Below are 112,997 nucleotides of genomic sequence, written 5' to 3' on the forward strand. Positions count from 1 at the left end.
CGCCTTCGCCGGCAACGCGGCGATCTACGACAGCCCGGCCGGGGTGCACGTGGTGCAGGGCTCGATCCGCGACCTGTGGGCGAGCCAGGGCTACGAGACCGGGCCGCTGGGTTATCCGACCGCGGACGAGAAGGTCACCCCCGACGGCAAGGGGCGCTACTCGGAGTTCGAGCGCGGGGTCATCACCTGGACCCCCGCCGGCGGCGCCCGGTCGATCTCCGGCGACGTCGTCGCGAAGTGGCGGTCGCTGGGCGGTCTCACCTGGGAGCGGGGGCTGCCGGTGACCAGCACGTTGCGCACGCCGGATCGGAAGGCGTGGTTCAACGCCTTCGCCGGCAACGCGGCGATCTACGACAGCCCGGCCGGGGTGCACGTGGTGCAGGGCTCGATCCGCGACCTGTGGGCGAGCCAGGGCTACGAGACCGGGCCGCTGGGCTATCCGACCGCGGACGAGAAGGCGACCTCCGACGGCAAGGGCCGGTACAGCAGCTTCCAGATCGGCACGGTGTTCTGGACTCCCGCTCTCGGACCGCAGGCCGTGTACGGCTCGATCTTCGCGCGGTACCAGGCGCTCGGCGGCGTCACCTCCCGCCTCGGCTACCCGACCACCAGCGAGTACGCGGTGCCCGGCGGCCGGGCGAACGACTTCGAGCAGGGCCGGATCACCTGGAACGCGACGACCGGCGCGGTCACCGTCACGTACCGCTGACCGGCAGGCCCACGAGCGACGGCCCCCACTCCGCCCGGCCGGGCGGGGTGGGGGCCGTCGTCGTCCTGCACCGAGGGGCGGGTCAGCCCTGCCAGGCAGCCACGCTGCGGCTCTCGATCGCCGTCTCCGGGGCGCCCACGTCCATGCGCGGCACCCACTGGAGGAGGCGGATGGGCCGGTCCAGCGGCCGGCCGTCGGTGTACACGGGGACGACCACCTGGTCGACGAGGGTGCGGGCCGGAGCGTAGGGCCCGCCCACGAAGTCCGCGACGATGATGTCGCCGCCGTCACCGGCCGAGGCGATGCGCCACTCCGGGACGTCGGTGATCCCGTTCTCCTGCACCGACGGGCGCTGGCACGGGAAGACGAAGGCCACCGGCCAGTCGACGATCGCGGGGCTGCCCGGGTCCACGACGTCCTGGAACTGCTCGGTGACCGGCACCCGCGGAGCGGACACGGCCATCGGGAGGTCGGTGTCGGCCCCGTTGTCGCTGGCGATCAGCCGGACGACGTCGACCCCGGCGGGCGTGGTGGCGGGATCCAGGCGCGCGTCCTGGGCGCCCGTCGCCTTGCCTCCTGGCTTCGGGATGCCGCGGGCGGCCTCGGGGGTGACGCGGTCGCCCGAGACGGTGCCGAACTCGGCGACGAGGTTCGAGCCGACCCCCCAGCCGCCGGCGGTGGTCACCACGAGCGGCAGGTCGCCCGTGGCGAACCCCTCGGGCAGCTCGTACCAGCCGGTCACCAGTGTCGCGGGATGGCGGCCGTCGGCCGAGGTGTGCGCGGTGGCGATCCAGCCCGGCAGTCCGACGCCCGCCGAGCTCAGCGCGGGACCCACGGGGGTGTCCCCGTCGGTCACGGGGACGAAGTTGTCGAGCACGGGTTCGGGCTCCTCCTCCGTCGTCGCATCCGTCCGCCGGAGGAGGCCGGCCTTCGGGTCGGTCTCCACGGTCAGCGCCTCGGCCAGCCCGCAGGGCTGCCCGGAGGCGGTGGCGGCGACGTCGGAGGCCAGGGAGTAGGTGTCGCGCTGCGAGTAGCTGGCCTTGGCGAAGCTGCCCAGCTGGAGGGCGACGGTGAGCGCGGCCAGGGAGACCGCCACGAACGAGGCCGTGGGGAGCCAGCGGACCCCCGGCACGCGGATGTCCGACTCGTCCATCACCCGCGCCCGGACGACCAGCACGGTGGCGAGCACGGCGACGCCCCCGGCGCCGAGGAGGAAGACGGAGGAGAACGAGAGACCGAACAGCTGCGGGGGGAGGTCCCGCCACGGGATGGCGTTGTTGGACAGGTAGGCCCACTGGTTCCACCCGGCGTAGGACAGCGCGGCCACCATCAGGACAGCCACCAGCGCGACCGAGGAGCGGGCGAGCTCGCCGACACCGACCCGGCCTCGCGCCGGCACCGCGCCGTCGTCCGGCCACGACGGGTCGTCGTCGCGGGACGGCCGGGCGAACAGTCCGCAGGCCAGCACGATCAGCGCGGCGCCCAGCGGGGCGAGGGCCCCGAAGTGCATCGTCCACTTGGTCGGGGTGAAGAGCAGGACGGTCAGGGAGAGGCCGAACGAGGTCGCCAGTCGCGCAGCCAGGCCCCGGGTCGCCTCGTCGGACCAGCGGCGGGCGGCGAGGTGCCACACGATGCCGGCGACGGCGGCGAGGGTGAGCAGCACCGGAACCCGCCGGGCCAGCGAGCCCTGCATCTCCCCGGCGCTCAGGAGCTGGTCCCACCTGTCGCTCTCCGACGACCACGGGACCGCACCCGGCAGCACCGCCCGGATCTCGTTGGCACGCAGGACCGCGGCCAGGCTCTGGTCGGCGAACATCAGCAGCAGCGCCGACCCGGCGCCGGCCACGGCGACCGCGGCCGCCGCGGGCAGGCCGATCGTCCGGCGGGCGAGGCGCAGCAGGGGCACGACGGCGGCGAGGAACGGCATGAAGGCGGCAGCACCGGTCGGCGTCACCGCGAGCGTCGCCCCGGCGACGACGGCCGCTCCGGCGACGGGCAGCAGCCGCTCGAGGCGGAGTCCGCGCTCGAGGAGGACGAGCACGGTGGCGAGACCCGCGGCCACCCAGGGCTCGGGGCGCAGGCCGAGGTTCGTCGGCAGCCACCACGCACCGAAGACGACCGCGGCGGCGAGGAAGCCCCAGGAACCGCGCGCGAAGCTGCCGAGCCGGGGGAGGAGCCCCCGGGAGAACAGGAACCAGGTGGCGATGCCGAGCAGCGCGGAGGGCACGCGCATCCAGCTGGTCGAGCCGCTGATCTGCGACCAGAGGTACATGACCTCGTAGAACCAGCCGAACGGCGCCTCGGGGGCGTTGAACCAGCGGTAGATGTTGCCGATGTAGTCGTTGTCCCCGCGGCCGCGGATGATGCCCGAGATGTAGCCGTCGTCCACCGTCAAGGGGCCGATGAAGGTCCAGACGGCGAGCCCCGCCACGACCGCGGCGTCGACGAGCCAGCGGAGCGGGGCCGGGCTGCGCAGCCGCGCGGGAGCCGCCGACGACCCGGTCCGTCCCTCGGCGCGCCGGGCGCGGTCGCCGAGCCCGAGCAGCACCAGGGTGGCGATCAGGGCCAGGACCGCGAGGACGGCGAACGCGAGCTTCAGCGGCGAGGCGCTGGTCTGGAAGACGGTGTCGGCGGTGACGTCGACCCGCAGGTCCCCGGGGGTGGTGCGGTCGGTGAACACGCCGGCGACCGCGGGCCGCACGTCACCGGCGGCCTCGCGCACCGGCTCGCCGTCGACGGTGAGGGTGGTGCCCGTCTCGGTCGACCGCACGGTCCACGTGCACTCGCCCGAGGCGGGGAGGGCGTACTCCTCCAGCTCGGTGCCCCCGCTGCGGATCCGCAGGGAGTCGTCCGGGCCGACGAGGACGCGGAGGCCGTCGAGTCGCGGCTCGCCCGGGAGCTCGATGATCGGCGTGGTCGACAGCAGGACCGTGCGCGGCTCCTGGCCGCGCACGTCGGCGCACGCGCCCGTCGCGTTCAGCTCCGCCGGCTGGAAGAGCATCAGCGGGATGGCCACCGGAGAGGCGTCGCCCGACGCGCCGGGCCAGCTGTAGACCGCCTCCGGCTGCTCGACGGGGGCCACGACGAAGGCGAGGGAGGCCAAGAACGAGAGGACCGCCAGCCCGAGAGCGGGCCAGCGGTACCGAGAGGCCCGTTCTTGCGCGGGGTTGTGCGAGCGCATGCGGCGAGGGTAGCCGCGCAGCAGAGGCCGACCCGGCCGCGACAGTCGCATGGTGTGACCGGTCCGTCACGGTTACCCCGCAGGTCACTGGAGTCCCGGGGGCACCGGTGGCTGGGCGGTCCAGTCCGGGACGACGGTAGCCTCGGCGGACATGACCGTCACCGCGCCGTCGGCCGCTGCCTGGGCAGGGGCGAGGAAGGACCTGGTCGCCGGTTGGCGCTCCCGTGAACTGTGGGCGCACCTCGGCTGGCAGGACATCCGGCAGCGATACCGCCGATCCGTGCTCGGCCCGATCTGGATCACCATCAGCATGGCGGTCACCGCCGTCGCCCTGGGCATCCTGTACGCCGGGCTCTTCGGCAACTCCCTCGAGGAGCAGCTGCCCTACATCCTGGTCGGCTTCATCGTCTGGGCCTTCATCTCCGGCTGCATCCTCGAAGGCTCCGACGTCTTCATCAAGAACGAGGGGCTGATCAAGCACCTGCCGGCCCCGATCTCGGTGCACGTGTACCGGCTGGTGTGGCGGCAGACGCTGCTGTTCGCGCACAACCTGATCGTCTACGTCGTGATGCTGCTGATCTTCCCGCGCCCGCTGGACTGGTCGCTGCTGCTGTTCTTCCCCGCCTTCCTGCTGCTGGCGCTGAACGGCGCGTGGGTGGGACTGCTCTTCGGCATGGCCAGCAGCCGATTCCGCGACCTGAACCCGATCATCGGCAGCGTCGTGCAGCTGATGTTCTTCCTCACACCGATCGTGTGGATCTACGAGGACTTCCTCAACAGCCCGAACCCGGCCATCGCCGAGCGCGCCCGGCTGGCCGAGATCAACCCCTTCCTCCACTACATCGAGATCATCCGGCGGCCGATGCTCGGCCAGGAGACGGTCTGGCACCACTGGATCGTCGTCCTGGCCATCACGCTCGTCGGCTGGGCGGTGACCATGTGGGCGATGCGCCGCTACCGCACGCGCGTCTCCTACTGGGTCTGACCGCTCCGCAGAGAGGAACAACCACGTGGTCCGCATCGAGACCCGGCAGGCGAGCGTCGACTTCCCCATCTTCGACGCGAAGAGCCGGTCGCTGAAGAAGGCCGTCCTCGGCGTCGTGGGCGGCAACATCAGCTCCGACCGCAAGGTGCCGGTCATCCAGGCCCTGCGCGACATCAACATCAGCATCGAGGAGGGCGACCGCGTCGCCCTCGTCGGGCACAACGGCGCGGGCAAGTCCACGCTGCTGCGGCTGCTGTCCGGCATCTACGCGCCGACCAGCGGCACCGCGACGATCGAGGGGCGGGTCGCCCCGGTCTTCGACCTCGGCGTCGGGATGGACCCGGAGATCTCCGGCTACGAGAACATCATGATCCGCGGCCTCTTCCTGGGCATGAACCGCAAGCAGATGGAGGCCCGGGTCGACCAGATCGCCGACTTCTCCGAGCTCGGTGACTTCCTCGACATGCCGCTGCGCACGTACTCCACCGGCATGCGGGTGCGTCTGGCGCTGGGCGTGGTCACCAGCATCGAGCCGGAGATCCTGCTCTTCGACGAGGGCATCGGCGCCGTCGACGCCGCGTTCCTGGAGAAGGCCCGCGACCGTCTGGAGGAGCTGGTCAAGCGTGCCGGGCTGCTCGTCTTCGCCTCGCACTCCGACGAGTTCCTCCGCCGGCTGTGCACCACCGCCATCTGGATGGAGCACGGGCAGGTCAAGCAGCAGGGCGGGCTCCGCGAGGTCCTGACCGCCTACAAGGGCAAGGACCCCTGGCCCGACGACGCCATGAGCCCGGCGTGACGACGCCCCCGGTGAGCGGTGCCGACTCCGGCGGGCCGGTCATCGCGGTCGTCGTCACCCACCGGCGTCCGGGGCTGCTGGCGGAGAGCCTCGCGGCCCTGGCGTCGCAGAGCCGTCCGGTCGACTCCGTCGTCGTCGTCGACAACGGCGCCGACGAGGAGACCGCCGCGGTCGTCGCGGCTGCCGACGTCCCCACCACCTACCTGGCCTCGCACCGCAACCTCGGCGGCGCCGGTGGCTTCGCCCTCGGCATCCTCACCGCGCTCGCGCAGGGCGCCGCCTGGGTCTGGTGCGCCGACGACGACGGCCGCCCCGCCGACGGCACGGTCCTGGCCACCCTGCTGGCCTGCGCCCGGACCCACGACCTCGCCGAGGTCTCGCCCGCCGTCGTGGACAAGGCCGACCCCTCGCGGCTGGCCTTCCCCCTGCGCCGCGGGCTGCAGTGGCGCCGGACGCTGGACGACTTCGCCGGCGTGGAGCTGCTGCCCAACTACGCGTCGCTGTTCAACGGCGCTCTCTTCCGCGCCGACGCGCTCGACGTCGTGGGCGTGCCGGACTACCGGCTGTTCCTGCGCGGCGACGAGACCGAGGTGCACCGCCGGCTGGTGCGGTCGGGCCTCCGGTTCGGCACCTGCATGCAGGCGGCCTACCTCCACCCGGAGGGCACGCAGGAGTTCCTGCCGATCCTCGGTGGGCGGCTCTCGGCGCAGTACCCGGCCGATGAGACCAAGCGCTTCTTCACCTACCGCAACCGCGGCTACCTGATGTCCCAGCCCGGGATGCGCTGGTTGCTCCCGCTCGAGCTGGTTCGCTTCTCGTGGTTCTTCCTCGCGCGCAAGGACGTCCAGGGCCTGAAGACGTGGCTCGGCCTGCTGCGCCAGGGCCGCCAGGAGCGCTTCACCCGCCCCTGAACGACCCTGCCCCTGAACGACCCTGCCCCTGAACGACCCTGCCCCTGAACGACCCTGCCCCTGAACGACCCTGCCCCTGAACGACGTCGTCCCGGGTCCCGCACGGTGAGTGCGGGACCCGGGACGACGTCGTCGGGGTTCAGCCCTTGGCGACGGTTCCGCCGGAGGCCTCGAACACGGCGCGCCAGTTCTCCCGCGACGTCAGGTCTCCGTAGGCAGCGCGGTACTGCGCGCTCATCTCCGGGAAGCGACGGCTGATCTCCCGGTTGAGCTCGACCGACCGGCGGGCCAGGGCCCGGAACGCGGCCGGGTCGCGCCGGCGGAAGGTGACCCCGCGGCCGTCGGCGGTGCCCACGGTCGCGGTGTCGAGCTGGGAGAGCAGGAACCACTGGGCGTCCTGAGCGGGCACCTGCAGCTGCGGCCGCTCGGTGTCGCGGGCCGGGCGGAGGTTGGTCCGCAGGGCGCGCAGCGCCGCCTTGGCGATGGCGACCTTGCCGACCGGCGGGCGGGCCATGCCCTCGGTGACCACCGGCTCCATCTCCGGCTCCGGGATCAGCTCCCGGTCGGTGACGACCTGGCTGTCGGCGTACTGCTTCTGCTGCGCCCGAACGTCGGCCAGCGCGGTGGGCAGCGCCGGGAAGATCGTGGACGGGCCGGCGAGGAAGTCCTCGTAGGCCTTGATGTGCAACGCGACGGCCGAGTACTCGAGCTTGAGCAGGTGCTTGATGTCGGCCTTGATGCTGCTGCGGACGATGCCCCCGCCGTTCTCGTGCGGGCTGTGCATGGCCGCGACGATCAGCCGGTTGCGGGCGAAGAAGTACGCCTGCCAGTCGCTGACGTCGTCCTTGTCGGTCCAGGAGAGGTGCCAGATGGCCGCACCCGGCAGGGTCACCGTGCGGTAGCCGTTCGCCTTGGCCCGCAGGCCGTACTCCGCGTCGTCCCACTTGATGAACAGCGGGAGGGGGAGGCCGAGCTTCTCGGGGACCTCGCGCGGGATCAGGCACATCCACCAGGCGTTGTAGTCCACGTCGACCCGGCGGTGCAGCTCCTTGGTCTCACGCAGGGAGCGCTCGGCGAAGTCGTGCTGGCTCACCGCGTAGGCGGCCGGCCGGTACAGGAAGCTGAAGGTGTCGACGACCTCGCCGCCGATGTGCAGCACGGAGCGGTCCTGGAGCGCCAGCATCTGGCCGCCGACCAGCATCGGCTCGTCGGTGAACCGGCTGAAGGCCAGCGCCCGGTGCAGGCTGTCGGCCTCGAGCTGGACGTCGTCGTCGAGGAACAGCAGGTGGGTGGCGTCGGTCTGCTCGAGGGTCTCGTACATGGCGCGGGAGAAGCCGCCGCTGCCACCGAGGTTGCCCTGCTCGACCAGGTGCAGGCGGTCGCCGAGCTGCCCGGAGACGCGCGGGAAGGCGGCGTCGTCGCGGACCTTCTTGTTGCCCTGGTCGGCCACGACCACGGCGGTGAGCTCGGCGCTCACGACGGGGTCGGAGACGATGGTGTCCAGCGCGGCGACGCAGTCGTTCGGCCGGTTGAACGTGCAGATGCCGACGGCCAGCCGGCCGGGGCGCAGCGGCTCCCGGTCGGCGTACCAGCCGCCCTCGACGACGGTGAGGTCCTCGTCGGCGGTGAGGTCGAACCAGTACCAGCCGCCGTCGACGAACGGGGTGAGGTCCAGCTCGAGCTCGACGACCTCCTCGGCGCCGCTCACGGCCGCCCCGGTGACGTGCACGATGTCGCCGTCGGCCTTGGACCGGTAGACGTCGATGCGCCCGGCGCCGGTGAGGCGCAGCTGCAGCACAACGCTGGACAGCGAGGTCCAGCGCCGCCAGTAGGCGGCCGGGAAGGCGTTGAAGTAGGTGGCGAAGGAAATCTCGTCACCGGCGGCCAGGTGCCCGGTGGAGCGGTTGTCCACGCGGATGCGCTCCGCGCGCTCCTCGTCGAGGTAGAGCGAGCGCAGCTTGCGCGGGTCCGCCGGGCGGGGCATGAGGATCCGCTGCAGCAGCGTCACCGCCTTGCCGGGGGACAGCTCCTCGGCCGAGAGATCGGTGATCAGCTCGGGGGAGGTGGGGGCGCTGGTCATGTCAGTCCTCCAGACGGCCGTCGAGCGACTCGCCCTGGTCGAAGAAGGGCCGGATCCGGTTGTCGAACATGGAGAGCGCGGAACCGATGGCCATGTGCATGTCGAGGTACTTGTAGGTGCCCAGCCGGCCGCCGAAGAGAACGCGCTTGTCCGCGGCCTCCTTGCGGGCGAGCTCGCGGTAGTGCTCGAGCTTGGCGCGGTCCTCGGGAGTGTTGATCGGGTAGTACGGCTCGTCCCCGGACTCGGCGAACCGCGAGTACTCGCGGACGACGACGGTCTTGTCCTCGGGGTAGGCGCGCTCGGGGTGGAAGTGCCGGAACTCGTGGATCCGGGTGTAGGGCACGTCCTCGTCGGCGTAGTTCATGACCGCGATGCCCTGGAAGTCACCGATCGGCAGGACCTCGGTCTCGAAGTCCAGCGTGCGCCAGCCGAGCTCGCCGGCCTCGTAGTCGAAGTACTTGTCGATCGGGCCGGTGAAGACCGTCGGGACGTCGGCGGGCAGCTCGTCGCGGACGTCGAAGTAGTCGGTGTTCAGCCGCACCTCGATGTTGGGGTGGTCGGCCATCCGCTTCAGCCAGGCGGTGTACCCGTCGACCGGCAGGCCCTCGTACGTGTCGTTGAAGTAGCGGTTGTCGAAGGTGTAGCGGACCGGCAGCCGGGCGATGATCGCCGCCGGCAGCTCGGTGGGGTCGGTCTGCCACTGCTTCTTCGTGTAGCCGCGGATGAACGCCTCGTAGAGCGGGCGCCCGATCAGCGAGATCGCCTTCTCCTCGAGGTTCGAGGCCTCGGCGGTGTCGATCTCGCCGGCCTGCTCCGCCACCAGGGCGCGGGCCTCGCTGGGGGAGAAGCTCTTGCCGAAGTACTGCGAGATGGTCGCCAGGTTCATCGGCAGGGAGTAGGTCTGGCCCTGGTAGATGCTGAAGACCCGGTGCTGGTACTTCGTGAACTCGGTGAACTGGTTGACGTACTGCCACACCCGCTCGTTGGACGTGTGGAACAGGTGGGCGCCGTAGACGTGCACCTCGATACCGGTCTCGGGCTCCGGGGCGGAGTAGGCGTTGCCCCCGATGTGGTCCCGGCGGTCGAGCACGAGCACGCGCTTGCCCAGCTGGGTGGCCACCCGCTCGGCCACGGTGAGGCCGAAGAAGCCGGAGCCGACGACGATCAGGTCAGGTGCGGCTGAAGTCACGCCTGAGCACTGTACCGGCGACGCGGGCGCTCTTCCGGGGACGTCGGCGCACGAGCGCCTGGAATGAGAAGGAACCGTCCCACTCGTCCCAGGTGCCCCACCCGGCGGCCCGGGTGTGCCGCGGCTCACTCCGGCCGGAGGGCGGCCACCACGACGGGGCCCAGCTCGGTGCTCGCGAACTCCTCGCCCTCGAGCACCTCGCGGGGCAGGTGCACCTCCCACCGCGACGAGGTGCCGCTGGTCGGCGCCCAGGCCACCGAGCTGAAGACCAGCCGGCTCCCGTCGTCGGGGTCCGGCTCGAGCGCGAACACGGTCGGTCCCTCGGGGTTCTGGCGCAGCCGGGCGACCAGCTCGTCGGCGGGCAGGTCCTCCAGCCCCTCGAGGAAGGCGCGGCGCTCCGCGTACTCGCCGAGCGGGTTGGCGTAGAGCTCCCACCACTGCTGGTAGGAGTGCAGGGGGGTCGTCGCCTGCAGCAGGATGTCGTCGGTGAGCACGGCGCCGTCGGCCTCCTGGCCCGCGGCCTCCGCCGTCTCCCGGATCGCGGCGGCGAGCTCCTCCGCGCTGGGAGCGCCCTCGACGGCCTCCCGCGCCTCGTCGCCGGCCAGGACGGGGAAGGTTCCGTCGGGGTACGGCGTCTCGTGGGCCAGCCGGCGGGGGTCGACGTCCCGCAGCAGCCACTCGTAGGTGTGCCCGCCGAGGGAGATCAGGAACAGCACGCCCAGGCCGGCGGCGGCCGCGCGCCGCAGCGTGGCCGGCCCCGGCAGGGCCGGTAGGGCCGGCAGCAGCTTCTCCAGGCGCGGGGCCACCGCCACCAGGAGAAGGGTGCCGCCGGCCAGCAGCGCCACCCCGAGGACGAGCAGCACGCGGTGGAAGAGTGCGCCGCTGCCGAGCTGGCCGCCGACGATCTGGAACAGGCCCAGCAGCATCGCGGCGCCGCCCAGGGCCTGGGCGCCCCGCAGGCGTGGCTGCCCGCGGACCACGAGGAGACCCACGGCGCCGACGAGCGCCAGCGCGAACCAGGGAGAGGCCGACACGGTGAGCGGCCGGACGTAGGAGTCCGGGGCGACCCAGGAGGTCGCCAGGGCCGGGGGCCTGCCGGCCGCCAGCCACTCGACCAGGAACACGCCGAGCCAGGGGGAGACCAGCACCGCGGAGGTGACGCCGGCGACGAGCACCTCGAGCAGTCGGCCGCGGTCCTGGCGGCGGCGCCACACGACTGCGGCCAGGATCGCGACCACCGCCACGGCGGCGTACAGGACGTAGAGCCAGGCCGCGAGGCCCAGCGCCAGCCCGAGGCCGAGCCCGCGGCGCCAGGAGAAGGGGCCGTCGGCTGCGGCGAACCAGGTGACCAGGGCCGGCAGCGGCAGGGCGACCAGCCAGCCGTAGGGCTCGTAGGCGCCGGCGAAGAAGAGGGTCTCGCCGCCGAGCCAGCCGCTCTGGGCGTAGGGAAGGCCGAAGGTGGTGACGGCGACCAGCAGCGCCGCCAGGCGCGGGCCGCAGGTCAGCCGCCAGAGCGCGAACGCGAGCACGACGGCCAGGTACAGCGAGGCGATCGCCACCCACTTGTAGGCGTGCCAGCTGGACAGCCCGGTGACCTTGGCGACCAGCCCCACGACCCAGAACCAGCCGGGGGAGTAGAACGCCGGGACGTCTTGGTAGGTGTAGTCCGACAGGCTCAGGTCGTCGGCGAAGCGGGCGGCGTACTGCAGCCGGAAGGACTGGTCGCCGAAGGGGCCGGAGAAGAACCACTCGGTGCCGTGCAGGGCGATGATCGTGAGCGCCGGGAGGGTGGCCGCGACCAGCGCGCCCGCGGTGTGGTGGGCCAGCGGGCTGCGCCGGGTCAGCAGCCACCCGAGCAGCGCCGCGACCCCCAGTGCGACGCCCGAACCCTGGTACTGCGAGCGGAGCCAGCTCGGCGGGGGCAGGACCAGCGCCGCGACGGCGATCAGGACCGGCAGCGCCAGCCACGGGAGGAGGACGAGGAGCCGTCGCGGGCGGTGGCCGGCGGGAGCCGCCGTCGCCGTCGCGGTCCCCGGGTGCGCCGGCGGAGCGAGCTCCGTGGTGCTCCGGGCTGTCATCGCGAACCTCCGTGAAGTCTGGCGTTCCCGGGGAGAGCGGACCCCGGGCAGGACTGAACCGGAGCGCGTCGTCGCACCCCGTGGGCAAGCCTGCCCTCTGCCCGCACAACGGTCCATCCGGGGCTCGGGGCGGCGCGCCCGTTACGTTCGTGCCCATGTACGAACCCGCGACGCCCCGTCCGCTCCGTGTCGTGGCCGTCACGTACTCGCCCGGCGACTCCCTGGACGGGTTCCTGGAGTCCCTCGCGACGGCGACGACCCTGCCGGTCGAGGTGGTCCTCGCCGACAACGGCTCCACCGACGGCGCGCCCGAGCGGGCCGCGGCGGCCCATCCGCACGTCCGGGTGCTGCGCACCGGAGGCAACATCGGGTACGGCGCCGCGGCCAACGCGGGTCTGGCCGGCCTCGCCGAGGGCTACGCGCTGGTGGCCAACCCCGACCTGCGGTTCGAGCCGGGGTCGGTCGACGAGCTCCTGGCGGCGGCGGCGCGCTGGCCCCGGGCGGCGACGCTCGGCCCGGCGATCCGCACGCCCGAGGGCGAGCTCTACCCCTCGGCCCGTGACCTCCCGAGCCTCTCCACCGGCGCCGGCCACGCACTGCTCGGCTGGGCCTGGCCGGGCAATCCCTGGACGGCCCGCTACCGGCGGGAGCGGGAGGCGCCGCGGGAGCGCCCGGCCGGGTGGCTCAGCGGCTCCTGCCTGCTGGTGGACCTCCCGGCCTTCTGGTCGGTCGGGGGCTTCGACCCCGGCTACTTCATGTACTTCGAGGACGTCGACCTCGCCGAGCGGCTGGGCCGCCGCGGTTGGCTGCACGTGTACGTGCCGACGGCGGTGGTCGAGCACGAGGGCGGTCACGCCACCCGCCGGGAGCCGCACCGCATGCAGCGGGTGCACCACACCAGCGCGCTGCGCTACCTGTCCGGGCAGTTCCCGCGCCGTCGGCACGCGCCGCTGCGGGGTGCGCTGCGCGCCGGCCTCGGCGGCCGGCTGCTGGTCTCCTACGTCAGCGGGCGGGTCGCCGCGGGTGCCCGGTTCCAGCGGCGGGCCCGCGAGCTGGCCGCGGTGCGCGAGACCTCGCGGACCGATCGTCGGGAGAGCTGAGATGCGGCACGCGGTGATCATGGCCGGGGGCTCCGGCACGCGGCTGTGGCCGCTGTCCCGGGTCGGCCGGCCCAAGCAGCTGATCGACGTCGTCGCCACCGACGACGGCGCCCACAGCCTGCTCGTGGAAGCGAACCGCAGAGTGCGGGCGGTCGTGCCGGCGGACTGCGTGTGGGTCTGCACCGCCGCGCGGTACGCCGACCAGGTGCGGGCGGCGCTGCCGGAGCTCGCCGAGGGCCGACTGATCCTCGAGCCCGAGCCCCGGGACACCGCCAACGCCGTCGGCCTGGCCGCCGCGCTCGTGGCCGACGTCGACCCCGACGCCGAGCTCGCGGTGGTGAGCGCCGACCACGTGATCCGCCCCCTGGAGCGCTTCGCCGAGGTGCTCGGAACCGCCTTCGACGCGCTCGCGGACCGGCCGCGGGCGCTGGTCACCCTGGGCATCACCCCGACCGCGCCGGCGACCGGCTTCGGCTACGTCCAGCGCGGAGCGGCGACCGGCGTCGCGGGGGTGGCCGAGGCGGCGTCCTTCCGCGAGAAGCCCGACCGCGCCACCGCCGAGGGCTACCTCGCCTCCGGTGAGTACCTGTGGAACTCGGGGATGTTCGTCTGGCGCGCGGCCACGGTGCTCGAGGCGCTCGCCGACCACCTGCCCGCCTCCGCCGAGGGGCTGGCCCGCATCGTCGCCGCCCCGGCGGGCCCGGAGCGCGACGCCGTCCTGGCGCAGGTCTTCCCGACGCTGCCGAAGATCAGCGTCGACTACGCCGTCCTGGAGCCTGCGGCGACCGAACCCGGCCGGGTGCTCGTCGCCGGCCTCGACGTCGACTGGCTCGACGTCGGGTCCTGGCCGGCCCTGGCGCACACGCTCGACGACGACGGCGCGGGCAACGCCGTCCGCGGCCTGGCCGTGGTGCTCGACGGGTCGGGGAACATCGTCTTCAGCGACGACCCGGAGCACCTGATCGCGCTGGTCGGCGTCCGCGACAGCGTGGTGGTGCACACCGCCGACGTCACGATGGTCTGCCCGGTCGCCGACGCCGAGCGGGTCAAGCAGCTGCTCGCCGAGGTGCAGGAGCGACACGGCTCACAGTTCGCGTAGCCCGCATGATTGGCTGCCGAACATGAAGAGCTTCGACGTCGCAGCCGTTGTCAGCGGAGGAGCCTCCGGGCTCGGTGAGGCCACCACCCGGGCGCTGGCCGCCCGCGGCGCGGCGGTGACCATCCTGGACCTGAACGAGGAGCGCGGGCAGGCGCTGGCCACCGAGCTCGGCGGGCACACCACCTTCGTCCGCACCGACGTCACCGACGAGGCGTCGGTGCAGGCCGCTGTCGCCGACGCGACCGGCAAGGACCGGCCGCTGCGCATCGCGATCAGCTGCGCCGGCATCGGCGCCGGGCAGCGCACCGTCGGCCGCAACGGCGAGCCGCACGACCTCGGCGCCTTCATGAAGGTCCTCAGCGTCAACCTGGTCGGCACCTTCAACGTGCTGCGCTTCGCCTCGGCCGCGATCGCGCAGACCGAGCCGGACGAGGAGGGGGAGCGGGGCGTCGTCGTCAACACCGCCTCGATCGCCGCCTTCGACGGGCAGATCGGCCAGCTGGCCTACTCGGCGTCCAAGGGCGGCGTCGTCGGCATGACCCTGCCGGCCGCGCGCGACCTCTCCAGCGTGGGCGTGCGGGTCTGCACGATCGCTCCCGGCCTGGTGGACACGCCGCTGCTCGGCTCGCTGCCCGAGGAGGCGCGGGCCGCCCTCTCGGCGGGCATACCCTTCCCCAAGCGGCTCGGCCGTCCGTCGGACTTCGCCCACCTGGCCCTCTCGATCGTGGAGAACGGCTACCTCAACGGCGAGGTCATCCGGATGGACGGCGCGCTGCGCATGGCACCCCGCTGACCCTTCCCAGGAGCACCTGCTGAGCACGAGCACGACGTCCGGCACAGGCATGTCGGGCACCCGGGCCGTCGCGGACTTCGCGACCGCCTGGGTGCCCGACTGGCCCCTGGACCTGGTCCGGGCGCTGTCCCCGCACCGGCGCGGGGCGGCCGACCCGACGATGCAGGTCGCCGACGGCGGCCTCTGGCGGACGACCAGCACGCCCGACGGCCCGGCGACCGTGCGGATCACCCGGGTCGCGGGCGAGGTGCGGATCGAGGCGTGGGGTCCGGGCGCGGAGCGGGCCGGTGCGGCGGTGCCCGGATGGCTGGGCGCCGACGACCGGCCCGAGGAGTTCAGCCCGGGCGCGGCCTCCCCGCTCATCACCGAGCTGCACCGCACCCATCCGCACCTGCGGCTGGGCCGCACCGGCCGGACGTGGGACGCCCTGCTGCCCGCGGTCCTGGAGCAGAAGGTGACGACCGTGGAGGCCTACCGGGTCTTCCGCGAGCTCTGCCGGCTGGCCGGGGAGCCGGCTCCGGGGCCGGCACCCGACGGCATGCGCGTCGTGCCCTCCGCCCGCCGGGTCCTGGAGGTGACCGACTGGGAGTGGCACCGCTGCGGCCTCGACGGCGCTCGGCGCCGCGCCCTGCGGGCCGTCGCCGGGGTGGCGCACCGGATGGAGCCGGAGACCGGGTGCGACTCACCGGAGCTGCAGCGCCGGCTGAAGCTCGTCCCGGGCATCGGCGTGTGGACGGCGGCGGAGGTCGTGCAGCGGGCCCTCGGCTGCCCCGACACCGTCAGCGTCGGCGACTACCACCTGAAGAACACCGTCGGGTTCGCGCTGACCGGGCGCCGGAACACCGATGACGAGGAGATGCTCGCCCTCCTCGAGCCGTGGCGCGGTCACCGTCAGCGCGTCGTCCGGCTGATCCTCGCCGGTGGTCCCCGCCGTCCCCGGCGCGGACCGCGCTTCGCGCCGATCGACAACCGCCGGATCTGACGGCTCAGCAGAAGGTGCGCTCGGCTTCGAACGGGTCGAGCGGGATGCGCAGCGAGGTCCGGTGCGCCGAGCCCCGGACGTTGTTCCAGAACCGGTTCCAGGTCAGCGGGTCCGAGGTGGCGGAGATGAGCTCGGCGACTTCGCCGCAGGACAGCGCCGCGCGGGCTGCCGCCACCCGCTCGGGCGCCGGCTGCCCCTCCTGTCGCTGGACGGCGAGGTCGTCGGCTCCGTACCGGGCGAGCAGGTACCAGTCCGCATAGCGCTTCTCGTGGCCCGCCCGGAGCGGAGGGCCGGCCTCGAGGTGGCTGTTCACGGGGTCCGCCAGCCCCAGGACGTCGATCACGACGAGGTCCAGACCGGCAGCGACGCCGTAGAACCCGGCGTTGCCCACCGCGAAGACGACGCCGCCGTCCGACGGTGCGATCACCTCGACCCGGGTGCCGGGCCGGGCCTCGGCCACCTGGCCGACGATCACGTCCGCGCCGCGCTCGTGCAGCTCCTCGACCCGCGCGGAGTAGGCGAGCACCCCGGCGCGTCCGTGGTCCTCCAATGTCACCGGGTGGGGCACGCCGGCCCGCTGGACGTAGTGGGCGCGCTCGTCGGCGAGGCCGCTGGCGGTGTCCCGGATCTCGTAGTCGGTCCGGAACGAGGTGGCCGCCACGAGCGCCCACGTGGCCGTCGCGACGAGCGCGACCGCCGCGAGGCTGTTGCGGGCCCCGGGCATCCGGGGGAGGGGCACGGCCGCCACCGGGCAGAGGACGAGGAAGAGGCTCGGCAGGAGGAGCCGCGCGTGCATGAAGTCCCCGCCGACGCGGACGACGTAGAGCGTGTGGACGACGACGGCGGCGACCACGACGGCCACGAGCGACCACTCCCGCCGAGGGAGCGGAGGCCGGAGCAGGGCCACGACCGCGACCGCGAGGACGGCCGGGACGTAGAGGGCGTAGGGGACGACGAGGTCGAGCAGGTAGTCGGTGCCCCGCCCCCACAGTGGCCGCCCGGACTCCTTGGCCACCGCGGTGTTCGGGATGAGCAGCCCGTAGTAGCCCATCCGGAAGAGCTGGTAGGCGAGCGGCAGCGCGCCCGCGGCGACCAGTCCGAGCAGCCGTCGCCACCACGCCCCGGGAGCGACGACGGTCAGCCACAGCAGGAGCAGCCCGGCGATCAGCGCGAAGTCCGGGCGCACGAGCGGGCCGAGGCCGATCAGCACGTACAGCCAGACCGGACGTCCGGCGCGCGCGGGCTCGCGCCGCAGCTCCCGGGCCAGGCCCCAGAACGAGACGCCGAGCCAGGCGAAGGACATCCCGGTCTCCAGGCCCGAGGTGGTGAAGTCGGCGAACGGCGGCAGCGCCAGGAGGACCACCGCGCCGAACGGGACCACCGGCCGGCCGGCGGTGCCGAAGAGCCGGCGCGCGCCGAGCATCGCGAACAGCACGCCGGTCGCCGTGCCGGCGATGCCGAGGACCACCGAGGCCCAGGCGACGGAGTTCCCGGGCAGGAGGGCCTCGGCTCCGGTCAGGAGGAGCAGCCACGCGGGGCTCGTGGCGACCTCGGTGCGCACGGGCGCGGTGAAGACCGGGCCGTTGCCGGCGAGCAGGTTCTCGACGACGCGGTAGTTGATGAACGCGTCGTCCGCCGTCCAGCGGGCCAGCCAGCCGGCGACGACGACCCCGAGCACGACTGCGGCGATCAGCACCCGTTCCGCGACGCCCGTCCGACCGGTCCGGGAGGACGTCGGAGGCGGTGCGTCGGGCTCGGTCACGGGACGGGGCGCTACCGGTCGTTCAGCAGACCCAGCAGGTAGCTGCCGTAGCCGCTCTTGCCCAGCGGCTCGGCGATGGCGCGCAGCCCGTCGTCGTCCAGCCAGCCGTTGCGCCAGGCGACCTCCTCGATGCAGCCGATCTTCAGCCCCTGGCGCTCCTCGACCACCGAGACGAACTCGGTGGCCTGGCGCAGCGAGGCGAAGGTGCCGGTGTCCAGCCAGGCGGTGCCGCGGTCCAGCGCGGTGACGGTGAGCCGGTCCTCGCGCAGGTAGTGCTCGTTGACGGCGGTGATCTCCAGCTCGCCACGGGCGCTGGGCGTGATGCCCTTCGCGACCTCGACGACGTCGCCGGCGTAGAAGTAGAGACCGGGGACCGCGTAGGAGCTCTTCGGCCGCGCCGGCTTCTCCTCGATGGAGAGGACCCGGCCGGCGTCGTCGAACTCCACGACGCCGTACTCCTGCGGGTTGGCCACGTGGTAGGCGAAGACGTGCCCGCCGGCGGGCTCCGGCAGCCGGGAGAGCGCCGTGCCGAGGCCGGCGCCGTAGAAGATGTTGTCGCCCAGGACCAGCGCCGCGGCCTCGCCGCCGAGGAACTCCGCGCCGATGAGGAACGCCTGCGCCAGGCCCTCCGGCTTGGGCTGGACGGCGTACTCGATGCGCATGCCCAGCCGGCTGCCGTCGCCGAGCAGGTGGCGGAACGCCTCCTGGTCACCGGGGGTGGTGATGACCAGCACCTCGCGCACCCCGGCCATCATCAGCGTGGAGAGCGGGTAGTAGATCATCGGCTTGTCGTAGACCGGCATGAGCTGCTTGCTCACGGCCTGCGTGATGGGGAACAGACGACTCCCCGTGCCACCGGCCAAGATGATCCCGCGCATGGGACCGAACCGTAGGCGATCCGGGCGGCTCAGGGCGCCGGATCGCCCAGCCACAGCCTCCCGACGAGTGAGGTTCCCCCGGGGGTTCCGACCGGCTCCCACCGGGTCGACCAGCCCATGGCGTGCAGCTGGACGACGGCGGCGCCCACGACCGCGCCGAGGTTGAGCGCGGTCGCCATGGTCACGGCGTCGGAGAGGTGCACGTCGACGACGCCGTCGTCCTCACCGCCGTAGCGGAGGACGACGGGGAACTCCGGCAGCGCGGCGGCCGCGACGCGGAACGCCTCCGCGACGGCCGCGCGCTCGCCGGGGCGGGGGAGCAGGTCGGCCTCGGGCGCGCGGGAGGCGACGACGTCGCGCGAGCCGTAGGGGAAGAGGTCGTCGGCGGGCAGGCGCACCAGGGGGCGGGTGCCCTCGTCGGCGTCGTCGGCCGGGCGGTGCAGCGGCAGGCCGCGGACCACCGCCACGGGAACGCCGGCGAGCTTGCCCTTGACCAGATCGGCGGCGGACGCGAGCTCGTCCACGATCGCGATGCGCGTCGTCTCCAGCCGGTTGCCGTGCGCGTCCAGCGCGCCGCGGTGGTCGTCCAGCGCCTCGATGCCGGCCGACCCGATGGCGACGTCGGTGAGCCCCTCGCGCCAGGTGCGGCCGAAGGTGTCGCTGACGACGACGGCGACGTCCACGCCGGCGAGCTCGCGCAGCCGGGCCCGTAGCCCCCGCGCGGAGGCATCGGAGTCCTCGGGCAGCAGCACCAGGGCGTCGGCGGCGACGTTGGAGGCGTCGATGCCGGCGGCGGCGACCACCCAGCCGTGCCGGGTCTGCACGATCTTCAGCGGCCCGCGACGGGCGACGACCCGCACGGTCTCGTCGTCCACCGCGCGCTGGCGGGCGGCCTCGCGGTCGGCGCCGGGTTCGATCCGCACCAGGTTGCCCTCGACCTTGGAGACCACCTTGGAGGTGACGACGAGGACGTCGCCGTCGGCCAGCCACGGCGCAGCCGCGGCGATGGTCGCCGCCAGGTCGTCCCCGGGCGCGAACTCCGGCAGCCCCGCGACCGGGTGGACCGAGATGCCGCCCGGGGCGTTCACCGGGCGCAGGCGTCGAGCGCTGCCCGGGCCAGCGCCTCGGTGGCCTCGGGGGAGGACATCAGCAGCGGTCGCGGGCGCACGTCCACGCCCGGCACGTCCGCGGCGTCGTCCTCGGCGACCAGCCAGGCGTCCAGCAGCCCGCCGTCGGAGCGCGCGCCGTAGTGCCGGCCCACGCCCTCGGCGCTCACCTCGATGCCCATCGCCGGCAGGCAGCGGTCGGCCATGCCGCGCACCACGGCGCCGCCGACGATCGGGGAGACGCCGGCGATCCGGGCCCGGGAGGCGAGCAGCCCCTCGCGCAGGCCGGGGACGCCGAGGATCGTGCCGATCGACACGACCGGGTTCGAGGGCGCGAGCAGGATCGCGTCGGCCGCGGCGAACGCCTCGACGACCCCCGGGGCGGGGCGGGCGGCGTCCACGCCGACCTGGACGAAGGCCGAGGGCTCCAGCTCGGCGCGGTGACGCACCCACCACTCCTGGAAGTGGATCGCCCGGGGGCGCCCGGTCTCGGCGTCGGGGACGACGACGTGCGTCTCGACCCGCTGGTCGGACATCGGCAGCACCGTCACGCCGGGCTCCCAGCGGGTGCACAGCGCGGCGGTGACGGAGGACAGGGGATATCCGGCGTCGAGCATCCGGGTGCGCACCAGGTGCGTGGCGATGTCGCGGTCGCCGAGACCGAACCAGGTGGGGTCGGCGTCGTAGGCGGCGAGCTCCTCCTTGACCGTCCAGCTCTCGCCGGCCCGGCCCCAGCCGCGCTCCTCGTCGATGCCGCCGCCGAGGGTGTACATGACCGTGTCGAGGTCCGGGCAGATCCGCAGCCCGTGCATCGTCACGTCGTCGCCGGTGTTGACGACGGCGGTGATCTCCGCCTCGGGGGCCGCCGCGCGAACTCCGCGGAGGAAACGAGCCCCTCCGGTCCCACCTGCCAGCACCACGATCTGCACGAAACGCATCGTGCCTGATGAGCACTTGTCGACTGTTCGCCGGGCGTGTCGGGGGGTGCCACGAGATGTGACGAACGGGGTGTGGCAGATGTGACTGGTGTGGCGTGTCGCTTACACCGGGCAAAGTTGACGGGGTGGCAACGACACGCGTGTAATTCCCGCGGTGTCAACGAGTGCTGAACGGCCCGGGAACGTCCTGCCGGCCGAGCACCGGGACGAGAGCGAGAGGGGACGCACCGTCATGGCTGAAGTTTCGTGGCTGAGCGATTACGTGAACGGGACCGAGCGATCGGCCGACCGTCTGGGGGCGGCTGCGGCTGCTCCGGCGATGGGTCAGCAGGCCGTCGGCCAGGGCACCGGCCAGGCGTTCGTCGGGTTCCTGGGCTTCGGCCTGGAGGCCGACGCGCAGTCCTGGCAGGAGCAGGCGCTGTGCGCCGAGACCGACCCGGAGGCGTTCTTCCCCGAGAAGGGCGGCTCGACGCGGGAGGCGAAGAAGATCTGCACCGGCTGCGAGGTCAAGGCCCAGTGCCTCGAGTACGCGCTGTCCAACGACGAGCGGTTCGGCATCTGGGGTGGGCTGTCGGAGCGTGAGCGCCGCCGCCTGCGCCGCCGCGCGGTCTAGCAGTCGCGGCCCCGGACAGGGGTCGATCCAGCACGTTCCCGCAGCCGCCGGCGTCCCCTCGTCGGCGGCTGTGGTTGTGTTCGGGGCATGTCCGACCGTGCCGCCCGTGTGGTCTCCGGGCGCACCGCGGTCGTGCGGGAGGTTCGCGCCGCGGGCCCGCTGATGGCCGCGCTCTCCGCCCCGATCCCCGCCCGGGCGCCGTGGCTCACCGCCGTCCTCAACGAGGGCGCCGCACATCGCCGGAGCGGCCGGCCGGTCGCCGTCGTGGTCGACGGTGCGCCCGACGCCACGCCTAGGGCGGCCGCTTTCCTGCTGGTGCGGCGGCGTGGCCCCGTCGCCGTCGTCGAGCTCCTCGGGCAGGCCCGGGGCCCGCTGCCCGGTGGCCGGCCTCCGGCTCGCCTCCTCGCCCGCGACGACGCCGCAGCCGTTCTGCTCGCCGCGGGGATCCTCGGCCTGCTCGACTCGCTGCGCGGGCCGGTCTCGCTCCGGATCGCCGGCCTTCCGCTGGGCGATCCGACCGCCCGCGCCCTGGCCGCCGGGCTGCCCACCTCCGTGCTGGCCAACGTGCGCAGCACCCGGCTGCTCGACGGCCTCGACGCCGTCGGCCCGGTCGAGCGGTCCCGCGACCCGCGGGTGATCGAGCGCTGGCTGCCCGCCCTGCTCGACGCCGAGCCCGACCCCCGCTCGCGGAGCTTCCTCCGGGCCGCCGCCCGGCTGCACGCCGCGGTGGACCAGCTGGAGGTGGCCGTCGTCGCCGACGGGAACCGACTCCGAGGTGCGCTGCTCACCCTGGTCGACGGTCGGGACCGCTGGCCCTGGTGGGGAACCGGCGGCGGCCTGGGCGCCGAGATGGGCGCGCCGCTGGTCGGCCTCACCGTGCCGGCGCGCGCATGGCCGCCGCTGCCGGGAGTCAGTTCTCGCTGAGTTCGCCCGCGAGGGCTCGCTGCGCCGCGGGATAGCCCGGTCGCGTGTCGTGTGGGTGCACAGGCCGCGGCCGCGGTGCAGCATCGGCGCCCGTGACGGTCGCCCTCACCGCCGTAGTGGTGGTCCTCGCCGGGCTCTCGTCGTGGGCCGGGTGGCTGCGTTGGCGCCGCTTCCGGGCGCGCCGGCGTCGTCCGAAACCGACGTTCGACCCGTGGGGCGATGCGATGCGCCGGTTCGGCCTCACCCCCGACGAGGCCCTGCAGGTGGAGTCGGCCGTGGACTGGGGGCGCCGATTGGAGGACGTGCGGCTGCGGCGAGCTGCCGTGGCCTGGGCGCAGCAGCGCATCGACCGGGCCCCGGGGATCGAGCTCACCTCGCGACGGGCCGGCTGGGCGCTGTGGGTCGTGACGCTGTCCGCCGGCGCGGGAGGCCTGGCGTGGGTGACGGCGCACCGCGGGTCCTTCCCCTGGGAGCTCCTGATCCTCTACCTCACGTCGTCCGTCGTGGTTCGTCGGACGTCGAGCGGCCCGCGCCGGGCGCTGCGACTCAACTCGGAGCGCGCGCCGGACGACGGGCAGGAGACCGCGACGACGAGAGACGAGGACACGGCGTCCTAGGCCTGTCGACGCTGCCGTCCAGCTCAGTCCTCGCCGAGCTCGCCGGAGACCGGTGCGGTGCCGGCGCCCATGCGCACCTCGCCGACCGCGGTCCCGTCGGCGGACAGGAGGTTCAGCTCCAGGTCGTAGACGCGTCCCGTGGGCTCGGGCGCCGAGCCGGCCGGGCGCACCTCCGTCGCCGCCGGACCGCGCAGCAGAAGGCCGTCCCCGTCGCGCTCCACGACGAGTTCCGGGGACTCGAGCTCCGCGTGCTCCACCAGCGAGGGCGCGCAGCCGGCCGCCTCCGGATCCTCGGGTGCCCGGGCCGCGAGGCAGTTCCAGGTGGGCAGACGCAGCTCCAGTCGACTGCCGCTGCCGTCGGTGGTGAGCGTCAGCTCCGGATAGGCGACCGTGATGCCCACCGCTCGCTGCTCCAGGACCAGCCCGCCGGCGGTGAGCCGGCCCGTCGTGCCCTCGGGCGGAGGCGCCGGGTCCGACGCCGGCTCCGACGCGGAGGGACGTGCGGCCTCGACGGGCGGCTCGGGATCGCGGCTGCCCACGGCCACCGCGGCCGCGACGCCGACCAGGGCCAGCGCGAGCAGGCAGAGCACCACGAGCGGGCGGGAGTCGACCGAGGGTGCGGGTGCGGGTGCGGGCTCGGGCGGCGGCGGGGGAGCGGCGAGGCTCACCCAGCCCTGCGCCGTCGGCTCCCCGGGCCGCGTGCCCGGCGGGTGCTCGAGGAAGTCCGCCAGGTCGTCCACCCGGGGCGGAGTCGTCGGCTCGGGAGCGCGCGGGGGGCCAGGACGCCGGGCGCGGAGGAACGCCGCCCCGGCGGCGACCGCGAGCAGCACGCCCAGGACGGTGCCGAGCACGAGCTCGGCTGCGCTGCCGGCGGCGAGGACGTCCATCGCGCCCAGCATCTCAGTCGGGCTCGTGGACCCCGCCGGTCAGCCGGTGGGGTCGATCTCCTCCGGGTCGCGCCCCAGCAGCGTGGCGATCTGGTCGACGACGACGTCGCGAACCAGGTCGGCGAGGTCGTCGCGGTCGTTGGCCCGCAGTTCCAGCGGCCGCCGGTAGACGACGACGCGTGGCGGCAGTTCCTCGCCCTGCTCGCGGCGAGCGGGCAGCACCCGCGCGAGCGGAACCCCGCCGTCGTCCAGGACGTCGCTGTCGAGCACGACCTCGTCGGGGTCGGTGTGCTCCACCCACGGCACGTCCTCGACGGCGAACTCGACGCCGGCCAGCTCGCGCTCCCAGCGGCGCTCGAGGGCCTCGACCGCGTCGAGGACGAGGTCGTCGAACGCCTCGCCGCGACTGCGCGCCAGGGGCACGCCGTCCGGCACCAGGCGTCCCCGCAGGCCGCGACCGTGACGGTCGCGGCGGGAGCGGGCGGGGCGGCGTCGCGGGGTGCTCATGACGGGTCGGAGCCTACGGCGGGACACGACACGCCGGGCCCCTGAACGAGTTCGGCGAAGATTTCCCATGTCGCGCCGCACGGGGCCGGATCCCGCGTCCGACCGGTGACGATGCCCACGGGACCATCGTGCAGGATGGTGCGTGGCGGTCCCGAAACCGGTGCGCCTGCTGTCGCGCACCGCGTCGCGGGATTACTGTGCCCTTCGTGAGGAACCGGTGGTGAGGCAGTCACGTCGCTGCTCGCGCAGCGGCTGCGCGCAACCGGCAGCGGCGACCCTGACCTACGTCTACGCGGAGTCGACCGCTGTCGTGGGTCCGCTCGCGACGTTCTCGGAGCCGCACAGCTACGACCTGTGCGAGTTCCACGCGGAGCGGTTGACCGTGCCGCGTGGCTGGGAGGTCGTCCGGCACGAGATCGACCTCGAGGACTCGGGGCCGACCGGCGACGACCTGCTGGCCCTGGCCGACGCGGTCCGCGAGGCGGCCCGTCCGGAGCCCCCGCGCGACCCGGCGGACGACGGCAGCGGCATCCGCCGCGGCCACCTGCGGGTCCTGCCCGACCTCCCGTAACGACCCCGCCGATAGTCTCGTGCGCGTGGCAGACCTGTCCGCGCTGATCAAGTCCTACGACGTTCGCGGCGTCGTCCCCGACCAATGGGACGAGTCGACGGCGCGTGCCATCGGTGCGGCCTTCGCCGAGTTCGTGCTCGCCGACAGCGGCGCGACGACGGTCGTCACCGCGCACGACATGCGGGAGACCTCGATCCCGCTGTCCCGCGCCTTCGCCGAGGGCGTCATCGCCCGCGGCCTCGACGTCGTCGAGGCGGGGCTGGGATCCACCGACCTGCTCTACTTCGCCGCCGGCTCGCTGGACCTGCCGGGCGCGATGTTCACCGCCAGCCACAACCCGGCGCAGTACAACGGCATCAAGATGTGCCGCTCCGGTGCCGCCCCCATCGGGCAGGACTCCGGCCTGGTCACCATCCGCGAGTGGGCCGAGCGTGACGAGTACGACAGGGTTCCCGACCGGGTCGGCTCGGTGTCGCAGCGCGACGTCCTCGCCGAGTACGCCGCCCACCTGCGCTCGCTGGTCGACCTCGCGGGGATCCGGCCGCTGAAGGTCGTCGTCGACGCCGGCAACGGCATGGGCGGGCACACCGTGCCGGTCGTCCTGGCCGATCTGCCGCTGGACGTCGTCCCTCTGTACTTCGAGCTCGACGGCTCGTTCCCCAATCACGAGGCCAATCCGCTGGACCCGGCCAACCTGGTCGACCTGCAGGCCGCTGTCGTGGAGCACGGGGCCGACATCGGCCTGGCCTTCGACGGCGACGCCGACCGCGTGTTCGTGGTGGACGAGCGCGGCGAGCCGGTGAGCCCGTCGGCGATCACCGCCCTGGTCGCCGTCCGGGAGCTGGCCAAGGGCCGCGGGACGACGATCATCCACAACCTGATCACCTCGCGGGCGGTGCCCGAGATCGTCCGGGAGCACGGCGGGCAGCCGGTGCGCACCCGCGTCGGGCACTCCTTCATCAAGGCCGAGATGGCCCGCACCGACGCCGTCTTCGGCGGCGAGCACTCGGCGCACTACTACTTCCGTGATTTCTGGCGGGCCGACACGGGCATGCTGGCTGCCATGCACGTGCTCGCCGCGCTGGGTGAGCAGCCCCGCACGCTGTCGGACCTCACCGCCGCCTACGCGCGCTACGCGGCCTCGGGGGAGATCAACTCCACCGTCGCCGACGCGCAGGAGCGGGTGGCCGCGGTGCGGGAGGTCTTCGAGGCCGAGGGTGCGACGTTCGACGAGCTGGACGGGCTCACCGTCGAGCTCGCGGACGGCGCGTGGTTCAACCTGCGGGCCAGCAACACCGAGCCGCTGCTGCGGCTGAACGTGGAGGCGCCGGACGTGGCGCGGATGACCGAACTGCGCGACCGGGTGCTCGGCACCGTGCGCGCCGGACAGGAGCAGAGATGACCGCAACCCCGACGAGCGGACCGCTGGGCCTGGACCCCGACCTGCTCTCGATCCTGGCCTGCCCGGACACCCACCACACCCCGTTGACCGTCGACGAGGCGGCCGGCGAGCTCGTCTGCGGTACCTGCGACCGCGCCTTCCCGGTGCGCGACGGCATTCCGGTGCTCCTGCTGGACGAGGCGCGCAAGCGCGGCTGAGGACGACGCCGGCATGACCTCCCCCGAGCTCGCCGAAGAGGTCCTCGACGACCTCGAGCTGCTGCGCGCGCGGGATCCGCGCGGCCTGCTGCCCGCGGTGGCCGGCGCCGGTGCGCAGGTGCGCGAGACCGCGCGGCTGACCGAGGAGGCGAACCTCGCGCCCGTGACCGGCGGCGGTCGCCCGCGCGGGCTGATCATCGTGGGGCGTCGCGAGGGAGCGGTGGCGGCCTCGGTGCTGCGGGCCCTGCTCGGGAACTCGAGCCCCGTGACCGTCGACGTCGTCCCCGGGCCGGCGCTGCCGGTGTGGGCCGGGCCGAGCGACATCGCGGTGGTGGCGACCCGGACCGGCGAGGGCTCGTACGCGGTCGGACCTGCCTACGAGGCCGCCCGGCGGGGCGTCGCCCTGGTGGGCATCGGGGCCGAGGGCGCGCCGCTGCACGCCGCGTGCGCCGGCGCCCGGGCGCCCTACGTGGCCCTGCCTGGCAGCCGGGTCCAGCACACGACGCTGTGGTCGCTCCTCACCCCGATGCTCCGGCTGGCCACCGAGCTCCAGCTCCTGCCCGCCGCAGTGGCGGACGTCGACGCGGTGGCCGCCGCCCTGGACGAGGTGGCGGGGGAGTGCGGGCCGGCCCGCGAGTCGTTCGTGAACCCGGCCAAGACCCTCGCCCTCGAGCTCCTCGACGCCCTGCCGGTCATCGCCGCGGAGGGGCCGCTGGCCGGTGCCGCCGCGACGCGGATCGCCGACCAGCTGGCGACCCTCGCCGGCCTTCCCGCGACCGGCTTCCGGCTGCCCGACCAGCGCGTGGCCGCCTGCGCGGTCCTGGGCGGCCCGCTGGCGCGGGGCCAGGAGGACGACTTCTTCCGGGACCGCGCGGACGACGAGGGGCGGCGGCTGCGGCTGCTCACGATCCGCGACGCCGACGCCGGTGCGCACGACGGTGCGGGGGAACGGGAACCGCGCTCGGCGGCCGAGGCGATGCAGTCGGTGCTGCACACCGCCGGCGCGCACGGTGTCCCGGTCAGCGGGCTGGCCGAGCACGGCGACCCCGCGCGGTTCGGCCGCCTCCCGCGGCTGGCCCGGCAGCTGGCCGTCGCCGACTTCAGCGCCGTCTACCTCGCCCTGGCGCTCGACCGTGAGCGGGCACTTCGCCCGTGACCGCGCGTCGCGCCGCCGGACGGGCGACCATCAACGCACCAGGCACGGACGTGCCGGACGATCGGAAGGACTTCCCGTGGCGGGTGGACTCGTAGCTCTCCTCGACGACGTGGCGGTGCTGGCGAAGGCCGCCGCCGCCTCGATCGACGACATCGGCGCCGCCGCGGGGCGGGCCAGCATGAAGGCGGCCGGCGTCGTCGTCGACGACACAGCGGTCACCCCGCAGTACGTGCACGGCCTCAACGCCGACCGCGAGCTGCCGATCATCAGGAAGATCGCCCTGGGATCGCTGCGCAACAAGCTGCTGCTGATCCTGCCGGCGATCCTGCTGCTCAGCCAGTTCCTGCCGTGGCTGCTGACCCCGATCCTCATGATCGGTGGCGCCTACCTCTGCTACGAGGGGGCGGAGAAGATCTGGCACCGGATCAGCGGCCACGCCGAGTCCCACGAGACGGTCGAGGACGCCCTCCCGGACGAGAAGACCATCGTCTCCGGTGCCGTGCGCACCGACTTCATCCTCTCCGCCGAGATCATGGTGATCAGCCTCAACGAGGTGGCCAGCGAGGCCTTCTGGTCCCGGGCGATCATCCTGTTCGTCGTCGCCATCGGCATCACGGTGCTGGTGTACGGCGTCGTCGGCCTGATCGTGAAGATGGACGACATCGGGCTGAGCCTCGCCCAGCGCGACTCCTCGGGCGTGGCCGCCTTCGGCCGCGGGCTGGTCAAGGGCATGCCGAAGCTGCTCACCGCGCTCACCGTCATCGGCACCGTCGCGATGCTGTGGGTCGGTGGCCACATCATCCTGGTGGGCACCGATGAGCTGGGTTTCCACCCGCTCTACGAGTTCGTGCACCACCTCGAGGAGGCTGCGCACGACGCGACCGGCGCCCTGGGCGGGGTCGTCGGCTGGCTGGTCAACACCCTGGGCAGCGCCATCCTGGGGCTCGTCGTCGGCGCGCTGGTCGTGCTGGTCATGAACCTCACGGTCCACCGGAAGAAGAAGGACGCGGCGGCGCACTGAGCGCTGGGGGACAGTAGGGGCATGCACCCGGGGGACACCGACCGCACCCAGTTGTCACCGGCTCGGCGGCAGGCCGACCGCGCCCGCCTCGAGGACGGGGTCGTCGACGTCCTCGTGATCGGCGGTGGGGTCACCGGCGCCGGCGCCGCGCTCGACGCTGCCAGCCGGGGGCTCTCGGTGGGTCTGGTCGAGGCGCGGGACTGGGCGGCCGGCACCTCCAGCCGGTCGAGCAAGCTGATCCACGGTGGGCTGCGCTACCTCGAGCAGATGGCGTTCCCGCTCGTGCACGAGGCGCTCAAGGAGCGGGCTCGGCTCGTCCGCACCATCGCCCCGCACCTGGTCCGGCCGCTGCCGTTCCTGCTGCCGCTGACCGCGCCGGTGTGGCAGCGCGCGTACTACGGCGCCGGGGTCGCCCTGTACGACGCGCTCGGCGCCGCGTTCGCGCGGGACCGCGCCATCCCGCGCCACCGGCACCTCTCCCGCCGCGCCGTGCTCGAGGCGTTTCCGGCGCTCCGGCGCGACGTCGTGCGCGGGGCCATCCGCTACTACGACGCCCAGGTCGACGACGCGCGGCACACGCTCGCGGTGGTGCGCACCGCCGCCGGCCACGGTGCGGCGGTGCTCTCCAGCGCCCGGGTCGTCGACCTGCTCCGCGACGGCGAGGGAGCCGACGCGCCGGTGATCGGTGCGCGCGTCGCCGACCTCACCGACGGCTCCATCTTCACCGTCCGGGCGCGCAGCGTCATCGCGGCCACCGGCGTCTGGAGCGACGACGTCGGGGCGATGCTGGGGGAGTCCGCGCCGAGCCTGAAGGTCCGCGCCTCCAAGGGCGTGCACCTGCTGGTCCCCGGCGACGCGATCGACGGCGGCGACATCGGACCGCACGGGCTGATCCTGCGCACCCCCACGAGCGTGCTCTTCGTGATCCCGTGGAGCGGCCAGTGGATCGTCGGCACCACCGACACCCCCTGGACGCTGGACCGCGACCACCCGGCGGCGAGCCGGGCGGACATCGACTACCTGCTCGACCAGCTCAACCAGGTGCTGGTCCGGCCGCTGTCGTCCGACGACATCGTCGGGGTCTACGCCGGGCTGCGGCCGCTGCTGGCGGGGGAGTCCGACGAGACCAGCCGGCTCTCCCGCGAGCACGCCGTCGTCATGCCGGTGCCCGGGCTGGTCCTCGTCGCCGGCGGCAAGTACACGACCTACCGGGTCATGGCGGCCGACGCCGTCGACGCCGCCGCCGAGCGGCTGCCGGGAACCCCCGCGTCCCGGACGGCGGAGCTGCCGCTCGTGGGCGCCGAGGAGTGGACGTCGGTGCGCGACAGCGCCGCCGAGCTGGCGGCGACCCACGGGGTGCCCGAGGACGCGGTGCGGCGGCTGCTCGGCCGGCACGGCGACCAGGTGACCGCCGTCCTGGACCTGGTCCGGGCCGACCCGTCGCTGGGCAGCCCGCTGCCCGGAGCGCCCGGGCACCTGGCCGCGGAGGTCATCCACGCGGTGACCGCGGAGGGTGCGCTGCACCTGGACGACGTGCTGACCCGCCGCACCCGCATCTCGATCGAGACCCCGCACCGGGGTGTGGAGTCGGCACCGGAGGTCGCGCGGCTCATGGCGACGGTGCACGGCTGGCAGCCGGACTTCCTGGCGCAGGAGATCGCGCACTACGAGGCCCGCGTGGCCGCCGAGCGGGAGTCCCAGCGGATGCCGGACGACCGGACCGCCGACGCCGCCCGGCTCGGCGCCCCCGACGTCCGCAAGGCAGTGCACGGCACCCCCTCCGGGTGAGCCCGCGGGTGCCGCCCGGTTCCTGACCAGCGGCTGCGCACGTAATCTGCGAGCACCATGTGGCAGCTGAGCAACGGTGTGCGGTTCTACCCCTGGGGCAGCCACACCGTCATCCCCGAGCTCCTGGGCGAGCGCGTACCCAGCGAACGGCCGCACGCCGAGCTGTGGGTGGGCGCGCACCCCGACGAGCCCAGCGTCCTGTCCGACGGCCGCCCGCTGGACAAGGCGATCGCCGAGGAACCTCTCGCCCTGCTCGGCGCCCCGGTCGTGGAGCGCTTCGGCGCCCGGCTGCCCTTCCTGATGAAGGTGCTCGCCGCCGACGCCCCGCTGTCGCTGCAGGCGCACCCCACGACCGAGCAGGCCCAGGCCGGGTTCGCCGCCGAGGAAGCCGCCGGCATCGCGCACGACGACCCGACGCGCACCTTCAAGGACCCCTTCCACAAGCCCGAGCTGCTGCTGGCGCTGACCACCTTCGAGGCGCTCTGCGGGTTCCGGCCGGTGGAGGAGTCGCTGCACTGCCTGGCCAAGCTGCAGGTGCCCGAGCTCAAGCCGACCATCGCAGCCCTCGCCCGCGGCGGCCTGCGGGCCGCCGTTCCGCAGCTGCTCGCACTGCCTCAGGAGCGCCGCACCGAACTCGTGTCGGCGGTCGCCACGGCTGCCGCCCGCTTCGTCGCCGCGCACGACCCGGAGTTCATCAACACCTACCGGTGGGCGGCGACCCTCGCCGAGACCTATCCCGGCGACCCCGGCGTCGTGATCTCGCTGATGTGCAACCACCTGAAGCTGGCCCCTGGCGAGGCGGTCTTCCTCCCCGCGGGGAACCTGCACGCCTACCTCTCGGGCGCCGGCGTCGAGGTCATGGCCAGCTCGGACAACGTGCTGCGTGGCGGGCTGACCGCCAAGCACGTCGACCTGGCGGCGCTGATCGAGGTGCTGGACTTCCATGACGGCCGGGTGCCGGTGATCCACCCCGTGCTGGGCCCCGGTGGCCTGCGCTACCCGGTGCCGGTCGAGGACTTCGACCTCACCCGCGTGCACCTCGACGAGCAGGCGGGCACGCTCACCACCCGCGGCCCCCAGCTGCTGCTCTGCACGGAGGGGACCGCCGTCCTGTCCTCGGCCGACGGCGAGCTCACCGTGGAAAAGGGGCGCTCGGCGTTCATCCCCGCAGGCGCTCCGGTCAGCGCCCGGGGCCCCGCCGTCCTCTACCGGGCGACGACGCACCTCGTCTGAGAGCTCTCTCGCCCGGCGTTGCGGCGCCTCGGTGCCACTGACCCGGCCTAGCGTCGGGTTCCGTGCCCACCCGATCCGGATCCCGGCCCCGCCGCGTCGCCGGCGCGCTCCTGGCCGTCGGCGTCAGCGCCGCGCTGACGGCCTGCGACGCGATCGACCTCGCCGAGAGCGGGAACGCCTCCGGCACGACCGCTGCCCCGGTCGCCGGCTCCGCGGCCGCCGCCCTCCAGGAACTCGAGGTCAAGGGCCGTGCCCCGAAGACCGGCTACGAGCGGGACCTGTTCGGCGACGGCTGGGTGGACACCGACCGGAACGGCTGCGACACCCGCAACGACGTCCTGGCCCGCGACCTCACCGGCGAGACGTTCACGCCCGGCACCCGCGACTGCGTGGTGGCCACCGGCACGCTCGCCGATCCGTACTCCGGCACGGTGATCGAGTTCCGCCGTGGCGAGGGGACCAGCGCGGCCGTGCAGATCGACCACGTGGTCGCGCTCTCGGACGCCTGGCAGAAGGGCGCGCAGGGCCTGTCTCCCGACCAGCGCGTCGCCTTCGGCAACGACCCGCTGAACCTGCTCGCCGCGGACGGACCGCTGAACATGCAGAAGGGCGACGGCGACGCCGCGACCTGGCTGCCGCCGAACACCGGCTTCCGCTGCGCCTACGTGGCCCGGCAGATCGCGGTGAAGGCGACCTACGGGCTGTGGGTGACCCGGGCGGAGCACGACGCGATGGCCGGCGTCCTGGAGACGTGTCCGGAGGAGCCCCTTCCGGACGGCGCCGCAGCGGTCCCGTCCTCGGAGCCGGTGCCGTCCTCCGCGCCCGGGGCGGCTGCGAGCTACGCGGACTGCTCCGCCGTCCGGGCCGCGGGCGCCGCGCCGATCCGTCGCGGTGACCCCGGCTTCTCCGACGCCTTCGACGGGGACGGCGACGGCGTGGGGTGCGAGTCCTGAGTTCCCTTCAGTCCGCCGCCGGCCCCCGCGGGCAACGGGTCACCCTGGGGCGGTGGGGCGCGCCGCTGCTCGCCTTCTCGGCGCTCGCCATCCTCGGGTCGTTCGGTTTCGCGTGGGGAGTCGTCGCCGACGACCTCCCGACTCCGCCTGGCGACATGACGCTGACCCTGCTGCCGTTGTCCCTGGTGGTGAGCACGCTCGGCCTGTTGGCCACCGCCAGGATCGTGGGAAGTCCCGACGGCTACATCGATGTGGTCGGCCTGCTCGCCACGAGGCGGATACCCATCGGCGAGATCGCCGAGGTGATGCCATCCGGACCCCTCGAGATCCGGATGACCTCCGGACGTCGAATCGGATCCATCGCCTACGGGCGGTCGCTCCTCGGCGACATGGTCGGCTATCCCCGCTCCCGGCAGGCGGCGGAGCGGATCTACCGGTTCTGCGAGCAGGTCGAGGTGGGCGGGCCCGGGTTCGGCCACGCGGAGTACTCGGTCCGCCTGAGGGGTGCCGGCATCGTGGCCGCACTCCTACTGGGCGGCGTGCTGCTCGCCGGAACCCTGCTCCTGCATCAGCTGTGAGAACCGGAAGGGGGCGCGCCCTCCCGTGGCCCGTGGCCCGTGGCGCCGCGGCGGGGTGGGGTGTGAGTCCTGAGGCCCACGGGGCTATGACCTGCGGATCCGCGGTCGCGACGCGTGTCGGGGCCGCCCGGGCGGGTTCCGCGCTTAGGTTCCGAGGCGCTGTCGTCTTATCCCGGAGAGAACCGTGTCCGCTGCACCGTTTCGTGTTGAACGTAGTAGTGGGAGTCGGTTGTGCGGGAGCCTGTCTGGGCGCGGGACTTCTGCTTGCCACAGGCAGTTTGTATCAGGATTTGAGCCAACGGAAGCCGGTGGGTGCAGCACTGCGTGACGCTGCCGTGAGTGCAGGCTTGGCCATTATCGGATGGGGGATGATCAAGGCGGCTCAGCCTGCGGTGCAGACGATGACGCGCGGCCATCGCTATACCGTCAACGGGGTCGTAGGCGCTCCCTCGACTGCCTATGGTGTCGGCACTACGATTCCGAAGGCTGGCGGAAAGTCTAGGTGGCGTCCGATATGAGTGTCGTTCGCCTGAGGCGGTCCGGAAGTAACCTGAGTGCGACGCTTCTGGCCCGAGGCGAAGTGCTGGTCTTGCGGCCAATTACGCTCATAGTGATAGGTGTAGGGCTAGTCGGGGTCGGGCTGTTCGGTAGCTCCACAGCTAGCATCTTGGAGGAGGATTACGGACCTCTTGCTTCGTTCCTCGGGGCTGGCGTGGTTCCCGCCTTCTTCGTGGTGGGCGGAATCATGTATGGCCCGATGGTTCGCCTAACAGTGACAAGAGGCGGGATCAGGGTCGCTAATCCGCTCAGAACGGCGGCGATCCCGTGGGCCGATTTCATCGGCGTGCGCGTGGGGGTGTTCGGATTACGTCTGAAGACTGATCAGTTCGAGTTCCCCGTGTTCGCTGCCCAATCGAACAACTGGGAAGAGTTTAGGAATCCGGCTCACCGCGACTTGGAGAAGTTGGCGGCCACGCTCTTGCAGGTGCGCGACCAAATCCTCGATTCAGCGCAGACTTCCGGTGAGAGAGCTTCGGGCGCGGGAGTCTCCGTCAGGCGATGGCGGTCTCCGTGGCCAGCCGTCATGGCCGTGTCCGCGTACTCACTGATGGTCGGCATCTACGTTTACCTCTGGTGATCCCCTCATCCAGGCGGTGCGGTAGTCCTAGGGCGCATGCGGTCCTGAACTCGGAAGTCCCCTGTGCGGTGCGTGTCGAGGCCGATCGGGGCGGAGGCCGCGCCTAGGTTCCGAGGCGTTGCCGTCTCGTCCCGGGGGAGAACCGTGTCCGCTGTACCCATCGCTGGTCGCCGGGCGGTCCTCGCCGGGGTCGCCGTCCTCGCTCTGTTCATCGTCGTGGGCGGCGCCGCCGCCGGTGGGCTTCCGGGTGTGCTGGTCATGGCCGGGCTGATCGCGCTGCTCGTCGGCGTCGTCGCGGCGCTGCGCGGGCACGCGCGGTGGGCGTTCATCGGCACCCGGCGGGTGGCGGGGATCGTCGCGGCCGCGGGTCTGGTCGCGGTGCTCGTCGGCGGCGCCACCATGCCGCCGACGGAGCCGGTGGCGTCGACGTCCGAGGAGCAGGGGCAGGAGACCGCCGAGCTCGCCGAGCCCACGCTCAGCGCCGCCGAGCTCGAGGCCGCGGAAGCGGCCGCCGACGCCGCGCTCGCCGAGGCGGAGACAGCGGAGGCCGCCGTCGAGGCCGACCGGATCGCCTCGGCCGCCGGCGTGCTGAACCAGACCAGCGCGGACGCCGTCGTCGGGTCCGCGTCGGCGACCTCTGCGCTGGCCGCCCTGGCGGCGCTGGAGGTCAAGGGCCGCGCGCCGCGCACCGGCTACGACCGCGACCTCTTCGGGTCCGGCTGGGTGGACACCGACCGCAACGGCTGCGACACCCGCAACGACATGCTGACCCGGGACCTGACCGGCGAGACCTACAAGCCGGGCACGCGCAGCTGCGTCGTCCTCACCGGCTCGCTGGCCGACCCGTACTCGGGCCGGCAGATCGCCTTCACCCGGGGGCAGGGGACCAGCGAGGCGGTGCAGATCGACCACGTCGTGGCGCTGTCGGACGCCTGGCAGAAGGGTGCGCAGGGCTGGGACACCGCCACCCGCGTGCGGTTCGCCAACGACCCGCTGAACCTGCTCGCCGTCGACGGGCCGCTCAACATGCAGAAGGGCGACGGCGACGCCGCCACCTGGCTGCCCCCGGCCACCGCGTACCGGTGCGCCTACGTCGCCCGCCAGGTGGCGGTGAAGGTCAGCTACAAGGCCTGGGTCACCCAGGCCGAGAAGAACACGATGGCGACGGTCCTTGCCTCCTGCCCCGGAGAGACGCTGCCCGGCGGTGTGGTGGCGGCGCTGCCCGAGCGAGCACCGGCGCCTGCGCCGACCCCTCGGGCGACGGCGGCGCCGCGCCCGGCTCCTGCCCCGGCACCGGCGCCCAGGCCGATCCCGGCACCGGTTCCCGCTCCGGTGGCCCCCGCCCCGGCGCCCGTGCCCCCGCCGTCGTCGGTCTACTACAAGAACTGCGACGCCGCCCGGGCCGCGGGCGCAGCGCCGATCCGGCAGGGACAGCCGGGCTACGGCACGCACCTCGACCGTGACAAGGACGGCATCGGCTGCGACAAGTGACCGGTTCCGACGACTCCTCCGACCCCCCGCTCTTCTCGAAGCGGTGGTGGACGGACACGAACCCGTACTGGGGGGAGTGGCGGTCCGGACCCTGGGGCTGGTTCTACCTCGGAGTCGCCGTCGTCCTGGTGCTCACGATGGCCGCCCTGGACGGCACCTGGCAGGGATGGGCCACGGCGACGGCGCTCCTGGTGTTCGTCCTCGCCGGGACGTGGACCGCCCGACCGGGCCGGCGCAGCGACGCGGCGCGGTTGCGGCGGCACCAGCACAGGCACAGGAACGGCTCCGGACGCGACGGCTGAACCTGGGCTTCAGCGACGCGCCCGTCCTGCCGAAGTAGATGGCGCACAACTGAAAGGCCGAGCCGGAGAGGGCACCCCTCCCCGGGCCGCGGCTAAGCTGGACCCCGGCACGAGCCCCGCCGAAGCCTCGGCATGCTCGCTCTCTCAGACGACCCCGTAGCGCCCGCCTGCTTCCGGCCGGGCGCGAACCCTGGAGCGACATGACCGCCAGCACTGGCACCCGCACGTTGACCGACGGTGACTTCAAGGTCGCCGACCTCTCCCTCGCGCCTTTCGGCCGCAAGGAGATCCAGCTCGCCGAGCACGAGATGCCCGGCCTCATGGCCCTGCGCGCCGAGTACGGCGACGAGCAGCCGCTGGCCGGCGCCCGGATCGCCGGCTCCCTGCACATGACCGTGCAGACCGCCGTCCTCATCGAGACGCTCACCGCCCTGGGCGCCGACGTCCGCTGGGTCAGCTGCAACATCTTCTCCACCCAGGACCACGCCGCCGCGGCGATCGTCGTCGGCGACGGCACGCCGGAGGCGCCCAACGGCGTGCCGGTCTTCGCCTGGAAGGGCGAGACGCTGCCCGAGTACTGGTGGTGCACCGAGCGCCTGTTCGAGTTCCGCGACGAGTCCGGCGAGGTCGTCGGGCCGAACATGCTGCTCGACGACGGCGGCGACGCCACCCTGCTGATCCACCTCGGCACCCGCTTCGAGAACGACGGCGTCGTCCCCGACACCACCGACGCCGACTCCGAGGAGTACGGCGTCATCCTCGAGACCCTCCGCGGCACCCTCGCCAAGGACGGCGGCTACTGGACGCGCATCGGCCAGGGCATCGTCGGCGTCACCGAGGAGACCACCACCGGCGTCATGCGCCTGTACGAGCTCGCCCGCGACGGCCGGCTGCTCTTCCCGGCGATCAACGTCAACGACTCGGTCACCAAGAGCAAGTTCGACAACCTCTACGGGGTCCGGCACTCGCTGATCGACGGCATCAACCGCGGCACCGACGTCATGATCGGCGGCAAGGTCGCCGTCGTCTGCGGCTACGGCGACGTCGGCAAGGGGTCCGCGGACTCGCTGCGCGGCCAGGGCGCCCGGGTCATCGTCACCGAGATCGACCCGATCAACGCCCTGCAGGCGGCGATGCACGGCTACGAGGTGACCACGCTGGACGAGGTGATCGGCAAGGCCGACATCATCATCACCACGACCGGCAACAAGGACATCATCTCCGCCGAGCAGCTGGCCTCGACCAAGCACCAGGCGATCATCGGGAACATCGGCCACTTCGACAACGAGATCGACATGGCCGGCCTGGCGAAGACCCCGGGTGTCGTGAAGACGAACATCAAGCCGCAGGTCGACGAGTGGCGGTTCGCCGACGGCCACACGATCATCGTGCTCTCCGAGGGCCGGCTGCTGAACCTCGGCAACGCCACCGGCCACCCGAGCTTCGTCATGAGCGCGTCGTTCTCCAACCAGACGCTGGCCCAGATCGAGCTGTGGAACAACCGCGCGGCCTACGAGGGCAAGGAGCCCACGGTCACCGTGCTGCCGAAGAAGCTCGACGAGCACGTGGCCCGGCTGCACCTCGACGCCCTCGGCGTGAAGCTCACCGAGCTGACCAAGGCGCAGGCCGACTACATCGGCGTCCCGGTCGAGGGTCCCTACAAGAGCGACCACTACCGCTACTAAGAGGACCCCCTCGCCCCCCACCACTCGCTCCGCTCGCGGTGGGGCCCTGCGAGGGGGCCGTTCCAGCACGTCACCTCGGGGGCGGGACTTTCGCATCGAAAGTCCCGCTCCCGAGAGGGCTCACCCCGATGGGTGGGCCGCTTTCCTTGCCTCACAGCGCAGAATGGTCGCCGTGCCACCCACCGCTCCCCAGAACGGGCCCACTCGCGGCCGTGTCCTCGTGGTCGACGACGACGCCGCGCTCGCCGAGATGCTGGGCATCGTGCTGCGCCGCGAGGGCTACGAACCCGCGTTCGTCTCCGACGGCAACCGGGCGCTCGGCGTCTTCCAGCAGACCCGGCCCGACCTGGTGCTGCTGGACCTGATGCTGCCCGGCCGCAACGGCCTGCAGATCTGCCAGGACATCCGGCAGCAGTCCTCGGTGCCGATCGTCATGCTGACCGCCAAGGGCGACACCATCGACGTCGTCCAGGGCCTGGAGGCGGGCGCCGACGACTACGTCACCAAGCCGTTCAAGCCGGTCGAGCTCGTCGCCCGCGTCCGCGCCCAGCTGCGCCGCGGGGAGACCGGGCAGGCCGAGAACCTCAGCATCGGCGACGTGCAGATCGACGTCCCCGCCCACCAGGTGACGAGGGACGGCGTCCAGATCGCGCTCACCCCGCTGGAGTTCGACCTGCTGGTCGCGCTGGCGCGGAAGCCACGCCAGGTATTCACCCGCGAGCTCCTGCTGGAGCAGGTGTGGGGCTACCGGCACGCCGCGGACACCCGGCTGGTCAACGTGCACGTCCAGCGGCTCCGGGCCAAGGTCGAGAGCGACCCCGAGAAGCCCGAGGTCGTGCTCACCGTCCGCGGGGTCGGCTACAAGGCCGGACCGCCTTGAGCCCACCGTGAGTAGACGTCGCGGGCGTGGGCTCACCGCTTCGAGCCTCACGTCGTCGACAATGGGGGAGTGACCGCCACCCGCTCTCCCGAGACGGGCACCGGCGCGGAGCCGGCCGGAGGCACGTCCTCCGCCCGTTCGCGCCGGAGCGAGGTGCGGCGGCTGCAGCGCGGTCTGCGCCGCAGAGCGGTCCGCGCCCGGCGCAAGGTGCGCCGGGACACCCGCCGGCTGGCCGCCCGCGCGCTGCACACCTGGCGGTCCTCGCTGCAGGTGCGCATCGGCGCGATCACCACGGTGGTCGCCGGAACTGTCGTCGTGATCGTGAGCCTGGTGCTGTTCAGCCAGATCCGCGATCAGCTGCTCGACGTCAAGCGCCAGGCCGCCATCGACCAGGTCCAGGCCGGCGTCGTCTACGCCCAGAACGAGGTCGCCGGCATCGCCACCGGTGATGCCGCCAGCGTGCGCTCCACGCTCACCCGGACCGTCACCAACCTGCTCGAGCGAGGCGGCGCCGCCGGCGACTTCGACGTCGTCATGGTCTACCGGCCCGGCAACCCCGACCGGACGACGACGACCCGGCGTCCCCTGTACGAAGCGCTGCCGAGCGACCTCCGGGGAGCCGTCGACGCCGGCGCCCAGGCCTCCCGGTACTCCGTCGTCCCCGACGCGACCGGCACGGACCGGCCGACCCTGCTGATCGGCGCCCCGGTCCTGGGCGACACCCAGGCTCCGGACCGGATCGAGCTGTACTACTCCTTCCCCCTGCAGCAGGAGCAGGAGAGCCTGTCCCTCATCCGCAGCACCGTCGTCATCAGCGGGGTCGCCCTCACCCTCCTGGTCGTGGGCATCGCCGTGCTGGTCACCCGGCTGGTCGTCGATCCGGTGCGGCGCGCGGCGGGAACGGCGCAACGCCTCGCCGAGGGCCAGCTCGAGGAACGCATGACGGTCCGGGGGGAGGATGACCTCGCCCGCCTGGCCACCAGCTTCAACGCCATGGCCGACAGCCTCCAGCGGCAGATCACCCAGCTGGAGGGGCTGTCCCAGCTGCAGCAGCGGTTCACCTCCGACGTGTCCCACGAGCTGCGCACCCCGCTGACCACGGTGCAGATGGCCGCGGAGGTGCTGCACGAGTCCCGCGAGGACTTCGATCCGCACGTGGCGCGGTCGGCGGAGCTGCTGCACGCCGAGCTGGACCGCTTCGAGTCCCTGCTCACCGACCTGCTCGAGATCAGCCGTTACGACGCCGGCGCCGCGGTCCTGGACGCCGCCCCCACCGACCTCGGGGTGCTGGTCGGCCGGGTGGTGGACGGCATGGCGGCGCTGGCGAAGCGGCACGAGTGCGAACTTCAGGTGACCCTCCCGGCCGAGAACGTCCTCGCCGAGGCCGACGCGCGACGCGTGCAGCGGATCCTGCGCAACCTCGTGGGCAACGCCATCGAGCACGGCGCCGGCCACCCCGTGGAGATCACGCTGGCCGCCAACCGCTCCGCGGCCGCCGTGACGGTCCGGGACCACGGGGTGGGGCTCAGCGCGGGGGAGGCCCAGCACGTCTTCGACCGGTTCTGGCGGGCCGACCCCTCCCGCGTCCGCACCGTCGGCGGCAGCGGGCTCGGGCTCTCCATCAGCCTCGAGGACGCCCGCCTGCACGGCGGATGGCTGCAGGTGTGGGGTCAGCCGGGCGCCGGGGCCCAGTTCCGGCTCACCCTGCCGCTGGTGGCCGGGACGGACCTGACCAGCTCGCCCCTGCCGCTGCGTCCGGTGCGGCTGCGACGTCCCGGGGGAACCCGATGAGCCGGCGCCGCGGCCTGGCGGTCGCCCTGCTGGCGGCGACCCTCCCGCTGATGTCCTGCTCCACGGTGCCGACGAGCTCGCCGACGGTCCAGATCCCGCAGGCGCCGGCGCGGCCGGCCGAGGCCGCGGGCATCGAGCCGCTGCCGCCCGCGCCGGGCGCCAGCGCCGAGGAGGTCGTGCGCACGTTCATCGACGCCTCGGCCAGCACGGTGACGGGGCACCCGGTGGCCCGCCTGCACCTGGCGACCGAGGAGGCCGAGACCTGGGACGACGCGACCGGGATCAGCGTCATCGGCAGCGACTACGCCACGGTCACCACCGACTCCGGCACCGTCCTGATCACGGCCAACCTCGTCGGCACGGTCGACCCGCGCGGGGTGTTCACCGTCGCGGGGCGGGGCGTGTTCACCCGCGAGTTCCGGCTGCAGCAGGTCGACGGCGAGTGGCGGATCAGCGATCCGCCCGACGGGCTGATCATGCTCGAGCCGGACTTCGAGCGGCTCTACGACGAGCTCCAGGCCTACTTCCTCGACCCCACGACGTCGCGGGTGGTCCCCGATCCGCGGTACCTCCTCACCGGCGAGTCCCAGCCCACCGCCCTGGTCGAGCGGCTCCTGGCGGGGCCCTCGGCGGCGCTCGCCGCCGGTGTGTCCAACCCGCTGAACGGCGCCCAGCTGCGCCGGTCGGTGACGGTCGAGGACGGCACGGCCACCGTCGAGCTGACCGGTATGCCCGCTGACTCGCCGCTCCTGGAGCAGGTCTGCCCGCAGCTGGTCTGGACGCTGCAGCAGCTGGGACGCCGGATCAGCGACGTCGTCGTCGTCGTGGACGGTGAGCCGGTCACCCCGGAGCGCATTCCGGAGCGGCAGACCGTCGAGGACTGGGCGTCCTTCGACCCGGACGCCGTGCCGGTCGACGGCGTCGGGCACTACCTGGACGCCGGCGCGCTGCGCACGGCGGTGGAGGGTCGGCCCACGCCCGGACCGGCGGGGGAGGGCGTCTACGGCCTGACCAGCGCCGCTGTGTCCGCGGACCCGCGCAGCGGGCGGCTGTCCTTCCTCGCGGGGGTCCGCCCGGAGGGGCCGGGCGTGGCCCTCCTGGCCGGTCCGTACGACGGCCCGCTGACGTCGGTGCTCTCCGCCGCCACGCTGAGCGCGCCGACCGTGCCCGGAACCCGCGAAGAGGTGTGGGTGGTCCAGGACGGGGCGACCGTGGTGCGGGTGCCGGCCGGCGCCCCGCCGCAGCCGGTGACCGCGCCGACGCTGGCCGGCCTGGGGCGCACCGACGTGCTGCAGCTGTCCCCGGACGGGGTCCGCGCCGCCGTCGTCGTCGACGGGCCGGAGGGACGGCGTCTCTACGTCGGCACCGTCGTGCGCTCGCCCGAGGACGGCGCGGTCGTGCTGCGCGATCTGCGGGAGGCGGCGCCGACCCTGGCCCAGGTCATCGACGTGGGTTGGCGGAACAGCAGCAACCTGCTGGTCCTCGCCGGCGACGAGAGCCGGGACCGGATCGTGCCGTACTCGGTGGGGGTGGACGGCTGGGCGCTGACCCGGGTCACCACCTCCGGCCTGCCCAGTCAGCCCACCGCCATCGCCGTGGCCCCCACGCGCCCGGCGCTGGTGAGCGCGGGGAACACGGTGTGGCAGCTGGCCGGCGGAACCTGGACGACGCTGGTGCGGGGCGCGCAGCCGCTGGTCGGCGGGGCGCCGTTCTACCCCTTGTGACGACAGGGCCCCGGCGTCCACAGGGAACTCGTTCCGGGCGTCGGGACCGCGGCTGAGCGGGCAGGCTGGTCCGATGGGCCTGCTCCCGGCGCTCGCCGACCTGGTGCTGCCGCGCACCTGCGCGGGGTGCGGCGTGCCGGGGCGCAGCCTCTGCGGGTCCTGCGCCGCGCTGCTCACCGTGCCGCACCTGGCGCAGCCGCGCCGGTTCCCGGCCGGTTTCCCGCCCACCGTGGCCGCCGGCGCCTACGCAGGGGCGGTGCGGCCGGTGGTCAACGCCTTCAAGGAGCACGGACGGGCCGAGCTGGCCCGGCCGCTCGGTGCCGCGCTGGCGCTGGCCGTGGCGGCCGTGCGCACCGGGCTGGTGGCGCCCGCCGGGCCGGTGCTCCTCGTGCCGGTCCCCGGGTCCCGCGCCGCGCTGGCGTCGCGCGGCCGGGACCACGTCCGCGAACTGACCGTCCGTGCGGTCGCCGAGCTGCGCGAGGCCGGGGTGCCCGCCGCCGAGCACCGGCTGCTGCGCCGCCGTGGCCGGGTGCACGATTCGGCCGGGCTGACCGCCGTCCAGCGGCGCGCGAACCTGGCCGGAACCTTCGTCCTCGACCCGCGCCGGCGGCGGGCGCCCGCGGGCGCGATCCTGGTGCTCGTCGACGACGTCGTGACCACCGGGGCGACCCTGTGCGCTGCCGCGGAGGTGCTCGCGGAAGCGGCGACGGCGGACCGGACCGTGGTCCTGGCCGCCGTCGTCGCCGCCACTCCGCGCCCGTCCGGCCCGTCGCGGACGGAACCCACCGGACCGGCCGGGTACCGGCTCCGCACCGTCCCCGTCGGGCACCACGATCGACTGTCGGGACCGGGGACGAGGGACTAGCGTCGAAGCGACCAATGCCCGCCCCAACCGGGAGGTCTCATGGAGATCGTGGTCCGTGGTCGTAACGTCGAAGTTCCCGAGCACTACCGGCAGCACGTCGAGGACAAGGTCGGTCAGCTGGAGCGGTTCGACACCAAGCTCTCGCGCATCGACGTGGAACTGTTCCACGAGAAGAACCCCCGCCAGTCGGCCAACTGCCAGCGGGTGGAGATCACCCTCCGTGGCAAGGGCCCCGTGGTCCGCGCCGAGGCCTGCGGGCCCGACTTCTACGCAGCGCTCGACCTCGCCTCCGGGAAGCTGGACAACCGGCTGCGCCGCGCGGCCGACCGGCGCCGGGTCCATCACGGGCGCCGGACGCCGGACAGCGTCCGCGTGCCGGGGACCGCACTCGAGCCGGGGCACATCGACCTCGTGATCGAGGAGCAGCTGGCCCGGGACCGCGAGCTGGCCACCGGCACGCACGTCACCGATCTCGACGAGCACCTGCCCGGGCAGATCGTGCGCGAGAAGCAGCACCCCGCGGTGCCCATGACCGTCGACCAGGCGCTCCACGAGATGGAGCTGGTCGGTCACGACTTCTTCCTCTTCCAGTGCGCCGACACCGGGCAGCCGACGGTGGTCTACCGCCGGCACGCCTACGACTACGGGTTGATCAGGCTGGCGCCCGTCGCCCAGGACGGCGTCGCGCCGGCGCCGTCCCTGGCGCAGCCCGCCACCGTCTGACCCGGGGCAGGGCGCGGTCGCCGACCGCGCCCTGCCCTCAGACGTTGCCGAGGATCCGGTCCACCGAGATCTCGATGACCACGCGCGCCGGGTTCTCCCGGGGCTGCCGGTACCGCCGGGCGTAGCGCTCGACGGCGTCGGCGACCGACTCTGCGTCGTCCCGAACCACCGCCGTCCCCTCGAGGGTCACCCAGCGGCGGCCGTCGACCGAGCAGACCGCGACGCGGGACTGCCCGCTCCGGACGTGCCGCGCCTTCGCCGACGTCCCGGACGTGATCACCCGCGCGAGGCGGGTGGCCGCGTCGTAGGTGACGCCGACCGGCACCACGTGCGGGGTGCCGTCGGGACGCAGCGTGGTCAGCGTCGCGAGGTGCCGCTCGACGAAGAATTCGAGCAGCCCCGCACCCGGGTCGGAGAGGTCGTGCGCCATCGCTGCAGCGTACGGATGGGGCGCGTGGTGCCCCGCCGGCCGTGGAGGGTCGGCAGGCACAGCTGCGCCGCCTACGCTGGGGTCGTGGTGTTCTCCAAGATCCTCCGTGCCGGTGAGGGCAAGCTCGTCCGACGGTTGTCCAAGATCGCCGATGCGGTCGAGTCGCTGGCCGACGACTACACGGACCTGTCCGACGCCGAGCTGCGCGCCAAGACCGACGAGTTCAAGGAGCGGTACGCCGACGGGGAGTCCCTCGACGCGCTGCTGCCCGAGGCGTTCTCCGTGGTCCGCGAGGCCGCCACCCGCACGCTGGGCCAGCGGCACTACCGCGTCCAGCTCATGGGCGGCGCGGCGCTGCACCTCGGCAACATCGCCGAGATGAAGACCGGCGAGGGCAAGACCCTCACCGGTGTTCTGCCGGCCTACCTCAACGCCCTGGCCGGCAACGGCGTGCACGTCGTCACGACCAACGACTACCTCGCCAAGCGCGACGCGGAGTGGATGGGCCGGGTGCACCGGTTCCTCGGCCTGACGGTGGGCACGATCCTCTCCGGTCAGACCCCGGCCGACCGGCGCGAGCAGTACGCCTGCGACATCACCCACGGCACGAACAACGAGTTCGGCTTCGACTACCTGCGCGACAACATGGCCTGGAGCAAGGCCGACCTGGTGCAGCGCGGTCATCACTTCGCGATCGTCGACGAGGTCGACTCGATCCTCATCGACGAGGCCCGCACCCCGCTGATCATCAGCGGCCCGGCCGAGACGGCGGGCAAGTGGTACCTGGAGTTCGCACGGATCGTGCCGCTGATGAAGCGCGACGTCCACTACGAGGTGGAGGAGTCCAAGCGCACGGTCGCCGTCACCGAGGAGGGCGTCGAGTTCGTCGAGGACCAGCTCGGCATCGACAACCTCTACGAGGCGGTCAACACCCCGCTGATCGGCTACCTGAACAACGCGCTCAAGGCCAAGGAGCTGTTCAAGAAGGACCAGCAGTACATCGTCACCAACGGCGAGGTCCTCATCGTCGACGAGTTCACCGGCCGCGTGCTGGCCGGGCGCCGCTACAACGAGGGCATGCACCAGGCCATCGAGGCCAAGGAGAGGGTGAAGATCAAGGACGAGAACCAGACCCTCGCCACGATCACCCTCCAGAACTACTTCCGGCTCTACGAGAAGCTGTCCGGGATGACCGGCACGGCCCAGACCGAGGCCGCCGAGCTCAGCCAGACCTACAACCTGGGCGTCGTCCCGATCCCGACCAACCGGCCGATGGTGCGGCAGGACCGGTCCGACGTCATCTACAAGACGGAGAAGGCGAAGTTCGACGCCGTCGTCGAGGACATCGCGGAGCGGAACGACGCCGGCCAGCCGATCCTCGTCGGCACCGCCAGCGTCGAGAAGTCCGAGCTGCTGGCGACCTACCTGCTCAAGCGCGGCATCCCGCACGAGGTGCTGAACGCCAAGAACCACGCCCGTGAGGCGTCGATCATCGCCATGGCGGGGCGCTCCGGTGCGGTCACCGTGGCCACCAACATGGCCGGCCGAGGCACCGACATCCAGCTCGGCGGCAACGCCGAGTTCATCGCCGACGAGAAGCTGCGCGCCCGTGGCCTCAACCCGACGGACACGCCGGAGGAGTACGAGGCCGCCTGGGACGACGCGCTGGCCGCGGCGAAGGCCCAGGTCAAGGCCGAGCACGAGAAGGTCGCCGAGGCCGGTGGCCTGTACGTGCTGGGCACCGAGCGGCACGAGAGCCGCCGCATCGACAACCAGCTGCGCGGCCGGTCCGGCCGTCAGGGCGACCCGGGGGAGTCGCGGTTCTACCTCTCCCTCGGTGACGACCTGATGCGCCGGTTCAACGGCCCGATGCTCGAGTCGATGATGAACACCCTGCGGGTGCCCGACGACCAGCCGATCGAGTCGAAGATGGTCAGCCGGGCGATCCTGTCGGCGCAGACCCAGGTCGAGCAGCAGAACTTCGAGGTCCGCAAGGACGTCCTCAAGTACGACGAGGTGCTCAACCGGCAGCGCACCGTCATCTACGACGAGCGCCGCAAGGTGCTCGACGGCGCCGACCTGCACGTGCAGGTGCGCACCATGGTCGACGACGTCATCGGCGCCTACGCCGACGGCGCCACGGAGACCGGGTACGCCGAGGACTGGGACCTCGAGCAGCTGTGGACCGCGCTCAAGGCGCTGTACCCGGTGGGGATCACCATCGACGAGCTGGTCGAGCAGGCCGGTGGCGACCAGACCGACCTCACGCCCGCCGGCCTCAAGCAGGCCCTGCTGGACGACGTGCACCGCGCCTACGAGGAGCGCGAGGGCACGCTGGGTGCCGAGGTCATGCGCGAGCTCGAGCGGCGGGTGCTGCTCAGCGTCATGGACCGCAAGTGGCGCGAGCACCTGTACGAGATGGACTACCTGCGGGCCGGCATCCACCTGCGCGCGATGGCCAACCGCGATCCGGTCGTGGAGTACCAGCGCGAGGGCTACGACATGTTCGTGGCGATGCTCGACGGCATCAAGGAGGAGTCGGTCGGCTTCCTGTTCAACCTCGAGGTGAAGACCAAGGAGGAACAGGACGCGGAGGTCAAGGCCAAGCAGGACGAGGCCGAGGCGAAGGCGCTCGCCGCTGCCCAGGAGGGGACGGCACGGGTGCTGGCCCGCCAGGCCGCGGCCGCCGGCAACGGCAACGGCAACGGCAAGCCGGCCGCCGCCACCGCGCGGCGGTCCGCCCCCGCGGCGGCCCCCGCCGCCGCGGCTCCGTCCCTGGAGAAGAAGGCTCCGGAGCAGGCGGCCCCCGAGGCGGCAGCCCCGGCGGCCGCCACCTCGGCCACCGGCACGGGTCCGGCGCTGTCGGTCAAGGGGCTCGAGGAGCCGCGCCGGGCGCAGGAGAACCTGACCTACTCCGCGCCCAGCCTGGACGCGTCACCGGCCGAGGGCGGCAAGGCGAAGGCGGCGAAGAGCGCCACCGTGGTGGGCTCCAAGGAGACTCCGCGGAACGCGCCCTGCCCGTGCGGCTCGGGCCGCAAGTTCAAGCAGTGCCACGGGGCCTCCGGCGCCTGAGCCGTATCCCGTGACCGAGAGGGCCCCTGCCGACGACGTCGGCAGGGGCCCTCTCGCATGTCGGCTCAGCCGATCTGGAGCACGGTGCACCGCCAGCGGCCGTCGATTCCCTCCAGGCGAGCGGCGACGGCGTGCGCCCGGCCGCCGCGGTGCGCGACCGCGCTGACCTCGGCCACGCCGTCCACGGGCTCGCAGACGCGGATCCGGCCGACGACCAGCGGGGCGTTGCCCTCGGCGCACCAGGCGGGACGACGCCCGCCGGTGAGTGCCGCGAAGATCTTCGGGGACGCCAGGTCGCGCACGTGGGCCAGCGGGCGTCGGCCGGCGAGGGCCTCCAGCGTCGTCCGGACCAGGCGGTGTCCCGCCTCGACGGCCGGAGGCAGGTCGGCGCGCGTGGAGCGCACCGGGCCGAACTCGTCGGCCGGATGTGCCGCGACCGACTCGCGCGGCGGGGGGCCCGGGCGGTGCACGGGGCGGGGAATGGTCTGCCCGGGGTGGACCAGGCGCAGCGCCGGCCGTGTCTCCAGGGGCGGCTGCGGAGTCGGGACGACGGCCAGCCGGAGAGCTGCCGGGGCGGCGGGCCGGGCCGTGCGGGTCGGTGCGGTCATGAGGAGCTCCTGGGGGCTGGTTCGTGGGGCATGGTGCGGGGCCGAGGTCAGGGGAGGGGCGGGCGCAGGACCTGGCCCGGGAGGAGGAGGTCGGGGTCCGGTCCGATCACGTCGGCGTTGGCCTGCCACCACGCCGTGACGGCGGTGGCCACATCGGCCGCTGTGGGCGGAGAGCCGGTCGTCGTCAGGTGCCGCTCGGCGATGTCCCAGAGGCAGTCGCCGCGCACGACGACGTGCTCACCGGCTGCCGGCGCCTGCGGCCAGTCGGGGATCGCGGGGTCGTCGGCGGGCGCCGGGGATGCCGCTCCGGGCCAGTCGGGCACCGCGTTGGTGGGGCTGGACTCCTCCGCGGCGGCGACCGCCGGCGTCGCGACCACCAGGGCCAGCCCGAGGGCGGGCGGGGCGAGCCCGAGGCCGACGCCGAGAGCGAGGGCTGCTGCTCGTCGGGCTCCGGCGGGCAGCAGGCGGTGCAGCAGCCCGTCGGCCAGCGCTCCGGCGAGTCCGGGCAGTGCGGACGCGGCGGTCAGCGCCAGCCCGAGCGCGCCCCAGCACCAGACCAGCCAGGCCAGGAGCCCGGCCAGGTGCAGCACGAGCACGTCGGCGCCCGCCGCGTCGACCGTCTCCTGGGCCCGGCCCAGGGCGGCGACGCTCGCACCGGGCGAGGGGGAGAGGTGCGCCAGGAGCACGGCGGCGGCAGCCATGCCCGCCGCCGTGCCGATCAGTCGTCGTGCCGACATCGCCCCTCCAAGATCGTTGACGTGGCCACACTAAAGCAAGCAAATGCACGCAAACGCAAGTATTGGCGTGGATCTACGCTGACGACATGCGGTGGCAGCAGCTGTTCGCGGACCTGCAGGCGCAGTTCGAGGCGGCCGAGGACGCGGAGTCCCGGGCGGAGTGGGCGTCGCGCGCCCGCGCGGAGATGGGGGCGGTCCGCCTCGCGGACCGGCTGGGTGGGTCGCTCGGCTCGCGCCTCACGCTGACCTGCCGCGGCGCGGGACGGGTGAGCGGCGTGCTCACCGAGACCGGCATCGACTGGTTGCTGCTGGCCGACGAAGGCGGCCGCGACCAGCTGGTCTCGATGGCAGCCGTCCGCGCGGTCGCGGGCCTGGGGCGCCGGAGCGCGGCGCCGGAGGACGGGGGGTCGGTACGGGCGCGGCTGGATCTGCGCCGGGCGTTGCGCGGGCTGGCCCGGGACCGGGCGGCGGTACGGGTCGTCCTGGACGACGGCACCGCGCTGACCGGCACGATCGACCGGGTGGGTGCGGACTACGTGGAGCTGGCCGAGCACGCGGCCGACGAGCCACGGCGGGCCGGCGCGGTGCGCGGAGTGCAGGCGATCGTCATCCCCGCGGTGGCGGTGGTGACGTCCCTGTCAGCGGGGTGGGACTGAGGCGTCTACTCCGCCTTCGTGGCCGCTGCCTCGTCGGGAACGGATCCGGCGCGGGCCTCGGCGTACTTCTGCTGGATGAAGCGCTCGAGCTCGTCGGTCTCGACCCGCCACTGGCCGCGGCCGCCGATCTGGATCGCGATCAGCTCCTTGCGCCGGACCAGCGCATAGGCCTGCGACCACGAGACGTTGAGGATCTCGGCGACGTCGTCGAGGGTCAGGAAGCGGGGCGTGGGCATCTGCGTCTCCATCCGGTCGGCGCCCAGTCTGTCAGCCGGACGGGGAACGTGTGCGTCTGTCCACACACGAACGTGTGGATGACGGATGCACGGAAACGGCGGCGTGCCGCATCATCAGCGTTCGAACGTCGTCAGCGATCCGCAACGGCGTGTCAACGCGCCTTTCCTCGGCGCTCGACGTGCTGGAAGAGGTGAGGCGCCGTGACCGCCCTCCGGAGCCCGACCCCCGCCGCGGAGACCGACTCCTCCGCCGGCCCGTCCCCCCGCCGGGTCAAGGCGCCCGCGTGGCTGGACCTGCGACTGGTGCTCGGCGTCCTGCTGGTGCTCGGCTCGGTCCTGCTCGGCGCCCGCGTGGTCAGCGCCGCCGACGCCACGGTGCCGGTCTGGAGCGCCGCCTCGGATCTCGCCGCCGGCACCGAGCTGACGCCTGCGGACCTGGTCGTCGTCGACGTCCGGCTCGACGATGCCGCGAAGGCCTACCTCTCGGGCAGTGCGCGTCCCGAGGGGAGCGTGCTCTCCCGCCCGGTCCGCGCCGGGGAGCTGCTGCCCAGCTCCGCGCTCGAGGAGCCGGCCGACCTGGTCCGGCTGGCCCTCCCGGTGCAGGCCGGGTACGTGCCCCCGGGGCTGCGGCACGGTCAGCTGATCGACGTCTACGCTGTCGCCGATCCGGCCGCCGGCGCCACGGGCAAGGGGCTCGGCAGCGTCACCCTGGTCGTCGGCGAGGCCCCGGTGCAGACGACGACGGGCACGTCCGACGGCGTCCTCTCCACGCCGTCGACGACGATCCAGGTGGTCGTGGGCGTCGCCGCCGACGAGGCCGCCGACGTCCTCGCCGCCATCGCCGGGCGTCCGCTGGTGGTCGTGGCCCACGACTCCGTCGACACCTCCGACGCCGCTGCGGAGCAGGCGCGGGCAGGCTCCTCGGCGTCGTCCGCGAAGGCGGACGACTGATGGCCCTGCAGGTCTTCACCGCCGTCACCGGCGCGGGCTGGGAGTCCGAGCTCGTCGGAGCCCTCGACCGGGACGACCACGGGGTGACCGTGGTGCGGCGCTGCGTCGACGTGTCGGAGCTCCTCGCCGCTGCCGCCACCGGAACCGGTCAGGCGGCGCTGCTCTCGGCCGAGCTGCGGCGGCTCGACGGCGAGGCCGTGGCCCGGCTGCACGCGGCGGGCGTCGCCGTGGTCGGGCTGGTCGAGCCCGGGGACGAGCTGGCCGCGCAGCGGCTGCGGCAGCTCGGCGTCGCCCAGGTGCTGCCGGCCGACGCGGACCCGGAGGTCATCGCCGCCGCGCTGCGCGACGCCGTCGCCGGTGCGCCCGACGCCGGACGGGACGTCGCCGATCCGCGGGCGGCGCTGCCCGTGCCGGCCGAGCCGGAGCTGCCCCCGGCGCCGCGGGGTGGCCGGGGTCGGGTCGTCGCCGTGTGGGGTCCCACCGGCGCGCCGGGTCGCACCACCGTCGCGGTCGGGCTGGCCGACGAGACCGCGCGGCTGGGCGTCGACACCCTGCTCGTGGACGCCGACGTCTACGGCGGGGTCGTGGCGCAGGTGCTCGGGCTGCTGGACGAGTCGCCGGGACTCGCCGGGGCCGCCCGGCTCGCCGGAACCGGCACTCTCGACTCCGCGGCCCTGGCCCGGCTCGCGTGGTCGGTCCATCCCGGACTGCGCGTGCTGACCGGGCCGGCGCGGGCCGACCGCTGGCCGGAGCTGCGGCCCTCGGCGGTCTCCGTGGTCCTGGAGGAGGCGCGCCGGCTCGCCGACCTCACCGTCGTCGACTGCGCCTTCAGCGTCGAGGACGACGAGGAGCTTTCCTTCGACACCGCCGCCCCACGGCGCAACGGGGCCACGCTCGCGGTGCTCGAGCAGGCCGACACGGTGCTCTGCGTGAGCGGTGCCGACCCGGTCGCCCTGCAGCGCTGCGTCCGCGCCCTGGACCAGCTGCGGGAGGTGCTGCCCGACGTGGAGCCGGTCCTGGTCGTGAACCAGCTGCGGCGCGGCCCGGTGCCCGGCGATCCGCAGGAGGAGGTGTCTGCGGCCCTGGACCGGTTCACCGGCCGTCGGCCGCACTTCTTCCTCCCCGCCGACCGCCGGGCCACCGACGCCGCCCTCGCCGCGGGCCGCACGCTGGCCGAGGTGGCGCCGGCCTCGCCGCTGCGCTCGGGGCTGCGCGGACTGGCCGCGGAGCTCGCCGGAGTGCCCGCGCCGGCCGCCGGCCGGCGGGGCGTCCTGCGCATGCGGCGGGCCGGATGACCTCCGGAGTGTCGGAGGACGGCCTTTCCGTCGTAGCGTGAGGCCCCGTCCAGTGAGGAGAACGATGGCCGAGCGGCTCAGCACCCTGGACGCGTCGTTCCTCTACCTGGAGGAGCCCGGTACCCCGATGCACGTCGGCGGCGTGCTGGTCCTCGAGGCGCCACCCGGCGGGCTGGAGGCTCTCGCCTCGCTGATCGCGGCGCGACTGTCACTGGTGCCGCGCTACCGGCAGCGGGTCGTCGAGGTGCCCGGGCACCTCGCGAACCCGGTCTGGGTCGACGACCCGGAGTTCGACATCGCCTACCACGTGCGGCGCTCGGGCCTGCCCCGCCCGGGCACCCGGACCCAGCTCCTGGACCTGGTGTCACGGCTGAACTCCCGTCCGCTGGACCGCAACCGCCCGCTGTGGGAGGCCTACCTCGTCGAGGGGCTGGCCGACGGCAGCGTCGCCGTGGTGACCAAGACCCATCCCGCGCTGGTCGACGGGCTGGGTGCGGTCGACATCGGGCAGGTGCTGCTCGACGTCTCACCGGACGCGCCGGAGCCCGAGCCCGTCGAGTGGAACCCGCGCCCGCTGCCGTCGGGGCTCGAGCTGGTGCGCGACGCCGTGGAGGACTACCGGCAGCGACCGAGCTCGCTGGTGGACGCCGCGCGCGACGCCGTCACCGACGCCCGCACGACCGCTGCCCGCTTCGGCGGCCTCGCCGGGGGACTGCTGCGCACCGCGCGGTCGGCGATCATGCCGGCGCCGCACAGCCCGATGAACGCGCCGGTCGGGCGGCAGCGCCGGGTCGCGGTGGCCTCCGCGCCGCTGGACGACCTGAAGCGGGTGCGCAAGGCGCACGGCGGAACCGTCAACGACGTCCTGCTCACGGTGGTCACCGGCGCCCTGCGCGAGTGGCTGCTGTCCCGGGGCGAGCCGGTCGTCTCCTCGACCTCGATCCGCGCGCTGGTGCCGGTCTCGGTGCAGGACGAGGAGGGCGCCCCGGGCAACCGGGTCACCTCGCACCTGGTCGACCTGCCCGTCGGTGAGCCCAACCCCCGGGTGCGGCTGGCGCGGCTGACCTACGCGATGCGCGGGATCACCCAGCACGGGGAGTCCGTGGGTGCCGACAGCCTCATCGCGCTGAGCGGCTTCGCGCCGTCGACCCTGCACGCCCTCGGCGCCCGGGCTGCCCGCGGGCTGTCCCGGCGGCTGTTCAACGTCGTCGTCACCAACGTGCCCGGCCCGCAGGTGCCGCTGTACGCGGCCGGCGCCCGCATGCTCGAGGTGTTTCCGGTGGTGCCGCTCGCCCGGGGTCAGGGCCTGTCGATCGGGATGACCTCGTTCGACGGCACGGTGTTCTTCGGGTTCAACGCCGACCGGGACAGCGTCGGCGACGTCGACGTCCTGGCCGACCTCGTGGAGCAGGAGGTCGCAGAGCTGGTCGAGTCGTCCTCCTGAGCCGCCGGGCGGGAGCCGGACCGCGGGCGGCTACGGTTCTCCTTTCCATCGACGAAGGGGGAAGCCGGGTGCGCGTGTACCTGCCGGCGACGACGAACGTGCTCCGGACGCTGCTCGACGAGGGCCGCCTGCCGGCTCCGCTGACCGTCTTCGCGGTGACCCCGCAGCTGCGCGAGTTCTACGCGGTCAGCGACGCCGGGGCCGACACCGAGGAGCTCGAGTACGCGGCGCTCCTCACGGCGGCGCGGGCCAGCCTGCGGCTGATCGACCTCGACCCGCTGGCCGCCCGCCGCCGGGTGGTGCTCGCCGCCGACGTCCCCGACGCCTCGGTGACCCCGATGGACGACCCGCACGTCGAGCACGGCGCGGCCCGCGTGACCTCCGAGGTGCGGATGGCCGACGTCGCCAGCGCGCACGTCGACGGCGCCGACGCCGAGGACGACGTCCGCAAGGCCGTGAACGTGGTGCTGGAGGCCGACCTCGGCAGCGAGGACGCCCAGTTCGTCGTCGACGAGGCCGAGGGGCACGAGCTCGGCTGGTACGCCTCGCAGGAGATCGGCACGGTCCTCGAGCTGCTGTGAGCGGCTACCGCGGATGCGGCTCCAGGCCCCGTCCGTAAGATCACGATCCGTCTGTCAGCGTCGACGTCGGGAGCGGGTCCATGCAGTTCGGTCGGTACTACGAGGAGTTCGAGGTCGGGGCGGTCTACAAGCACTGGCCCGGGAAGACCGTCACCGAGTACGACGACCACCTCTTCTGCCTGCTCACGATGAACCACCATCCGCTGCACATGGACGTGAACTACGCGGAGAAGACCACCGACTTCGGCAAGAACGTCGTCGTCGGGAACTACATCTACTCGATCCTGCTCGGCATGAGCGTCCCGGACGTCTCGGGCAAGGCGATCGCGAACCTGGAGATCGAGTCGCTGCGGCACGTGGCGCCGACCTTCCACGGCGACACCATCTACGGCGAGACGACCGTGCTGGACAAGACGCCGTCGAAGTCCAAGGACGACCGCGGCGTGGTCTACGTCGAGACCATCGGCTACAAGCAGGACGGCACGATCGTCTGCATCTTCCGCCGCAAGGTCATGGTCCCCAAGCAGTCCTACGGCGAGGCCCGCGGCGGCGAGCAGCCCGGCCGTCCGGAGCCCAAGCCCCGGAGCTGATCCCCGGCGGCGGGGCGTGCCGGCCGGTTCAGTCCGGCAGCACGCCCCAGCCGCCGAGCGTCTCCACCAACCGGGGCGTGCACGGCAGCTCCGCGAGAGTGGCCGCGTCGGCGAACACGACGTCGACGGCGTCGTCCCCGGCCACCGGGAACGCGTCGTCGTCGAGCAGTGCGCACGCCAGGTCCGCGACGTCGTAGACGACGGCGGCGGCGTCGATCCTGATCCGGCCGACCTCGCGACCGGCCCGCACGCGCAGCCCGGTCTCCTCGAGCACCTCGCGCTCGACGGCCTCGGCGAGGGTCTCGCCCGGCTCCACCCGTCCGCCGGGCACCGACCACAGCCCGCGGCTCGGCTCCTGGCCGCGCCGGATCAGCAGCAGCCGGCCCACGCGGTCGTGCACGATCGCGCCGACGCACGGCACGACCGGGCGGTCGTCGTGCTTCCGCGGGGACACGCGCGCAGGCTACGCAGCGGCTCCCCGGTCCGCTCTTGACGGCCGGGCCCGTTGCAGCGACGGTTGTCCCCGATGAGTGCCTCTCCGGTCTGTCCCCGGTGTGGTGAGCTGCTGGCCGCCCGTACCGGGTCGGAGGCGCTCGCCTGGTGCCACGTGCACGGCGCCGTCACGCCCCTGCACCACACCGCCCTCGTGGCGCACGACGCCATCGCCGCGGTGACCGCCGACGCGCGCGTGCCGGCCTGGGTGCCCGATCCGATGCCCTCGGGCTGGGCGGTCACCGGCCTGGCCTGGGGTGGTGAGCCGGGGGCGCGGGCGATCGTCGTCGACTGTGCCGGACCGGCCCCTCTCGGCGGCTCGGCGGAGCTGGTGCTGGTCGCCGAGGAGCCGGGCACCGGCGTCGGCTGCGGCTATGCAGGGCTGCCCGGACTCGACCCCGGTGACGTCATCGCGGGGCCGTCGTCGGTCGACGTCAAGGCCGCCGGCCAGCGGGCGCCGCTCTGGGCGGTGCCGACCACCGACGACCGCGCGGCGTTCGTGGGGGAGGCCTACGGCGTCTGGCTGTGGCTGGTCATGTGGCCGATGAACGCGGCCTGGCTGCTGGCCGAGCAGCTGGAGCTGCTGGACCTGCGGGAACGCATCTATCCGGACCTGCCGCTCGGGCCGCCGGGGGAGCACCTGCTGCCCGGCTGCTGATCGTCCGGGGACCGGAACCGGACGGGCTCCTCCATGATCGGCGCGTCTGCCGGGGACGCTCTGGGGCCTGTGTTACCCATGGGACGAACGCGTCCGCCGCACCCGGCGGAGCGCCCGCGCAGGCAGGTCCTGCCCTCACACCCCGGAGGTGGCGGTGAGCCTCAAGAAGGTCCTCACCTGGGTGGTCGTCGCCTTCATCCTCTTCTACGTCATCCAGCAGCCGGAGGCCTCCGCAGAGCTGGTGCGCAACGCCGGGGAGGCCCTGGGTAGCGCGGCGTCCTCGTTGTCCGAGTTCGTCGGCAACCTGGTCTGACCCATGGCGACGCCCGAGCCGTCCGACGGCCCGGACCCGGACGACCTGGCGGAACTTCCCACCCGGGCCCGCAAGGACGTCCGCAAGTACGTGCTCGCCGACGAGGTGCTCACGGTCGCCACTCGGCGGCACTGGGCGGTGCTCGTGGCGCCGACGGCCCGCTGGCTGCCGGTGCTGGTGCTCGGCGGGTGGCTGCTGCTGCTCGACGCGGAGAACCGGTTCACGACGACGCTCGGCCTGCTCGTCGCCCTGGCGGCGCTGGCGGTCTACGGCCTCCGCGTGGGCGAGTGGTGGATGCGGCACTTCATCGTGACCAACCGCCGGGTGCTGCTCACCTCCGGCCTCATCGTCCGGAGCGTCACCCTCCTGCCGGTCCGCCGGATCACCGACCTGACGTGGAAGGAGACGCTGTTCGGCAACCTGCTGGGCTACGGCACCTTCCGCTTCGAATCCGCCGGGAAGCTGAAGGCGCTGTCGGAGATCACCTTCCTCCCGCACGCCGAGGAGCTGTACCGGAAGGTCAGCCGGCTGCTGTTCACCAGCGGCGGTGACGACGAGGGCAACCCCGACACCAAGTCGGCGGCCCGCCGCGACACCGAGCCCATCGCAGGGCTCCCGCCGCGGCAGCCCTGACCCACCGGGTGGAGCGCGGCGCGGTGCGGCAGGCTGACCGGTGATGCGGATCGACCTGCACACCCACTCCTCGGTGTCCGACGGCACCGAGAGCCCCGCCGAGCTGCTCGCGAGCGCGAGCGCCGCGGGCCTCGACGTCGTCGCCCTCACCGACCACGACACCACCGGCGGGTGGGCGGCAGCGGAGGCGGCGCGACCGCGGGGGCTGACCGTCGTCCCGGGCATCGAGCTCTCCTGCCGCTGGTTCCCCGACGACGAGCCGCCGGTCAGCGTGCACCTGCTCGGCTACCTCTTCGACCCGCTGCACCCCGTCTTCGCCGCCGAGCGCGCGCGGCTGCGGGACGAGCGCCTCGACCGCGCCGAGCGGATCGTGCGCGCGCTGGCCGCCGACGGTCACCCGGTGGACTGGGACGAGCTGGTGACCCACGCCGACGGCGGGGTGGTCGGTCGGCCGCACATCGCCGGCGCGCTGGTGCGCGGCGGAGTGGTGTCCTCGGTCGAGGAGGCGTTCACGACCCTGCTGCACCACCGCAGCCCGTACTACGTCACCAAGGCCGACACCGACGTCCGCGAGGGCATCGCGCTGGTGCGGTCGGCCGGTGGCGTGCCGGTCTTCGCCCACGGACTGGCGACCAAGCGGGGCCGGGTCGTCAGCGACGACGCGATCGCCGCCATGGCCGACGCCGGACTCCTCGGGCTGGAGGTCGACCACCCCGACCACAGCGACGCCGAACGCGACCATCTGCGCGGCCTGGCCGCCGACCTCGATCTCATCGTCACCGGCTCCAGCGACTACCACGGCAGCAACAAGACGACGCCGATCGGCGTCTGCACCACCGCGCCGGAGGAGTTCGAGCGGGTGCTGGCCGCCGGCACGGGCACCGCGCCGCTGCGCGACTGACCGCTCAGGTCCCGGAGAACCCGCGCACGGCGAGCGAGATCCCGAGCGCGGTCATGACGACGGCGATCACCGCGTCGAGCACCCGCCACGCCGTCGGCCGCGCGAACACCGGGCGCAGCAGGCGGGCGCCGAAGCCGAGCCCGAGGAACCAGACCGCGCTGCCGACGGCGGCACCCGCGGCGAACCACCAGCGCTCGTCGCCGTAGGTCGTGGAGAGCGAGCCCAGCAGCACCACGGTGTCCAGGTAGACGTGCGGGTTGAGCCAGGTCAGCGCCAGGCAGGTAGCCACGGTGACGGCGAGGGCGGTGCGCGCACCCGACTCGTCGGCGGCCAGCGCACCCGCCGGGCGCAGTGCCCGTCGGGCGGCCATGGCGCCGTAGACGAGCAGGAAGGCCGCACCCGCGAAGCAGACCGCCGTCAGCAGCCCGGGGCGGTCCAGCAGCAGCGCACCGGCGCCCAGCACGCCGGCGCAGATGAGGAGGACGTCGGAGAGCGCGCACACCGCCACCACCGCGCCCACGTGCTCGAGGCGCAGCCCCTGGCGCAGCACGAAGGCGTTCTGGGCGCCGATGGCCACGATCAGCGAGAGCCCGAGGCCGAGTCCGGCGAGGGCGGCGGTCCAGGCGGCGGAGGTGAGCACGTGAGCACGCTATGCGGGCTGCGGTGATGAGCCCAGTTCAGGATTCTTCAGCACATGTAGCGTCGCTGATGTGGATCTGGACCTGGGTCAGCTGCGTGCGCTGGCGGCAGCCGTCTCCACCGGCACGCTCGACGGCGCCGCCCGCTCCCTGCACGTCACTCCGTCGGCGGTGAGCCAGCGGCTCAAGGCGCTCGAGGCGGCGACCGGCCGGGTGCTGCTGGTCCGCTCCAAGCCGGTGCGCGTGACGCCGTCGGGCGCGGCCGTCCTGCGCCTCGCCCGCCAGGTGGAGCTGCTGGCGGCCGACACCGCCGGCGAGCTCTCCGGCGACGGCTCGGACGCCCGCCCGGTGACGGTGCCGATCGCGGTGAACGCCGACTCCCTCGCCACCTGGGTGCTCCCCGCGCTGGCTCCGCTCGCCGCCGAGCACCGCTTCGACCTGTACCGGGCCGACCAGGAGCGCACGAGCGACCTGCTCCGCGACGGCACGGTGATGGCGGCCGTCACGGCCGAGGCCGAGCCGGTCCCCGGCTGCCGGGTCGTGCGGCTGGGCGCCATGCGCTACCGCCCCATGGCGAGCCCGGCGTTCGCCCGACGCTGGTTCCCCGACGGCCTCACCACCGACGCGCTCGCTGGAGCCCCCGTCGTCGTCTTCGACCGGGAGGACGACCTGCAGCACGCCTACCTGCGGCGCCGGGGCGTGACCTCTCCGCAGGTCCACCACGTGCCGTCGTCCGCGGACTACGTCCGGGCCGTCCGCCTCGGGATGGGCTGGGGGACGATCCCGGACCTGCAGCTGGCCCAGCCCACCGACGTCGAGGGGCCGGACCTGGTCGAGCTCGACCCCGACGGCGCGACAGACGTCGTCCTGCACTGGCAGCAGTGGCGGCTGCACTCACCGGCGCTCGACCGGGTCGCCGAAGCGGTCCGGGCCGCGGCCCGGACCGCCCTGACGTCCTGAGTCAGGCGCTGAGCTGCGCGGGCCCGGCCACCCGGTCGATCCCGGCCCAGACGATCGGTGAGCGGCGCGCGGCCCGCGGCAGCCGCAGCGTGGCCTGCCGGAACGCGCGCACGGCCGCGGTGGCCGCGGCGTCGGTGAGCGAGAGCCCCGGCAGCGAGTACATCCGGCGGGCCCAGGCCGGCAGCAGCGCGACCGAGAGCACGGCCAGCCCGCCCCAGGCCGGCTGTGCCGGGGTCAGGTACCGAACCCAGGTGGGCATCGGCGGCAGCACGACCAGCCGGTAGGCGTCCCGCGCGGCGGTCGTGGCGGCCAGCTCCGGCCGCATCCGCCCGAAGTAGCCGGCCAGCTCCGCGACCGACGAGGGCACGTCGGCCCGGTCGACGCCGATCAGCTCGGCGGCGGTCACCTGCTCGGCCACGTACCGGTCGGCGTCGTCGTCGGAGAGGTCCAGCCCGCCCCGCCGCGCGGCGGTGAGCAGGGAGTCCACCTCGCAGCAGTGCACCCACAGCAGGAGGTCGGGGTCGTCGACCCGGTAGTTGCGGCCGGTCGTCTCCTCGGTCCCACCCAGCCGCCGGTGGATGCCGCGCACCTGCGCCACGGCGCGGACCGCCTCGGTGCGGGTGCCGAAGGTGATCGTGTCGACGTAGGCGGCCGTGCGGATCAGCCGCGGCCAGGGCTCCTCCTTGAAGGCGCCGGAGAACTTCGCGACGCCGTCCATGGCCACCGGGTGCAGCGCCTGCAGCAGCAGCGCGCGCAGCCCACCGACGGAGAACGACGGGTCCGAGTGCACCCGCCAGGTCACGCTGTCGGGTCCGAAGAACCCGAGCCGGTCCTCCTCGTCGGTCCAGTCGGCCCGTCGCGGCAGCCGGGTCATGCGGGGACCACGTCGGCCCAGAAGCTGCAGAGCACCTCGAGCGTCCGTCCGGGGTTCTCCACGGCGGGGGAGTGGATCGAGTTGTTGATGACCTCGTGCCGGGCGCCCAGCCGCTGCGCCATGTCGGCCTGCACGTGCGGCAGCCAGGCGTCGTCGGCCTCTCCGTGCGCCACCAGCACCGGAAGGCCGGTCGCCTTCAACTCCGCGACCCGGTCGGGTTCGGTGAGCATCGCGTCGGCCATGCCGCGCAGTCCGGCTTCGGAGTTGCGCAGGAACCGCCGGGTGTAGAACTCGCGGGTCGGCGCCGGGACCGCCTGGGCCTTGGGGTCGGTCATCGCGACCTGCTCCAGCGTCTCGTGCACCAGCTCCACCCCGCCCTGGTCGAGCAGCGGGCCCAGGTGGTCGAGCAGGTCCGCTCGGCGCCCGGTCAGCTCAGAGGGGCCGGAGCCGAGCAGCGTGAACGAGGTGAAGAGGTCGGGCTCGGCGAGCACCGCGGCCCGTGTCACGAGCCCCCCGAAGCTGTGCCCGACCAGGTGCAGCGGCGTCCCGGACTCCTCGCGCAGGACCCGGGCGACGGCGGCGACGTCGCTGCCGAGGATCTCGACGGTGTACTGCGCCCGGTCGTCCGGACCGGGGGACTCGTACTGGCCGCGCTGGTCCATCGCCACCACGCGGAAGCCGGCCTCGGACAACGGGCGCAGCAGCGGGGCGAAGTCCTCCTTGCTGCCGGTGTAGCCGGCCACCATGAGCACGGTGCCGCGGGCGGCGTCGCCGCCGGTGTCGAGCGCGGCGATCGGGCCGGCGCCGCCGGGGAACGTTCGGGCCGCCGCGTCGTGCTGGGCGAGCTGCCGCAGGTCGTCGGGGGCGATGGCGAGGGGCACGGGGAGGGCATCGGAGCCGCCGGGCAGGACCATGGTCCCCAGTGAACCCCGTTCCTCGGCGCGGTGCCGCGAGGGGTCAGGAGAAGCCGAGCACCCGGTCGTCGAGCCGGAGCACGATCGTCCCGCCGACGACGGTGGCCGTCCCGCCCGCGGGCAGGTCCTCGACCGTGGACCGGCCCACCTCGTCGCCGTTCGTGGCGTCGCGGGAGACGACCGCGTCGCCGTCGGGAACGGGCAGCACCCGCTCCTCGTCGTCCACTGGTTCGCCGGGCAGGCCGGTCGCCGGCGCGTCCCAGAGCTGCCGGCCGGTCGTCGGGTCGAGCGCGACGAGGCGTCGGTCGACCGACAGCAGCACGGCGGCGGGAACCGCCGTCTGCTGCGGTGCGCGGTCCGGTCCGGCGGGCAGGCTGGTGAGCAGGACGCCGTCGGCGGAGGCGAACAGCCGGACCTCGTCGGCGGCCCGCACGCCCACGAGCCGGTCGACCCCGAGCAGGACGGCGTCGTCGCGGTCGCCGACCACCAGGTCGCGGGTCCAGTGCTCGTCGCCGTCGAAGCCGTCCATGAGGCGCAGCTGCACGGGGCCGTCCCCGGGGCAGCGGTACAGCACCGCGACCCCGGCGTCCCCGGCCCCGGTGTCGAGCAGCTCGCACGTGGGCGGCGCGCGCCAGCTCCACCGGAGGGTGTTGCCGGTCGGGTCGAGGGTGGCCACACCCGTCGGGCTGCTGGCCAGCACGATGCGGTCGGTGGAGGTCAGCGTCGCGTCGGCGCGGAAGTTCACGTTCCGGGTCCACACCCGCACGCCGGTCCCGGCGTCCAGGGCCACGGCCTCGTCGCAGCGGTCCGCGGTGCGGAAGACCGCGACGGCGACACCGTCGGTCGCGGTGAGCCCGCAGAGCCAGGCGTTGTCCCGGGAGTAGTGCCACGCCTCGGCGCCGGTGGCGGCGTCCAGCGCCCGGATGCCGTGCGGGGAGCCTGTCAGCACGCGCCCTTCCTCCACGACGTCCGCGGGCAGCGGGTCGCCGGGGGCGGACCAGGCCTCGGAGACGGCGCCGGCCGGCGCCCCCGAGGGGACGCCGGCCGGACGCGCGGTCGTGCTGGAGGTGGCGGCCGCGTCGGAGCCCCGCCAGAGCAGGGCGGCGACGACGACGAGCGCCAGGGTGGCCGCGGTCCAGACCCAGACCCGCAGGGGCGGGCGGATCACACCGGACAGCGCGGCCGCCGGGTCAGGAGTCGGTGCCGGAGGCGGCGGAGTCGGCGCCGGACGCGGCGGAGGAGCCACCCCGGCCCGCGCCACCACGACGGCGACGGCGACGGGGACGGCTCGCGCCGCCACCCTCGCCGGACCCCTCGGACGCACCCTCGGCCGCCGGGGCGTCCGACTTCGGAGCAGCGGTGGTCTCGGCGTCACCGGCACCACGGGTGCGGCGACGGGGACGGCTCTTGCCACCACCGGCGGGCTTGTCCTCCTCGGCGGTCCGGCCGCGCGAGTCGCCGCGTCCACCGGAGTCGCGTCCGCCGTCCCGGCCGCCCGAGGCCGCGGGCTTGTTGCGCTTGCCGGTCTCGCCGAGGTCCTCGAGGACCTCGCCCTCGAGCCCCTCGCGGGTGCGCTGGGAGCGCGGCAGCCGGCCCTTGGCGCCCTCGGGGACGTCGAGGTCGGTGTAGACCCACGGCGAGGTCGAGTAGGTCTCCGGCGGGTCGTCGAAGCCGAGGTCCAGCGCCTTGTTGATCAGCTGCCAGCGGGGGATGTCGTCCCAGTCGACCAGCGTGACCGCGACACCGGTGCTGCCGGCGCGGCCGGTGCGGCCGATGCGGTGCACGTAGGTCTTCTCGTCCTCGGGGCACTGGTAATTCACGACGTGGCTGACGCCGGTGACGTCGATGCCGCGCGCGGCGACGTCGGTGGCGACCAGGACGTCGACCTTGCCGCTGCGGAAGGCCCGCAGCGCCTGCTCGCGGGCGCCCTGACCGAGGTCACCGTGCACGGCGGCCGCGGCGAACCCGCGGTCGACGAGCTCGTCGGCGACCTTCTGAGCGGTGCGCTTGGTGCGGCAGAAGACCATGACCAGGCCGCGGTCGCGGGACTGCAGCACCCGGGAGAGCAGCTCGGGCTTGTCGAGGTTGTGCGCCCGGTAGATGAACTGGGTGGTCTGCGGGACCGTCGAGCCCTCGTCGTTGCCGTGGGCGCGGATGTGGGTCGGCTGCGTCATGAACGTGCGCGACAGCGTCACGATCGGGCCGGGCATCGTGGCGGAGAAGAGCATCGTCTGCCGCTTCTCGGGGACCATCGCCAGAACCCGCTCGATGTCGGGCAGGAAGCCCAGGTCGAGCATCTCGTCGGCCTCGTCCAGGACGAGGGCCTTGACCTTGCCCAGGATCAGGTCACCGCGCTGCGCCAGGTCCAGGAGCCGGCCCGGCGTCCCGACGACGACCTCGACGCCGTTGCGCAGTGCCTCGATCTGCGGCTCGAAGGCGCGCCCGCCGTAGATCGCCTGGACCCGGATGCCGCGCTTGGTGCCGGCGGCTCCGAGGTCGCGGGCGACCTGCACGCACAGCTCACGGGTGGGGACGACGACCAGCGCCTGCGGAACGCCGTCGCCACCCTCGGCCGGCGGGGTGACCCGCTGCAGCATCGGCACGCCGAAACCCAGGGTCTTGCCGGTGCCGGTGCGCGCCTGACCGATGAGGTCGTTGCCGGCCAGCGCCAGCGGGAGGGTGAGCTCCTGGATGGCGAAGGTGCGGGTGATCCCGGCGTCGGCCAGCGAGGCCACGATGTCGGGGTGGACGTCGAAGTCGCTGAACAGCGGGCTGTCGGGGGCGACGGGCGCGCCGCCGAGCTCCTCGACGGTCTGCGCCAGCTCCTCGGGAGCGGGGGCGCCGGTCTCGGCGTGGTCCAGCTCGGCGACGGGGATGTCTGCGGGGGTCTGCTCGGTGGAGGTCAGTGCACTCGCCTCTGGTCTGCTGGGGGACCGGCTGCGGCAGCGGTGTCGCCGCCTCGCGCCTGTCCCGATCTGGTGTCGCCTGTCGGTTTCCAGCGCCGACGCGGCCAGCAGAACCGGGCCTCGCAACAGCCCGGGAGACAGCCCCAGGGGCGTCGTCCAGCGGTCGTCAGCGCACAGATGTACGAGCGTGCCCGGAGGCTCGCCGATTCCCATGCTAGCGCGGACACCGGTTAGCCTCTCCGCGCCGCGCTCCCCGATGTCGCCTCGGTCACTCCTCGGGGGCACCGCAACCACCGCTGTCGAACTGCAGGAGATGCCGTGCCCCCGGTCGAGAACGCGGCCGTCGCCGAACTGCTGGGCGCCCTGGCCTACGCCGAGCTCACCGCCTTCGACCGGCTCGCCGAGGACGCCCGCATGGCGCCGACGCTCACCGGTCGGGCTGCCCTGGCCCGCATGGCGGCCGCGGAGATCGCCCACCACGTGCGGCTCGCCGCCCGGCTGACCGAGCTGGACATCGATCCCGCCGTCGCGATGGCGCCGTTCGTCTCCGCTCTCGACACCTTCCACGAGAGCACCCGCCCCAGCACCTGGCTGGAGGGGCTGGTGAAGGCCTACGTCGGCGACGGCCTGGCGACCGACTTCTACCGGGAGATCGCCGGCTTCCTGCCCGAGCCCGACCGCGGGCTGGTGCTCGAGGTGCTCGCCGACACCGGGTACGCGGACTTCGCCGTCCGCGAGGTGCGCGCGGCGATCGCGGCCGACCGCAAGGTCGCCGGCCGGCTGGCGCTGTGGGGCCGCCGGCTGGTCGGGGAGGCCATGACCCGCTCCCAGGCGGTCATCGCCGAGCACGACGGGCTGACCGAGCTGATCGTCACCGGCACCGGGGACCTCTCCGGCATCGGCCGGTTGATCGAGCGGATCACGAAGGCGCACACCGAGCGGATGAAGACTCTCGGCCTGAATCCCTGAGAGACGCAGAAAGGGGCGCTCCCGCGCAGTGCGGGAGCGCCCCTCTCGGGTGCCTGGATCAGCTACCGCTGGCGGCGATGAAACCGACGCGGCGCTGGTCGGCCTGCGCGATCTCCACGTAGGCGATCCGGTCGACGGGGACGAGGAGCTTGCGGCCCCGCTCGTCGACCAGGGTGAGCAGGCCGTCCTTGGTCGAGCCGGACATGGCCGCGGCCACGTCCGCCGCGATCTCGTCGGGGGACTTGGGGCTGTCGATGACCAGCTCCCGGGGCGAGTGCTGGACGCCGATCTTGACTTCCACGTGGGCGATGCCTCCTCGTTGGCGCGACTGACCCCAACGCTAGTCCAGACCGCGGCGCGGCGACCGGACGAGCAGGTGCGCCGTCAGCGAACGCGCGTCCCGGCGGCCTCCGGGACCGGGGTCATTCCCCGTCGACGAGGGGGAAACCGGAGATGCCGCGCCAGGCCAGCGACGACATGAGCGCGACCGCCTCGTCGCGGGAGATGCTGCCCTTGCGCGGCAGCCACCAGCGGGCGCTGTGCTCGGCGGAACCGGTGAGCCCGGACGCGATCAGCAGGGCGCGCTCGGGGTCGGCGCCGGTGTCGGCGGCGATCACGTCGGCGATGGCCTGGACGCAGACCGCGGTGCCGCGGTCGACGATCGCGCGGACGTCGTCGTCGTTGCGCAGGTCGGACTCGAAGACCAGCCGGAAGGCCTCGCCGTCGGCGTCGACGAAGTCGAAGTAGGCGCCCACCGCGGCGTCGACGCGGGCCCGGTTGTCCTCGGTGGTGGCCATGGCCTCGGCGACCCGGTCGGCCAACCCGGAGACGTGCTCCTCCATCAGCGCCAGGTACAGCTCCCGCTTGCCCGGGAAGTGCTGGTAGAGCACCGGCTTGCTGACGCCCGCACGGTCGGCGATGTCGTCCATCGCGGCGGCGTGGAAGCCGTGTGCGACGAAGACGTCCTGGGCGGCGCGCAGGAGCTGCAGCCGGCGGGCGCCGCGCGGCAGGCGGGAGGTGCGCCGACTGGCTGCGGCGGGGCGTGATGGCTGCATGGCGGGTGGATGTTACCGGCCGGTTCGGTCCGTACACGGGCCGCGGCACAGAGCGTTACCGTCGGGAGCGATGTCCGACGCCGAGCTCTCCGCCACGCCGCTGCCCTCCGGAACCAGCGTGCTCCCGCCGTGGCCCGGCGTCGAGGTGCCCGTGCGCGGGGGATCGGTCTTCGTGCGGCACACGCCGTGGAGCGGTCCCGTCGACGGCCTGCCGGACGCCCCGCGGGAACGGGCGCTGTACGTGCACGGGCTCGGTGGGGCGTCCACGAACTGGACCGATCTGGCCGCGCTCCTCGCCGTCCGGTTCGACGGGTGGGCGGTCGACCTCCCGGGGTTCGGGCGGTCGACGCCGCCGCCCGGGACCCGTTACTCGATCCGCGGGCACGTGCGCACCGCGGTCGACGTCCTCGAGCACGTCCGGGCCCAGCCGGGGGAGGGCGCTGGGCGCCCCGTGCACCTGGTCGGGAACTCCCTCGGGGGTCTGGTCGGTCTGCTGGTCGCCGCGCAGCGGCCGGACCTGGTGGCCACGTTGACGCTGGTCTCGCCGGCGATGCCCGTCTACCGCGTGCCCCCGGCCTTCAGCAAGGTGCTGCTCCTCCTGCTGGTCCCCGGTGTGCCGACCCTCGCCGAACGCCGGCTGGCCGGTGTCCGGCCCGAGGACAGCGTCCGGTCGATGATCCGGATGTGCTTCGGGAACCCGGCCGCCGTGCCGCCCGCGCGGATCGAGCAGGCGCTGCAGGAGATGCGGGACCGGGCGGAGCAGCCCTGGGCCGACCGGGCGCTGGCCCGCAGCATGCGCGGGCTCATCACCTCCTACCTCCGGGTCGGCCGGGCCAACGCCTGGCGCGCGGCCCGCGGCCTGCGGATGCCGACGCTCGTGGTGTGGGGCAGTCGCGACCGCCTGGTCGACCCGGCGATGGCGCCGCGCCTGGCCGGCGCCGTCCCCGGCGCCCGGTTGCTGGTCCTCGACGGGGTGGGCCACGTGGCGATGCTCGAGGCCCCCGAGCCGGTTGCGCGAGCCGTCCTGGCGCTGGCGGAAGACCGACCCGCCGGGGCGGCCGGGGCGGATGCGACGGTTGTGGCCGACACGGCACAGAGCGTGAGACGCTGATCCCCTGACGGCGGTTGCGTCGAGGAACAGGGAGACCGGCCCGTGGGTGGACGTCTGACCGACGACCGGCCCGCACGGCGTTCCGGACCCCCGCCGCGCACCCGCCTGCCTCCGGTGGTGCCGCGCGCGAGCGCCCCCCGATACGAGGGCGGCCGCCTCCGCCGGTTCGTCCGCCGCTACGGCTGGCGCGCCTACGCGATCCCGTTCCTCACCGTCGCCACGCTGGTCGTCCTCCTGGATCTGGCCTTCAACCTGCCCGCGGCGGATCCGGTCGCGGATCCCGCTCCGGAGCGGAGCGCCGCGGCCGCCCCGACGACGTCACCGTCACCGTCACCGGTGCCGACGGCGCCGGCCGAGGGCGACGCGGGACCCACGGAGACGGTTCCGCCGGCGATCGCGGACACCTACGTGCAGCAGGGAGCCGGAACCCTCTCGATCGTCGACGGCACCTCCGAGGTCTCCGGAACCGGCCCGCTGAAGCGCTTCGTCATCGAGGTGGAGGACGGCATCGGCGTGGACGGCGCGACCTTCGCCGACGCCGTGACCCGGACCCTCGGCGACCCGCGGTCCTGGGGCAGTGGCGGGCGACTGTCCTTCCAGCGGGTGGGTGCGGCGGAGGCGGCGGCGGGCGCCTACGACTTCCGGGTCAGTCTCGTCAGCCCGGGCAGCATGGAGACCTACTGCCCCGGCGTCGGAACCGGCGGCTACACGTCCTGCCGGTACGGCGAGCGGGCGGTCATCAACCTCGCGCGCTGGGCGACCGCCGTCCCCGACTACCAGGGCGACGTCGCCACGTACCGGGAGTACGTCGTCAACCACGAGGTCGGTCACGCGCTCGGCAACGGGCACCAGAAGTGCCCGGGTCCGGGCAGCCCGGCTCCGGTCATGCAGCAGCAGACCCTGGGCCTGGACGGCTGCGCGAAGAACGCCTGGCCCTTCCCCTGACCCGCGGCGTCGGACCTCTTCCACCAGGAGCGTCGCGAGGTCTACGTTCCTGGCGGTGCGCCGGGAAGCCTGGTCGGCAGTCGTGATTCCGACTGCCCGGGGAGGCCCCCCATGCCCATCGATCCACCCGCCGTCCGCGCCCGTGGGCTGACCAAGCGCTTCGGGTCGACCACCGCCGTCGACCACGTGGAGCTCGACGTGCCGGCGGGGGAGGTCTTCGGCTTCCTCGGTCCCAACGGCGCAGGGAAGTCCACCACCATCCGCATGCTGCTGGGTCTGCTGCGACCCACATCCGGCACCGTCGAGATCTTCGGCGAGCCGGCATCCGATGTCGAGCGCGCCCACCGGCACCTGGCCTACGTCCCCGCCGACGTCGCCCTGTGGCCGTCGTTCACCGGGCAGGAGTGCCTCGACCTGCTGGCCGGGGTCGGTCCCGGCACCGATCTGGCCTACCGCGCCGAGCTGGTCGTGCGGTTCGGTCTGGACCCGGGCAAGCGGGCGCGCGCCTACTCGACCGGGAACCGGCAGAAGGTGGCGCTCGTGGCGGCATTCGCCACGCGGGCGCCGCTGCTGGTCCTCGACGAGCCGACCAGCGGCCTGGACCCGCTGATGGAGCGGGAGTTCCGGCGGTGCATCGGCGAGGCGACCGAGCGCGGTCAGACGGTCTTCCTCAGCTCCCACCAGCTGGCCGAGGTCGAGGCCGTGTGCAGCCGAGTCGGCATCCTGCGGGCCGGTCGTCTGGTGGAGGTGGCGGGGCTGGCCGACCTGCGCCGGCTGCGCCGCTCCGAGGTGGTCGTCGACCTGGCCGGCCCCACGCCCCGGCTGGAGCGGGACCTGGCGGGCGTGCCCGGGATCGCCGACGTCAGCTGGGCGTCACCAGTGCGGGTGGTCCTGTCGCTCACCGGCCCGCCGGGTCCGGTGCTGCGGGTGCTCGCGGACGCCGAGGTCACCCGGCTCGACGTCCGGGAGCCGACGCTGGAGGAGATCTTCCTGGACTACTACGGCCAGGCGTCGGCGTGACCACCCGGACCCCACCGCGGGTGCTGCTGGCGGCCGAGCGCCCGACGGCGTCCGGCGCGGGCGCTGCGGTGTCCCGGGCACTGGTCCGGCAGCTCCGTCGGGGCACGCTGATCGTGGCGCTCGTGGTCGGCGCCCTGCCGGCGTTCGTGGCGGCGGAGTACGAGCGCACGTTCCAGGACGCGTTCGGCGCGGACTCGCTGGCGGCCCTGGCGGAGAACCCGGCGATCCGCACGCTCTTCGGCCCGGCCGTCGCGCTGGACGATCCCGGCGGCTTCACCGTCTGGCGCACGGGCACGATCCTGGCGGTCCTCGTCGGCGTGTGGGCGGCGCTGGCCGGCACCCGGGTCACCCGCGGCGAGGAGGACGCCGGCCGGGCGGAGCTGCTGCTCGGGGGCCGGCTGCGCCTGGTCGCTCTCGCGCGGCGAGCCCTGGCGGTGGTGCTGGGTGCGGGCACCGTGGTGGGTGCTGCGGCGGCCCTCGGCCTGCTGCTCGCCGGCACCGCGCCCGCCGGGTCGGTGTTGTTCGGCGCCGTCATCGGCGGCGCGGCGATGACCGGCGGCGCCCTGGGTGTGCTGGCCGGGCAGCTGCTGGGCGAGCGGCGGGCGGCCTCGGGGCTGGCGGTGATGGTGCTGCTGGCCGGTCTGTTCGCCCGGATGGTCGGCGACGGCGTCGACGCGCTGTCCTGGCTGCACTGGGGCAGCCCCTTCGGGGTGCTGTCGCGGGTGGCCCCCTACGCCGACGACCGGGTGGCGCCGCTGCTGGTGCTCGGCCTCCAGATCGGCCTGCTGTCGGCGGCGGCCCTGGTCCTGGCAGGTGCGCGCGACGTCGGCGCCGGTCGGTGGGGCGACCGGGACCGGCTGCGGCGGCCCAGCCGGCTGCTGCGGTCCCTCCCCGGGCTGGCCCTGCACGGCGTCCGGCGGCCGACGGCGACCTGGTCCGCCGGGGTGGCCGGCTACTTCCTGCTGATCGGGCTGCTGGCCACGACGATGCAGGACTTCCTGCGGGAGAACCCCGCGTTCGCCGAGATGGCGGCCACCGCCGGCTTCGCGAGCCTGGCGACGGTCCAGGGGTACGCCGCATCGTTGTTCTCCCTGCTCGCGGTCCCGGTCGGCGCCTACGCGGCCGGCCGGGTGGCGGTGCTCGCGTCGGACGAGGCGGCGTCCCGGTTGACGCTGCTGCTGTCCTGCCCGGTCGGCCGCGTGCGGTGGGCCGCGTGGCAGGCGCTGGCCGCCACCGCGGGCGCGGTCGTGGTGGCCGGCGCCGCGGGGGTGGCCATCTGGGTGGGGTCGGCGGCGGTGAGCGCGGGGCTCGGGCTCAATGAGGCGCTGGCCGGCGCGTTCGCCGTCGTCCCCGTGGCGCTGCTGTGCCTGGGGGCCGCGGTCCTGGCGCTCGGCTGGTTCCCGGCCGCGGTCCTGCCCATCGGCGTGCTGCCCGCCGCAGGCGGCTACCTGCTGCTCGTGCTGGCCGACTCGTTCGGATGGCCGGAGCCGGTGCGCGCCCTGTCGCCGTTCGCCCACCTGGCCGCGGTGCCGGCCGAGTCACCGGACGTCGGAGGGGTCCTGGGCATGCTCGCCGTCGCGGTGCTGCTGGCGGGGCTCGGGCTCCGGGGGTACGCCCGGCGCGACCTCCGAGGCTGAGGAATTACTCGCGCATGTCACGCTGTTCTCCACTCGAACGCCGGTCCTCCGGGGCCGCTGTCCGCGACGTGAAGGAGCAAGCGTGTCCCTGCCACCGCTGGTGGAGCCGGCCGCAGACCTGTCGATCGACGAGGTCCGCCGGTACAGCCGTCACCTGATCATCCCCGACGTCGGCATGGACGGGCAGAAGCGCCTGAAGAACGCCAAGGTGCTCGCCGTCGGTGCCGGTGGCCTCGGTTCGCCGGTGCTGATGTACCTGGCCGCGGCCGGTGTCGGCACCCTCGGCATCGTCGAGTTCGACACCGTCGACGAGTCCAACCTGCAGCGCCAGATCATCCACGGCGCCTCCGACGTCGGCCGGTCCAAGGCCGAGAGCGCGCGGGACTCCATCAAGGAGATCAACCCCTACGTCGACGTCCGGCTGCACGAGACGCGGCTGGACAGCGAGAACGTGATGGAGATCTTCGCCGACTACGACCTGATCGTCGACGGCACGGACAACTTCGCCACGCGCTACCTGGTCAACGACGCGTGCGTGCTGCTGAACAAGCCCTACGTCTGGGGCTCGATCTACCGCTTCGACGGTCAGGTCTCGGTCTTCTGGAACGACCACGGTCCGAACTACCGCGACCTCTACCCGGTCCCGCCGCCGCCCGGCATGGTCCCCAGCTGCGCCGAGGGCGGCGTGCTCGGTGTCCTCTGCGCGACGATCGGCGCCATCCAGGCCACCGAGGCCGTCAAGCTCATCACCGGCATCGGCGACTCGCTGCTCGGCCGGCTGATGGTCTACGACGCCCTGGAGATGACCTTCCGCGAGATCAAGGTCCGCAAGGACCCCGAGGGCGAGCCGATCACCGGCCTCATCGACTACGAGACCTTCTGCGGAGTCGTCTCCACCGAGGCCCAGGAGGCCGCGGCGGGTTCGACGATCACCGTCGACGAGCTCAAGGACATGATGGACGCCGGCAAGGACTTCGAGCTGATCGACGTCCGCGAGCCCAACGAGTACGAGATCGTGTCGATCCCCGGCGCGAAGCTCATCCCCAAGGACGAGCTGCTCTCGGGCCGGGCGCTCTCCGAGCTGCCGCAGGACAAGCCGATCGTGCTGCACTGCAAGACCGGAGTGCGCTCGGCCGAGGTGCTGGCGGCGATCAAGAACGCCGGCTTCAAGGACGCCGTCCACGTCCAGGGCGGCGTGACCGCGTGGGCCACGCGCATCGACAAGGCGCTCCCCACCTACTGACCGACCGAGGGCCCGGTTCCGTTCCGATTCGAGGAGCGGGCCGGGCCTTCGTCGTCTGTACTGGGGTCCATGGCCGACTTCTCGCCCGTCGAGCTCCTGGAGCTCTTCCAGCGCGCCCAGAACCAGTTCACCGACCGGGTAGACGCCGTGGACCCCGACCAGTGGGAGGACCGCGCCCTCCCCGAGTGGACGGTCGCGGACCTGGTCGCGCACCTGATCACCGAGCAGCTCTGGGTGCCGCCGCTGCTGGCCGGTGAGCCCTACGCCGAGGGCCGGTTCCCCGACGAGACCAGCGACCTGCTCGGCGACGACCCGTTCACCGGCTGGGAGTCCGCCGCCGACGACGCGCTGTCGGCCTTCGCCGAGGACGACGCCCTGGTGCGCACGGTCCACCTCGAGCGGGGGGCCACCCCGGCGACCCAGTACATCCTCGAGATGACGGCCGACCTGACCGTGCACGCCTGGGACCTGGCGCACGCGACCGGCGGCGACACCGAGCTGGACGGCGAGCTGGTCACCGCCGCGCTGGTGTTCGCCGAGCAGCTGCCGGAGGACGGCGTGCCCGGGCTCTTCGATGCGCCGCTCGACGTCTCCGCCTCGGCGTCCCCGCAGACCCGGCTGCTGGCCCGCTTCGGCCGCAAGAACTTCTGAGGGACGTCGCTTGCCATGATCGGCGGGTGACCGATTCCGCCCTCGACGTCGACGAAGCCGTCTTCGACGCCGTCGACCGGATCCCGCCCGGGCGGGTGAGCACCTACGGCGCGATCGGCCGGCTGGTCGGCGTCGGACCTCGGCGGGTGGCGCGGGCGCTCTCGCAGGGCGGGGGAGCGGTGCCCTGGTACCGGGTCGTGCGCGCCGACGGCACCGCGGCGGAAGCGGTGCGGGCGCGGCAGCTGGAGCTGCTCGCGACCGAAGGTGTGCCGGTGTGCAACGGCAGGGTCGACCTCGCCGCCGTCGCGTGGCCGGACTAGGCGGCGCTCAGGTTCCTGCCGCCGCGTGCCGATCACCCTGGCATGAACACGATGGCGTGCCGGGCAGTGGCCCAGGCCGGGTTGTCCGCCGCGACCGCCTCGGCGGACGACGAAGGGGCCTGGCCGCTGCTGCTCGTCGCCGGCTGGCTCACCACCGCCGCCGACCTGACCCTCGAGCAGACCCTGCTGGACTCGCTGGTCTGATCGGTGCGTTCCACGCGCCACGCCTGACGCAGAACCGTCGTATCCCCGTGCTTCCATCGAGGGGTGGCGCAGCGCGGAGGTGACGGCGGTCCGGTCTACCGGCTGCTGGCGGGGGAGCCTGCCCGCACCGGACTCCCGGTGCTCGACCCGACCCAGCAGGCGGTCGTCGACCACCCGGCCGGCCCGCTGCTGGTGCTCGCCGGCCCCGGCACGGGCAAGACGACGACGATCGTCGAGGCCGTCGCCACCCGGATCGACGCCGGGATCGACCCCGAGCAGATCCTCGTCCTGACCTTCAGCCGCAAGGCCGCCGCGGAGCTGCGCACCCGCATTACCTCGCGGGTCGCGCGCACCATCCGCGAGCCGTTGGCCCGCACCTTCCACTCCTACGCGTACGGCGTGCTGCGCCGGGCCGCGGTGCTCCGCGGCGACCCGCCGCCGCGGTTGCTCACCTCCGCCGAGCAGGACGCCGTCGTCGCCGAGCTGCTGCGCGGCGACGCCGAGGGCCTCGGCACCGTCCGCTGGCCCGAGGACCTCGTCCCGGCACTGGGCACCGAGGGTTTCCGCGCCGAGCTGCGCGACCTCCTGCTCCGCGCCACCGAGCGCGGCGTGGACTCGGAGCAGCTGGCCCGCTGGGGGCGGGAGACCGGCAACGAGCACTGGGTGCACGCCGCGGCGTTCCAGCAGCAGTACGAGAACGTCAGCGACTTCTGGGTCGCCTCCCGCGGTGACGCCTCCGGGTACGACCCCGCCGAGCTCGTCCGCCAGGCGATCCTCGAACTCAGCGAGGACCCCGAGCTGCTCCGCCAGGAGCGCGAGCGCGCCAGCTGGCTGTTCGTCGACGAGTACCAGGACACCGACCCCGCGCAGGTCGAGCTGCTCGAGCTGCTCGCGGGGGGTGGCGGCAACCTGGTCGCGGTCGGCGATCCCGACCAGTCGATCTACGCCTTCCGCGGCGCCGAGCCCCGCGGCATCGTCGACTTCCCCGAGCGCTTCCGGCACACCGACGGCCGCGCCGCGCGCCGGGTCTCCCTGGGGGTCTGCCGGCGGTCCGGCGCGGAGCTCCTCCGGATCAGCCGGCAGGTGGCCGAAGGGCTGCCCGGGCCGTGGGAGCACCGCCGGCTGGCCGCGGGCGAGGGCATCCCGCCGGGGGAGGGTGAGGTGCACGTCTTCGGTTCCGCCGCGGTCGAGGCCGCCTACGTCGCCGACGTGCTGCGCCGGGCGCACCTGCTCGACGGCGTCCCGTGGTCGGAGATGGCCGTCGTGGTGCGCACCGCCTCCGTCCTCGGTCCGTTCCGGCGGGCGCTGGCGTCGGCCGGGGTGCCGGTCACCGTCTCCACCGACGACCTGCCGCTGGCCGCACAGCCAGCCGTCGCCCCGTTCCTGCACTGCCTGTCCGCACTGCTGCCCGGCGCGGACGGGGAGCCCGCCGGCCTCGACGAGCCCGGTGCCGAGGCGCTGCTCGCCTCCGGGCTGGGCGGAGCCACGGTGCTGGACCTCCGCCGGCTGCGCCGCGCGGTCCGGATCGCGCTGGCCAAGCAGGGAGTGGACGTCGCCGAGCGCGGTGCGCCGCTCGCGGACGCGCTCACCGACCCCGCCCTGCTGGAGGCGTTGCCCGAGCACGTCGCGCGTCCGGCCGCACGGGTGGCCGCGGTGCTGGATGCCGGCCGAATCGCCCTGGCACTGGACGGCACCGCCGAGGACGTGCTGTGGGCCATGTGGCAGACGAGCGGCCTGGCCACCCGGTGGGCCCGGGCGAGCGCTGCCGGTGGCCCTCAGGGTGCGGTGGCCGACCGCGACCTCGACGCCGTCGTCGCACTCTTCGACGCCGCTGCCGGCTTCGTCGACCGTCTCCCGTCGGCCGACGTCCGGGCCTTCGTCGACCACCTCTCCGCGCAGGAGCTGCCAGGTGACACCGGGGCCGCCCGTGCCGTCGCCGGGGAGACCGTCCGGCTGCTCACCGCGCACGCCTCCAAGGGCCTGGAGTGGGAGGTGGTCTGCGTCTCCGGCGTGCAGGAGGGCGTATGGCCCGACCTCCGGGAGCGGACGTCGCTGCTGGGCGCCGAGGTGCTCGTGGAGAGGGCGGCCGGCATCGACGGCGCCCGGACGGACCGGCGGGCCCTGGCGCTGGCCGAGGAGCGGCGGCTGTTCTACGTCGCGGCCACCCGCGCCCGCCGGCGGCTGGTGGTGACCGCGGTCGAGGGTGCGCTCGACGGTGCCGACGCAGGCGCGACCGCGTCCCGCTTCCTCGAGCTGGTCTCGCCGTCACCGGCGGAGGGGCGCCCGCTCACCGAGCTGCCGCGCGCGCTCACCCTGCCCGCGCTCGTGGCCGAGCTGCGCCGCGCGCTCACCGATCCGCAGACCCCGGCCGCCCGCCGCTCCGCCGCCGCCTCGGTGCTCCGCCGGCTCGCCGACCAGGGGGTGGCCGGTGCCGCCCCGGCCCGCTGGTGGGGGCTGGCCCCGCTCTCCGACGACGCCCCGCTGGTGCCCGAGGAGGAGCCGGTGCGGGTGCGGCCATCGGCGATCGAGACCTTCCAGAAGTGCCCGCTGCGCTGGGTGCTCGGCGCGGTGGGGGCCGAGGCCTCGCCCGACTCCACCCGGACGGTCGGCACCGCGGTGCACGACGTCGCGCAGCAGGTCGCCGAGGGGCTGCCGGCGACCGATGCCCGCGCGGTCCTCGACGCCGAGCTCGACCAGCTGGACCTCGGTCCCGGCTGGGCCGACCAGCGGCAGCGCGTGCAGGCCCAGGAGATGCTCGACCGCTTCCTGCAGTGGCACGCCGCCAACGGTCGCGAGCTGCTCGCCGCCGAGGGCAACGTCGACGTCGTCGTCGGCCGGGCGCGGATCCGCGGGCAGGTCGACCGCCTGGAACGCGACTCGGAGGGCCGGCTGGTCGTCATCGACCTGAAGACCGGGAAGACCGCGGCGAAGAACACCGAGGAGCACGGTCAGCTCGCGGCCTACCAGGTGGCGGTCGCCGCGGGCGGGTTCGCCGAGCACGGCACGGTGCCCGGCGGAGCGGCCCTGCTGCAGGTCGGCACCGGTGCCAAGGCCAAGGAGCAGCACCAGGAGCCACTGCCGGGCGACGTGCCGGTGGGCGAGACCTGGGCCGGGCAGCTCGTCGCCGAGGTGGGTGACGGAATGGGCGCCGGGACCTTCGAGGTGCGCACCGGTTCCCACTGCTCCCGCTGCCCCGCGCGGCGCAGCTGCCCGCTGCAGGAGCCGGGCCGGCAGGTGACCGGATGACCCCCCGCCCCGACGACGGACAGCTCAGCTTCGAGGACTTGCTCGCCGAGGCCGCTGCGGAGACGCCGGCCGCGCGCCGGCTGCTCACCCCCGCCGAGGTCGCCGAGCGCTGCGGGCTGTCCTACGCGCCGTCGGGCGAGCAGGCGGGCGTCGTCTGTGCGCCCGCGGACCGGCCGCTGGTCGTCGTCGCCGGCGCCGGGTCGGGCAAGACCGAGACCATGGCCGCGCGGGTCTCCTACCTGGTCGCCAACCGCATCGTCGAGCCCGAGGCGATCCTCGGGCTCACCTTCACGCGCAAGGCGGCCAGCGAGCTCAACGAGCGCATCCGGCTGCGCCTGGGTGCGCTCGCGCGGCATCCCGACACCGAGGAGGACCTGCGCGAGCGGCTGGCGATCGCCCAGCCCACGGTCTCGACCTACCACGGGTACGCGGCCGCCCTCGTCGCCGAGCACGGGCTGCGGATCGGTGTGGAGCCCGGCGCGGGCGTGCTCGGCCCGGCCATGTGCTGGGGGCAGGCGGCCACGGTGGTGGCCGCCTGGACCGGCGACATGTCCGACGTGCCGCTGACCCTGCTCACCACCGTCGAGGACGTGCTGGCGCTGGCCGGCGAGATGGGTGAGCACGACGTCACCTCGGCGGCGCTGCGGAACTGGACGGCGCGGCTGGAGTCGCAGATCGCCGGCTACGCGGACGCCCCGAAGAAGAAGGGCCCCTACGCCGCGGTCACCGAGATGCTCGCCCGGCAGAAGGCGCGGGTGGCGCTGCTGCCGCTGGTCGAGGCGTTCGAGGCCCGCAAGAAGTCGCTCGGCTCCATCGACTACGCCGACCAGGTCTCCTACGCGGCGCGCATCGCCGTCTCCTCGCCGGAGGTGGGCCGCCGTGAGCGGGCGCGCTGGAAGGTGGTCCTCCTCGACGAGTACCAGGACACCAGCGTCGGGCAGTTGCGCATGCTCGAGGCGCTCTTCGGTGGCGCCAGCGGGCACCCGGTGCTCGCCGTGGGCGACCCCCGCCAGTCCATCTACGGCTGGCGCGGCGCGTCGGCCGGCACCATCGAGCGGTTCGACCGCACCTTCCCCGGGCTTCCCGGCCGGGCGGCCGAGCGGCTCACCCTGGCGACCAGCTGGCGCAACGACGAAGCGGTGCTCGCCGTCGCCAACGCGGTCTCTGGGATGCTCCCCGAACCGGCCTCACCGTTGCCGGACCTCGCCCCGGCGCCCACCGCCGGCCGCGGCTCGGTGACCGTCGGGCTGTACGAGACGGTCGCCGACGAGACCGCCGCGCTGGCCGACCGGTTCGCCGCCTGCTGGAACGGCACCGACGCCGTCGTGCAGCCGAAGCCCGACGGGCGGCCACCGTCGATGGCGGTCCTGGTGCGCACCCGCAAGCAGCTGCCCGGCATCGCGGCGGCGCTGCGGGAGCGGGGCCTGCCCGTCGAGGTGGTCGGCCTCGGTGGCCTGCTGGAGGTTCCCGAGGTCTCGGACGTCGTCGCCACGCTCACGGTGCTGGTCGACCCCACGGCCGGTGACGCCCTGGGGCGGCTGCTGACCGGCGCCCGCTGGCGGATCGGCCCGCGCGACCTCGCCGCCGTGGAGGCCCGGGCCCGCGCCCTCGTGCACTCCCGCCGCCCGCCCCGACCGGCCGAGGGCGAGGAAGCGGCTGCCGCGGCGACCGCCGAGCTGCCCCAGGAGCGCGGCAGCATCGTCGAGGCGCTCGACGACCTCGGCGACGCCGAGCAGTACTCGGTGACCGGCTACCGGCGGTTGCGCCACCTGGGTGCCGAGCTCGCCCACCTGCGCGGACGGATCGGGGAGTCGCTGCCCGACCTGGTCGACGAGGTCGCCCGCACGCTGGGCCTGGAGACCGAGCTCGCCAGCGCGCCCGGGGTCAGCCCGGCCGGCGCCCGCGCCCACCTCGATGCGCTGCACGGCGTCGCCGCCGAGTTCACCGAGCTGGCCGAGCTGCCGTCGCTGCCGGCGTTCCTGGGCTACCTGCGCGACGCCGAGCAGCGCGAGCGCGGTCTCGAGCCGGGGGAGGTGGCGGTCAACCCGGAGGCGGTCCAGCTGCTCACCGGCCACTCGGCGAAGGGCCTGGAGTGGGACGTCGTCGCCGTGCCCGGGATGACCGACGGGCAGTTCCCTTCGCGCAGCAACGCCAGCGACTCCTGGATCAAGGACCCGGGAGCCGTGCCCGCCGAGCTGCGGCTCACCGACCGGGCGGAGCTGCCCGCGCTGAAGCTGCCGGTCCCCGGTTCCGGCGACCAGGCGGCGGTCCGGAATGCGCTCGAGGAGTACGTGCAGGACTGGAAGGACTTCGGCCTCGACGAGGAGATCCGCCTCGGCTACGTCGCCGTCACCCGCGCCAAGCGGCTGCTGCTGTGCTCCGGCAGCTGGTGGCGCGACGGCGTCAAGCCGTGCGGCCCGTCGTCCCTGCTGACCACCGCGAAGGAGACGTGCGAGGCCGGTGCCGGCACCGTCGTGCAGTGGGCGCCGGCGCCGGAGGACGGTGCGATCAACCCCGCGCTGGAGGAGTGGCCGGTCGGGGTGTGGCCGACCGATCCGCTCTCGGAGCCGCGTCGACGGGCGTTGACCGCCGCCGCCCAGCTGGTGGAGGGCGCGGCTCCGCACCCGCTGGACCCCGAACTGAGCCTCGGTGGCGAGGACGAGCTGGTCGACTCCTGGGTGCGCGACGCCGACCTGCTGCTGCGCGAGCGCGCGCGGCACGACAGCACGACCGTCGACGTGCCACTGCCCTCGCACCTGTCGGTGTCGGCGCTGGTCACCCTTCGCCGGGACCCCGGGGAGCTGGCCCGCCGACTGCGCCGCCCGATGCCGGCCGCGCCCGCGCCCCAGGCCCGCCGGGGCACCGCGTTCCACGCCTGGCTCGAGGAGCGGTTCGGTGCCGCACGCCTGGTCGATCTCGACGAGCTGCCCGGCTCCGGGGACGAGCTGGCCGCGCCGGACGACGCGCTCGACGAGCTGCGGGACGCCTTCCTGGCCAGCGAGTGGGCGGAGCGGCAGCCGATCGAGGTCGAGGTGCCGTTCGAGACGCCGCTGGGTGCGCTCACCCTGCGCGGCCGGATCGACGCGGTGTTCCAGCGGGAGGACGGCGGCTTCGAGGTCATCGACTGGAAGACCGGGCCGCCGCCCACCGCGAGCGAGCTGGCCGCCGCGTCGGTGCAGCTGGCCGCCTACCGGCTGGGCTGGGCGCGGCTGACCGGGGTGCCCGTCGAGCGGGTGAGCGCCGGGTTCCACCACGTCGCCGCGAAGGAGACGATCCGGCCGGTCGACCTGCTCGACGAGTCCGGCCTGCTCGCCCTCGTGAGCGGCACCGAGGCGTAGGTGGCGAGTCGACCTGGAGACTCGTCGACACGTCGCTCAGTCGAGGAGTAGCCCGAACTCGCGCACGGGGGCGCCGGCGGGCGAGCGGTGCAGCGCCGACGGCGTCATGCCGAGTCTCTGCGCCACCGCGACCGAGGCGGCGTTGTCCGCGTGGATCATCGAGACGAGCCGCTCGATCCCGCGCTCGCGAGCCAGATCCACCGCGATCCGGGCGGCGGCCGTCGCGAGCCCGCGGCCCCAGAACCGGCGGCCCAGCCGCCAGCCGGCCTCGAGCGAGCCGGTCGGCCCCCAGGGGTGGCTCCAGGGAAGGATGCCGGCGAAACCGGCCACCTCGCCGTCGCTGACCACGCTGAACAGGCACAGCCCCGTGCGCTCGGCCAGCTCCTGCTGCCCGTGGACCAGACCCGCGTAGTACTCCCGGTCCCGTACCTCGCCCGAGCCGACGAACCGCATGACCTCGGCGTCGTCGAACAGCTCGAACCACGGGTCGGCGTCGGCGTTCGTGGGCACCCGGAGCTCCACCGCCGTCACCGACCCGTCTTCTCGGCCCGCCGGCTGCGCCGCTGGGCCCAGAACACGCCGGACAGGATCAGCAGGAGGAACGCGTAGATGCCGGCACAGATCGCCACGAGGGCCCCCGGCATGACGACGTCGTTGCGTGCCCGGTCCTCCTCGGGATGCCAGCGGGCCAGGTCCGTGTCGCCGTCGTAGAGGGTGCTCGGGCAGTCGTACAAGGTCCCTGTCCGCCCGTCGCCGTCGACCACGACGAGCTCCGAAGGGTTGCGGCAGGAGCGACCGAGGCCGGCGTCGTCGGCGTCCACGGTCACCACCTCGGTCACCGTCACCTCGGTCTCGGGCTGGTTCCAGTAGTCCCAGTCGCTCATCGACGAGAGGACGCCGGCACCGACGCAGACGACGAGGAGGATCAGCGCCGCCACCCAGAAGCGCTCCAGCAGTTCCTGGATCCGCTGCTGCCGCGAGCTCACGACGTGGCGACGCGGTCCAGGATCGCGCGGGCCAGCTGCTCCGGTGCCTGCTCCGGGATCCAGTGCGTGACGCCAGGCAGCTCGACGAAGCGGTAGTCGCCGGTCACGAACTCCTCGCACGCCTCCGCGGCGGTGCGGCCGATGGCGACGTCGCCATCGCTCCACACGTAGGTGGTGGGCACCCCGACCTTGTCCACCTTGATGTCGGAGCTCATGGCGCGGTACCAGTTCAGCGCCGCGGTGAGCGCGCCCGGCGCGGACAGCACCGCCACGTACTCGTCGACCGCCTCGGGCGGGATCCCGGTCTCGCCCTGCTGCCCGCCCTGGAGCATGCGGCGCAGTCGGCGCGCGTCGTCGGCGAGCAGCACCTCCTCGGCCTTGCCCTGCTGCCAGAAGAGCCGGATGTAGGCCGACCGCTCCTTCTGCTCGGGGTCGATCCGGAAGGCGGCCGTGTACGCGGCGGGGTGCGGCACCGAGACCGCGGTGAGCGAACGGACCCGGTCGGGGTGCCAGGCGGCCATCGTCCAGGCGACGTTCGCGCCCCAGTCGTGGCCGACGACGTCGGCCACCGGGATCTCCAGGGCGGTCATCAGGTCCGCCGTCACCTGGGCCAGGTTCTGCATCGCGTAGGCGTCGACGTCGGCCGGTCGCGCGCCGGGGGAGTAGCCCAGCTGGTCGGGCGCGTAGGTGCGCAGCCCCGCCTGGGTGAGCAGCGGGGAGACCGCGGCCCACGACGCGGAGGTCTCGGGGAAGCCGTGCAGCAGCAGCACCGGCCGCCCGTCCTCGGGTCCGTCGACGCGCACGTCGAAGGTCAGGTCGCCGACATCGGTCCGCAGCAGCTCTCCGGGCATGCCCTGGACGCTAGCCGGGAGCAGGTCCGCGCGCTGGCAGCACTACCGTCGAGCCCGTGACCAGCGAGCGCGAGTACGTCACCGCCCACCTCGAGGACCTGCACGCCGACCTCGACGCGTGGCTGCGGATCCCGTCGATCTCCGCGGACCCGGCGCACGCCGGCGACGTCGCCGCGAGCGCCGAGTGGCTCGCCGAGGCGCTGCGCCGCACCGGCTTCCCGACCGTGGAGATCTGGCCGACCGCCGGCGCCCCGGCCGTCTTCGCCGAGTGGCCGAGCGCCGACGCCGGAGCTCCGGTCGCCCTCGTCTACGGCCACCACGACGTGCAGCCGGTCGATCCGCTGGAGCTCTGGGACCGCCCGCCGTTCCAGCCGACCCGCGTCGAGGGCCCGGACGGCCCCGAGCTGCACGCCCGCGGCGCCATCGACGACAAGGGCAACGTCGCGTTCCACCTCCTCGGCATCCGCGCACACCTCGCCGCCACCGGCCGCGCCACCCCCGCCGTCACCGTGAAGCTGATCATCGAGGGCGAGGAGGAGTCGGGCTCGCCGCACTTCGAGGCGCTGCTCGAGGAGAAGCGCGACCGCCTGGCCTGCGACGTCGTCGTCGTCAGCGACACCGGCATGGCGGCACCTGACGTGCCCAGCGCCGTGACGGCGATGCGCGGGCTGGCCGACGCCGAGATCACCCTGCGCGGACCCGCCGTCGACCTGCACTCGGGTTCCTTCGGCGGCGCGGTTCCCAACCCGCTGCACGCGATGGCCGAGCTGCTCGCGAAGCTGCACGACGACCAGGGCCGAGTGACCATCCCCGGCTTCTACGACAAGGTGCTCCCGCTGAGCGATCGGGAGCGCGAGCTGATGAGCCGGGTGCCGTTCGACGAGCAGGCGTGGCTGGCCGGGCCGGCCGCCTCGCGGGCCACCTACGGCGAGGCCGGCTACAGCACCCTGGAGCGCACCGGCGCCCGCCCGACCGCGGAGGTCAACGGCATGTGGGGCGGTTACACCGGCCCCGGCCACAAGACGATCATCCCGGCCGAGGCGCACGCCAAGGTCACCTTCCGGCTGGTCTCGGACCAGAAGCCGCAGGACATCGGCCCGCTGCTCGAGAGCTGGGTGGCCGCGAACGTCCCGGCCGGCATCGAGGCCGAGGTGCACACCCCGCCCGGCGGCGTCGCCCCGTGCGCCAGCGACCTGGACTCCCCGCACATGGACGCCCTGCTGGCGGCCATCGGGCAGGCCTTCGACTGCGACCCGGCGGACGTGCTGTTCACACGCGAGGGCGGGAGCGGCCCGGAGGCGGCGATCGTCGAGGCGCTCGGTGCCCCGCTGCTGTTCCTCGGCGCCGGGCTGCCGACCGACCGCATCCACTCGCCGAACGAGCGGGTGCTGCTGCCGATGCTCTACCGCGGTGCCGAGGCCGCCGCGCACCTCTGGCGCGAGCTGGCCGCCCGGGCGTCCTAGAGCGTTCCGACGACGACGGTGGCGCCCCGCTCGTCGTCGGTGACCAGCCGGGCGGAAAGGCCGGCCGCGGTGACCAGCTCCAGCGCGTCGGCTACCTGAATCTCGCCGCACTCGAAGAGCAGCGAGCCGCCGGGAGCGAGCCAGGAGCCGGCTTCGGCCGCGACCCGGCGGGCGAGCGCGAGCCCGTCCGGTCCACCGTCCAGGGCGGCCCGCGGCTCGTGGTCGCGGGCCTCCGGCGGCATGAGGCCGAGAGCCGCCGTCGGCACGTAGGGCACGTTCGCGGTGAGGACGTCGATCCGCCCGCGGAGCTTCCTGGGCAGGGCCTCGACGAGGTCGCCCTGGTGCACGGAAACATCGGGCAGGTTGCGGCGGGCGCAGGCCACGGCCGCCGGGTCGACGTCGGCCGCGTGCAGCTCGATCCCCGGAACCGTGACGGCGACCGCGGCGGCGACGGCGCCCGACCCGCAGCAGAGGTCGACGACGACGCTGCCGGGGCGGGCGAGTCGAACCGCCTCCTCGACCAGCGCCTCCGTCCGTCGGCGCGGCACGAAGACCCCCGGCGCGACGGCGATCCGCAGCCCGCAGAACTCCGCCCAGCCCAGCAGCACCTCCAGCGGCGCACCGGCCACGCGCCGCGCCACGAGCACCACCAGGTCGTCCGGAGTCGTCGCGGCGTCGGTCAGCAGACGCGCCTCGTCCTCCGCGAAGACGCAGCCGGCGGCGCGCAGCCGGCGGACGACCTCGGCCTCGGTGCGGGCAGGCGGCACGGGTCCTCCGGTGGCGGTGGGGTGGACGAGGAACGCCCTAGGCTGGCGGGGTGACCGGAGCCGGGCAGACCCCTCCACCGGGCTGGTACCCCGATCCCAGTGGCGCGCCCGGGATGGTGCGCTGGTGGGACGGGGGTACCTGGGCCGACGTCATGATGCCCGCCGGGCCGGGCGTCGCCGTGCGCAGCGCTCCCGGCACCCCCGCCGCCCGACCCGAGCCGGCGATCGAGCCGACGAAGGAGTCCGCGCCGTCGCCCGGCGGTTCCCGGCTGTGGACCGCCGCAGTCGTGGTCGTGGTCGTGATCGCCGCGGTGATCGGCACGGTGCTCGCCGTGCGGTCGGGTGGCGACTCCGACCGCGTCGCCGGCCCGCCGTCCTCGGGTGCCCTTCCCGATCCACCGGTGGCCGGACCCACCTTCCCGCCGGGAACCGTGCGGATCATCGACCGGGCCGCGGGCATCTCCTATCCCTTCCTCGGCGAGGGCTGGTCGGAGTTCACCCTCGGGCGGATGGACGAGACGACGGAGACCCTGGGCCAGTTCTTCACCACCCAGGACGACACCCCCGACGGCGGGCTCTTCATCTCCCAGTGCACCTCGGGACCGGTCTCACCGCTGTACGGCGGCGCGGCGGACCTGCAGGCGACGGTGACCGGGCTGGCCGCCAGCGTCCGCGGCAACTACTACCCGGGACCCAACGAGCAGGAGGTGCTGCGCGACGAGCCGCGCACCGTCGACGGCCGCGACGCCCACCTCTACGAGTTCCAGCTGACCTGGGACGTCGAGGGCTACGACGCCACCGGCGAGCGCGCCGCGCTGCTGCTCATCGACGTCGGCCGCCCGGAGCCGGCGCTGCTCTACATCTCCATCCCGAACACCCACGCCGAGCTCTACGGCGTCATCAACCGGGTGATCGACGCCGTCGACGTGCTGTGACTGTGCACATCGTCGTCCTCCGGACGACACCGCGGCCAACGGCCGTCCCCGGCTGAGCGGAGCCGCTGCCCGTGTCCCGGTCGGGGACCCTCCGGGCCCCGCGACCGGTCCACACCGCGGCCAGTAGTCGTGCCCCTGCCGCGCTGGGCATCGGCCCCTACCGCCGTGGCCACCCCCTCGGCCGGGGCATCAAGGCGGTGACCGGACGGCGGGGTGTCTCCGCCCGCGGTTAGTGTCGGTCGTGTGAGTGCAGCTGGTACGGAACTGACCCTGCGGCACCCGATCGAACGGTTCACGCTGGACAACGGGTTGCGGGTCGTCCTCGCCCCCGACCGCAGCGTGCCGGTGGTGGCGGTGAGCGTCTACTACGACGTCGGGATGCGCAACGAACCCGAAGGGCGGACCGGCTTCGCCCACCTCTTCGAGCACATGATGTTCCAGGGGTCGGCGAACGTCGCGAAGATGGAGCACGCCCGGCTGGTCCAGGCCGCCGGCGGCACGTTCAACGGGTCGACTCACCAGGACTACACGAACTACTTCGAGGCGCTGCCCACCGAGGCGCTCGAGCGCGCTCTCTTCCTCGAGGCCGACCGCATGGCGGCGCCGGCGATCACCGAGGAGAACCTCCGCAACCAGATCGACGTGGTGAAGGAGGAGATCCGGGTCAACGTGCTCAACCGGCCCTACGGCGCCTTTCCCTGGCTGCAGCTGCCGCAGATCGCGTTCGAGAGCTTCGCCAACACCCACGACGGCTACGGCTCCTTCGTCGACCTGGAGTCCTCCACCGTCGACGACGCGACCGACTTCTTCCACCGGTACTACGCGCCCGGGAACGCCGTGCTGTGCATCGGCGGCGACCTCGACGTCGCCGAGACCGAGGCGCTCGTCCGCCGCTGGTTCGGCCCCGTGCCGGCGCGCGACGTCCCGCCGCTGCCGCCGACCGGTGAGCCCTCGCCCACGAGCGTGCGCTCCGCCGTCGTCGAGGACCGGCTCGCCACCGCCCCGGCGCTGGCGCTGGGCTGGCGCGTGCCCGACCCCGTCGGCGACTTCGACACCTACCTGGGCACCGTGCTGCTGGCCGAGGTGCTCAGCGAGGGCGACGCGTCCCGGCTGGAGCGCCGGCTGATCCACGGCGACCGCACCGCGATCGCGCAGAGCAGCTACGTCGGCATGTTCGGCGACCCGTTCGACGTCCGCGACGCCACGCTGCTCACCACCCAGGTGCACCATCCGGCCGGCGTGCCGGCCGAGCGGGTCACCGCCGCGGTGCACGAGGAGATCGACCGCATCGCGCAGGACGGCGTCGACGCCGACGAGCTGCGCCGGGTGCAGGCCCGCATCGAGGCGCAGCTGCTCCAGCAGGCCGACTCCATCCTCGGCCGCACGCTCTCCTTCGCCGCGGCCGAACTCGTCCACGGCCGCGCCGAGCTGGCCGGCGAGCTGGCCGCGCGCCTCGCGGCCGTCACCCCCGGGACGGTGCAGGCAGCCGCCCGGGGACTGGATCCCGGCACCGTCGCCATGCTCGAGCTGCGACCCGCCGGAGGCGCCCGATGACCGACGTCCAGACCTCGCTGATCCCGCCGCTCGGCGAGCCCCGTCCCCAGCCGGTCCCGGTGGCCGAGGAGACGACGCTGCCCAACGGGCTCCGGGTCGTCGTCGTCCCGCGCCCCGGGGTGCCGCTGATCGAGCTGCGCCTCCGGGTGCCGTTCGCCGCTGCGAGCGCACGCAACGCCGGCGTCCACACTGCACGCGGCGCCGTGCTCTCCGGCGCCGTGCTGCTGGGCAGCCAGCAGCACGACCAGACCCAGATCGCGCAGCTGCTGCAGACGCACGGCGCGGAGCTCTCCGTCGCCACCGACGCCGACCGGCTGCTCTTCGCCACGACGCTGCTGCCCGGCGGGCTCGGCCCCGTCCTCGACGTGCTCGCCGAGCTGCTCACCGGCGCCGCATACCCGGCCGACCAGGTCGAGGGGGAGCGGGACCGGCTGGCCGAGCGGATCGCCATCGCGCGCACCCAGCCCGGCACCATCGCCCGCTCGGCACTGGCCGCCCGCCGCTACGGAGCGCACCCCTACGCCATTCAGCTGCCTGACGCCGAGCTGGTCTCCGCGGTCCGCGCACCGGCTCTGCGCCGGCTGCACCGTGAGCGGGTCCTGCCGGCCGGCAGCATCCTGGTGCTCGTCGGTGACCTCGACCCGCGGGCCGCGACCGAGACCGTCGCCGCCGCACTGGACGCCTGGACCGGCACCGGCAAGGCGGTCGAGGCGCCCCCGGTCACCGAGCAGCGCCAGGGCGGCATCCAGGTGGTCGACCGGCCGGGGGCCGTGCAGTCCAACCTGCGTCTCGGCGGTTCCGCACCGCGCCGCACCGACGACGACCTCCCGGCGACCCGCCTGGCCGCCATGATCTACGGCGGGTACTTCTCCTCCCGGCTGGTGGAGAACATCCGCGAGCGGAAGGGCTACAGCTACAGCCCGCGCAGCGCCCTCGAGCACCAGCGTGCGTCGTCGTCGTTCCTCGTGGACGCCGACGTCGCCACCGAGGTCACCGGCCCGGCGCTGCTCGAGACCCTCTACGAGCTCGGCCGGATCGCGCTCACCCCGGTCACCGAGGCCGAGCTGGACGCCGCCCGGCGGTACGTCCTCGGCAGCATGGCGCTCTCCACGGCCACCCACGCGGGGCTGGCCAGCACCATGTCCGCGCTGCTCGGGGCCGGGATGCCGGCCGACTGGCTGCGCACCCACCAGCAGGACCTCGCCGCCGTCACCGTCGAGCAGGTGCAGGCCGCGGCCGCACGCCACCTGGCACCCGAGGCCCTGACGGCGGTCGTGGTCGGCGACGCCGCCCGGATCGCGACCGAGCTCGCAGCCCTGGCGCCGGTCGCCGTGACCGGGAGCGGCGAGGGCGCATGACTCCCGACGGGCGGCCGCTGCTCTCGCGGGCGGTGCACGACCGGGCGCACCTTGCCCGGCTGCTGCCCGACCCGACGGGTGGCCGCCCGGTCCGGGTGCTCACCGTCGACGCTCAGCGCGCCGTGCCGGTCCAGGAGGGGCCGTCGGGGCCGCAGCTGGTGTGGGACGAGCGCCCCGAGCTCCCCACCGGCGCGGTCTTCCTCGGCGAGGCCGACGGCGTCCCGTACGCGGCGGTGCGCGGCGAGCGGGCGCTCACGGTGAACGGGCGCCCGGTCGACCTCTGGGCTGGCCTGCGCGACCTGGGCGCCGACCTCGGTGACCTCGACGCCGGCCTGCTCGCCCAGGCCATCGGCATTCTCGAGTGGCACGAGCGGCACCGGTTCTCACCGCTGACCGGCGCGGCGACGACCGTGGAGCGGGCCGGCTGGACGCAGCGCGACCCCACCACCGGCACCGAGTTCTTCCCCCGCACCGACCCGGCCGTGATCATGCTCGTCCACGACGGCGGCGACCGCGTCGTCCTCGGCCGGCAGGCGGTCTGGCCGGCCGGGCGGTTCTCCATCCTCGCCGGCTTCGTCGAGCCGGGGGAGTCGGCCGAGGCGGCCGTCGCCCGCGAGGTCGAGGAGGAGGTCGGGCTGCGGATCACCGACATCCGGTACGTGACCAGCCAGCCGTGGCCGTTCCCGCAGTCGCTGATGCTCGGTTTCGTCGCGCGCGCGGACCCGACCCAGGAGATCCGGGTCGACCCCACCGAGATCGAGGAGGCGCGCTGGTTCACCCGCGACGAGCTGCGCACCCCCGACGGTCAGCTCGCGGTGCCGCCGTCGATCTCCATCGCCCGGCACATCCTCGACCTCTGGATCAAGGACGAGCTCTAAGCCCAGCGCCCGCCGAGCACGAGGGCGGGCTTGTCCGGGTGGTCGGCGAGGACGACGGCGTCGGCCAGCGCGGCCGGGTCGACCTCGTCGTCGTAGCGGTCGAAGGCGGGCAGCGCCCACTGCTCGTCGGCCGGCGTCCGCCTGCGGCGCGCGGCGGGCGACATGCGCAGGTGCACGACGACGTCCAGCGCGAGCCCCACGCCCTGCAGCAGCGCGCCGGGGACCAGCACCACCGCTCCGGGTGGTGCAGGCTGCCGGGGCGCGCGGGCGGCCCGGTCGCGCGCGAGGTCCCACAGCACCGGCAGGTACTCCCCGCTGCCACCGGGACCCAGCGGGCCGAGCACCTCCCGGCTGAGCGCGTTCCCGTCCAGCCAGTCGGTGTAGCGGGCGTCCGGATCGGTGCGGCCGTGCTCCAGGCGCAGCGACGCCGGCCGGTAGAAGCCGTCCGCGGGGACGACCACGGCGCTGCGGCCCAGCGCCGGCAGCCGGTCGGCGATCGACTCCGCCAGCTGCTCCGGCCGGGCGACCTCCGGGCCGTCGACGGCGACGCGGAGAGCGACGGCACCCGGCTCGGGCGAGGTGTCCGCCAGCAGGGTGGCCAGGCGGTCGGCGAGGGCGTCGGGGGAGAGCGGTTCCGGTCGGGTCAGGACCGGCCGTCCGCGATGACGGCGCTCCGGACGGCCGGTTGCGGCCGCGGCACGAGAGCGCTGGCGACGCCCGGCGAGGCGAGGGCCGCCGCGACCGCCTGCGGCGCCGGATCGGTGGCCAGCCCGTCGAGCACCTCGCGGGCGAGCTCGACGACCGGCCGGCCCTGGGTCCGGGCCTGGCGACGCAGCTCCTCGAAGGCGGTCCGGGGGCTGGAGCCGTCCCGCTCGGCCAGCACGCCGATGGCCCGCTCGGTGGAGACCCGGGCGGCCAGCGCGTGCTCCAGCTGGGCGATGGTGCGCTCGAGCGCGGCGATGCGCGCGTCCACGGGGTCGGCATCCGCCGCCGGCCCGGCCGGCCCGCGGGCGGACCGGCGGGTGTCGCGGTCGGGCTCGGGAAGGCCACCGACCGCTTCGGCGACGAGGTCTGCCAGCGTCATGCCCTCGACGACGTCGGCGACGAGTTCACCGCTCACCGGTGCGGAGACCGGGATCACGGTCCATCCCCGCCGGGTACGGGCGAGGGCGACACGGGGGTGGTCAACGGCCGGGGCCGGGTCCGCGCCGAAGGACGCGGAACCGTCGATCTCGTCGGAGGGCCGGGGACCGGGGACCACGGGTGTCATGCCTCCGGGAGCTGCGCGAGCTGGGCCTTGACCTGGTCGATGCTCGGGTTGGTCAGAGCGCTGCCGTCCCGGAAGATCAGCGTGGGGACCGTGCGGTTCCCGCCGTTGGCCTGCATGACCAGGTCGGCCGCCGAGGCGTCTTCCTCGATGTTGACCTCGGCGTAGTCGATGCCGTCGCGCTGCATCATCTTCTTCAGCCGCACGCAGTAGCCACACCACGAGGTGGTGTACATCGTCACGGGGGCGCCGGGGGTCGTGGTCATCGCGGGGAGTCTCCCTGTTCGTGCCGAGCGGGTCCAGCCCCGTACCGGGGTGGCGTGCTGAAGATCCAGAACGTCCGTTCCCTGGGGATGCTTCCCGCAGCCTGTCGGCACGGACTGGGAGGATCGGCACGGACCCGTCAGGTCGGGGACGTGCGAGCGGGGAGGAACGGCGACGATGTCGCAGGCAGAGGCGGAGACCGTGATCAGCGGTCTCGACGACGAGCAGCGCGAGGCGGCGCAGGCGGTGTCGGGCCCGGTCTGCATCCTCGCCGGTGCCGGAACGGGGAAGACCCGCACCATCACCCACCGGATCGCCTACGGCGTGCACACCGGGAACTACGTCGCCGAGCAGGTGCTGGCGGTGACCTTCACCGCCCGGGCGGCCGGCGAGCTCCGCACCCGGCTGGCGGGCCTGGGAGTCGGCGGAGTGCAGGCGCGCACCTTCCACGCCGCCGCCATGCGGCAGCTCCGCTACTTCGCGCCCCGAGTGCTGGGCGGCCCGATGCCCCCGCTCATCGAGAACAAGCTGCGCGTCGTCGCCTCGGCGGCCACCCGCAACCGGCTCACCACCGATCGCACCAGCCTGCGCGACCTCGCCAGCGAGATCGAGTGGGCCAAGACGACGCTGGCGACGCCGGAGGACTACCCGGCCCGGGCCAAGGCGGCCGGCCGGGAGACGCCGTTCGAGCCGGCCGCGGTGGCCGCGGTCTACGCCAGCTACGAGTCGGCCAAGCAGCGCGACGGCGCACTGGACTTCGAGGACCTGCTCCTGGTCACCGCTTTCGCCATCGAGGAGCACCAGGACGTCGCCCGGCAGGTCCGCGCCCAGTACCGGCACTTCGTCGTCGACGAGTACCAGGACGTGAACCCGCTGCAGCAGCGGCTGCTCGACGCCTGGCTGGGTGGCCGCGCCGACGTCTGCGTCGTCGGCGACCCCAACCAGACGATCTACTCGTTCACCGGCGCGAACCCCGACTACCTGCTGGGCTTCGCCGACCGCTATCCCGACGCCACCGTGGTCAAGCTGGAGCGCGACTACCGATCGACCCCGCAGGTCGTCGGGCTGGCCAACAAGCTCATCGGCATGGCGCCGCGGCGCAAGGGCCTGCCCGGGCTGCGGCTCCTCGGCCAGCGCGCCGCGGGCGCCGAGCCGCGGTTCACCGAGTACCCCGACGAGCCCGCCGAGGCCGCCGCCGTCGCTGCTCGCTGCCGGGCCCTGATCGACGAGGGGATGCCCGCGGCGGAGATGGCCGTCCTCTTCCGCATCAACGCGCAGTCCGAGGTCTACGAGAACGCGCTGGCCGCCGCCGGGGTGCCGTACGTGCTCAAGGGCGGGGAGCGGTTCTTCGAGCGGCCCGAGGTGCGCGAGGCCGTGCTGCTCCTCCGGGGTGCCGCCGCCGGCGGCAACGAGCCCGGGATGCTCGTGCCCGCGGTGCGCGACGTCCTCGCCTCGACCGGGTGGGCCGAGCACCGGCCACCGCCCGGAGGAGCGGCGCGGGACCGCTGGCAGTCGCTGGCCGCGCTGGTCGACCTCGCCGTCGACCTGGTCGAGGAGAACCAGTCGCTGGACCTGGCCGGCTTCGTCACCCACCTGGCCCAGCGCGCCGATGCCCAGCACGCGCCCACGGTCCAGGGCGTCACGCTCGCCTCGATGCACGCGGCGAAGGGCCTGGAGTGGGACGTCGTCTTCGTCGTCGGCCTGGTCGAGGGCGTGCTGCCGATCGCCCAGGCGCTGAGCAAGCCCGAGGCGGTGGAGGAGGAGCGCAGGCTCCTCTACGTGGCGATCACCCGTGCCCGGGAGCAGCTGTCGCTCTCCTGGTCGCTGGCCCGGAACCCGGGTGGACGCCGGGCGCGGCCGCGCAGCCAGTTCCTCACCGGCCTGGCTCCGGAGTCCGGACCCACCGCCCCGCCCGCCCGTCGGCCGGCGAAGAAGGTCAAGGTCGTGCTCGAGGGTGAGGCCGGTGAGCTGTTCGAGCGGCTCCGCGCCTGGCGCAGCCAGGCGGCCGCGACCCAGTCGGTGCCGGCGTACGTGGTCTTCTCCGACGCCACCCTCCAGGCGATCGCGGAGAGCCGTCCGGCCAACCTGCGCGAGCTCTCAGGGCTGCCCGGAGTGGGCAGCAAGAAGCTCGAGCTGTACGGCGAGGACGTGCTCGCGACGGTCACCGGCTGAAGCAGGACCACCGCTCCTCGAACGCCTCGCACGCTCGGCGCGGGCCCCTGAAGGGCGGCCGACGCGCCTGCTGCGGCGACGTCCGTTTATTCGTTTGACCGCATCTCGGCCGGGCCCCTAGGGTTCTGACCCACACGAGCTGCGCCCCGATGCGCCCGGCCGACCGGCCGGAACGCGGAGAGAGAAGGGAGGGGCACTTCGATGATCACCCTGAACACGACCGCCACCTCCGCTGACCTCCGCTCGGGTGGCGGCAACGCGATGGGCACGTCGGCCGCCCCGTTCGGCGCCACCGGTCTGTCCGCCTGGGCCTGCACCGCTGCCGTCGTCGGCACGCGACGCGAGCGGCCCACTGCTGAGCGCTTCCTCGCTCCCGCATACCTGCACCAGAACGACAGCACCACCCTCGGGATCCATTCCTCGGGGAGACCGCAGAGCTAGCGCTCGACCGGTCCTCCTCGAGGCCGCGGAACCCGAACCCGGGATCCGCGGCCTTTTTCTTTCCTCCGCGGCGCCCGGCCCCGACTTCGGTCGGCGGACCCCCGCCGGCCGTACCCGACGAGTACGAGGAGGAGCGGCAGTGCAGCAGACGATCGACCGCCCGACGTCCCACCGCCGACCCGGTCTCCCGCGGACCAACGGCCCGACGCCGTTCAACCCGCGCCCGCCCCTGTCACCGGCCCCGGTGCGGCGCCCGCTGCCGTGCCGGGTGGAGGACCCCGAACTGTGGTTCGCCGAGAGCCCGACCGACCTGGAGCGCGCGAAGGGGCTCTGCGGCACGTGCCCGTTGCGCCAGCAGTGCCTGGCCGGCGCGCTCGACCGCGCCGAGCCGTGGGGCGTCTGGGGCGGCGAGATCTTCGAACGGGGCGTGGTCATCGCCCGGAAGCGGCCTCGCGGCCGGCCCCGCAAGGTGGTCGCCGCGTGAGCCCCGCAGCACAAGACGAGCAGTCCCTCACCAGAGCGAAGGAACCAGCGATGATCCCTCTCGAGTACGACACGGCTCGCAGCAGACTGCACGAGCTGCAGGCCGAGGCGCAGGCCGCCGCCCGCGCTCGCCGGCTCTACCTGGCGCGTCGGGCCACCCGTCGCGCCGAGCGGGCGGTCCGGCGGGCCGCCCGCGCCAGCGCCGCCGTCTGAGCACACCGCGATCCTCCGGACCGCACCCCCGATGGGGGCGGTCCGGAGGATCGCTCAGTCCTTGAAGCCGGGGAGCCACTCCTCGAGCACGGCGCGCCAGGGCGCGTCGGCGTCGAGCTGACAGAGCACGCCGATCGATCCGATCGTCACCCGGTGGATGAGCAGGTAGGCCGGTGGGAGGTTGAGCTGGCGGCCGAGGCGGTTGGCCTCGGTCCGCGGGTCGGCGATGCGGGCGGCCTGCTCCTGCATCCACGCGCGGGTGAAGTGGAAGTGCGGCTCGGCCACCGGCTCCAGCAGTGGACGCAGGTAGTCCAGGACGCCCTCGGGATCGATCTCCATCCCGGGTCGCACGAACCCCTCCGAGCGGAGGTCGGCGAGCACCTCGGGCGCCCGGCCGGCCAGCGCCCAGCGCAGCAGCCGGCCGATCGGCTCGGGGTGGCCGTCAGGGAGCCTGGCGGTGGCGCCGAAGTCGATGACGCCCAGCCGGCCGTCGGGCATGAGCCGGAAGTTCCCGGGGTGCGGGTCGGCGTGCAGCATCCCGGCCCGCTGCGGGCCCGAGAAGTGCAGGACGGCCATCTGGCGCCCGGCGCGGTCGCGCTGCTCGCGTGTGCCGTCGGCGATGATCCGGGAGAGCGGCGTCCCCTCCATCCACTCCGAGACGACGACCTTCGGCGCGCTGGCCACCACCCGGGGCACCGCGATCTCCGGATCGTCGGCGTAGGCCGCGGCGAACGCCCGTTGCGCGTCGGCCTCCAGGCCGTAGTCCAGCTCCTCGGCGACCCGCGCCTTCAGCTCGGCGATCAGCGGCTTGACGTCCAGGCCCGGGAAGAGCGAGGAGAACAGCCGGGCGAACCGGGCCAGCTGGTTGAGGTCGGCCATGAGCGCCGTGCCGGCGCCGGGGTACTGGATCTTCACCGCCACGTCGCGACCGTCGCGCCAGGTCGCGCGGTGCACCTGGCCGATGCTCGCCGCGGCGGCGGGGGTGTCGTCGAACTCGCGGAAACGCTGCCGCCAGGTGCCGCCGAGCTGCTGGGCGAGGACGGCATGCACCGTCCGCACGGGCATCGGCGGCGCCTCCTCCTGCAGCTTGACCAGCGCCTCGCGGTAGGGGGCGGCCATCTCCTCGGGGACGGCGGCCTCGAACACCGACAGGGTCTGCCCGAGCTTCATCGCGCCGCCCTTGAGCTGGCCGAGAACGGCGAACAGCTGCTCGGCGGTGCGCGCCTGGAGCTCGGCGCTGACGGCCTCGGCCGACTGCCCGGACAGCCGCTTGCCCAGTCCGAGGGTCGCCCGGCCTGCGGCACCGAGGGGGAGCGACGCCAGGCGGGCGGTGCGCGCGACCTGTCCTCGCGGCATCACAGGTCGCTCGTCACTCACACGTCCTCCTCGCCGGCGCCGGGGAGAGCGGCGCCGTGTCGTGTCCGGGAGCAGGGTTGGACTCGCTCGCCGTCCATTGTCCCCTGCGGCGGCACCTCCGCGCCCGGAGGAGGGGCGACGACCACCGGGTCGGGGTTCCCGGAGGTCGCCGCCGCCCCGCACCCGCAGGACGGGTGCGCGGGCCAGCGGCGGACCCGGGGGAGCAGGTCGGGCGGCCGCAGCTCGACCGTCGCGTCCAGGGTGAGCGGCGCTCCCGCGTCGTCCAGGTAGGCCAGGACCTGGCCGGCGGCCAGCAGTGCGGTGAGCAGGCAGGTGAGCGTCGATCCGCTGGGCGGCGGTTCGGACGCCACCAGCTGGGCGGCCAGGCGCGGCCAGCGGGCGTCGGCGTCGCGGCGGTGCAGGTCCCCGCAGCGCAGGCAGCTCGTCGCGCCGGGCACCACGAGCGGACCGACCACGCCCGTCTCCCCGCGGACGGTGGCGACCAGCTGCGCACCGCCGTCGGATCCCTCCGCCGTCAGTGGGTCCGATGCCGCCCACGGCCCGGTGAGCACGGTGAGATCGGGCGCGACGCCGGCCGGGAGCGGCCGCAGATCGGTCAGCGGGCTGGCCCGCCGGATGGCGTCGGCTGCCGCCAGGGACCGGGGCCGCCCCTCGTCCTCGGTGGTGAGTCCGCCCACGATGGCGTCGGCGGCCCGCACGAGCCCGGAGTCGCGCACGACCACCCGTCCGACCCCGCTGGCCGCCAGCATCGAGGCCAGCGGTGTGCCGACCCGCGTGGCGCCCTCGACGACCACCGCGGACAGCCCGCGTGCCCGCCACACCGCCGAGCCGGGGGACTGCGTGGCGGACGGCAGCTCGACGACGGCCCGCGCGGACGCCGCCGGCCCGGCCCCGCTGGCCAGGAGGTCCGCGGGGTCGAGATCGGTCAGCAGACCGGTGCTGCGCAGCGCCGCCAGGGCGGCGTCGACCAGGTGCGGGTCCATGCCGTTCCGCGCGGCCTCGGCTCGCACCCTCCGGTGGGAGCGCCGGCCGTCCAGCGCTCTCAGCAGCCGCGGCAGTCCGGGGACGGGATCGAGCAGCAGACCGTCGGTGGAGTCGACCCCGCCGACCTGCACGGTGCCGTCGTCACCCCGCAGGAGAGGCGTCGCGGCGGGAAGGAGGGGATGGACGCTGTCGCTCACCGGGGCAGGGTGGCAGTCCGCGGCCTGCTCCCGCTGTCGTTCTCCACAGGCCCCGACGGCGAACGGCGGCGTCCCGGGAGGGGACACCGCCGTTCGCGACCGCCCTGGCCGGGCGGGAAGGTTGTTTCAGGCCTTGCCGAGGATCCGGTTCATCTTCGTCCCGCAGACCGGGCACGTGCCCTGGGCCATCCGGCGGCCGGACTCGCTGACCTTGACCTCGCCGTCGAAGTCGCGCTTCTCCTTGCACTTCACGCAGTAGCCGTTGTAGCTCTCCGCCACGGGATCTCCTCGTCTCCGGGGCCTCCCGGCTCGCACGCCGGGTGCCGTTGCGCGAGGACGCTACCCCCGAACGCCCGGCCCGACCCCGTCGGCGGCCGGTGCCGGCGACGGCTCGGGCCCCCCGCCGGGAGGGCTCGTCGCACAGCGTCACCCACAGCTGTGGACAGACCTGTGGATGCACTGGGGACGCGCAGGCGTGTCCCTGTGCGCGCCCAGGGGACGGGCAGGGGACGCGTCGCGGTGCGCGACCGGGCGCAGCCGTCCGACCTGCGGAGATGCCCTCGACCGGGTGTGGACGGCATACAGCGGGCGACCTCGTCACCGAGTGGAGCGGCCGCCATGTCCACCGTCCGTGCGACCTGCACCCGAGTGGGTGCCCGTGCGCAGGCGCCATTCCCGATCCGTGTCTTACGGTGCCTCCGTGCCCGTAACCCGTCCCGACGCCGCCGCCGTGCCCGATCCGGCGGACGACGACGTCGTGGAGGTCCGGCGCAGCCCCCGCCGACGGCGCACCGTCACCGCATATCGCGAGATGGGGCGCACCGTCGTCCTCATCCCTGCGGCCTTCAGCCCGGCAGAGGAACAGCGCTGGGTCGCGCAGATGGTGGCCAAGCTGCGCGCCCGGGAGGAGCGGCGCAAGCGCTCACTCGGCGGGGACGGCGAGCTCCTGGCCCGGGCACGGACGCTGTCGGCCGCGCACCTGGACGGGCTGGCGGACCCCGCCAGCGTCCGGTGGGTGGAGAACCAGCACCGCCGCTGGGGGTCGTGCACCCCGGCCGACCGGACGATCCGGCTGTCCAGTCGCCTGCAGTCGATGCCGGACTACGTCGTGGACTACGTCCTCGTGCACGAACTGGTGCACCTGCTGGAACCCAGCCACGACGAGCGCTTCTGGGCCCTGGTGGCCCGCTACCCCCGCGCCGAGCGGGCGCGGGGGTTCCTCGAGGGCGTCGAGCTCGCCGCCACCGCGGGCGCCGCGAACCTCGAGCCCAGGGCCGACCTCGTCGACTGAGGAAGGACCCTCCTGCCCCCCACCGCTCGCACGCTCGCGGCGGGGCCTGCAGGAGGGCCGTTCCAGCACGTCATCCGCTGGCGGAGTCCTCGTCGTCGTCGTCGCGGCGGGCGTCGTCGGCGGTGAGCTGGGCCAGTTCGTCGTCCAGACCCTGACGGGCGACGAAGTCCATCGGCTCGTCCAGGTCGTCGGAGGTGGGCAGCAGGTCCGGGTGCGACCAGAGAGCGTCCCGGGCGTCGCTGCCGTGCTGCTGGGCCATCGCGCCCCAGACCGTGGCGGCGTCCCGCAGCCGGCGCGGCCGCAGCTGCAGGCCGACCAGGGTCGCGAAGGTCTGCTCCGCCGGGCCGCCCGAGGCCCGACGACGGCGCATCGTCTCGGCCAGCGCGCCGTGCCCGGGCAGCCGGTCGGCCGCAGCCGCCGCGACGACGACGTCGACCCAGCCCTCCACGAGTGCCAGGAGCGTCTCCAGCCGGCGCAGCGCCATCTGCTGCTCGGGAGTCTCCGCGGGCTCGAGCAGCCCGGAGCTCAGCAGTCGCTGGATGCTCTCCGGGTCGCTGGGGTCCAGCCCGCCGCCCATGCCGCCGGACATGGCCTCGTTGATGCCGCGCTCGATCGCCTCGCGGTCGATGGTGATGCCGCGGGCGTAGGCGTGCACCGCGTCCTGCAGCTGCTGGCGCAGCCACGGGACGTGCGCGAACAGGCGCTGTGACGCGGCCTCGCGGAGGGCGACGAAGAGCCGCACCTCGTCGGCGGGCCGATCGAGCCCCTCGGCGAAGGAGGCCAGGTTCTGCGGCACCAGGACGCCGGTGCCGGCGGGGGCGAGGGGCAGGCCGACGTCGGTGCTGGTGAGCACCTCCTCGGCGAGCTTGCCGAGCGCCTGACCCACCTGGGCGCCGAACATGACGCCGCCCATCCGGCCCATGATCCCGGCGATCGGGCCGAAGGACATCGCTGCTTCCTGGGGGAGGGCACTGGTCATCGCCGCCACCACCCGTTCGGCGAGCGGGTCGATGAGCGCGCCCCAGGCCGGCAGGGTCTTCTCCACCCACTCCACGCGGGACCACGCGGCGGTGCGCTCGATGCCCGAGGGCAGCTCCGTGACCTGGTCCAGCCACAGGTCGGCCAGCCGCAGCGACTCCGCGGCGGCCGAGCGCTCCGCGTCCGAGGCGGGCTGGTGCCCGGCGGCCAGCGAGCTGATCGCGCCCTGGCGGGCGAGGTCCCAGTTCACCGGGCCGCCGGACCAGTTCATGAGCTTCTGCAGCTCCGCGAACAGCGGCATCTTGCCCAGCACGTCCTCCGGCGACCCGCCGCCGGCCATCCCGCCGAACAGGGCGCCGAGACCGAACGGGTCACCGGCGGGGTTGCCACCCTGGTTCGGGTCGCGGCGCTCGGGGTCGCGGTCGGGCGGGCCGAAGCCGAAGGGCACGTCGCTCATGGGTCCACGGTAGACGCGGTGATCTTCCGGTGGCGGTGCTCCTGGTGCGCTGTCAGCGGACGGCGGGGCGCAGGCCCGTACCCTGGCCGGTCGTGACCCGTCGGATCGCCGTGCTCAGTGTGGGTGCCGTGCTGCTGCTGCTGTTCGGCGTGCTCGGGACGACCGTGCCCGTGCCCTACGTGGCACAGGTTCCGGGACCGACCTACAACACCCTCGGGGACATCGAGGGGGAGCCGATCATCGTCGTCGAGGGCCGGGACCGGAACGAGACCGAGGGCAACCTCAACCTCACGACCGTCGGCGTGAGCCGCGGCGGCCTGAGCCTGGTCCAGGCGGTGCGCGGCTGGTTCGACGACGAGGTCGCGATCGTCCCCGAGGAGGCCGTGTACCCGCCCGACCGCAGCGAGGAGGAGACCCGCCGGGTCAACCGCGAGGCGTTCATCACCTCGGAGCAGGCGGCCGAGAGCGTGGCGCTCGGCGAGCTCGGCTACCCCCAGAAGGTCGTCGTCCGCGACGTGCCCGGGGACTCGCCGTCCGAGGGGCGGCTCGAGGAGGGGGACGCCCTGGAGTCCGTGGACGGCCGGGCGGTGCCCGACGCGAAGGTGCTCGGCGACGTCCTGACCGGCATCCCGGCCGGAACCGAGGTCGAGGTCTCCTACACCCGCCTCGGCCGGCCGGGGACGACGACGGTCACCACGCGCGCGGCCGACGAGCGCGAGGGCTCGCTCCTCGGGGTCTCGGTGCTCGACCAGCCCGCCGCGCCCTTCGACATCGACATCCAGGTGGCCGACGTCGGCGGACCGTCCGCGGGGCTGATGCTCACCCTCGGGATCCTCGACCTGGTCGGCGACGAGGACCTCACCGGCGGCAAGGTGGTGGCCGGGACCGGGACCATCACCCTCGACGGCGCGGTCGGCCCGATCGGCGGCATCCCCCTGAAGATGGTCGCCGCCCGCGACATCGGCGCCGAGCTGTTCCTCGTCCCTGCCGACAACTGCGCGGAGGCGGCCGCGGCGCCCGACGCCGGCGTCCCGATGGCCCGCGTGGCCACGCTCGACGACGCCCTCGAGGCCCTCGCCGACCTGCGCGCCGGACGGACGCCCGAGAGCTGCTGAGGCCCCCTCGGCCTTCCTTGCGCCTCGCGCGCGGGCCGGGCGGCACGACGTCGTCCCGGTGGGGGAAGCTGGGCCCCGGCCGCAGGGGCCGCCGGCCCCGGCGACCCGCCGGGAACCACGCGCCGTTCGGTGCGTTGTCCAGGGAGGCCGGGGGAGCACCCCGCGGTGCACCACCGGACCCTCGCGGTCGATCGTCGCGTGGCCTCGTCGCCACGCCTGCAACTGAAGGAGACCGCTGTGGCCATGCGGCCCCCCGTGCCGGTGCCGACGCTGTCGCGGCGAGCGAAGCTGGTCATCGGCGCCATCGCCGTCCTGCTGGTGCTCTTCACCGTCGTGGGCACCCTCACCAACGTCTACGTCGACTACCTCTGGTTCGACGAGACCGGGTTCACCGAGGTCTTCTGGACCGAGCTGCAGACGCGGGCGATGTTGTTCGCCGTCGCCGGTGTCGCCACCGGCGGACTGACCGCGCTGGCCATGTACCTGGCCTACCGGTTCCGTCCCGCGTTCCGCCCCATGTCGCTGGAGCAGCAGAACCTCGAGCGGTACCGGCAGTCGCTGGAGCCGCGCCGCGGCCTGGTGCTCACCGCCATCGCGGTCGTCCTCGGCCTCTTCGCCGGCTTCACCGCCCAGGCGAGCTGGGAGACGTGGCTGTCGTTCCGCAACAGCACCGACTTCGGTCGCGTGGACCCGCAGTTCGGTGTGGACGTGTCGTTCTTCGTCTTCGACTACCCGTTCTACCGGCTGCTGCTGGGCTTCGGGTTCGCGATCGCCATCCTGGCGCTGATCGGCTCGCTGCTCACGCACTACGTCTTCGGTGGGCTGCGGCTGCAGACCCCGGGGCAGAAGCTGACCGCCGCGGCGCGGGTCCAGCTGTCGGTCCTCGTCGGCGTCTTCGTCGCGCTGAAGTCCGTCGCCTACTGGCTGGACCGGTACGGACTGGTCTACTCCAACCGCGGCGGCGAGTTCACCGGCGCCAGCTACACCGACGTCAACGCGCTGCTGGTCTCCAAGACCATCCTGGTCTGGGTCGCCGGCGTCTGCGCCGTCGCCTTCTTCGCCAACATCGTCGTCCGCAACTTCCTGCTGCCGGCGATGGCGCTCGTGCTGCTGCTCGTGACCAGCCTGGTGATCGGCGTCGCCTACCCGGCGATCGTCCAGCAGTTCGTGGTCAAGCCCAGCGCCAACGAGAAGGAGGCGCCGTACATCGATCGGGCGATCGAGTCGACCCGCGAGGCGTACGACCTGAGCGACATCGACTACGTCGAGTTCGCGCAGGAGACGACCGGCGACCAGGTCGACCCCGAGACCGCGCTGGCGCAGGTGCGCCAGGAGACCGAGACGATCCAGAACGCGCGCCTGCTGGACCCGAACGTCCTCTCGGACACGTTCACCGCGCGCCAGCAGATCCGCAACGTGTACGGCTTCCCCGAGAAGCTCGACATCGACCGGTACGAGCTGCCGGACCCGGAGACCGGCGAGATGGAGACCCGCGACTACGTCGTGGCCGTCCGGGAACTCAACAGCGCCGATCTGTCGGAGAACCAGGCCAGCTGGATCAACCGGCACACCGTCTACACGCACGGCAACGGGTTCGTGGCCGCGCCGGCCAACGAGGTCGTCTCGGTGCGCGAGGGCGGCGTTCCCGACTTCACCACCCGTGACCTGCCGACCCGCGGCAACATCGAGGTGGAGCAGAGCCGGGTCTACTACGGCGAGCTGATCCAGGACCAGGGCCAGGACGTCTACTCCGTCGTCGGCGCGACCGAGGGCAGCGCCCCCGGTGAGTTCGACCGCCCCGAGGGCAGCTCCGACGAGGGGCAGATCAAGAACACCTACGACGGCGAGGGCGGCGTCTCGATCGGCAGCTTCTTCCGGCAGCTGACGTTCGCGATCCACTACCGGGAGCGGAACTTCCTCCTCTCCAGCGCGGTCAACGACGCCTCGAAGGTGCTCTACGTCCGCGATCCCCGTGAGCGCGTGGAGAAGGCGGCGCCGTTCCTCGAGGTCGACGGCGACCCCTATCCGGCGGTCATCGACGGGCGGATCACCTGGATGCTCGACGGCTACACGACGTCGGACGCCTACCCCTACGCCGAGCAGCGTCAGCTCGGCGAGGCCGCGGCCGACGCGCTCACCGGCACGGGGACGACCGCGCTCCCGGACGAGACGTTCAACTACATCCGGAACTCGGTGAAGGCCACCGTCGACGCCTACGACGGCACGATCACGCTCTACGCCTGGGACGAGGAGGACCCGGTCCTCCGGACGTTCATGAAGGCCTTCCCGGGCGTCATCGAGCCGCGCAGCGACATGAGCGACGAGCTGATCAGCCACGTCCGCTACCCGGAGGACCTGTTCAAGGTCCAGCGGGACGTCCTCACCCGCTACCACGTCGACGACCCGCAGGACTTCTACAACAGCAACGACCGCTGGCAGGTGCCGGACGACCCGACCCGGGGCGGCCAGGCCGAGGCGCAGCCGCCGTACTACATCCTGGCCCAGCGCCCGGGCGAGAACGAGGCCACGTTCCAGCTGACCAGCGCGCTCAACGCGTTCAACCGGCAGAACCTGTCGTCGTTCATCTCCGCGTCCAGCGATCCGGAGACCTACGGGGAGCTGCAGGTCCTGCGATTGCCGGCCAACACCCCGTTCAAGGGGCCGCAGCAGGTCCAGCAGTCGTTCAACACCGACGACGACGTCGCGCGCGACCTGAACCTGTTCCGCAGCGCGGACTCCAAGCCGGTGTTCGGCAACCTGCTGACGCTGCCGATCGGGACCGACGGGCTGCTCTACGTCGAGCCGCTCTACGTCGAGGGCACCGGGGCGAACTCCTTCCCGCTGCTGCGGAAGGTCCTGGTGAACTACGGCGACCGGGTGGGCTACGCCGACACCCTCGGCGAGGCGCTGGACCAGGTGTTCGGCGACGGAGCCGGGGAGTCGGCCACCGACGGCGGAGGCGACGAGGACCCGGCGCCGACCACTCCGGCACCGCCCCCGCCGCCTGCTCCGGACGGCGGACCGGCCCCCGCGCCCGGTATAGATGCCGCGGTGTCGGAGCTGAACTCGGCTCTGGACCGGCTCGCCGACGCGCAGCGCTCCGGCGACTTCGCCGCCCAGGGGCAGGCGCTGGCCGACCTCCAGCGTGCGGTCGAGGCGTACCAGCAGGCGGGCGGCGGAGGCGGCTGATCCGGCCGGACCCGGTGACCCACCCCCGGGGGTGGGTCACCGGGTCCCGGCACCTGTTACAGTCGTTCTACCGACGCGGGGTGGAGCAGCTCGGTAGCTCGCTGGGCTCATAACCCAGAGGTCGCAGGTTCGAATCCTGTCCCCGCTACCACCACGAAGGCCCGGTCCCCTCAGGGACCGGGCCTTCGTCGTTCGACAGGTCCTGGCCGCGCCGATCAGGCGGGGCCGCGGGTCACACGGGGCTGAGGCGCTCGTCCTGGCTGCCCCAGGAGCGGTCGGCCGTCCAGTCCCGCGACCACGGGTCGGACTGGTCGGCGGTCTCGGTGCGGCGGTACGGCGTCGGCCGGGGCCGCGCAGAGGGAACCGGCTGCCCCGCCGTCCGGGCGACGAGCGGAACCGGCGGAGCCGGGGGAGCGGTGACGTGCGCCGGCTTGCTCGGGCGGACGCTGAGTCCGGTGAACTGGTTGTTCGGCCGCGTCCGGTCGTCGTCGTCCACGTCGGTCGCCTGAGCCTCGGCCACCGGGCGGGCGGGGGTCGCCGGATAGGACTCGCGCCGCGGCGGGTGCGCGGGGTCGGGGAGCCGGAGCTCGGAGAGGTCCTTCCACGTCGAGTGCCGCAGCCCGTCCACGGTGCACCTCACGCGGGCCGACACCCGGCCGTCGGGAGTGTGCCGCCAGCCGAGCAGCTCGCCGGAGTACCAGATCCCGATGTGGTGGATCTCCACCGGCTGGGGGTCCCCGACGAAGGCGCTCGTCGTCATGTCCCCAGCCACGAGCCGGACTGTAGGCGCGGGGGATCAGCCCACCGGGAAGGCGCGCACTTCTCCTGAGGCGGGTGTGACGGGGCTGCCACACGGTCCGCACGAGCACAGCACTGCCTCGTCGGTCACCGCAGGCGGCCGGAGAGCACCTCCGCCGCGAGGTCGGCGTCCGCCGTCGTGTTCGAGAGGTGGAAGGCCAGTCGCAGGCGCCCGGCCCGCATGCCGGCGACGATTCCGGCGGCGTCCAGCGACTCCTCCGTGCCGGGGGTGACCGCCACGCTCACGATCGCCGAGTTCCCCGGCGGCAGGCCGACCGCGGTCCGGAACCGGGTCGCCAGCCCGACGGTGTGGGCGTGCAGGGCGTCCCGGCTCACGGAGGCCAGCAGCTCGAGCGCCGGCGCCTGGCCCACCCAGGACAGCCAGGCGGGGGAGACGTCGAACCTCCGGGCGTCGGCGGCCAACCGGAGCGGCGATCCGTAGATGCTGGTCCACGGGTCCTCGCCGGCGTACCAGCCCGCGGAGTGCGGCACGAGGTCGTCCAGTGCGTCGGCCCGCACGGTGGCGAAGCAGGTCCCGCGGGGGCCGAGCAGCCACTTGTAGCCACCGCCGGTCGTGTAGGCGAAGCGGCCGGCGTCGACCGGCAGCCATCCGACGGCCTGCGTGGTGTCCAGCAGCACCCGGGCGCCGGTGGCCTCGGTCGCTGCCGTCAGGGCGTCGAGGTCCGCGAGCCGGCCGTCGGCCGACTGCACCGCGGAGACGGCGACGAGCGTCGTCGTCGGGCGCACCGCGTCGGGGAGGTCGTCCAGGGGTACCTCCCGGACCCGCACCCCACGGTCGGCCTGGGCGAGGAACGGGAACAGTACGCTGGTGAACTCCCCGGCTGCGGTGAGCACCTCGCTGCCGTCCGGGAGGGAGGCGGCGACCAGCCCGGCGAACGCGCTGACGGTGCTGCCGATCGCGACGTCCTCCGGCCGGACGCCGACCAGGGAGGCGTAGGCGGAGCGGGCGCTGCGCACGGCGACGTCGTACTCGGGGGCGTGCGCGCGACCGGCCTGCCAGGTGGTCAGCGCCGCCTGCACGGCCTCCACGGTGCGCCGGGGTGGGAGCCCGACGGCGGCGGTGTTCAGGTACGTCGTCTCCGGGGAGAACTCCGCCTGTGCGCGCAGCAGCGCCGGGTCTGCGGGGGTGTCGGGCACGGTGCTCCGCTCGGTCGGGTGGGGCCGGAGGACGGTCGCCGTCAGGGTGCTACAGTGGTTCTACCGACGCGGGGTGGAGCAGCTCGGTAGCTCGCTGGGCTCATAACCCAGAGGTCGCAGGTTCGAATCCTGTCCCCGCTACCACCACGAAGGCCCGGTCCCCTCCAGGGACCGGGCCTTCGTCGTTCCCGGGTCGGCCGGTCACACGTGCGTTCTGCAACCTTCCTGGTGCGGATGTGGCGTCGTGTGTTGTGGATCACCCCTCCTGGCTTCTAGCGTTCGGGCACATCCGATCGCAGGGGAGTGCCAGGTGTCCGTCGACGCAGCACCGCAGGGAACCGTTCCGCCGCCTCGGCGGGCCGGCGCCGAGGATCTCGGCATCGATCTCTCCGACCGCGACTTCTGGGTGTGCCCGCCGGCCGAGCGGCACGCCGTCTTCGACCGGCTGCGGCAGGAGCGCCCCTTCGCGTTCTTCGCCGAGCCCGAGATCCCGAACCTGCCGGTCGGCCCGGGGTACCACGCGATCACCCGGTACGCGGACCTGGAGGCGATCAGCTCCCAGCCGGCCGTCTTCTGCTCCGGCAGCGGAGCGGTGTCCATCCAGGACATCCCGGCCGATCTCAACGAGTTCTACGGCTCGCTGATCAGCATGGACGACCCCCGGCACGCCCGGATCCGCCGCATCGTGTCCAAGACCTTCACGCCGCGGATGCTCGAGCGGGTCATCGGCTCGGTGGAGCTCGTCGTCGACGACGTCCTGGCCGCGGCGCGCAGGAAGGCTGCCGACGGGGACGGCGCGATCGACGTCGTCGCGGACATCGCCGCCCCGATCCCGCTGCGGGTCATCTGCGACATGATGGGCGTGCCCGAGGAGGACCGGGCGATGGTCCTGGCGGCGTCCAACGTGATCCTCTCCGGCGGCGATCCGGAGCTGGTGGAGGACCAGGACGACCCGCTCACCGCGCTGCTCATGGCCGGCATCGAGCTCGGCGGCCTGATGGAGCGGCTGGCCGCGGACCGGGTGGCGGAGCCTCGCGACGACCTCACCACCGCGCTGGTCACGACCGAGGTGGACGGCGAGAAGCTCACCCACCAGGAGATCGGCTCGTTCTTCATCCTGCTGCTGGTCGCCGGCAACGAGACCACCCGCAACGCCATCTCCCAGGGGCTCCTCGTCCTGCAGGAGAACCCGGAGGAGCGCGCCCGCTGGGTCGCCGACCCCGGACTCACCCGGACCGCGATCGAGGAGATCGTGCGCTGGACCAGCCCGGTCACCTGGATGCGCCGGACGGCCACCCAGGACGGCGAGCTGAACGGCTACCGGTTCTCCGCCGGCGACAAGTTCCTGCTGTTCTACGCGGCGGCCAACCGCGACCCCGAGGTGTTCGCCGAGCCGCAGCGGTTCGACGTGTCGCGCGATCCCAACCCGCACGTCGGCTTCGGCTCCAAGGGCCCGCACTTCTGCCTCGGCGCGCACCTGGCCCGGCGGGAGCTCGCGGTGACCTTCCGCAAGATCTTCGAGCAGCTGCCGGACCTGGAGATCACCGGTCCGCCCTCGCGACTGCGCTCCTCGTTCGTCAACGGGCTCAAGCGGCTGCCCGCGCGGCTCGGAGGAGCCGCATGACGCGGATCGAGCTCGACGGCGAGCGGTGCGTGGGATCGGGGGCGTGCGAGCTGCTGGCGCCGGACTTCTTCGAGGTCGGGGACGACGGCGTCGTGGCGGTGCTGCGAGCGGAGCCGGTGGAGAGGGAGCTGCGCGACGTCGAGGAGGCGGTGCGCCAGTGCCCGACGCGTGCGCTGGCGCTGGTGCCGGAACAGTCCCCGGCTCCCGCCGGTTGACCCCGCACATGGAGCCCACCGTCATCGATGTCCCCGAGACCGACCGGTTCGAGATCCGCGACGGTGATCGCGTACTCGGACTCGCGGCCTACCAGCGCCGCGGCGACACCGTCGTCTTCACCCACACCGAGATCGACCCCGACGCCGGAGAGTCCGGGCTCGGCAGCCAGCTCGTGCGCGCCGCGCTGGACGAGGTCCGGGCGAAGGGCGGGCGCGTCGTCCCCAGCTGCTCGTTCGTCGCGGGCTGGATCGAGCGGCACCCCGACTACGCGGACCTGGTCGCCGACAAGGAGTGACCCGGGGACGACGAAGGGGCGCCGACGACCGTCGGCGCCCCTTCTCGCGTCTCAGAGGACCTGGTGGCCGTACATCTCGCCGAGCGGGTCGGCGATGAGCTCGATGCGGGCGCCGTCGGGGTCGCGGAAGTAGACCGAGACGCCGCTGTGCACCTCGTGCTCGATCCCGGCCTCGGTCAGCCGCTCGATCAGCTTCTCCCAGCGCACGGGGTCGACGCTGATCGCCATGTGGTGCAGCCCGCCGAGCACCTCGGCGTACGGGCCGACGTCCAGCCCCGGGAAGTCGAAGAAGGCCAGCAGGTTGTCGTTGCCGATGTCGAAGAAGAAGTGCGAGGAGCCCGGGTAATCGCGGTTCTCGATCAGCTCGGTGAGCGGGAAGCCCAGCACGTCCTGGTAGAAGCGCACCGTCTGCTCCACGTCGCTGCTGATGAGCGCGGTGTGGTGCAGGCCGCGGGCCGTGGAGGCGGGGCGCTCGCCGGCCGGGCGCAGGTGCGTCTCGCGGATGCGGGCGCGCGCGGTCTCGAGCGCGTCCAGGTCGCGGGTGCTTTCGGTGGTGCTCACGGTCGCGGGATCCTCCTGGGTCGGGACGTCTGTCCGGCGCAACCGTCGAGCGGGGGATCTGCTTCCCGCTGGGCTCAGGCCGTCAGTGCGGTGTCGTCCCGGGGCGGGGACAGATCGTCCACGAGGCGGTCCAGCGGCACGTCCAGCGCGGCGGCGAGCGCGGCCACGGTGAAGAACGCCGGGGTCGGGACACGGCCGGACTCGATCTTGCGCAGTGCCTCCAGGCTGACCCCCGAGGCGGCCGAGATCGCGGCGGGGCTGCGCGTCCCGCGGGCCTCGCGCAGCAGGGCTCCCAGGCGGCGGCCGCGTTCCCGCTCCTCGACCGTCAGCGGGGGGCGCACCATGGCCGTGATAGTAATACCGGGATAGCAATACCGGCATCACCGAGGAGGAACCGTGATCGAGCTCCGCACCCCCGGCGAGCTGGACGCGATGCGCGCCGCTGGGGCGGTGGTCGCCGACATGCACGCCGCTGTGAGGGCCGCGGCGGTGCCCGGCGTCCGGCTCACCCAGCTCGATTCCATCGCCCGTGACGTGCTCGCCGCCGCCGGCGCGACCTCGCCGTTCCTCGACTACGCGCCGCTGCCGACCACCCCGCCGTTCCCGGGCGTGCTGTGCCTCTCGGTCAACGACGTCGCCCTGCACGGCATCCCGACCCCCGACACGCTGCAGGACGGCGACCTGCTCAGCGTCGACGCCGGCGCGACTCTCGACGGCTGGGTCGGCGACGCCGCGATGACCTATCCGATCGGCACGCCCCGGCCCGAGGACCTCGAGCTCGTCGCGACCACCGAGCGGGCGCTGGCCGCCGGCATCGCGGCGGCGGTCGTCGGCAACCGGGTCGGTGACATCTCCGCCGCGATCGGCGCCGTGGGCCGGGCCGGCGGGTGCGGCATCAACACCGATCAGGGCGGCCACGGGGTCGGGCGGTCCATGCACGAGGCGCCGTCGGTGCCCAACGAGGGCCGCCCCGGCCGCGGGGTGCCGCTGCGGGCCGGCCTGGTCATCGCGATCGAGCCCTGGTTCCTGGCCGGCGGCTCCGACGACTACACCGTGGACGCCGACGGCTGGACGCTGCGCAGCGCCGACGGCAGCCGCGCCGCGCACGTCGAGCACACCGTCGCCGTGACCGAGGACGGACCGAGGATCCTCACCCTTCCGCGCTGACGGACGGCGCCTCCGGCCCGGTGGCGGGGCCGGAAACCGGGGGGCGAGGATGCGGGCATGACCTCTTCCGTCGGCACCCGCACCCTCGGCGACCTTCGCGTCTCCACCCTCGGCCTGGGCTGCATGGGCATGAGTCAGATGTACGGGGCCGCCGATCGCACGGAGTCGATCGCGACGATCCGCCGCGCGCTCGACCTCGGCGTCACCTTCCTCGACACCTCCGACGTCTACGGCGACGGGCACAACGAGGAGCTGGTCGGCGAGGCGATCGCCGGCCGCCGCGACGAGGTCCAGCTGGCCACGAAGTTCTCGTTGTCGCGCACCGACGGCGGCATGCGCATCGACGGCCGTCCGGAGAACGTGCGCGCGTGCGCCGAGGCGAGTCTGCGCCGGCTGGGCGTCGACGTCATCGACCTCTACTACCAGCACCGCGTCGACCCGAAGGTCCCGATCGAGGACACCGTCGGTGCGATGGCCGAGCTCGTCGCCCAGGGCAAGGTGCGGCACCTCGGGCTCTCGGAGGCGAGTGCTGCGTCGATCCGCCGTGCCGTGGCCGTGCACCCCATCGCGGCCCTGCAGAGCGAGTGGTCGCTGTGGACCCGCGACCTGGAAGGTGAGGTCCTGGGCGTGGCCCGCGAGCACGGGATCGGCATCGTGCCGTTCAGCCCGCTCGGCCGCGGTTTCCTCACCGGGGCGATCACCAGCCCGGCCGACTTCGACGAGGACGACTTCCGCCGCAACCACCCGCGGTTCCAGGGCGCGGCGTTCGAGGCCAACCTGCGTCTGGTCGACGCCGTGCGCACGCTGGCGGAGGAGAAGGGCTGCTCGGCCGGGCAGCTCGCGCTGGCCTGGGTGCTGGCGCAGGGCGACGACGTCGTCCCGATCCCGGGCACCAAGCGGCGCAGCTACCTGGAGGAGAACGGAGCGGCCGTCGAGGTCGAGCTCACCGCCGAGGACGTGCGGCGGCTCGACGAGATCGCCCCGACCACCGAGGGAAGCCGGTACCCGGACGCCGGCTACACCTACGGCGACAGCCCCGAGCGCGGCGCGTGAGCGAGCCGGCGGTCCGGGTGCCGCTGCGGAAGCGACGCTGGGCCCCGGCGGCGTTCACCGCAGTGCTGCTCGTCGTCGTCGTGGGCGCGATCGTGGTCACGGTGTTCGCCCAGGACCGCGCGTACTGGGGTCAGCCCGTCGTGCGCGGAACTGTCACCGGGGTGGTCGAGGACTGGACCGGGCCGGCGCCCGACGCGCGGGAGTCCAAGCGCGACCGGTGCTCCCACTCCCGGTACGACGTCGTGGATCCCGCCGGCCGCCAGGGCTACGTCGGCACCTGCGCGGGGCTGTTCGCCGTCGGCGACACGGTTCGGATCCAGTGGCACTCCGACGCCGGTGAACCGCTGGCCCGGACCGATGCCACCGAACCGGGCGACGTGGTTCCGATCCTGGTCGTCGTCCTCGTCGTGGGCGCCCTCAGCTTCGGTCTGGGGCCTGCTGGCCACGCGCCTGCGGTACCCGGCCCGGTGACCGCCGTCCTGCTGGGCGCGGACCTGGGCACCAGCGGACTGAAGGTGGTCGCCCTGGACGAGACCGGCGCCGTGGTCGCCGAGGCCGAGGCGGGGTACGACCACGACCGTCCGGCGCCCGATCGGGCCGAGATCGACGTCGCGGTCTGGCGCACTGCGTTCGACGCGGCCCTCGGCGCTCTGGACCTGCGCGGGGCGCAGGTGCGGGGCCTCGGGTTGTCCGGGCAGATGCACGGCGCCGTCCTCGTCGACCCCACGGGCCGGGCGCTGCGCCCGGCGATCCTGTGGCCGGACTCCCGGGCGACGGCGGAGCTGGCCCGCTGGCGGTCGATGCCTGCCGCCGACCGCGCGGCGCTGGCCAACCCGCTGGTGCCCGGGATGACCGGTCCGATGCTGGCCTGGCTCACCGTCCACGAGCCGGAGCTGGTCGAGGGCGCCGCCGCCGTGCTGCTGCCCAAGGACGCGTTCCGGACGGCGCTGGTTCCGGGCAGCGCGCTGGTCACCGACCGCAGCGACGCCTCGGCCACGCTGCTGTGGGACGTCGTCGCCGACGACTGGTCCGCCGCCGTCCCGGTGCCGCCGCGGCTCCTCCCTGCGGTGCGGCCCTCGGCCGAGGTGGTCGGGACGGCGTCCCTCCCGGGAGGCGAGGTGCCGGTCGTCGTGGGCGCGGCGGACACCCCGCTGGCACTGCTGGCCGCGGGAACCCGCTCCGGGCTGCAGGTGAACCTGGGTACCGGGGCGCAGGTGCTGCGTCCGGGATGGACGCCGGCGCCCGCGGAGGACCCGGTCGTGCACGGCTATGCCGACGCCGACGGGAGCTGGTACGCGATGGCCGCACTGCGCAACGGCGGCTCGGCCTGGGCCTGGGTGTGCGACGTGCTGGGGTTCTCCTGGCCGGAGTTCTTCGCGGCCGCCGCGTCGGTTCCGGACGCCGGGGGAGCGGTGTTCCGGCCCTTCCTGACCGGTGAGCGCGGCGGGGTCGCCGGCCCGGAGGACCGCGCGGGCTGGGACGGTCTGGGCGCGGGGACGACGAGGGCGCACCTCGCGCGGGCCGCCGTCGACGGGGTGGTCCGGGCCGTCGCCGACGCAGCGGCGCTGCTCGGCGTTGCCGACGGTGCACCGGTGGTGCTCACCGGCGGTGGCGGGCGGTCGGCGCTGGTCCAGCAGCTTCTCGCCGACGCCCTGGGCCGCCCGGTCCGGCACCGGCCGCTGCGCAGCGCCTCGGCGATCGGGGCGGCGCTGCTCGCCGCCTCCGCCGTCGGCCTCGAGGTCGCGCCCCACCGGGCGCCCGGGCCGCTGGTGGAGCCCCGCCGCTGACCCCGCTGCTGGGCGCCCACGCATGGAACCGGGCCGCGCCGGGCACCGTTCAACGAATGCGCGAGGCCGACCACGGCCCCGGCGAGCAGGGAAGGCGGGCCCACCATGGCGTCGCTGTTCAACAAGGTCGTCCAGCTGGCGAACAACCCCAAGACGAAGCAGGCGATCCAGCAGGCCACGGTCAAGGCGCAGGACCTGGCCAAGGACCCGAAGACGCGCGCGAAGATCGACGACGTGCGCCGGCGCATCCAGGGTGGCGGACGCGGCACCGGAGCCGGCCCCACCCGCTGACCGACCGAGGCCGGCCCGCTGCTGTCAGACGGCGGTGGGCCGGGGTCGCAGCAGGTCCAGCGCGGCGTCGTGCAGCTTGCCGTTGCTGGCCAGCGCACTGCCACCGGCCGGACCGGGGACGCCGGTGACGTCGGTGAACCGGCCGCCGGCCTCCCGCACGATCACGTCGAGGGCGGCCAGGTCCCACAGCGAGACCTCGGGCTCGCAGGCGACGTCCACCGCGCCCTCGGCGAGCAGCACGTAGCTCCAGAAGTCGCCGTAGGCGCGGGTCCGCCACACCGAGCGGGTGAGGTCGAGGAAGCCGCCCAGCAGGTTGCGCTCCTCCCACCCCGAGAGGCTGGAGTAGCTCAGGCTCGCGTCACCGAGCTCGCCGACCTCGGAGACGCGGCAGCGGGTGGCCGACTCGAGGCGGCGTCCGGTCCAGGCGCCGACGTCCTTGGCTGCCCACCAGCGCCGGTTCAGGGCCGGCGCGGAGACGAGTCCGACGACCGGCTCGTCGCCGTCGACCAGCGCGATCAGCGTCGCCCACACAGGCACGCCGCGGACGAAGTTCTTCGTGCCGTCGATCGGGTCGAGGATCCACTTGCGGGAGCCGTGGCCGGTCGTCCCGAACTCCTCGCCCATCACCGCGTCGCGGGTGCGGGCCCGGCTGAGGGTGATCCGCAGCTGCTCCTCGACGGCGCGGTCGGCGTCGGTGACCGGCGTGAGGTCGGGCTTCGTGTCGACCGTCAGGTCCTGGGCCTTGAAGCGGTCCATGCTGATCGAGTCGGCCTGGTCGGCCAGCACGTGTGCCAGCCGCATGTCCTCTGAAAAGCCCCGCCCCGACGTCATGGGCACCCAACCTAGCGGTGTGCGGTCCCAACCCGCCGCAGGCGGGCGCGGCGATACGGTCGCGGGTGTGGACGCAGCGACGATCGCGGGGCTGCTCGCGGACCCCGCGCGACTGAAGGTGGTGGCGGCGCTGGCGCTCGGCGCGGGCACGATCGAGGAGGTGGCGGAGGCGTCCGGGCTCGGGCTCAAGGACGTCGCGCTGGCCGCTCGCCGGCTGGGGCGCGCCGGGCTGGTGCACCGCGACGGGCACGCGCTGTCGCTGCGCACCGAGAGCTTCGGCGCCGCCGCCCGGGCCGCGGCGGAGTCGGCCCCGCCGCCCGCGCCGCTGTCCGACGACCCGGCGCAGGACGCCGTCCTCACGGCGTTCGTGCGCGACGGTCGGCTGACGTCGATCCCGGTGCAGCGGAGCAAGCGACTCGTGGTGCTCGACCACCTGGTGCGGGTCTTCGAGCCGGGCGTGCGCTATCCGGAGCGCGAGGTGAACGCGCTGCTCGCCGTCTGGCACCCCGACGTCGCGGCGCTGCGCCGGTACCTGGTCGACGAGCAGTTCCTCACGCGCGAGGCTGGCGTCTACTGGCGCAGCGGCGGCTACGTCGAGGTATGAAGAGGGGGACCCCCGTGCCCACGCCTGATGACTTCGCCGCCCTCGCCCGGTCCTCGCCGTGGCGCTGGACGACGCTGCGCTTCACCGTCGGCTGGCCCCACGACCCGTGGAAGACCGGCGAGGTCCGGGCG

At 73.9% G+C, this 112,997-nt stretch carries 111 protein-coding genes and 2 tRNA genes (1 of these 113 running past the window's edge); 75 read left to right on the forward strand and 38 right to left on the reverse strand.

From position 1 onward, the window contains the following. Positions 1–709: LGFP repeat-containing protein (locus LBW97_RS14910; protein ID WP_374490041.1), on the forward strand; the 709-nt coding region annotated here is incomplete at its 5' end. 82 nt (positions 710–791) lie between these two features. Here LBW97_RS14910 and LBW97_RS14915 read toward each other — a convergent pair. Next, positions 792–3,890 (reverse strand): arabinosyltransferase domain-containing protein, encoded by a 3,099-nt coding sequence (locus tag LBW97_RS14915; RefSeq protein ID WP_224500147.1) that lies wholly within the window; start codon positions 3,888–3,890, stop codon positions 792–794. A gap of 151 nt (positions 3,891–4,041) precedes the next feature. Here LBW97_RS14915 and LBW97_RS14920 point away from each other — a divergent pair, with 151 nt between their 5' ends. From LBW97_RS14920 to LBW97_RS14930, 3 genes are read left to right on the forward strand one after another with little or no spacing between them, the layout of a single operon-like run. Then, a complete protein-coding gene (locus LBW97_RS14920) occupies positions 4,042–4,875 on the forward strand; it encodes an ABC transporter permease (protein WP_224500148.1) in 834 nt (277 codons plus the stop codon). Between the two features lie 25 nt (positions 4,876–4,900). After that, entirely contained in the window at positions 4,901–5,671 is a 771-nt protein-coding gene (locus LBW97_RS14925; RefSeq protein WP_224500149.1) for an ABC transporter ATP-binding protein, read from the forward strand. Next, positions 5,668–6,582 (forward strand): glycosyltransferase, encoded by a 915-nt coding sequence (locus LBW97_RS14930; protein WP_224500150.1) that lies wholly within the window; start codon positions 5,668–5,670, stop codon positions 6,580–6,582. Before LBW97_RS14925 ends, LBW97_RS14930 begins: the two co-directional genes overlap by 4 nt. A 139-nt stretch (positions 6,583–6,721) precedes the next feature. Here LBW97_RS14930 and LBW97_RS14935 read toward each other — a convergent pair whose 3' ends face one another. The 3 genes from LBW97_RS14935 to LBW97_RS14945 all read right to left on the reverse strand — a co-directional run bounded on the left by LBW97_RS14935 (position 6,722) and on the right by LBW97_RS14945 (position 11,929). Continuing rightward, entirely contained in the window at positions 6,722–8,662 is a 1,941-nt protein-coding gene (locus LBW97_RS14935; protein WP_224500151.1) for a glycosyltransferase, read from the reverse strand. Position 8,663: 1 nt separating this feature from the next. Further along, on the reverse strand, positions 8,664–9,851 hold the full coding sequence (gene glf / locus LBW97_RS14940) for a UDP-galactopyranose mutase (RefSeq protein WP_224500152.1): 1,188 nt from the start codon (positions 9,849–9,851) through the stop codon (positions 8,664–8,666). Between the two features lie 125 nt (positions 9,852–9,976). Beyond that, positions 9,977–11,929, reverse strand: a complete 1,953-nt coding sequence (locus LBW97_RS14945) for an arabinofuranosyltransferase (protein WP_224500153.1) — start codon at positions 11,927–11,929, stop codon at positions 9,977–9,979. Between the two features lie 155 nt (positions 11,930–12,084). On the opposite strand from LBW97_RS14945, the gene LBW97_RS14950 reads away from it, so the two are divergent. The 4 genes from LBW97_RS14950 to LBW97_RS14965 are packed head-to-tail and all read left to right on the forward strand — an operon-like array spanning position 12,085 to position 15,903. Further along, positions 12,085–13,029, forward strand: coding sequence for a glycosyltransferase family 2 protein (locus LBW97_RS14950; protein WP_224500154.1), 945 nt, complete (start codon positions 12,085–12,087; stop codon positions 13,027–13,029). A gap of 1 nt (position 13,030) precedes the next feature. Continuing rightward, positions 13,031–14,128: a mannose-1-phosphate guanylyltransferase gene (locus LBW97_RS14955; protein WP_224500155.1), complete on the forward strand. Its 1,098-nt coding sequence runs from the start codon at positions 13,031–13,033 to the stop codon at positions 14,126–14,128. Between the two features lie 22 nt (positions 14,129–14,150). Further along, positions 14,151–14,921, forward strand: a complete 771-nt coding sequence (locus tag LBW97_RS14960) for an SDR family NAD(P)-dependent oxidoreductase (RefSeq protein WP_224500156.1) — start codon at positions 14,151–14,153, stop codon at positions 14,919–14,921. Positions 14,922–14,970: 49 nt separating this feature from the next. After that, a complete protein-coding gene (locus LBW97_RS14965) occupies positions 14,971–15,903 on the forward strand; it encodes a DNA-3-methyladenine glycosylase (RefSeq protein ID WP_224500157.1) in 933 nt (310 codons plus the stop codon). A gap of 4 nt (positions 15,904–15,907) precedes the next feature. Here LBW97_RS14965 and LBW97_RS14970 read toward each other — a convergent pair whose 3' ends face one another. Genes LBW97_RS14970 through cofD form a run of 4 tightly spaced genes read right to left on the reverse strand, consistent with a single transcriptional unit; the run spans position 15,908 to position 20,578 of the window. Beyond that, positions 15,908–17,665 (reverse strand): hypothetical protein, encoded by a 1,758-nt coding sequence (locus LBW97_RS14970; protein ID WP_224500158.1) that lies wholly within the window; start codon positions 17,663–17,665, stop codon positions 15,908–15,910. 11 nt (positions 17,666–17,676) lie between these two features. Next, positions 17,677–18,543, reverse strand: a complete 867-nt coding sequence (gene rfbA, locus LBW97_RS14975; protein ID WP_224500159.1) for a glucose-1-phosphate thymidylyltransferase RfbA — start codon at positions 18,541–18,543, stop codon at positions 17,677–17,679. Between the two features lie 29 nt (positions 18,544–18,572). Next, positions 18,573–19,631, reverse strand: coding sequence for a coenzyme F420-0:L-glutamate ligase (locus LBW97_RS14980; RefSeq protein WP_224500160.1), 1,059 nt, complete (start codon positions 19,629–19,631; stop codon positions 18,573–18,575). Then, positions 19,628–20,578, reverse strand: coding sequence for a 2-phospho-L-lactate transferase (gene cofD, locus LBW97_RS14985; RefSeq protein WP_224500161.1), 951 nt, complete (start codon positions 20,576–20,578; stop codon positions 19,628–19,630). Before cofD ends, LBW97_RS14980 begins: the two co-directional genes overlap by 4 nt. A 379-nt stretch (positions 20,579–20,957) precedes the next feature. Here cofD and LBW97_RS14990 point away from each other — a divergent pair, with 379 nt between their 5' ends. The 3 genes from LBW97_RS14990 to LBW97_RS15000 all read left to right on the forward strand — a co-directional run bounded on the left by LBW97_RS14990 (position 20,958) and on the right by LBW97_RS15000 (position 22,741). Next, positions 20,958–21,200, forward strand: coding sequence for a WhiB family transcriptional regulator (locus LBW97_RS14990; RefSeq protein WP_374490158.1), 243 nt, complete (start codon positions 20,958–20,960; stop codon positions 21,198–21,200). Positions 21,201–21,287: 87 nt separating this feature from the next. Then, positions 21,288–22,124, forward strand: coding sequence for a hypothetical protein (locus LBW97_RS14995; RefSeq protein WP_224500162.1), 837 nt, complete (start codon positions 21,288–21,290; stop codon positions 22,122–22,124). Between the two features lie 92 nt (positions 22,125–22,216). Further along, positions 22,217–22,741 (forward strand): hypothetical protein, encoded by a 525-nt coding sequence (locus LBW97_RS15000; protein ID WP_224500163.1) that lies wholly within the window; start codon positions 22,217–22,219, stop codon positions 22,739–22,741. A gap of 23 nt (positions 22,742–22,764) precedes the next feature. On the opposite strand, the gene LBW97_RS15005 is transcribed toward LBW97_RS15000, so the two are convergent. After that, positions 22,765–23,628, reverse strand: coding sequence for a hypothetical protein (locus LBW97_RS15005; RefSeq protein ID WP_224500164.1), 864 nt, complete (start codon positions 23,626–23,628; stop codon positions 22,765–22,767). A 39-nt stretch (positions 23,629–23,667) separates the two neighbouring features. Beyond that, positions 23,668–24,135, reverse strand: coding sequence for a metallopeptidase family protein (locus LBW97_RS15010; protein ID WP_224500165.1), 468 nt, complete (start codon positions 24,133–24,135; stop codon positions 23,668–23,670). Between the two features lie 220 nt (positions 24,136–24,355). Here LBW97_RS15010 and LBW97_RS15015 point away from each other — a divergent pair, with 220 nt between their 5' ends. From LBW97_RS15015 to hpf, 18 genes are all read left to right on the forward strand, one after another. After that, the gene (locus LBW97_RS15015) at positions 24,356–24,706 is read left to right on the forward strand and encodes a DUF3499 domain-containing protein (RefSeq protein ID WP_224500166.1); all 351 of its coding nucleotides are present in this window, start codon (positions 24,356–24,358) and stop codon (positions 24,704–24,706) included. 25 nt (positions 24,707–24,731) lie between these two features. Next, positions 24,732–26,108 (forward strand): phosphomannomutase/phosphoglucomutase, encoded by a 1,377-nt coding sequence (locus tag LBW97_RS15020; RefSeq protein WP_224500167.1) that lies wholly within the window; start codon positions 24,732–24,734, stop codon positions 26,106–26,108. Then, a complete protein-coding gene (locus LBW97_RS15025) occupies positions 26,105–26,305 on the forward strand; it encodes a Trm112 family protein (protein WP_224500168.1) in 201 nt (66 codons plus the stop codon). The genes LBW97_RS15020 and LBW97_RS15025 overlap by 4 nt, the downstream gene beginning before the upstream one ends. A 13-nt stretch (positions 26,306–26,318) precedes the next feature. Further along, positions 26,319–27,461 carry an SIS domain-containing protein gene (locus tag LBW97_RS15030; protein ID WP_224500169.1) on the forward strand — a complete coding sequence of 381 codons (1,143 nt, stop codon included), beginning with the start codon at positions 26,319–26,321 and terminating at the stop codon, positions 27,459–27,461. Positions 27,462–27,537: 76 nt separating this feature from the next. Further along, entirely contained in the window at positions 27,538–28,482 is a 945-nt protein-coding gene (locus tag LBW97_RS15035) for a DUF808 domain-containing protein (protein WP_224500170.1), read from the forward strand. A gap of 21 nt (positions 28,483–28,503) precedes the next feature. After that, positions 28,504–30,270, forward strand: coding sequence for a glycerol-3-phosphate dehydrogenase/oxidase (locus tag LBW97_RS15040; protein ID WP_224500171.1), 1,767 nt, complete (start codon positions 28,504–28,506; stop codon positions 30,268–30,270). Between the two features lie 57 nt (positions 30,271–30,327). Next, positions 30,328–31,503, forward strand: a complete 1,176-nt coding sequence (gene manA / locus LBW97_RS15045; protein ID WP_224500172.1) for a mannose-6-phosphate isomerase, class I — start codon at positions 30,328–30,330, stop codon at positions 31,501–31,503. Between the two features lie 62 nt (positions 31,504–31,565). Then, on the forward strand, positions 31,566–32,456 hold the full coding sequence (locus LBW97_RS15050) for a DUF1524 domain-containing protein (protein ID WP_224500173.1): 891 nt from the start codon (positions 31,566–31,568) through the stop codon (positions 32,454–32,456). After that, positions 32,444–33,034, forward strand: a complete 591-nt coding sequence (locus tag LBW97_RS15055) for a hypothetical protein (protein ID WP_224500174.1) — start codon at positions 32,444–32,446, stop codon at positions 33,032–33,034. The genes LBW97_RS15050 and LBW97_RS15055 overlap by 13 nt, the downstream gene beginning before the upstream one ends. 667 nt (positions 33,035–33,701) lie before the next feature. Next, complete coding sequence (locus LBW97_RS15060) at positions 33,702–34,172, forward strand: PH domain-containing protein (protein WP_224500175.1); 471 nt, start codon at positions 33,702–33,704, stop codon at positions 34,170–34,172. A 144-nt stretch (positions 34,173–34,316) separates the two neighbouring features. Then, entirely contained in the window at positions 34,317–35,663 is a 1,347-nt protein-coding gene (locus tag LBW97_RS15065) for a DUF1524 domain-containing protein (RefSeq protein WP_224500176.1), read from the forward strand. Continuing rightward, on the forward strand, positions 35,660–35,965 hold the full coding sequence (locus tag LBW97_RS15070) for a hypothetical protein (protein WP_224500177.1): 306 nt from the start codon (positions 35,660–35,662) through the stop codon (positions 35,963–35,965). The genes LBW97_RS15065 and LBW97_RS15070 overlap by 4 nt, the downstream gene beginning before the upstream one ends. Positions 35,966–36,165: 200 nt before the next feature. Further along, a complete protein-coding gene (gene ahcY, locus LBW97_RS15075; protein WP_224500178.1) occupies positions 36,166–37,650 on the forward strand; it encodes an adenosylhomocysteinase in 1,485 nt (494 codons plus the stop codon). Positions 37,651–37,813: 163 nt separating this feature from the next. Next, positions 37,814–38,530 (forward strand): MtrAB system response regulator MtrA, encoded by a 717-nt coding sequence (gene mtrA, locus LBW97_RS15080; protein WP_224500179.1) that lies wholly within the window; start codon positions 37,814–37,816, stop codon positions 38,528–38,530. 69 nt (positions 38,531–38,599) lie between these two features. Beyond that, entirely contained in the window at positions 38,600–40,321 is a 1,722-nt protein-coding gene (gene mtrB, locus LBW97_RS15085; RefSeq protein ID WP_224500180.1) for an MtrAB system histidine kinase MtrB, read from the forward strand. Then, positions 40,318–42,045, forward strand: a complete 1,728-nt coding sequence (locus LBW97_RS15090; protein ID WP_224500181.1) for an LpqB family beta-propeller domain-containing protein — start codon at positions 40,318–40,320, stop codon at positions 42,043–42,045. Before mtrB ends, LBW97_RS15090 begins: the two co-directional genes overlap by 4 nt. Positions 42,046–42,118: 73 nt before the next feature. Then, positions 42,119–42,910 carry a ComF family protein gene (locus tag LBW97_RS15095; protein ID WP_224500182.1) on the forward strand — a complete coding sequence of 264 codons (792 nt, stop codon included), beginning with the start codon at positions 42,119–42,121 and terminating at the stop codon, positions 42,908–42,910. A gap of 39 nt (positions 42,911–42,949) precedes the next feature. After that, positions 42,950–43,633: a ribosome hibernation-promoting factor, HPF/YfiA family gene (hpf, locus tag LBW97_RS15100; protein WP_224500183.1), complete on the forward strand. Its 684-nt coding sequence runs from the start codon at positions 42,950–42,952 to the stop codon at positions 43,631–43,633. Between the two features lie 37 nt (positions 43,634–43,670). On the opposite strand, the gene LBW97_RS15105 is transcribed toward hpf, so the two are convergent. Next, positions 43,671–44,063 carry a pyridoxamine 5'-phosphate oxidase family protein gene (locus tag LBW97_RS15105; protein ID WP_224500184.1) on the reverse strand — a complete coding sequence of 131 codons (393 nt, stop codon included), beginning with the start codon at positions 44,061–44,063 and terminating at the stop codon, positions 43,671–43,673. 84 nt (positions 44,064–44,147) lie between these two features. Here LBW97_RS15105 and secA point away from each other — a divergent pair, with 84 nt between their 5' ends. Further along, positions 44,148–47,135: a preprotein translocase subunit SecA gene (secA, locus tag LBW97_RS15110; RefSeq protein WP_224500185.1), complete on the forward strand. Its 2,988-nt coding sequence runs from the start codon at positions 44,148–44,150 to the stop codon at positions 47,133–47,135. Between the two features lie 65 nt (positions 47,136–47,200). Here secA and LBW97_RS15115 read toward each other — a convergent pair whose 3' ends face one another. Further along, entirely contained in the window at positions 47,201–47,743 is a 543-nt protein-coding gene (locus LBW97_RS15115) for an Rv3235 family protein (protein WP_224500186.1), read from the reverse strand. 47 nt (positions 47,744–47,790) lie between these two features. Then, positions 47,791–48,480, reverse strand: a complete 690-nt coding sequence (locus LBW97_RS15120) for a LysM peptidoglycan-binding domain-containing protein (RefSeq protein ID WP_224500187.1) — start codon at positions 48,478–48,480, stop codon at positions 47,791–47,793. Positions 48,481–48,566: 86 nt separating this feature from the next. Here LBW97_RS15120 and LBW97_RS15125 point away from each other — a divergent pair, with 86 nt between their 5' ends. Next, on the forward strand, positions 48,567–49,136 hold the full coding sequence (locus tag LBW97_RS15125) for a hypothetical protein (RefSeq protein WP_224500188.1): 570 nt from the start codon (positions 48,567–48,569) through the stop codon (positions 49,134–49,136). A gap of 5 nt (positions 49,137–49,141) precedes the next feature. On the opposite strand, the gene LBW97_RS15130 is transcribed toward LBW97_RS15125, so the two are convergent. After that, on the reverse strand, positions 49,142–49,372 hold the full coding sequence (locus LBW97_RS15130; RefSeq protein WP_224500189.1) for a helix-turn-helix domain-containing protein: 231 nt from the start codon (positions 49,370–49,372) through the stop codon (positions 49,142–49,144). Positions 49,373–49,573: 201 nt separating this feature from the next. Here LBW97_RS15130 and LBW97_RS15135 point away from each other — a divergent pair, with 201 nt between their 5' ends. The 5 genes from LBW97_RS15135 to LBW97_RS15155 all read left to right on the forward strand — a co-directional run bounded on the left by LBW97_RS15135 (position 49,574) and on the right by LBW97_RS15155 (position 54,233). Next, the gene (locus LBW97_RS15135; RefSeq protein WP_224500190.1) at positions 49,574–50,323 is read left to right on the forward strand and encodes an SAF domain-containing protein; all 750 of its coding nucleotides are present in this window, start codon (positions 49,574–49,576) and stop codon (positions 50,321–50,323) included. Further along, the gene (locus LBW97_RS15140; RefSeq protein ID WP_224500191.1) at positions 50,323–51,618 is read left to right on the forward strand and encodes a chromosome partitioning protein; all 1,296 of its coding nucleotides are present in this window, start codon (positions 50,323–50,325) and stop codon (positions 51,616–51,618) included. Before LBW97_RS15135 ends, LBW97_RS15140 begins: the two co-directional genes overlap by 1 nt. 64 nt (positions 51,619–51,682) lie before the next feature. After that, positions 51,683–53,062, forward strand: coding sequence for a wax ester/triacylglycerol synthase family O-acyltransferase (locus tag LBW97_RS15145; RefSeq protein ID WP_224500192.1), 1,380 nt, complete (start codon positions 51,683–51,685; stop codon positions 53,060–53,062). 68 nt (positions 53,063–53,130) lie between these two features. After that, complete coding sequence (locus tag LBW97_RS15150; protein WP_224500193.1) at positions 53,131–53,643, forward strand: hypothetical protein; 513 nt, start codon at positions 53,131–53,133, stop codon at positions 53,641–53,643. Positions 53,644–53,723: 80 nt separating this feature from the next. After that, entirely contained in the window at positions 53,724–54,233 is a 510-nt protein-coding gene (locus tag LBW97_RS15155; protein WP_224500194.1) for a MaoC family dehydratase, read from the forward strand. A 28-nt stretch (positions 54,234–54,261) separates the two neighbouring features. On the opposite strand, the gene LBW97_RS15160 is transcribed toward LBW97_RS15155, so the two are convergent. After that, positions 54,262–54,687 carry an NUDIX domain-containing protein gene (locus LBW97_RS15160; protein ID WP_224500195.1) on the reverse strand — a complete coding sequence of 142 codons (426 nt, stop codon included), beginning with the start codon at positions 54,685–54,687 and terminating at the stop codon, positions 54,262–54,264. A gap of 72 nt (positions 54,688–54,759) precedes the next feature. Between LBW97_RS15160 and LBW97_RS15165 the strand changes: the two genes are divergently transcribed. From LBW97_RS15165 to LBW97_RS15180, 4 genes are all read left to right on the forward strand, one after another. Continuing rightward, positions 54,760–55,383: a DUF6758 family protein gene (locus LBW97_RS15165; RefSeq protein WP_224500196.1), complete on the forward strand. Its 624-nt coding sequence runs from the start codon at positions 54,760–54,762 to the stop codon at positions 55,381–55,383. Between the two features lie 154 nt (positions 55,384–55,537). Next, positions 55,538–55,696, forward strand: coding sequence for a hypothetical protein (locus LBW97_RS15170; RefSeq protein ID WP_224500197.1), 159 nt, complete (start codon positions 55,538–55,540; stop codon positions 55,694–55,696). 3 nt (positions 55,697–55,699) lie between these two features. Continuing rightward, a complete protein-coding gene (locus LBW97_RS15175) occupies positions 55,700–56,329 on the forward strand; it encodes a PH domain-containing protein (protein WP_224500198.1) in 630 nt (209 codons plus the stop codon). A 43-nt stretch (positions 56,330–56,372) separates the two neighbouring features. Continuing rightward, entirely contained in the window at positions 56,373–57,230 is an 858-nt protein-coding gene (locus tag LBW97_RS15180; protein WP_224500199.1) for a PHP domain-containing protein, read from the forward strand. Between the two features lie 4 nt (positions 57,231–57,234). Here LBW97_RS15180 and LBW97_RS15185 read toward each other — a convergent pair whose 3' ends face one another. Next, positions 57,235–57,870 (reverse strand): LysE/ArgO family amino acid transporter, encoded by a 636-nt coding sequence (locus tag LBW97_RS15185; protein ID WP_224500200.1) that lies wholly within the window; start codon positions 57,868–57,870, stop codon positions 57,235–57,237. 70 nt (positions 57,871–57,940) lie between these two features. Between LBW97_RS15185 and LBW97_RS15190 the strand changes: the two genes are divergently transcribed. Continuing rightward, complete coding sequence (locus tag LBW97_RS15190) at positions 57,941–58,828, forward strand: LysR family transcriptional regulator ArgP (protein WP_224500201.1); 888 nt, start codon at positions 57,941–57,943, stop codon at positions 58,826–58,828. A 1-nt stretch (position 58,829) separates the two neighbouring features. Here LBW97_RS15190 and LBW97_RS15195 read toward each other — a convergent pair whose 3' ends face one another. The 4 genes from LBW97_RS15195 to LBW97_RS15210 are packed head-to-tail and all read right to left on the reverse strand — an operon-like array spanning position 58,830 to position 63,648. Further along, positions 58,830–59,702: an oxygenase MpaB family protein gene (locus LBW97_RS15195; protein ID WP_224500202.1), complete on the reverse strand. Its 873-nt coding sequence runs from the start codon at positions 59,700–59,702 to the stop codon at positions 58,830–58,832. Next, a complete protein-coding gene (locus LBW97_RS15200) occupies positions 59,699–60,616 on the reverse strand; it encodes an alpha/beta fold hydrolase (RefSeq protein ID WP_224500203.1) in 918 nt (305 codons plus the stop codon). Before LBW97_RS15200 ends, LBW97_RS15195 begins: the two co-directional genes overlap by 4 nt. Before the next feature lie 43 nt (positions 60,617–60,659). Then, positions 60,660–61,784, reverse strand: coding sequence for a PQQ-binding-like beta-propeller repeat protein (locus tag LBW97_RS15205; protein ID WP_224500204.1), 1,125 nt, complete (start codon positions 61,782–61,784; stop codon positions 60,660–60,662). 22 nt (positions 61,785–61,806) lie between these two features. After that, positions 61,807–63,648 (reverse strand): DEAD/DEAH box helicase, encoded by a 1,842-nt coding sequence (locus tag LBW97_RS15210; protein WP_224500205.1) that lies wholly within the window; start codon positions 63,646–63,648, stop codon positions 61,807–61,809. Between the two features lie 192 nt (positions 63,649–63,840). Here LBW97_RS15210 and LBW97_RS15215 point away from each other — a divergent pair, with 192 nt between their 5' ends. After that, positions 63,841–64,491, forward strand: coding sequence for a ferritin-like fold-containing protein (locus LBW97_RS15215; protein WP_224500206.1), 651 nt, complete (start codon positions 63,841–63,843; stop codon positions 64,489–64,491). Between the two features lie 58 nt (positions 64,492–64,549). Here LBW97_RS15215 and LBW97_RS15220 read toward each other — a convergent pair whose 3' ends face one another. Together LBW97_RS15220 and LBW97_RS15225 are read right to left on the reverse strand one after the other, a co-directional pair. Further along, positions 64,550–64,792, reverse strand: a complete 243-nt coding sequence (locus LBW97_RS15220; protein ID WP_224500207.1) for a DUF3107 domain-containing protein — start codon at positions 64,790–64,792, stop codon at positions 64,550–64,552. Between the two features lie 121 nt (positions 64,793–64,913). Beyond that, on the reverse strand, positions 64,914–65,546 hold the full coding sequence (locus LBW97_RS15225; protein ID WP_224500208.1) for a TetR/AcrR family transcriptional regulator: 633 nt from the start codon (positions 65,544–65,546) through the stop codon (positions 64,914–64,916). Between the two features lie 70 nt (positions 65,547–65,616). Here LBW97_RS15225 and LBW97_RS15230 point away from each other — a divergent pair, with 70 nt between their 5' ends. The 10 genes from LBW97_RS15230 to LBW97_RS15275 all read left to right on the forward strand — a co-directional run bounded on the left by LBW97_RS15230 (position 65,617) and on the right by LBW97_RS15275 (position 79,261). Then, positions 65,617–66,657: an alpha/beta fold hydrolase gene (locus LBW97_RS15230; protein ID WP_224500209.1), complete on the forward strand. Its 1,041-nt coding sequence runs from the start codon at positions 65,617–65,619 to the stop codon at positions 66,655–66,657. Between the two features lie 42 nt (positions 66,658–66,699). Continuing rightward, positions 66,700–67,602, forward strand: coding sequence for a DUF3152 domain-containing protein (locus LBW97_RS15235; protein ID WP_224500210.1), 903 nt, complete (start codon positions 66,700–66,702; stop codon positions 67,600–67,602). Positions 67,603–67,713: 111 nt separating this feature from the next. Next, positions 67,714–68,622, forward strand: a complete 909-nt coding sequence (locus LBW97_RS15240) for an ABC transporter ATP-binding protein (RefSeq protein ID WP_224500211.1) — start codon at positions 67,714–67,716, stop codon at positions 68,620–68,622. Beyond that, positions 68,619–70,259: a hypothetical protein gene (locus LBW97_RS15245; protein ID WP_224500212.1), complete on the forward strand. Its 1,641-nt coding sequence runs from the start codon at positions 68,619–68,621 to the stop codon at positions 70,257–70,259. The genes LBW97_RS15240 and LBW97_RS15245 overlap by 4 nt, the downstream gene beginning before the upstream one ends. Positions 70,260–70,341: 82 nt before the next feature. Then, the gene (moeZ, locus tag LBW97_RS15250) at positions 70,342–71,502 is read left to right on the forward strand and encodes an adenylyltransferase/sulfurtransferase MoeZ (protein WP_224500213.1); all 1,161 of its coding nucleotides are present in this window, start codon (positions 70,342–70,344) and stop codon (positions 71,500–71,502) included. Between the two features lie 69 nt (positions 71,503–71,571). Next, a complete protein-coding gene (locus LBW97_RS15255) occupies positions 71,572–72,153 on the forward strand; it encodes a TIGR03086 family metal-binding protein (protein WP_224500214.1) in 582 nt (193 codons plus the stop codon). A 26-nt stretch (positions 72,154–72,179) separates the two neighbouring features. Continuing rightward, on the forward strand, positions 72,180–72,473 hold the full coding sequence (locus LBW97_RS15260) for an MGMT family protein (RefSeq protein WP_224500215.1): 294 nt from the start codon (positions 72,180–72,182) through the stop codon (positions 72,471–72,473). Between the two features lie 42 nt (positions 72,474–72,515). Next, positions 72,516–72,677 (forward strand): hypothetical protein, encoded by a 162-nt coding sequence (locus LBW97_RS15265; protein ID WP_224500216.1) that lies wholly within the window; start codon positions 72,516–72,518, stop codon positions 72,675–72,677. Between the two features lie 63 nt (positions 72,678–72,740). Then, on the forward strand, positions 72,741–75,923 hold the full coding sequence (locus LBW97_RS15270; RefSeq protein ID WP_224500217.1) for an ATP-dependent DNA helicase: 3,183 nt from the start codon (positions 72,741–72,743) through the stop codon (positions 75,921–75,923). Further along, positions 75,920–79,261, forward strand: coding sequence for an ATP-dependent DNA helicase (locus tag LBW97_RS15275; protein ID WP_224500218.1), 3,342 nt, complete (start codon positions 75,920–75,922; stop codon positions 79,259–79,261). The genes LBW97_RS15270 and LBW97_RS15275 overlap by 4 nt, the downstream gene beginning before the upstream one ends. A 36-nt stretch (positions 79,262–79,297) precedes the next feature. On the opposite strand, the gene LBW97_RS15280 is transcribed toward LBW97_RS15275, so the two are convergent. The 3 genes from LBW97_RS15280 to LBW97_RS15290 are packed head-to-tail and all read right to left on the reverse strand — an operon-like array spanning position 79,298 to position 81,098. Then, the gene (locus LBW97_RS15280) at positions 79,298–79,771 is read right to left on the reverse strand and encodes a GNAT family N-acetyltransferase (protein WP_308010483.1); all 474 of its coding nucleotides are present in this window, start codon (positions 79,769–79,771) and stop codon (positions 79,298–79,300) included. Positions 79,772–79,788: 17 nt separating this feature from the next. Next, on the reverse strand, positions 79,789–80,247 hold the full coding sequence (locus LBW97_RS15285; protein ID WP_224500219.1) for a hypothetical protein: 459 nt from the start codon (positions 80,245–80,247) through the stop codon (positions 79,789–79,791). Further along, on the reverse strand, positions 80,244–81,098 hold the full coding sequence (locus LBW97_RS15290) for an alpha/beta fold hydrolase (RefSeq protein ID WP_224500220.1): 855 nt from the start codon (positions 81,096–81,098) through the stop codon (positions 80,244–80,246). The genes LBW97_RS15285 and LBW97_RS15290 overlap by 4 nt, the downstream gene beginning before the upstream one ends. Before the next feature lie 56 nt (positions 81,099–81,154). On the opposite strand from LBW97_RS15290, the gene LBW97_RS15295 reads away from it, so the two are divergent. Further along, positions 81,155–82,561, forward strand: coding sequence for a dipeptidase (locus LBW97_RS15295; protein WP_224500221.1), 1,407 nt, complete (start codon positions 81,155–81,157; stop codon positions 82,559–82,561). On the opposite strand, the gene LBW97_RS15300 is transcribed toward LBW97_RS15295, so the two are convergent. After that, positions 82,558–83,328: a putative protein N(5)-glutamine methyltransferase gene (locus LBW97_RS15300; protein WP_224500222.1), complete on the reverse strand. Its 771-nt coding sequence runs from the start codon at positions 83,326–83,328 to the stop codon at positions 82,558–82,560. The genes LBW97_RS15295 and LBW97_RS15300 overlap by 4 nt on opposite strands. Before the next feature lie 50 nt (positions 83,329–83,378). Between LBW97_RS15300 and LBW97_RS15305 the strand changes: the two genes are divergently transcribed. The 4 genes from LBW97_RS15305 to nudC all read left to right on the forward strand — a co-directional run bounded on the left by LBW97_RS15305 (position 83,379) and on the right by nudC (position 88,053). Further along, positions 83,379–84,263 (forward strand): DUF2510 domain-containing protein, encoded by an 885-nt coding sequence (locus LBW97_RS15305; RefSeq protein WP_224500223.1) that lies wholly within the window; start codon positions 83,379–83,381, stop codon positions 84,261–84,263. A 243-nt stretch (positions 84,264–84,506) separates the two neighbouring features. After that, the gene (locus LBW97_RS15310; protein WP_224500224.1) at positions 84,507–85,817 is read left to right on the forward strand and encodes a pitrilysin family protein; all 1,311 of its coding nucleotides are present in this window, start codon (positions 84,507–84,509) and stop codon (positions 85,815–85,817) included. After that, entirely contained in the window at positions 85,814–87,175 is a 1,362-nt protein-coding gene (locus LBW97_RS15315; RefSeq protein ID WP_224500225.1) for a pitrilysin family protein, read from the forward strand. The genes LBW97_RS15310 and LBW97_RS15315 overlap by 4 nt, the downstream gene beginning before the upstream one ends. After that, positions 87,172–88,053: an NAD(+) diphosphatase gene (nudC, locus tag LBW97_RS15320; protein ID WP_224500226.1), complete on the forward strand. Its 882-nt coding sequence runs from the start codon at positions 87,172–87,174 to the stop codon at positions 88,051–88,053. The genes LBW97_RS15315 and nudC overlap by 4 nt, the downstream gene beginning before the upstream one ends. Here the strand turns inward: nudC and LBW97_RS15325 are convergent. The 3 genes from LBW97_RS15325 to LBW97_RS15335 all read right to left on the reverse strand — a co-directional run bounded on the left by LBW97_RS15325 (position 88,050) and on the right by LBW97_RS15335 (position 89,586). Beyond that, positions 88,050–88,514 (reverse strand): uridine kinase, encoded by a 465-nt coding sequence (locus tag LBW97_RS15325; protein WP_224500227.1) that lies wholly within the window; start codon positions 88,512–88,514, stop codon positions 88,050–88,052. The genes nudC and LBW97_RS15325 overlap by 4 nt on opposite strands. Before the next feature lie 182 nt (positions 88,515–88,696). Next, positions 88,697–89,194, reverse strand: a complete 498-nt coding sequence (locus LBW97_RS15330) for an ANTAR domain-containing protein (protein WP_224500228.1) — start codon at positions 89,192–89,194, stop codon at positions 88,697–88,699. A gap of 125 nt (positions 89,195–89,319) precedes the next feature. Further along, positions 89,320–89,586, reverse strand: coding sequence for a mycoredoxin (locus tag LBW97_RS15335; protein WP_224500229.1), 267 nt, complete (start codon positions 89,584–89,586; stop codon positions 89,320–89,322). A gap of 175 nt (positions 89,587–89,761) precedes the next feature. Here LBW97_RS15335 and LBW97_RS15340 point away from each other — a divergent pair, with 175 nt between their 5' ends. From LBW97_RS15340 to LBW97_RS15355, 4 genes are all read left to right on the forward strand, one after another. After that, positions 89,762–91,756, forward strand: coding sequence for an ATP-dependent helicase (locus LBW97_RS15340; RefSeq protein WP_224500230.1), 1,995 nt, complete (start codon positions 89,762–89,764; stop codon positions 91,754–91,756). A 201-nt stretch (positions 91,757–91,957) separates the two neighbouring features. Then, positions 91,958–92,197 carry a hypothetical protein gene (locus LBW97_RS15345; RefSeq protein ID WP_224500231.1) on the forward strand — a complete coding sequence of 80 codons (240 nt, stop codon included), beginning with the start codon at positions 91,958–91,960 and terminating at the stop codon, positions 92,195–92,197. A gap of 139 nt (positions 92,198–92,336) precedes the next feature. Next, positions 92,337–92,681: a WhiB family transcriptional regulator gene (locus tag LBW97_RS15350; protein WP_374490072.1), complete on the forward strand. Its 345-nt coding sequence runs from the start codon at positions 92,337–92,339 to the stop codon at positions 92,679–92,681. Positions 92,682–92,731: 50 nt separating this feature from the next. Further along, complete coding sequence (locus tag LBW97_RS15355; protein ID WP_224500232.1) at positions 92,732–92,893, forward strand: hypothetical protein; 162 nt, start codon at positions 92,732–92,734, stop codon at positions 92,891–92,893. Between the two features lie 54 nt (positions 92,894–92,947). On the opposite strand, the gene LBW97_RS15360 is transcribed toward LBW97_RS15355, so the two are convergent. The 3 genes from LBW97_RS15360 to LBW97_RS15370 form a co-directional block, all read right to left on the reverse strand. Further along, a complete protein-coding gene (locus LBW97_RS15360) occupies positions 92,948–94,270 on the reverse strand; it encodes an AarF/ABC1/UbiB kinase family protein (RefSeq protein ID WP_224500233.1) in 1,323 nt (440 codons plus the stop codon). Beyond that, a complete protein-coding gene (locus LBW97_RS15365) occupies positions 94,267–95,451 on the reverse strand; it encodes a ThiF family adenylyltransferase (protein WP_224500234.1) in 1,185 nt (394 codons plus the stop codon). Before LBW97_RS15365 ends, LBW97_RS15360 begins: the two co-directional genes overlap by 4 nt. A gap of 126 nt (positions 95,452–95,577) precedes the next feature. After that, a complete protein-coding gene (locus tag LBW97_RS15370; RefSeq protein WP_012950213.1) occupies positions 95,578–95,730 on the reverse strand; it encodes a DUF5679 domain-containing protein in 153 nt (50 codons plus the stop codon). A gap of 421 nt (positions 95,731–96,151) precedes the next feature. Between LBW97_RS15370 and LBW97_RS15375 the strand changes: the two genes are divergently transcribed. Continuing rightward, complete coding sequence (locus LBW97_RS15375) at positions 96,152–96,742, forward strand: M48 family metallopeptidase (RefSeq protein WP_224500235.1); 591 nt, start codon at positions 96,152–96,154, stop codon at positions 96,740–96,742. Positions 96,743–96,812: 70 nt separating this feature from the next. Here the strand turns inward: LBW97_RS15375 and LBW97_RS15380 are convergent, their stop codons facing one another. Further along, positions 96,813–98,177, reverse strand: coding sequence for a zinc-dependent metalloprotease (locus LBW97_RS15380; protein ID WP_224500236.1), 1,365 nt, complete (start codon positions 98,175–98,177; stop codon positions 96,813–96,815). Between the two features lie 92 nt (positions 98,178–98,269). Here LBW97_RS15380 and LBW97_RS15385 point away from each other — a divergent pair, with 92 nt between their 5' ends. The 3 genes from LBW97_RS15385 to LBW97_RS15395 all read left to right on the forward strand — a co-directional run bounded on the left by LBW97_RS15385 (position 98,270) and on the right by LBW97_RS15395 (position 102,632). Next, positions 98,270–99,292, forward strand: a complete 1,023-nt coding sequence (locus LBW97_RS15385) for a S16 family serine protease (protein ID WP_224500237.1) — start codon at positions 98,270–98,272, stop codon at positions 99,290–99,292. Between the two features lie 243 nt (positions 99,293–99,535). Beyond that, the gene (locus LBW97_RS15390) at positions 99,536–102,481 is read left to right on the forward strand and encodes a UPF0182 family protein (protein ID WP_224500507.1); all 2,946 of its coding nucleotides are present in this window, start codon (positions 99,536–99,538) and stop codon (positions 102,479–102,481) included. Between the two features lie 74 nt (positions 102,482–102,555). Further along, positions 102,556–102,632, forward strand: a tRNA-Met gene (locus LBW97_RS15395). Between the two features lie 81 nt (positions 102,633–102,713). Here the strand turns inward: LBW97_RS15395 and LBW97_RS15400 are convergent. Further along, positions 102,714–103,253 (reverse strand): hypothetical protein, encoded by a 540-nt coding sequence (locus LBW97_RS15400; protein ID WP_224500238.1) that lies wholly within the window; start codon positions 103,251–103,253, stop codon positions 102,714–102,716. A 113-nt stretch (positions 103,254–103,366) separates the two neighbouring features. Then, positions 103,367–104,437, reverse strand: coding sequence for an aminotransferase class V-fold PLP-dependent enzyme (locus tag LBW97_RS15405; RefSeq protein WP_224500239.1), 1,071 nt, complete (start codon positions 104,435–104,437; stop codon positions 103,367–103,369). Positions 104,438–104,504: 67 nt separating this feature from the next. Between LBW97_RS15405 and LBW97_RS15410 the strand changes: the two genes are divergently transcribed. The 4 genes from LBW97_RS15410 to LBW97_RS15425 all read left to right on the forward strand — a co-directional run bounded on the left by LBW97_RS15410 (position 104,505) and on the right by LBW97_RS15425 (position 106,572). Next, positions 104,505–104,581, forward strand: a tRNA-Met gene (locus LBW97_RS15410). 166 nt (positions 104,582–104,747) lie between these two features. Then, positions 104,748–106,061, forward strand: coding sequence for a cytochrome P450 (locus LBW97_RS15415; protein WP_224500240.1), 1,314 nt, complete (start codon positions 104,748–104,750; stop codon positions 106,059–106,061). After that, the gene (locus tag LBW97_RS15420) at positions 106,058–106,276 is read left to right on the forward strand and encodes a ferredoxin (RefSeq protein ID WP_224500241.1); all 219 of its coding nucleotides are present in this window, start codon (positions 106,058–106,060) and stop codon (positions 106,274–106,276) included. The genes LBW97_RS15415 and LBW97_RS15420 overlap by 4 nt, the downstream gene beginning before the upstream one ends. 8 nt (positions 106,277–106,284) lie before the next feature. After that, positions 106,285–106,572 carry a GNAT family N-acetyltransferase gene (locus LBW97_RS15425; protein WP_224500242.1) on the forward strand — a complete coding sequence of 96 codons (288 nt, stop codon included), beginning with the start codon at positions 106,285–106,287 and terminating at the stop codon, positions 106,570–106,572. A 51-nt stretch (positions 106,573–106,623) separates the two neighbouring features. Here LBW97_RS15425 and LBW97_RS15430 read toward each other — a convergent pair whose 3' ends face one another. Then, positions 106,624–107,133, reverse strand: a complete 510-nt coding sequence (locus tag LBW97_RS15430; RefSeq protein ID WP_224500243.1) for a VOC family protein — start codon at positions 107,131–107,133, stop codon at positions 106,624–106,626. 74 nt (positions 107,134–107,207) lie between these two features. Beyond that, entirely contained in the window at positions 107,208–107,477 is a 270-nt protein-coding gene (locus LBW97_RS15435; protein WP_224500244.1) for a helix-turn-helix domain-containing protein, read from the reverse strand. Positions 107,478–107,529: 52 nt separating this feature from the next. Between LBW97_RS15435 and map the strand changes: the two genes are divergently transcribed. The 4 genes from map (at position 107,530) to LBW97_RS15455 (ending at position 111,431) form a co-directional block, all read left to right on the forward strand. Beyond that, positions 107,530–108,300 (forward strand): type I methionyl aminopeptidase, encoded by a 771-nt coding sequence (map, locus tag LBW97_RS15440; RefSeq protein ID WP_224500245.1) that lies wholly within the window; start codon positions 107,530–107,532, stop codon positions 108,298–108,300. Between the two features lie 57 nt (positions 108,301–108,357). Further along, positions 108,358–109,353, forward strand: a complete 996-nt coding sequence (locus tag LBW97_RS15445; RefSeq protein WP_224500246.1) for an aldo/keto reductase — start codon at positions 108,358–108,360, stop codon at positions 109,351–109,353. Then, positions 109,350–111,140, forward strand: a complete 1,791-nt coding sequence (locus LBW97_RS15450; RefSeq protein ID WP_224500247.1) for an FGGY family carbohydrate kinase — start codon at positions 109,350–109,352, stop codon at positions 111,138–111,140. The genes LBW97_RS15445 and LBW97_RS15450 overlap by 4 nt, the downstream gene beginning before the upstream one ends. 105 nt (positions 111,141–111,245) lie before the next feature. After that, entirely contained in the window at positions 111,246–111,431 is a 186-nt protein-coding gene (locus tag LBW97_RS15455) for a hypothetical protein (protein ID WP_224500248.1), read from the forward strand. Between the two features lie 24 nt (positions 111,432–111,455). Here LBW97_RS15455 and hisN read toward each other — a convergent pair whose 3' ends face one another. Continuing rightward, the gene (gene hisN / locus LBW97_RS15460) at positions 111,456–112,232 is read right to left on the reverse strand and encodes a histidinol-phosphatase (protein ID WP_374490079.1); all 777 of its coding nucleotides are present in this window, start codon (positions 112,230–112,232) and stop codon (positions 111,456–111,458) included. Between the two features lie 97 nt (positions 112,233–112,329). On the opposite strand from hisN, the gene LBW97_RS15465 reads away from it, so the two are divergent. Beyond that, a complete protein-coding gene (locus LBW97_RS15465; RefSeq protein WP_224500250.1) occupies positions 112,330–112,866 on the forward strand; it encodes a DUF2087 domain-containing protein in 537 nt (178 codons plus the stop codon). A gap of 14 nt (positions 112,867–112,880) precedes the next feature. Next, positions 112,881–112,997, forward strand: the beginning of a protein-coding gene (locus LBW97_RS15470; protein ID WP_224500251.1) for a hypothetical protein. It continues 588 nt past the right edge of the window; the window shows 117 of its 705 coding nt (coding positions 1–117); it begins with the start codon at positions 112,881–112,883; its stop codon lies off the right edge, out of view.

The sequence above is a fragment of the Blastococcus sp. LR1 genome, from assembly GCF_020166105.1.
In the GTDB taxonomy this organism is placed as follows: Bacteria; Actinomycetota; Actinomycetes; order Mycobacteriales; family Geodermatophilaceae; genus Blastococcus.

Excerpts from the sequence above, each read along its gene's own strand:
- LBW97_RS14915 (WP_224500147.1), bottom strand. The coding sequence starts at position 3,890 with ATGCGCTCGCACAACCCCGCGCAAGAACGGGCCTCTCGGTACCGCTGG.
- LBW97_RS14920 (WP_224500148.1), top strand. The coding sequence starts at position 4,042 with ATGACCGTCACCGCGCCGTCGGCCGCTGCCTGGGCAGGGGCGAGGAAG.
- LBW97_RS14935 (WP_224500151.1), bottom strand. The coding sequence starts at position 8,662 with ATGACCAGCGCCCCCACCTCCCCCGAGCTGATCACCGATCTCTCGGCC.
- LBW97_RS14945 (WP_224500153.1), bottom strand. The coding sequence starts at position 11,929 with ATGACAGCCCGGAGCACCACGGAGCTCGCTCCGCCGGCGCACCCGGGG.
- LBW97_RS14950 (WP_224500154.1), top strand. The coding sequence starts at position 12,085 with ATGTACGAACCCGCGACGCCCCGTCCGCTCCGTGTCGTGGCCGTCACG.
- LBW97_RS14955 (WP_224500155.1), top strand. The coding sequence starts at position 13,031 with ATGCGGCACGCGGTGATCATGGCCGGGGGCTCCGGCACGCGGCTGTGG.
- LBW97_RS14960 (WP_224500156.1), top strand. The coding sequence starts at position 14,151 with ATGAAGAGCTTCGACGTCGCAGCCGTTGTCAGCGGAGGAGCCTCCGGG.
- LBW97_RS14965 (WP_224500157.1), top strand. The coding sequence starts at position 14,971 with ATGTCGGGCACCCGGGCCGTCGCGGACTTCGCGACCGCCTGGGTGCCC.
- rfbA (WP_224500159.1), bottom strand. The coding sequence starts at position 18,543 with ATGCGCGGGATCATCTTGGCCGGTGGCACGGGGAGTCGTCTGTTCCCC.
- LBW97_RS14995 (WP_224500162.1), top strand. The coding sequence starts at position 21,288 with ATGTCCGACCGTGCCGCCCGTGTGGTCTCCGGGCGCACCGCGGTCGTG.
- LBW97_RS15005 (WP_224500164.1), bottom strand. The coding sequence starts at position 23,628 with ATGGACGTCCTCGCCGCCGGCAGCGCAGCCGAGCTCGTGCTCGGCACC.
- LBW97_RS15010 (WP_224500165.1), bottom strand. The coding sequence starts at position 24,135 with ATGAGCACCCCGCGACGCCGCCCCGCCCGCTCCCGCCGCGACCGTCAC.
- LBW97_RS15025 (WP_224500168.1), top strand. The coding sequence starts at position 26,105 with ATGACCGCAACCCCGACGAGCGGACCGCTGGGCCTGGACCCCGACCTG.
- LBW97_RS15030 (WP_224500169.1), top strand. The coding sequence starts at position 26,319 with ATGACCTCCCCCGAGCTCGCCGAAGAGGTCCTCGACGACCTCGAGCTG.
- LBW97_RS15040 (WP_224500171.1), top strand. The coding sequence starts at position 28,504 with ATGCACCCGGGGGACACCGACCGCACCCAGTTGTCACCGGCTCGGCGG.
- manA (WP_224500172.1), top strand. The coding sequence starts at position 30,328 with ATGTGGCAGCTGAGCAACGGTGTGCGGTTCTACCCCTGGGGCAGCCAC.
- ahcY (WP_224500178.1), top strand. The coding sequence starts at position 36,166 with ATGACCGCCAGCACTGGCACCCGCACGTTGACCGACGGTGACTTCAAG.
- mtrA (WP_224500179.1), top strand. The coding sequence starts at position 37,814 with ATGGTCGCCGTGCCACCCACCGCTCCCCAGAACGGGCCCACTCGCGGC.
- LBW97_RS15090 (WP_224500181.1), top strand. The coding sequence starts at position 40,318 with ATGAGCCGGCGCCGCGGCCTGGCGGTCGCCCTGCTGGCGGCGACCCTC.
- LBW97_RS15095 (WP_224500182.1), top strand. The coding sequence starts at position 42,119 with ATGGGCCTGCTCCCGGCGCTCGCCGACCTGGTGCTGCCGCGCACCTGC.
- hpf (WP_224500183.1), top strand. The coding sequence starts at position 42,950 with ATGGAGATCGTGGTCCGTGGTCGTAACGTCGAAGTTCCCGAGCACTAC.
- LBW97_RS15105 (WP_224500184.1), bottom strand. The coding sequence starts at position 44,063 with ATGGCGCACGACCTCTCCGACCCGGGTGCGGGGCTGCTCGAATTCTTC.
- LBW97_RS15115 (WP_224500186.1), bottom strand. The coding sequence starts at position 47,743 with ATGACCGCACCGACCCGCACGGCCCGGCCCGCCGCCCCGGCAGCTCTC.
- LBW97_RS15120 (WP_224500187.1), bottom strand. The coding sequence starts at position 48,480 with ATGTCGGCACGACGACTGATCGGCACGGCGGCGGGCATGGCTGCCGCC.
- LBW97_RS15125 (WP_224500188.1), top strand. The coding sequence starts at position 48,567 with ATGCGGTGGCAGCAGCTGTTCGCGGACCTGCAGGCGCAGTTCGAGGCG.
- LBW97_RS15130 (WP_224500189.1), bottom strand. The coding sequence starts at position 49,372 with ATGCCCACGCCCCGCTTCCTGACCCTCGACGACGTCGCCGAGATCCTC.
- LBW97_RS15140 (WP_224500191.1), top strand. The coding sequence starts at position 50,323 with ATGGCCCTGCAGGTCTTCACCGCCGTCACCGGCGCGGGCTGGGAGTCC.
- LBW97_RS15145 (WP_224500192.1), top strand. The coding sequence starts at position 51,683 with ATGGCCGAGCGGCTCAGCACCCTGGACGCGTCGTTCCTCTACCTGGAG.
- LBW97_RS15155 (WP_224500194.1), top strand. The coding sequence starts at position 53,724 with ATGCAGTTCGGTCGGTACTACGAGGAGTTCGAGGTCGGGGCGGTCTAC.
- LBW97_RS15165 (WP_224500196.1), top strand. The coding sequence starts at position 54,760 with ATGAGTGCCTCTCCGGTCTGTCCCCGGTGTGGTGAGCTGCTGGCCGCC.
- LBW97_RS15175 (WP_224500198.1), top strand. The coding sequence starts at position 55,700 with ATGGCGACGCCCGAGCCGTCCGACGGCCCGGACCCGGACGACCTGGCG.
- LBW97_RS15180 (WP_224500199.1), top strand. The coding sequence starts at position 56,373 with ATGCGGATCGACCTGCACACCCACTCCTCGGTGTCCGACGGCACCGAG.
- LBW97_RS15195 (WP_224500202.1), bottom strand. The coding sequence starts at position 59,702 with ATGACCCGGCTGCCGCGACGGGCCGACTGGACCGACGAGGAGGACCGG.
- LBW97_RS15200 (WP_224500203.1), bottom strand. The coding sequence starts at position 60,616 with ATGGTCCTGCCCGGCGGCTCCGATGCCCTCCCCGTGCCCCTCGCCATC.
- LBW97_RS15225 (WP_224500208.1), bottom strand. The coding sequence starts at position 65,546 with ATGCAGCCATCACGCCCCGCCGCAGCCAGTCGGCGCACCTCCCGCCTG.
- LBW97_RS15230 (WP_224500209.1), top strand. The coding sequence starts at position 65,617 with ATGTCCGACGCCGAGCTCTCCGCCACGCCGCTGCCCTCCGGAACCAGC.
- LBW97_RS15240 (WP_224500211.1), top strand. The coding sequence starts at position 67,714 with ATGCCCATCGATCCACCCGCCGTCCGCGCCCGTGGGCTGACCAAGCGC.
- LBW97_RS15255 (WP_224500214.1), top strand. The coding sequence starts at position 71,572 with ATGGCCGACTTCTCGCCCGTCGAGCTCCTGGAGCTCTTCCAGCGCGCC.
- LBW97_RS15265 (WP_224500216.1), top strand. The coding sequence starts at position 72,516 with ATGAACACGATGGCGTGCCGGGCAGTGGCCCAGGCCGGGTTGTCCGCC.
- LBW97_RS15275 (WP_224500218.1), top strand. The coding sequence starts at position 75,920 with ATGACCCCCCGCCCCGACGACGGACAGCTCAGCTTCGAGGACTTGCTC.
- LBW97_RS15290 (WP_224500220.1), bottom strand. The coding sequence starts at position 81,098 with ATGCCCGGAGAGCTGCTGCGGACCGATGTCGGCGACCTGACCTTCGAC.
- LBW97_RS15315 (WP_224500225.1), top strand. The coding sequence starts at position 85,814 with ATGACCGACGTCCAGACCTCGCTGATCCCGCCGCTCGGCGAGCCCCGT.
- nudC (WP_224500226.1), top strand. The coding sequence starts at position 87,172 with ATGACTCCCGACGGGCGGCCGCTGCTCTCGCGGGCGGTGCACGACCGG.
- LBW97_RS15335 (WP_224500229.1), bottom strand. The coding sequence starts at position 89,586 with ATGACCACGACCCCCGGCGCCCCCGTGACGATGTACACCACCTCGTGG.
- LBW97_RS15340 (WP_224500230.1), top strand. The coding sequence starts at position 89,762 with ATGTCGCAGGCAGAGGCGGAGACCGTGATCAGCGGTCTCGACGACGAG.
- LBW97_RS15345 (WP_224500231.1), top strand. The coding sequence starts at position 91,958 with ATGATCACCCTGAACACGACCGCCACCTCCGCTGACCTCCGCTCGGGT.
- LBW97_RS15355 (WP_224500232.1), top strand. The coding sequence starts at position 92,732 with ATGATCCCTCTCGAGTACGACACGGCTCGCAGCAGACTGCACGAGCTG.
- LBW97_RS15380 (WP_224500236.1), bottom strand. The coding sequence starts at position 98,177 with ATGAGCGACGTGCCCTTCGGCTTCGGCCCGCCCGACCGCGACCCCGAG.
- LBW97_RS15390 (WP_224500507.1), top strand. The coding sequence starts at position 99,536 with ATGCGGCCCCCCGTGCCGGTGCCGACGCTGTCGCGGCGAGCGAAGCTG.
- LBW97_RS15420 (WP_224500241.1), top strand. The coding sequence starts at position 106,058 with ATGACGCGGATCGAGCTCGACGGCGAGCGGTGCGTGGGATCGGGGGCG.
- LBW97_RS15425 (WP_224500242.1), top strand. The coding sequence starts at position 106,285 with ATGGAGCCCACCGTCATCGATGTCCCCGAGACCGACCGGTTCGAGATC.
- LBW97_RS15435 (WP_224500244.1), bottom strand. The coding sequence starts at position 107,477 with ATGGTGCGCCCCCCGCTGACGGTCGAGGAGCGGGAACGCGGCCGCCGC.
- LBW97_RS15445 (WP_224500246.1), top strand. The coding sequence starts at position 108,358 with ATGACCTCTTCCGTCGGCACCCGCACCCTCGGCGACCTTCGCGTCTCC.
- LBW97_RS15455 (WP_224500248.1), top strand. The coding sequence starts at position 111,246 with ATGGCGTCGCTGTTCAACAAGGTCGTCCAGCTGGCGAACAACCCCAAG.
- hisN (WP_374490079.1), bottom strand. The coding sequence starts at position 112,232 with ATGCGGCTGGCACACGTGCTGGCCGACCAGGCCGACTCGATCAGCATG.